Raw genomic sequence first — 111574 nt, forward strand, 5'->3', positions numbered from 1 at the left:
ACGAAGTCACCTCACCCGGCCGTATCGCCACCATTATCAATCGCAGAATCGGTTTGTTCAATATACGAGGTCTGACAATTGGACACGAGCTCAGCCTTTTCCCGGTTGGGTCACACCTTCGGGGTCAGGTCTGACAATTGGACACGAGCTCAGCCTTTTCCCGGTTGAGTCCGTGTCCGAATGTCAGACCTGACCCCGATCTTGCATACACGGTTGAGTCCGTGTCCGAATGTCAGACCTGACCCCGATCTTGCATACAAAAACGGGTTCCGGCCTGCACCGGACGGTTACGACGGTTGTTCAACTAACATAGTGGCCAGACAAGGCCGATCAACTCTCCGGATCGGCATGCAGGACGCTGGAGCCGCTTGCGTAGGCGGGCGGATGCAGTTCGGGACAGACGCCGAGCAAGGTACCGCGCCGCAGTCGCAGGCGCGTATAGCGGCTGCGAATGCCGGCCGACATGCCCCAGGCCGCGGCCCAGCGCAGTGCCCGGTCGGTATCCGGGCCGAAGGGCCGCGCCGCCGCAGCCCGGTTCAGGGCTGCAGACATGCGCTCCATCGCGTACAGCTTTCTCATGGAAACAATCTTCGCCATGAGTCCACGATAGACGGTCTGCTGCGCTGCGACAGTGCCTTACTTAACCCAAAATGACATTGCCTCTCAGGAAACGCGGTCGGCGAAGATCGGCGTCAAACCCGCATCCACCGCCTGCAAAGCCTGCCTTGCCATGGCATAGGCACCGTCAAATGATTTCGCTGCAGCAATGAAGCGGCCGTTATGGCAGAACTTCGCGTCCGGCACGCCGGTTACCGCGGCCAGTTCCTCGTCGCGCAGGCCGGCCCAGGGTTCCGGCAGGTCGGCCCGGGCGTCGAAGGAATCGGTGGTCGCCGGCACCGTGTGCAGCATGTAGCGGTCTTCCGACAGGCTGTGGCTGATTACGAACAGCACCTTGGGCATTTCCTTGCGCACCACGGACGTCCACGGCAGTGCGGCGTTCTTCAGGAACAGCAGGCGCCCCTCTTCCATCGGCTCGGCCTGGCGCACCTGGGCCAGCGCCAGCGTGGCGCCGACCCGGTATTTCACGGCATTGGCCATCACGTCGGTGAGGAAGGCCATGGCCTTGCGGAACTGCTCCAGGCGATAGGCCTCGGCCTGGGCACCATAGCCGAGGCGCTGCTCGTCCATCCAGTTCGGGTTGTAGCCCGAGACCACGGCCGACATGCCGTAGCCGCCCGGCGCGTTCTTGGCCGCGCCCACGTCCGACAGATCCAGGTACTGGACGATGTCGCTGTCGATGGCATAGGCCAGCTGCTGCGCGGTGTCGGCATCCAGTTGGTGCCCGGTGTGCAGCGCGGCCAGCGCGGCCACGCAGCGCCCGCCGAATTCGCGCCAGACCAGGCCCGCGCTGGCATAGGGCACGCCGCTGGCGCGCGCGCCCTCGAAGCCTTTCTGGTGATGGTCGAAGCGGCCGGTGGCCGGATCCCAGACGCCGCCGACGTCGACGACGAAATCGGCCGCCTCGATGACGGCGCTGTCGCGGGTGCGCACGATCTCCGCGTCGGGGAACAGGATGTGCAGGGCCGCGACTGCCCATGCGTCGTCGGCATGGAACTTGCCGTTGTGGGTCACGATGACCATTGATTACTCCAGATGCTTTTATGCGAAGGACAGGATCATACCGGCATCTGGGCAAGCCGTTGCGGATGTGTGTAGAGAACGTGGCGCCCTCCGCGCACGAAACCGGCCAGCGTGAGGCCGGCCTGCTCCGCCAGCTTCACCGCCAGCGCGGTCGGCGCCGAAATCGCGGCCAGCAGCGGAAAGCCCGCGCGCGCCGCCTTCTGCACCATCTCGAAGCTGGCGCGGCTCGTGACCACCGCGAAGCCGCCGGCCATGTCGCACCTGGCCGTCACCAGTGCGCCGACCAGCTTGTCGAGCGCATTGTGGCGGCCCACGTCTTCGCGCACGCACAGCAAGGCGCCGTCGCGGTCGGCCCAGCCGGCGGCGTGCACCGCGCCGGTCGCGAGGTGCAGCTGCTGGCGCGCCGACATGGCGGCCATCGCGTGGTGCAGCGCGGCGTGTTCGAAGACGGTGGCCGCAGCGCCGGCCTGCGGCGGATCCATGGCGTCGTCCTCGAACCAGGCCAGGCTCTCGACCCCGCACAGGCCGCAGCCGGTCTTGCCCGTGCGTGCGCGGCGCGATTCCTTCAGGCGCATCAGGGCGCCGGAGGCGATGCGCATCTCGATGACGATGCCATTGCAGGTTTCTTCGACCTCGATGTCGTGGATGTCGCGCGCATGGCGCACGATGCGCTCGCCGAGCGAAAAGCCGACCGCGAAATCCTCCAGGTCCTGGGGCGAGGCCAGCATCACGGCGTGGCTGATGCCGTTGTAGCTCAGCGCCACCGGCACTTCGTCGGCCACGACCTCGTGGCCCGCTTCCAAGCGTCCATCGGCCCAGCAGGCGGCCGGCAGCCTGGACGCGCCTTCCGGCGCGAAGAAGGCGTCGCCGGCGTTCACGTCACCCTCCCATCGCGTTCGAGGATGACGTCGATCGCCTTGGCCGCCGGCACCTTGCTTTCCTTGGCGTGGTGCCACAGCGGGATGAGCGGATTGAGCTCGGGGAAGTAGCCGGCGATGCAGCCCGCGGGCACGTCGTAGGGCACGACGGCCAGGCCGCCGATGCGCCGCTCGACGCCATCGTCCGTCGCAGTGCGCAGCGCCACCAGGTCGCCCTGGGCCAGCGCATGCTTGGCCATGTCGGCGCGTGCCATGAAGATCACCATGCGGCTGCCGTAGACGCCGCGGAAACGGTCGTCATGGCTGTAGATCGTCGTGTTGAACTGGCCGTCGCTGCGCACCGTGAACAGGCGCAGCGTCGCATTGCCGCCGGCCAGGTCGGGATTGCCTTTCAAGTCCTCGGGCACCGTGAACGTCGCCTTGCCGCTCTCGGTCTTCCAGACCCGGTCGGCCGCGGCGATGGGCTTGCGAAAACCTCCCGGCGTCCACATGCGCTCATTGAAATCGTGGAAGATCTCGGGATAGGTCTCGGCGATCGCCTCGCGCACGCTGCCGTAGTCGGCCACCCAGCGGTCCCAGTCCACGCGCGGATTGGGCGCGAGCGTGGCCTTGGCGATGCCGGCCACGATGGCCGGTTCCGACAGCAGCGTAGGGGCCACCGGCTCTGCCATGCCGCGCGAGCCGTGCATGCAGGCGGTGCTGTCCTCGATGCTCACGGCCTGCGGCCCGCCGGCCTGGCGGTCGATCTCGATCCGGCCCAGGCAAGGCAGGATGTAGGACGCCTTGCCGTGAATGACGTGGTTGCGATTGAGCTTGGTGGCGATCTGCACGGTCAACGGCAGCTCGCGCCAGGCCGCTTCCATCAGGCCGCGCTCCGGCACCGCGCGCACGAAGTTGCCGCCCAGGCCAATGAAGGCCTGCAGATCCTTCGCGAGGATGGCTTCGCAGGCTTCCACCGTGTTCATGCCGGTATCGCGCGGCGGCTCGAAACCATATTGTTCCTTGAGCTTGTCGAGCGGCGCGAGCTCGGGCTTTTCGGTGATGCCGACCGTGCGCTGGCCCTGCACGTTCGAGTGGCCGCGCACCGGGCACACGCCGGCGCCGGGCTTGCCGATATTGCCGCGCAGGAGCAGCAGGTTGACCATCATGGTCACGTTTTGCACGCCGTTGCGGTGCTGGGTCAGGCCCATGCCGTAGACCGCCATCACGGCGCTGGACCTGCAGTACACGGCGGCCGCGGCTTCCAGGTCGATGCGCCACAGGCCCGATTCGCGCTCGATGTCCGCCCAGTCGCAGGCCCGCACCGCCGCCTCGAATTCCTCGAAACCCTTGGTGTGCTCCAGCAGGAAGGCGGTGTCGAGCACGCGCCGCGCGCCGCCGTTGCGCGCCGCATCGTCCAGTGCCAGGATCGCCTTGCACAGGCCCATGACGGCGGCCGTGTCGCCGCCCGGCTTGACCTGGAGGTACTGGGTGCTGATGGCCGTTTCCTGCCCGGTCAGCATCTCGAGCGGCGACTGCGGGTTGGTGAAGCTCACCAGCCCGCGCTCGCGCAGCGGATTGAAGGTGATGATCGGCACCCCGCGCTTGCGCGCGGCCTGCAGCTGGTGCAGCATGCGCGGGCTGTTCACGCCCACGTTCTGGCCGAAGAAGAAGATGCAGTCGGTCTGCTCGAAGTCGTCCAGCACCACGGTGCCGACCGGCACGCCGATGGTCTTCTGCAGGCCGACCGAGGTGCTTTCGTGGCACATGTTCGAGCTGTCCGGCAGGTTGTTGTTGCCGTACATGCGCGCCAGCAGGCCGTACATGTAGGAGGTCTCGAGCGAAGCCCGTCCCGAGCTGTAGAACACGACTTTCTCCGGATCATAGCCGCGCAGGGACGCGCCGATCTCGGCGAAGGCCTGTTCCCAGCCGATCTCGCGGTACTTGTCGGTGTGCGCGTCGTAGCGCAGCGGCACGGTCAGGCGCCCCTGGTCTTCCAGCCGGTGGTCGTCCCAGTCTTCCAGCCCGGTGACGGTGTGCTGCTCGAAAAAGTCGGCCCGAATCGTCTTGCTGGTGGTTTCCCAGGCCGTGGCCTTGGCGCCGCTTTCGCAGAACTCGAAGGGGTGCGGGTTGGCCGGCTTGGCCCAGGCGCAGCTCACGCAGGCATAGCCGTCCGGCTTGTTCTGCTTGAGCAGCAGCCGGCTATCCTTGAGCGGCACCCGCTGGTCGAACAGGATGGTGGTGACTTCGCTGAGGGAACCCCAGCCTCCGGCCGGCATCGTCGGGTCTTCGATGCGTACATCTGAACGCTTGCTCATGACTGCTCCTCGCTGATGGAAGGGCCACCCTAGCGGGGTTCATGCCCGGTCTCGGTGCGAATGCGTACAGTCGCAACATATTTCCGAGTCAAATCCCGGACAACATTTCTCCAGCTGCCAGCAAAAATTCTTGCAGGAATATCAATCTTTCGGCGCCTCGATTTTGCGCAAGGAAGGCGCCTGCCGCCGCCTTGTTCCGTGCTGCCGAGCTCGTTAGATTGATGAGACAAGCTCATGCCTAACGCATGGCTGTCATTTCAAGGAGCAACCGCATGAAACGCTTCCTGCCTTATCTGGCCGACGTCGTCCAGCGCTTCAAGGATGGCCTGGCTTCGTCTACCCACGGACCCGCTCCACCGCGACGGCGCCTGCTGCTGGGCAGCGCCATGCTGGCCGCCGCCATCGCCCTGCCCCATCCCGCCGGCGCCCAGGACTGGCTCGGCCAGCGCTGGAACACCACCTGGGGTACGGCGCCGGCCGGCCCGCCGCCCGAGGCCAGCCTGCAGACCTTTACCGACCAGACCGTGCGCCTGGTAGTCCATACCAGCATCGGCGGCAACCGCGTGCGCATCCGGCTGTCGAACGAAATGGGCAGCGTGCCGCTCACCGTGGGCGCCGCGCGCATCGGGCTGCGCGCCGGCGGGTCCGACGTCGCGGCCGGCACCGACCGCGCGCTCACCTTCGGGGGGCGCAGTGCGGTGACGATCCCACCCGGCGCGCCGGTGCTGTCCGATCCGGTGGAGCTGAACGTTCCGCCCTTGTCCGACCTGGCGGTCAGCCTCTACCTGCCGGGCACCGTGCAGGCCACCACCCTGCACGCGCTGGCGCTGCAGACCGGCTACGTCTCGCTGCCCGGCAACTTCACGGCCGCCGCGACCCTGCCGGTGCAGCGCACGATCGCCATCTGGCCCTTCCTGACGGCGGTCGAAGTCGACACCGCGGGCCTGTCGATCGTGGCCCTGGGCGACTCGATCACCGACGGCACCCGCAGCACGCCGGATACCAACAACCGCTGGCCGGACTGGCTGGCGCGGCGCCTGCAGACCGAGCGCGATGCGATCCTCGGCATCCACCAGCGCCTGGGCGTGGTCAACCGCGGCATCAGCGGCAACCGGCTGCTGGGCAACTCGCCCAATCCCCTGGCCGGGCGCAGCGCGCTGGAACGCTTCGACCGCGACGTGCTCTCCACCGCCGGGGTGCGCATCCTGGTGGTCCTCATCGGCATCAACGACATCGGCAACAGCTCGCCCGCCAACCCGGTGACGGCGGAAGACCTGATCGCCGGCTACCGCCAGCTGATCGCCCGCGCCCACGCCAAGGGCATCGCCATCGTCGGCGCCACCCTCACGCCCTTCGAGGGCGCCGGCTACTACTCGCCCGAGAAGGAAGTGGTGCGGCAGGCGGTCAACAACTGGATCCGCAACCACGACGAGTTCGACGCGGTGATCGATTTCGACCGCGCCACGCGCGACCCGGCGCACCCGGCGCGGCTGCTGCCGGCCTACGACAGCGGCGACCACTTGCATCCGAACGACCTGGGCTACCAGGCGATGGGCAATGCGGTGCCCTTGACCTTGCTGCGGCGGATGAACAAGCCGGCAGCGGTCGCGACGCCGTGAATCCACAAACAAGAACCGCCGGCATCGCCGGCGGTTTTTTTACGAATTGCTTCCCGTGCGCGAGGCCGTCGGCAGCGGCCTGCCCGGCTTCCAGGTGCGCGACAGCGCCTGCGCTTCCTCGATCTGCTCCTGCGTCATCTGGCGCGAGATCGCGGCGCGCTGTTCGACCGCGTTGTGGTTGCCGCTGGCCGCCGCCAGGTTCCACAGCATGTAGGCCAGCACCATGTCCTGGGGCATGCCGGCCTGGTGGTAGCGGTACATCAGTCCCAGCGCGTGCTGGGCTTCGCCATGGCCCTGCTCGGCCGCCTTGCGGAACCACGACACCGCGTGGCGCTGGTCCTGCGGCACGGCGTTGCCGGTGTAGTACATGGCGCCGACGACGTATTGCGCGTCCGCCTTGCCCTGCTGGGCCGCCTTGTGGTGCCACGAGTAGGCCTGCTTGTAGTCGCGCGCGACGCCCCGGCCCATGTAATACATCAGGCCCAGCAAATGCTGGGCGTCCGCGTGGCCGGAGCGGGCAAGCGGCACGATCTCTTTCAGTGCTGTCGCGTAGTTGCGCGCGTTGTAGGCGCTCGCCCCTTCCGCGAAGCCCGCCTGCGCGCTGGCCTGCAGGCCGAGCGCGAAGGCGATCGCTACGAATAGTTTTTTCATGTCTCGTACATCGGATCAGGATCTCTGCGTACCCTTGGTGTCCGTGAGGACTCCCATTGTTCTTGTCGGCTGGCGCTCGTTTTGCTCGTGCTGCGCTGGTTCTCGTTCTTCCCTGCCCGGCTGCCTTACTTCCAGTTGACCTTGCCCAGTCCGTCGACGCTGACCTTGCGGTTGGCCGGCTTGCCGTGCACCGTCACCGAGCCCATGCCCGACAGGGTCAGGTTGGCGCTGTCGCGGGCGGTTACGGTGGCGTTGCCCAGGCCCGACAGCTCCAGCGTGACCTTCTCGGCCGAGAAGGACTGGGCATCGAGCCCGCCCAGCCCGCCCAGTTCCGCCTTGAGCTGCTTGCTGCGGCCCGACAGCGTCACATAGCCGGCGCCGCTCAGGTTCAGCTCGACGTTGTCGCTGTCGATGCCATGCAATTTCATGCTGCCGACGCCGCCCAGGTTGGCGCTGAGGACCCTGTAATTACATGATACATTCATTGAGCCGGCCCCATCGAGGTTGAGCTCGAGCTCATCGCCCGAAAAACCGCTGACCGTGGTGCCGCCGACGCTCTCCGAGCTCACTTCGCGCAGGTTCGGCAGGGTCAGTTCGGCATGCAGGCCCATGCTGCGGCCCAGGTTGATGCTCACGCCGCGGGTCTCGGTGCCGATGTTGAGGGTGTCGCCGCTTTGCAGCGTGGTGGTCTTGCCCAGCAGGCGCGGGTCGCCGCTCAGTACCAGCATCGGCGTGGCGCCCTGGCGGATCTTCAGGTCCACCACCCCATCGAGCTTGACGCGCACCACGCGCGCGTCGACCGGCCGGCTCTCCGTGACCCTTTCGGTTGCGGCAAGGGCGGCGCCCATGAAGGTGAACAGCGCAGCGCACAGTGCGGCGAAAACAGCGCCGAGCTTGACAAGGTGTTTCATTACATTCTCCACATACATATAGATAGTTCCGGCGGTCGGACGCTGCCGGCCGGATAGGCCAGCTCGTCCGCACCATGTCCGGCAACCCGGGCTGCCCGGGTCGCGGTCTTAGCATGTTGCAACTATATCGGTTCCGGCCGCCGCCCCCTACCGCCCTGCGATGAACTGCATAAAACGCGGCCCAGGGCGGCATATGGCGGGATGGAGCTCCCTTATCATCCTGAAACATTCCTTGGACTTAACGCAAACTTTTCATCAAAAAAAGATTAATTATTGGCATGTCTTTGCGCTAATATGCAGCGCATGATGGCCACGGCCGTCAGTGGAATCACCCTTACCGCTCACCTTCCCGAGTACATTTTCGAGGTCACCAATGCGCATGCGCCAATTACCTGTTTTGCTGGCCGGGCTCACCTTCTCGCTGTCGGCCTTCGCCGCCACCGCGGACCAGTGGACCCTGCCCGTCAACGTCAAGAAGCTGGATAACGGCCTGACGGTCATCGTCACCGAAGACCACAGTTCGCCGACCGTCGGCGTCTCGGTCGTCTACCACGTGGGCATGCGCCTGGAACCCCGCAACCGTACCGGCTTCGCCCACCTGTTCGAGCACCTGATGTTCCAGGGCACGCCGAACGCCAAGAAGGGCGTGTTCGACACCACCATCACCGGCGGCGGCGGACGCAACAACGGCTCGACCCGTCCCGACTACACCAACTACATCGAGACCGCGCCGGTATCGGCGCTGGAGCCGATCCTGTGGCTGGAAGCGGACCGCATGAAGACCCTCGACTTCAATGCCGCGACCCTGAAGAACCAGCAGGACGTGGTCAAGGAAGAGATCCGCGTGAACGTGAAGAACCAGCCGTACGGCGGCTTCATGTGGATCGACATCAGCCAGCAGGCCTTCCAGAAGTGGGAGAACAACCACGACGGCTACGGCAGCTTCGAGGACCTCGAGAACGCCAGCCTGGACGACGTGCGCGCCTTCCACCGCGACTACTACGGCCCGAACAATGCGGTGATCGCGATTGCCGGCGACATCACGCCTAGCCAGGGCTTCGCGCTGGCCGAGAAATACTTCGGCAAGATCCCTGCCCGTCCAACCCCGAAAGCCACCGATTTTTCCGAAGGCCTGAACACGGTCGAGAAGCGCATCGTGCAAAGCGACGCCCTGGCCCAGGTGCCGGCCGTGGCCGCAGCGTGGAAGATCCCGCCGCGCGGCCACAAGGACCAGGCCGCCGTGGCCGTGCTGGCCGAGGTGCTGGCCGGCGGCGACGCCTCGCTGTTCTACCAGGGCCTGGTCAAGGGCCGCGAGATCGCGCTCAACGTCGACACCCTGTTCGGCCTGACCGGCCCGTTCGAATACGACGGCCCGACCCTGCTCACCGTGTTCGCGCTGTACAAGCCCAACAGCAGCGCCGACGCGCTGCTCAAGGCGATGGACGAGGAGATCGGCAAGGTCGCGCAGAACGGCGTCGATGCCGCCACCCTCAAGCGCGTCAAGACCCGCATGCTGGCCGACTGGAACAACCAGCTGGAAAGCTTCATCAACCGCGCCGACATGATGGCCAAGATGCAGGTGCTGTGGGGCGACGCCAACGTGGTCAACAAGATCCCGGGCTGGATCGAAGGCGTGACCTCGAGCGACATCCAGCGCGCGGTGCGCACCTACCTGGTGCCGACCAACCGTACCGTCATCGACCGCAAGCCGGCCGCCATGCTGGCGGCCCCCGCCGCCGCCACCCCTGCCGCCGCACCTGCCGGCGCCAACAAATAAGGAGCGCATCATGAACAAACTGATGCCTGTACTGGCAACCTCGCTGGCTGTCTCCCTGGCGTTCGCGCCGGCAGCCTGGGCCGCGCCTGCCGCGGAAAAAGAACTGACCATGCCTGCCTATGGCAAGGACAAGCCGATCCCCGTGCCGAAGATCGCCAAGAAGACGCTGGCCAACGGCCTGAACGTCTGGGTGGTGCCGCGCAAGGGCCTGCCGCGCGTGGACTTCGTGCTGGCCGTGCGTAACGCCGGCTTTGCCGCGGATGCGCCCGCGACGCCGGCCTTCGCCACCATGATGGCCGGCCTGCTCAGCGAAGGCACGGCCAAGCGCGACTCGCGCGCCATCGCCGAAGCCGCGCAAGGCATGGGCGGCGAGATCGGCGCCAGCGCCAACGCCGACGGCATCGTCGTCTCGGGCAATGCGCTGTCGTCGCAGGCCGCACAGATGGCCCAGCTGCTGGCCGAAGTCGCCCGCACCCCGGCCTTCCCGGAAAACGAGGTGCAGCTGGCCAAGACCAATGCGCTGCAGGCGCTGCGCGTGTCCGAGACCCAGCCGACCTTCCGCGCCGAGCGCGCAATCAGCAAGGCCATCTATGGCGAGCACCCGTACAGCCGCACCACCCCGACCGCGGAGGCGATCAATGCCGTGACCCAGGACATGCTGCGCACCGAGCACGCGCGCCGCGTGCGCCCGGACCGCGCCCTGCTCGTGATCACCGGCCGCATCACCGAAGCCGAGGGACTCAAGCTGGCGCAGCAGGCATTCGGCGATTGGAAGGCCAGCGGCCCGGCAGCGCCGGACACCGCCGCGGCGCCCGCGGCGGCCAAGCCGGCGCGCATCCTGCTGCAGCGTAACGGCAGCGTGCAGTCGACCCTGCGCCTGGGCAGCCCCGGCATCGCCGCCAGCGCCGAGGAACAGGTCCCGCTGCGCCTGGCCAGCACCATCCTGGGCGGCGGCTTCTCGAGCCGCGTCAACATCAAGCTGCGCGAGGAAAAGGGCTATACCTACGGCGCCTCGGCCGGCGCCCGCATGAACCGTGCAGGCGGCGCCATCGTCGGCGGCGCCGACGTGCGCAACGAAGTGACCGGTGCGGCGCTGAACGAGTACTTCAGCGAGTACAAGCGCATCGGTGCGGACCTGGTGCAGCCGAAGGAAATGGAGATGAACAAGCGCTACGTGGCCGGCGGCTACATGATCAGCAACCAGCTGCAGCGCTCGGTGGCCGGCACCCTGGCGCAGAACTGGTTGGTCGGCCTGCCGCCCGAGTTCCTGGGCCAGTACGTGCCGCGCATCCAGAAGGTCACGCCGGAGCAGGTACGCGACGTAGCGAAGAAGTACTTCTCGCCTGAGAGCCAGTCGATCGTGGTCGTGGGCGACCAGGCTGCGGTGGGCGAGCAGCTCAAGGCCTTTGGGGAGTTTACGGTGCAGGAGAAGTAATTCGCTTCGTGCTGAAGTAGAAAAGCCCCGCGCTTACGGGGCTTTTTTTATGTTCGCGGTGTGCGGGCAATCACCAGCACATCAATCAGCCGCCAGCTTCATCAGGACCAACCCGCACACGATCAACACCGCGGCAATCGCACGCATCGGATTGAACTGCTCGCCCAGCAGCGTAACGCCCACCACGAACGCCCCCACCGCACCGATCCCGGTCCAGATGGTGTACGCGGTCCCCAGTGGAATCGTCCGCATCGCCGCGGCGAGCAGGAAAAAGCTGATGGCCATCGCGGCCAAGGTGACGACGGTGGGCCACAAGCGGGTGAACCCGCTCGACTGTTTCATCGCATACGCCCACACGACTTCGAAGATTCCCGCTACCAGCAACATGATCCAGGCCATATCCCGGCTCTCCTTTCGAAAAGCCGGGCCGTCCCGGTCATTCAGTCCCGCTATGGGGGAGGCCGTTCCTCCAGCAAGTAGTCTAGCCTAGCCTTTGAGCGCCTGCTCGAGGTCGTCCAGTTCGGCCGGCTTGACCAGGTGGGCATCGAAGCCGGCTTCCAGGGCGCGCTTGCGGTCTTCGGGCGAGCCGTAGCCGGTGTGGGCGACTAGGCGAATGCCGGCCAGCGCCGGGTTCTTCTTGATGCGGCGCGCGACTTCGTAGCCGTCGATGCCCGGCAGGCCGATGTCGAGCACGATCACCTGCGGCCGGTGATGCAGCGCCAGGCCCTCGATCTGCGCGGCGTCCGAGGTCGTGCAGGTCTCGTAGCCCATCTCGGACAGCAGGAAGCCCATCATCTCCATGGCGTCGACATTGTCGTCCACCAGCAGCACCCGCAGGCCGCTGCCGCCGGCGTCAAGGGCGGGAATGCATTCCAGGCTGGGCGAGGCCGGGGCCACGTGCAGCAGGGGCAGCTCCACCGTGAAGGTGCTGCCCATGCCGATGCCCGGGCTCTCGGCCATCAGGCGCCCGCCGTGCAGCTCGAGCAGGTGCGACACCAGCGACAGGCCAATTCCGAGGCCTTCCGGCGCGCGGTCGGGCGGCACGTCGACCTGGGCGAACATGCCGAAGATGCGCGGCAGGTTGTCCTCGGCAATGCCGATGCCGGTGTCGTGCACCGAGATGCGCACGCGGTGCTCGCCGCGCAGGCTGGCGGAGATGGTGATCGTGCCGCCCTGCGGCGTGAACTTGGCGGCGTTGTGCAGCAGGTTGCCGATCGACTGGGCCAGGCGCACCGGGTCGCCCGACACCCAGACCTCCTGCTCCGGCAGCTTCACTTCCAGGCGGTGGCGCCGCGCCGTGATGAGCGGGCCCGCGGTCTCGATGGCCTGGTGCACCACGGTGCCGAGATTGACGTCTTCGCGCCGCAGCACGATCTTGCCTTCCGAGATGCGCGCCACGTCCAGCAGGTCGTCCACCAGGTGGGCCAGGTGGTCGACCTGGCGCGTGATGACTTCGCGCGCGCGCGCCTGGCGCTCGCCGCTGCTGTCGCCGGCGGTGCCCAGCAGGGCCGCGGCATTGCGAATCGGGCTGAGCGGATTGCGCAGTTCGTGCGCCAGCGTGGCCAGGAACTGGTTCTTGTTGCGGTCGGCGGCGCGCAGCAGCGCTTCCATTTCCTTGCGGGCGGTGATGTCGCTGGTCACGCGCGCCACGCGGTAGACGTCGCCGCGCTGGCCGCGCACCGGGAACAGGCGGTCGCGCACCCAGCGCGTCTTGCCGTCCTGCCCGGTCAGGCGGAATTCCTCGTCGTAGTGCGGCATCAGGGCCAGCTGCTCCCAGCGCTGCGCCATGCGCGCGCGGTCGTCCGGATGCACGGCGTCGAGCCATGAAGCCGGTTGCCCGCGCAAGGCGTCGCTGCTGCGTCCCCACAGCACCGGGTAGGCCGGGCTGACGTACACCAGCTCCGCATCCGGCACGGAAAACATCCAGAACACGTCGTCGATGTTGTCGGTGATCTGGCGGAAGCGCTCCTCGCTGTCGCGCAGGTCGACCTGGGTCTGGCGCATGCGCACCAGGGCGTTGACGTTCGCAATGAGCTCATCGGCCTCGATCGGGGCGGCCAGGTAGTTGTCGGCGCCGCCTTCCAGGCCGCGGATCTTGTCGGCGCGTCCGGTCAATGCGGCCGACGTCTGCAGCACCAGCACCATGCTGCTGTCCGGGTTGGCCTTGATGCGGCGGCACACTTCGATGCCGTTAATGTCGGGCAGCTTCACGTCGAGCAGCACCAGGGTCGGGTGCTGCTCGCGCACGATCTCGAGCGCGTCGGTGCCGTTGGCCGCCTCGATGACCTCGAAGCCGGCGCTTTGCAGGATGCGGGTCTTGGCATAGCGCGCGCCGTCGTTGTCGTCGACGTTCAGGATCGTGGGAGTCTTGGTCGGATGGGAATTCATTCGTTCGTTCCATGGTTGCCATCCCTGGATGGATGGCGGCGCGGCAGTTCCAGTGAAAAGGTCGATCCGGCACCCACCGCGCTGGTGACCAGGACCCGCCCGCCGAGCAGATCGGCCAGTTTGCGGCAAAGCGGCAGCCCCAGCCCCGTACCCTTGCTGCGCCGCTGCAGCGGGTGTTCGATCTGGCTGAACTCTTCGAAGATCAGTTGCAGGTTCTCCTGGCTGATGCCGATGCCGGTATCGGTCACGTCGAAGCGGATCGTGTCCGCGTCCTTGTCCAGCGTGGCCGAGACCCGCACCGAACCGCTCTCGGTGAACTTCAGGGCATTCGAGATGAAGTTGCGCAGGATCTGGGAAATCATCCCTTCGTCGGACTCGAAGGCCTCCGGAATATCGTCCGGCTCGAACACCAGTTCCACCCGCGCTTCGTCCACCAGGGGTCGCAGCATGCCCTTGAGAGCCCGGAACAGGTTGTCGACCACGACCGGATCGAAATGGACCTCGACCTTGCCGGCCTCGATCTTGGCCAGGTCGAGCAGGTCGTTGACCAGCTCGGACAAATCGTTGGCGGCGCTGGCGATGAACTGCACCTGGCGCTCTTGCTCGACGGTCAGGTCGCCGTCCATGCGGTTGAGCAGCAGCTGGGCCAGCGCCCGGATCGAGGACAACGGCGTGCGCAGCTCGTGGCTGGTATTGGACAGGAAACGCGACTTCATCTCGTCCGCCTTGCGCAGGCGCTCGGCCTTGTCTTCGATCTCGGCGTACAGTGCGACGATGCCGCGGTTGGTGTCTTCCAGCTCGCGCGTGAGCGAGATCAGGTCTTCCTGGCGCTCGCGCAGCTCGGACAGCGTGGCCACCAGCTCCTGGTTCTGCAGCTGCAGTTCGTGCAGCGGGTTGGCCACCGGCGTCTCGGCCAGGCGCGCGCTGATCTCCAGCAGCCTGGCGCGGGTCATCGCCGCATCGCGCGGCAGGATCTTGCGCAGCGTGACCTTGCCGATGCCGCCATCGGCGCCGACCGGTTCGGATTCGCACTCGTCCATCAGGCGGTGCGCGGTGACCAGGGCCAGTTCGGGCACCGACAGCGAGTCGGCGTCCGGTGGCAGCATCTGGCGCACCGCTTCGCGCGGACCGGTGCCGGCGACGATCGTCACCTCCAGCTGCTGGTGGCGGCCCTCGTCGTCGAAACTGAAGCTGGCGCGCCCGCCGGAGCCCTGGTGGCAGGCGCTGCGCGCCACTTCCGAGACAGCCGTGCCGATGCGCACCTGGTCCTGCTGCGAAAAGCCCAGCAGCGCCGACAGCTGGCGCGCACGCTGGCGCACCTGCACCACGTCCTCGTCGTTGTCGAGGGCGACATTGAGGATGCGCTGCCCGCTCACGCGGCCGCTCCAGGGGACACTGCGGCCCTGCGCACCACCACCACCATCGCATCGTCGCGGCGACGGATAAAGTCGCGCATCAGCACTGCCGCGATCAGCGCCGTACTGCGGCCCTGCAAGCCGGGATACTTGTCCAGGTCCCACTGGGTCTGGATGCCGTCCGAATGCAGGATGCAGACAGCGCCTGGCGGAAAGGGCACGGAAAATTCCTGCACCTTGCGCATGTTATGGCCGACGATGCCATTGTGCGACACCAGCGCGCGGCGGGTCTCGTCATAGACATAGCCGGCGATGTTGCCGATGCCGGCAAATCGCAGCTCCGAGGTCTGGTAATCGATGCGCGCCACGGCCAGCGCAGCGCCGCGCGTGCCGCGCAGCGCCTCGTGCGCCGACTGGATCAGGCCGGACGCAGTATCCACGGCATGCGCGCTCTTGCTCAAGGCGCCGATCGCCGCGGCCGACGCGCGCGCGGCGTTCGGTCCGTGCCCGAGCCCGTCGGACGCCATCAGCGTGGCCGCGCCAGGCTCGCAACGGACAGCCCAGCCATCCCCGCATTCGTCTTCGCCAGCCAGCGGGGTCAGCATCGCGCCGACCTCGACCCCGCACGGGTCGGGCGGAGGTTCGTCGCGCCACAGCCGCATGAAGAAGACCGAGCCCTTGCCCGGCTCCGAATACACGTCGAATTCATCGGCCTGGCGGCGCATGGAGCCCAGGCCCGTGCCCGATGTGCCGGCCGTGGACATGCCGTCGACCAGGCTGGCCGACAGGTCCAGAATGCCGGGGCCTTCGTCCAGCGCCAGCACGTCGACGCCGACGCCGGCGCTCGACTGGGCCGGCCCGATGTGGATCACGCCGCGGTCCGCGTGCTTGAGGATATTGGTGGCTGCCTCGGTCACGATCAGGGCCAGCTTGCCGGCCCGGGTTTCACTGAAACCCAGGCTGTCCGCCAGCTTCTGCCCTTCCCTGCGCGCCGCCGCGACATCGCTGGCGTGTTCGATCGAACACACCAGCTGCGGCGTCAACGAACTGATCATCGTTTCCATTTCACTATCAGCACTGCTGTCCCTTCGCCGGGACGGCTATCGACCTCGAACTCGTCGACCAGGCGCTTGGAACCGCCGAAACCGAGGCCGAGGCCCCCGCCGGTGGTGAAGCCGTCGCGCAATGCGCTGTCGATGTCCGCGATGCCGGGACCGGCATCGACGAAGATCAGGCCCACGCCCTTGCGCATGCCGTCGTCGAGCGCATCGAGATGCACTTCGCCGCCGCCGCCGTACTTGATGGTATTGCGCGCCAGTTCGCTGGCGGCCGTCACCAGCTTGGTCTGGTCGACCAGCGACAACGCGATGGCCACCGCGCGTTCGCGCACCTGTTTGCGCAGTCCCACGACATCCTCGTCCGACCGCAGGCGCAGGGTAACCCGCGCGGTGCGCTGCTGGCGGTGCAGTTCCAGCAACTCGGTCTCGAACGGGACTGCATTGGTTTGCGCGTCGCCCATTAGCTGAAGCTCTTTCCTAACAGCGCCATGCCTTTTTCGACGTTCAGCGCCGTCTTCACGCCGTGCAGCGTCAGGCCGAGCTCGACGAGGGTAATGGCCACCGCCGGCTGCATGCCGACGACCACGGTCTGGGCATCGAGCACGCGCGCCATGGCGGCGGTATTGCTGATCATGCGGCCGATGAAGGAGTCGACCAGGTCCAGCGCCGAGATATCGATCAGCACGCCCTTGGCGCCGTCGCTGACGATGCGCTGGGTCAGGTCGTCCTGCAGCGTCATGGCCAGGCGGTCATGCATGTCGACCTGGATCGTCACCAGGAGCAGGTCGCCCATGCGCAGGATTGGGATCCGTTCCATGGCGCGCTTATGCCTTGTTCAGGGTGATCGTGGTGCCGGTGCGTTCCAGCGCCACCAGGAAGGCGTCGGCCAGCGTGGCCTTGGTGATCACGTCTTCCAGGTTCACGCCGAGATGCACGATGGTTTGTGCGATCTGCGGGCGGATGCCGCTGATGATGCAGTCCGCGCCCATCAGGCGGGCGGCCGCGATGGTCTTCATCAGGTGCTGCGCCACCAGGGTGTCGACGGTCGGCACGCCGGTGATGTCGATGATGGCGATGATGGCGCCGGTGTCGACGATCTTCTGCAGGATGTTTTCCATCACCACCTGGGTGCGCGCCGAATCGAGGGTGCCGATCAGCGGCAGCGCCAGGATGCCGTTCCACAGCTTGACGACCGGGGTCGACAGCTCCAGCAGTTCCTGCTGCTGGCGCACGATGATCTGGTCCTTGGTCTTCTGGAACACTTCGATGGTGTACAGGCCCAGCTGGTCCAGCAGGGTGCTCACCAGCCACGAGGCTCTGGCCAGGCCCTGCTGGTCGGCGGCGAGGCCGTCGCGCAGGCGGGCGAACACCGGCTGCTTGAACGAGAACACGAAGGTTGCCGTATCGCTCGGGGTCGAGCCGGCCTTGGCGCGCGAGGACGAGATGTCCGCGAGCAGGTCGCGTACTTCGTCCCACGAGCGGTGCTCGATGTTTTCCAGCTCGCCGCTACGGGTTGCCGCGATGAATGCCGCCAGGAACTGCTGCGTATGCGTGCGCAGCTGCTCGCGCGATGCGGTCGTGCCGCGGACCATCAGCGATTCGAGTTGTGCAAGCCATTCGGCGCCGATGGCGCCCTGCTCCTGCTGGAGCAATTGGCTGATCTGGCCCGCGAGATCCGTCGTCGTCATCTTTATTTCCCTTTTTCGAAATTTGGATTTGATGACGCCTGGGCTCGATATCGCCAAGCGTCATTGAATTCTGTAAAACGGCCAACTATACCATTCGAAGTGTTGTATAGATGGCTCTATTGAATTGTTCACAGGACAATTTTGCTTCCCAGTGAAAAGTTAGCCGCTTTTTGCGTATTGCGCACCAATCTGGTGCATCTACTGGTTGAACCCCGGCGGCGTGGACGAAAAAAACCGCCAGGCTCACGCACTGACGGTTCTCTTTGATCGAAGCGGCGAACCGCTCACGCTAAACGCAAATTACTGCGCCGCGCCTTCGACCGGATCGGCAGCCTTCATCGACAGCTTCAGGCGGCCGCGCTCGTCGGTCTCGAGGACCTTCACGCGCACTTGCTGGCCTTCCTTCAAGTAGTCGGCAACGGCGTTCACACGCTCGTTGGCGATCTGCGAGATGTGCAGCAGGCCGTCCTTGCCCGGCATGACCTGGACGATGGCGCCGAAGTCCAGCAGCTTGAGCACGGTGCCGTCGTAGGTCTTGCCCACTTCGACCGATGCGGTCAGCTCTTCGATGCGGCGCTTGGCTTCCTGGCCGGCGGCGGCGTCGACCGAGGCGATGGTCACGATGCCTTCGTCGGTGATGTCGATCTGGGTGCCGGTTTCCTCGGTCAGCGCGCGGATTACGGCGCCGCCCTTGCCGATCACGTCACGGATCTTTTCCGGGTTGATGCGGATGGTGATCAGGCGCGGTGCGAAGTCCGACAGCTCGGTCTTCACGGTCGGCATGGCCTTCTGCATTTCACCCAGGATGTGGTGGCGCGCTTCCTTGGCTTGCGCCAGTGCCACCTGCATGATTTCCTTGGTGATGCCCTGGATCTTGATGTCCATCTGCAGCGCGGTGATGCCGGCCGGGGTACCTGCCACCTTGAAGTCCATGTCGCCGAGGTGGTCTTCGTCACCCAGGATGTCGGTCAGGACGGCGAACTTGCCGCCTTCCTTGATCAGGCCCATCGCGATACCGGCGACGTGCGCCTTCATCGGGACGCCCGCATCCATCAGCGCCAGGCAGCCGCCGCAGACCGACGCCATCGACGAGGAGCCGTTGGACTCGGTGATCTCCGAGACCAGGCGTACCGAGTAGCTGAAATCTTCAGGGTTGGGCAGGGCTGCAACGAGTGCGCGCTTGGCCAGGCGGCCGTGGCCGATTTCGCGGCGCTTCGGGGTGCCTACACGGCCGGTTTCGCCGGTGGCGAACGGAGGCATGTTGTAGTGCATCATGAAGTCGTCGGTGTACTCGCCCATCAGCGCGTCGATCTTCTGGCTGTCGCGGGCGGTGCCGAGGGTCGCGATGACCAGGGCCTGGGTTTCGCCGCGCGTGAACAGGGCCGAACCGTGGGTACGCGGCAGCACGCTGCTACGGATCTCGATCGGACGCACGGTGCGGGTGTCGCGGCCGTCGATGCGCGGCTCGCCGTCCAGGATCTGCGAACGCACGACCTTGGCTTCCATGTCGAACAGGATGTTGCCGACTTCGCCGGCGTCGGCGCTGACGCCTTGCGTCGCCAGGCCAGCCATGACTTCCGACGACAGCGACTTCAGCTTCTGCTGGCGCGCCGACTTTTCGCGGGTCTGGTAGGCGTCGCGGACCTTGGCCGCTGCCAGGTCGGTCACGCGGGCGATCAGTTCTTCGTTCTTCGGCGCCGGGCTCCACTCGACTTCCGGCTTGCCGCCTTCGGCCACCAGGTCGTGGATCGCGTCGATGACGACACGCATCTGGTCGTGGCCGAAGACGACCGCGCCGAGCATGACTTCTTCCGACAGTTGCTGGGCTTCCGATTCCACCATCAGCACGGCGGTTTCGGTGCCTGCCACGACCAGGTCCATCTGCGAGGTCTTCAGCTCGGTGGTGGTCGGGTTCAGGATGTACTGGCCGTTCGCGTAGCCGACGCGCGCTGCGCCGATCGGGCCGCTGAACGGGATGCCGGCGATGCACAGCGCAGCCGAGGCGCCGATCATGGCAGGGATGTCCGGATCGATTTCAGGATTGACCGACAGGACGTGGATGATGACCTGGACTTCGTTCAGGTAGCCTTCCGGGAACAGCGGGCGGATCGGACGGTCGATCAGGCGCGAGGTCAGCGTTTCCTTCTCCGAAGGACGGCCTTCACGCTTGAAGAAGCCGCCCGGGATCTTGCCGGCAGCATAGGTCTTCTCGATGTAGTCGACGGTCAGCGGGAAGAAATCCTGGCCCGGCTTGGCGTCCTTGCGTGCAACCACGGTTGCCAGTACGACGGTATCTTCGACCGACACGACGACGGCGCCGCTTGCCTGGCGCGCGATTTCACCCGTCTCCAGGGTGACCGTGTGTTGACCGTACTGGAAGGTTTTCGTAACTTTGTTAAACATGGGGTAACCCTTTCATTTTGCCGACAGATTTTCAGGAGCTGTCGTTCACCTCACCACGAGGCGGAGCGCTTGGCGCCGCCATTTACTACCAACAACAAACTGCACACTTCTAAAACAAAAAATGCCCGCGACAGCTAGCTGGCGCAGGCATTTCCTGACTAAATCGTCAGACCCAAGCGATTACTTACGCAGGCCGAGTTTGGCGATCAGGTCGCGGTAACGGGTCGCGTCCTTGCTTTTCAGGTAGGACAGCAGGCTCTTGCGGCGGTTGACCATCATGATCAGGCCACGACGCGAGTGGTGATCCTTCTGGTGTGCCTTGAAGTGGCCGTTCAGTTCGTTGATGCGTGCGGTCAGCAGTGCGACCTGGACTTCCGGCGAGCCGGTATCGTTCTGGCCACGTGCGTTGTCCGCGATGATCGCGGCTTTGTTGATGTGTTCTACGGACATGATGTTACCTTTCACATGCGGTGCATGAGTCGAAACCCAGCGCACCGTGATTATCAAAAATCCTGCCCAAAACGGGCAGACCCGCAAGTATAGGGGAAAACCGGGCCTGCGGCCACTATTTGCGTCGGCCGGATGGGGCATCATGGCGTGAATGGGCCATTTGATGGAGGATTCGATGAAATCGCTAGTCAGGATGACAACACTTGCCGCCCTCCTCCTGCTCGGCGGCTGCGCCGGCATGATCCGGCAGGCGCCCAGCCCGGGCGATCCGGTGGCCGTCGTGCAGCAGAAGATGGGCGCGCCCACTGCCGTCTACCGCGATGGAATGGAGCAGGTCTTCGAGTACGCCACCGGTCCGATGGGCCAGCAGACCTTCATGGCGCGCATTGGCGCCGACGGCAGGTTGGCCTCGTACGAGCAGGTGCTCACCAGCGAGAAGTTCGCCACCGTCAGGATCGATGCGGCCACCAAGGACGACATGCTGCGCAGCTTCGGCCGCCCGGCCGAAGTCTCGCGCGTGGCGATGCGCGACTACGAAGTCTGGTCCTACCGCTACAAGGAAGCAGGCGTCTGGAACTCGCTGATGCACGTGCACTTCGACCGCCAGGGCATCGTGCGGCAGATGATGAATGGGCCCGATCCGCTGTACGACCCGCGCGACCGGCAAGGGCCCTGAATCACTGGCTCGCGGCGGAGGTCTTCCCGGGCTGGCGTCCGCCGTCGCTGCGCACGAAGGCTTCCACCGCATCGAGCGTCGGCGCCAGCCGGCGCAGCGTCCCCGACAGGGACGCGACCAGGGTGACGTGGTTGACGCCGTCGTAGTACACCTCCTGCACCGGCACTTCGGCAGTGCGCAGGCGCGCGGCCAGCGCGCCCGTGTTGCGCGCCGGGTTGACCAGCTTGTCCGAATTGGCGGCGACCAGCAGCGCCGGCGGCGCCTTGGCCGACACGTGGCTTGCCGGCTGCGAATCGGCCGGCGTGTCCGGGTAGAGGAAGACCGGGCGCGTGGTGGGGTTGGTCACCGGCAGGAAGTCGTAGGGGCCGGCCAGGCCGATCCAGCCGCGCAGCACGTCGGGCGTGCTCCCCTGCTTGCCCAGCCAGCGCGCATCCAGCGCCAGCATCGCCGCGTTATACGCGCCGGCGCTGTGCCCCATCAGGAAGATCTTGTCCGGGTCGCCCCCATGCGCGGCGATCTCGCGCCGGGTCCAGGACACCGCCTGTGCCGCGTCGTCGAGGAAGTCCGGGTAGCGCACTTCCGGGTACAGCCGGTAATCGGGAATCACCACCACGAAGCCGCGTGCGGCCAGGGCGCGGCCGACGAACGCGTAGTCCTTGCGCGCGCCGCTGACCCAGTTGCCGCCGTAGAAGAAGACGATCACGGGCGCGTTCGCATTGCCTTCGGCCGGCCGGTAGATGTCCGCCAGGCCGCGCTTGCCGGGCGCGTAGCGCAAGCCGGTCGTGGCGCGTGCTTCGCCCTTGGGCGAGACCGCGTTGAGGACCGACAGTGGAGAGCAGGCGGAGAGCGAGCCGACGAGGAACAGGGCTGCGGCGAAGGCCGCGATGGCAGGTTTGGTCATGCAGGCAGGCCGTTGATGGGAACGGCCCGAGTATAGGGGTTAGCCAGGGGAAAGGCGCGCACCCGAGCCCTTTCCCTACCCTTTAACGGCGCACGCTGTCGTCGGTCTCGTCGTCGTGCGGGATGATGCTCACGGGTTTACCCTTGGCGAAGCGCCAGATGAAGACCGCATAGCCCGACAGGCCGTAGATCACGAAGATCGGCCACAGCACCTTCGGCGGGTCGATCGCCAGCAGCGCAAGGGCCAGGGCGATCAGGAAGACCACGATGAAGGGCACCGACTTGCGGAAGTTGACGTCCTTGAAGCTGTAGAAGGGCACGTTCGACACCATGGTCAGGCCGGCGAACACCGCGATCGCCCAGCTCACCCAGTCCACCTGGCGCGAGCTGACGTTGATGTCCGGGTCGGTCATCATCATGATGAAGCCCACCACCAGCGCCGCTGCCGCCGGGCTGGGCAAGCCCTGGAAGAAGCGCTTGTCGACCACCTCGATATTGGTGTTGAAGCGGGCCAGGCGCAGCGCGGCGCCCGCGCAATAGATGAAGGCCGCGATCCAGCCGAGTTTACCCAGGCCGCGCAGCGACCACTCGTAGATCACCAGCGCCGGTGCCGCACCAAACGACACCATGTCCGACAAGGAGTCGTACTGCGCGCCGAATTCCGACTGGGTGTTGGTCAGGCGCGCGATGCGTCCATCCAGGCCATCGAGGATCATCGCGATGAAGACGGCCCAGCATGCATGCTCGAAGCGCTGGTTCATTGCCATGACGATCGCGTAGAAGCCGCAGAACAGCGCGCCCGTGGTGAAGGCGTTGGGCAGCAGGTAGATGCCGCGTCCGCGCTCGCCCTGGATGCGGTCTTTCCGGCGCCCAAAGTTCTTCAGACGGGAAAATCGTGGCGGTTTCGGCGCGGAGCCAGGTGGCCTACGGCGTGGAAAATTTGGCATAAGGGTCCGTATTCAAGTAATGCTGTTTCCGCATTATAGAGGCGGAAACAGCATGTTAGCGAATCGCCAAGCTCTACTTGAATCGTACCTTGCCTACCAGACGCATCTGGAGAGTCGTTTCTCCTGGTTCAAAACTCGGTTCCGGCACCTGGTCGGCCATTTCGCGCTTGGCGCTCATCTGCATCATGCGCGGGGCTCCAGCTGCCTGGGCGTCGCCCGCATAGTTGCCGGAGCCCTCGAAATCGACCGTATCGAGCACGGCGTCGGCCGGGTTGCGGCCCATGGCGCCGGCGATCGAGGCGATGCGCGCGTTCAGGTTGCGGTAGGTGGCGGCGATGCGCTGGTCGTCGAGCTTCTTCTCGGTGTCCGGGCTCAGGCCGAAGTTCACGCCATTGATTTGCAGAACTTTTTGCGCGGCGGCGGCGGTTTTCGGCAGGTCGGCCAGGTTTTTCGTCGTCACTTCCAGGTATTGCCCGACGCGCCAGGCGATCGGCACCGGTTTGGCCGGGGCCCGGGTCAGCGGTTGCGGCATGGGCGGCACTTCGGGGTAGACCGGATAGGTGTAGTAGCCCATGGTCTTGAGCTCGGCGCGCGGATCGGCGCGCCGCACGATGTCGGTGCCTTCCTTCATCTTGCGGTTCACCCGCGCGGCGGCGGCGTTCTTGTCCTTGTCGTGCTCTTCGACGGCGAAGGACAGCACGGCCTGGTCATTGGCGGCCTTGACCTCGCCGAAAGCCGGCACCACGACCAGCGTGCCCGAAGTGGATGGCGCGGCCAGGGTTTGCGCCTGGGCCTGGAAGGCCAGCAGCAATGCCGCGGCGACGAGGGTTTTGGATAAGTTCATTGTTGTTCTCCAGTGTTTGCGGTTGTACGCGTCACTTATACGATACCGTCTTCGCAACTTCCATCGTGTTTTTGTAATGGAAAGTTGCAACTAAGTCTCGGGAGAAACACCTGTCTCGATTTGTACTGGAAGTGGTCGAATTGTCGCTAACCGTAGGGTGGGCAGGTTCCTGCCTACGCGGAGATAGTTAGGGCAAGAAAACCGCGGCACGGCCGTGCTACCGCTAGTTGAACGCATGGGCAGAATCTGCCCACCCTACGGTGATACGTATGACCCGCAGTTTCGGCTCCAGTGATATATCAAACGAATCACCGGGCCAACATGCTCAATTCTTCGACTGATCCACCAGCTTGTTCTTCGCAATCCACGGCATCATCGCGCGCAGCTTGGCGCCGACTTCCTCGATCGGATGCTCGGCAGTTAGGCGGCGGCGCGAAATCAGGGTCGGCGCACCGGCCTTGTTCTCGAGGATGAAGCTCTTCGCATACTCGCCGGTCTGGATGTCCTTCAGACACTGGCGCATCGCCTCCTTGGTGCTTGATGTCACGACCTTCGGGCCGGTGACGTACTCGCCGTATTCCGCGTTGTTCGAGATCGAGTAGTTCATGTTGGCGATGCCGCCTTCGTAGATCAGGTCAACGATCAGCTTGAGCTCGTGCAGGCACTCGAAATAGGCCATCTCCGGCGCGTAGCCCGCTTCGGTCAGGGTCTCGAAGCCGGCCTTGATCAGTTCCACGGCGCCGCCGCACAGCACGGCCTGTTCGCCGAACAAATCGGTCTCGGTCTCTTCGCGGAAGTTGGTCTCGATGATGCCGGCACGGCCACCGCCGTTGGCCATCGCATACGACAGCGCGATGTCGCGCGCCGAACCGGATGTATCCTGGTAGACCGCGATCAGGTGCGGCACGCCGCCGCCCTGCTTGTAGGTGTTGCGCACGGTGTGGCCCGGCGCTTTCGGGGCGATCATGATCACATCCAGATCGGCGCGCGGCACCACCTGGCCGTAGTGGACGTTGAAGCCGTGGGCGAAGGCCAGCACGGCGCCCTGCTTGGCGTTGGGCTCGACGTTCTGCTTGTAGACCTCGGCGATGTTCTCGTCCGGCAGCAGGATCATGATGATGTCCGCGTTTTTCACCGCTTCGTCCACCTCAAGCACCTTCAGGCCGGCCTGCTCGACCTTGTTCCACGAAGCGCCGCCGCGGCGCAGGCCGACGGTGACGTTCACGCCCGATTCGCTCAGGTTCTGTGCGTGAGCGTGGCCCTGCGAGCCGTAGCCGATAATGGCGACGTTCTTGCCCTTGACGAGGGAGAGGTCGCAGTCTTTGTCGTAGAAAACGTTCATGGTCATTCCTTAATTTTTTTGATGTGAATTATCAGACTTTGAGGATGCGCTCGCCGCGGCCGATGCCCGAGCCGCCGGTACGGACGGTCTCCAGGATCGACGCGCGGTCGAGGGCGCCGATGAAGGCATCGAGCTTGCTCTTGGCGCCGGTCAGTTCGATCGTGTAGGTCTTCTCGGTCACGTCGATGATCCGGCCGCGGAAGATGTCGGCGGTGCGCTTGACTTCCTCGCGCTCCTTGCCGACCGCCCGCACCTTGATGAGCATGAGCTCGCGCTCGATGTGCTCGCCCTCGGTCAGGTCGACCACTTTTACCACTTCGATCAGGCGGTTCAGGTGCTTGGTGATCTGCTCGATGATGTCGTCCGAGCCGCTGGTGACGATGGTCATGCGCGACAGGGTCGCGTCTTCGGTCGGCGCCACCGTCAGGGTTTCGATGTTGTAGCCGCGTGCGGAGAACAGCCCGACCACGCGCGACAGCGCACCGGCTTCGTTCTCGAGGAGGACGGAGATAATGTGTCGCATTACAGGTCCTCCGATCCGAGCAGCATTTCACTCAAGCCGGCGCCGGCCTTGACCATCGGCCAGACGTTCTCGCTCTGGTCGGTGAGGAAGTTCATGAACACCAGACGGTCCTTCATCGCGAAGGCCTCAACCAGCGAGCCTTCCACGTCGCCCGGCTTCTCGATGCGCATGCCGACGTGGCCATAGGCCTCGGCCAGCTTTTCGAAGTCGGGCAAGGAGTCCATATAGGACTCGGAATAGCGCGAGCCGTAGTCGATCTGCTGCCACTGGCGGACCATGCCCAGGAAGCGGTTGTTCAGCAAAATGATTTTCGGGGTCAGGTGGTACTGCTTGCAGGTCGCGAGCTCCTGGATGCACATCTGGATCGAGCCTTCGCCGGTGACGCAGGCGACCGTCGAACCCGGGTTCGCCATCTGCACGCCCATCGCATACGGCAGGCCGACGCCCATCGTGCCCAGGCCGCCGGAATTGATCCAGCGGCGCGGCTTGTCGAAGCCGTAGTACTGCGCGGCCCACATCTGGTGCTGGCCCACGTCCGAGGTAATGAAGGCGTCGCCGCCGGTCACGCGGTGCAGCTGCTCGATCACCGATTGCGGCTTGATCAGCTCATCCGACGGCGCATAGGCCAGGCAATCCTTGCCGCGCCACTGCGCGATCTGCTTCCACCAGTCCTGCAGCGCGTTAGCGTTCGGGGGCGCGGCGGCCTCCAGCTGGTTGAGCAGTTCGACCAGCACGTCCTTGACGTTGCCGACGATCGGGATGTCCACCTTCACGCGCTTGGAGATCGACGAGGGGTCGATGTCGATGTGGATGATCTTGCGCGGGTGCGAGGCGAAGTGCTTCGGGTTGCCGATCACGCGGTCGTCGAAGCGCGCGCCGATCGCGATCAGGACGTCGCAGTTCTGCATCGCCATGTTCGCTTCGTAGGTGCCGTGCATCCCCGGCATGCCCACGAAATGCGGGCTGCTCGAGCGCGAGGCGCCCAGGCCCATCAGCGTATTGGTCACCGGGAAGCCGAGCTTGTCGACCATGCGGTTCAGTTCCTGCGAGGCGTTCGCCAGGATCACGCCGCCGCCCGCATAGATCATCGGGCGCTCGGCCTGCAGCAGCAGCTGGACGGCCTTGCGGATCTGGCCCGCATGGCCCTTGTCGACCGGCTTGTACGAACGCATCTCGATCTCGCGAGGATAGTCGTACACGCACTTGTGCATGCTGATGTCCTTCGGGATATCGACCAGCACGGGACCGGGACGGCCGGTGCGGGCAATGAAGAAGGCTTTCTTGATGGTGACGGCCAGGTCCTTGACGTCCTTGACCAGGAAGTTGTGCTTGACCACCGGACGCGTGATGCCGACGGTATCGCATTCCTGGAAGGCGTCCTGGCCGATCGCATGGCTCGGCACCTGGCCGGTGATGACCACCATCGGGATCGAATCCATGTAGGCGGTCGAGAGGCCCGTGACGGCATTGGTCACGCCGGGCCCCGAGGTGACCAGGGCGACGCCCACGGTGTTCGAGCTGCGCGAATAGGCGTCGGCGGCATGCACCGCGGCCTGTTCGTGTCGCACGAGCACGTGCTGGAATTTGTCCTGCTTGAAGATGGCGTCGTAGATATAGAGGACGGCCCCGCCCGGATAACCGAAGACGTGCTTGACGCCCTCTTCCGCGAGACAACGCACCACAATCTCAGCGCCCGTGATGGGGACTGATGCTTCGTTATTCATGTCATTCCTTTCAAGACCCAAAGGGTGGTTTGATCGGATGCCCGTTCCTAACGAAACGCGTCAACGCGCGACAGCTCTCATGCGTCCCTTCTCTCTGCGGTCACGTCGGTGGTTCAGGACGCCGTAGGGTCCTTACGCACGGGCGCTGGGCGCAACTCGTTCGGCTTGAGTGTCTGTGGCGGTCAATCGCATCTCTCGCGCTTTTGGCGCGGGTCGGAGCAAACTGCCTACAAATGAAAGCGCGTCAAACCGGACCAGGCCTTATGTGCCTGTCCGGATGACCGGAGAGCTTCGGGGGTGCAAAGCGTTCAATCACATTACTGCGTTGCACCATTTTGGTCAAGACTTCAAGAAAAAAATTTATCCCGGTCCAAAATGGTGCGCATTTTCATGCGCGCCTGACGAAATCACCAGGGCAAGGCGCATCGTCGAAGACAGTACAATTGTCTGGCGCGCTCAACGCTGCATGCCCCAGCGCCTGATGGTGACGCGCTCCAGGGTCTGGAACACGAGGTGTTCGACTGCAAGGCCAATGAGGATGACGGCGGCCAGCCCCGCAAACACCTTGTCGGTGAACAGTTCGTTGCGGCTCTGGAAGATGTACCAGCCAAGCCCGCCCTGCCCCGAAGTGCTGCCGAACACCAGCTCGGCCGCGATCAGGGTGCGCCAGGCGAAGGCCCAGCCGATCTTTAGGCCCGACAGGATGGCCGGCAGCGCGGCCGGAATCAGGATCTGCAGCACCATGCGCAGCCCGCCCAGGCCGTAATTGCGGCCGGCCATGCGCAGGGTCTCGGGCACCGAGCGGAAACCGGCGGTGGCGTTCAGGGTCAGCGGCCACAGCACCGAATGCACCAGTACCATCAGCAGGCTGCCCTTGCCCAGCCCGAACCACAGCAGCGCCAGCGGCAGCAGCGCGATCGCCGGCAGCGGGTTGAACATCGAAGCCAGCGTATCGATCAGCTCGCGGCCCACCTTGTGCGAGACGGCCAGCCAGGTCAGCAGGAAGGCGCCGAGCACACCCAGCGAAAAGCCCTGCACCAGCACCTGCAGCGAGACGCTGATATAGCCCCACAGTTCGCCGGAAGCGACACCCGCGCCGAAGGCCTTGGCGGTCTGGATGGCGCCGGGCAGCAGCAGGTCGTTGTCGAACCAGCGCGCCACCAGCTCCCAGATGCCCGAAATCGCCAGCAGCATGCCCAGTTTGCGCAGCCAGCCGAGGTCGGGGAATGTAAAACTACGGGTGTGGACCGCGATTGCCGTCGGACCAGGGCCGGCCACGGCGGCGTCAAGGATGAACTCCGGACGGACAGGAGGATGGTTCATCATGCGATTCCCGTAGGGTGGGCAAGTTTCTTGCCCACGCGGTCCGGCTCATGCGAACCACGCTCGTCACCAAAGAGCAAATGATGAATCCTCTGCGTCGCCCCCTGGAACTCGGTGCTGCCCGCGCTGGCCAAACTGAACTGATGGCTATTGAGCTCCGCCCTCACCCTGCCCGGATGCGGCGACAACAACAGAATCCGGTTCCCCACCACCAGCGCTTCTTCGATCGAATGCGTCACGAACAGCATGGTGAAGCCGATCTCTTCCCACAGCGCGTGCAGCTCTTCCTGCATGCTGCGCCGCGTCAGCGCATCGAGCGCCGCGAACGGCTCATCCATGAGCAAGACCGCCGGCTGCATCGCCAGCGCCCGCGCAATCGCCACCCGCGCCTTCATCCCGCCCGAGAGGGTATGCGGATACGCATCGGCAAAGCGCGCCAGCCCCACCTTGCCCAGCCAGTGGCGCGCGCGCAGGTCGGCTTCCTTGCGCTTGATGCCGCCGGCCAGCATCGGGAACATGACATTCTCGCGCACGGTTTTCCACGGCGGCAGCTGGTCGAACTCCTGGAACACGACGATCCGGTCCGGCCCCGGCCGGGTGATCGCCTTCCCATCCAGCCGCAAACTACCGGCCTGCGGCGCGATGAAACCGCCTACGGCTTTGAGCAAGGTCGACTTGCCGCAGCCCGAAGGCCCCAGCAGCACGAAGCGGTCGCCCTGGTAGACGTCGAAGCTGACGTCTTCGGTCGCGCGCACGGTGCCGTGCTCGCCCTTGTATTCGATGGTGACGTGTTCGGCGCGCAGCAGGGGTTCGGGCACGGGCGGCGGCACCAGGTTCAGCGGACTCATGCTCAGCTCCCCTTGTCCAGCGCCGGGTGCACGAAGAAATAGTCGCGCCAGCTGGCCGGCTTGTTGCGGATCGCCCCAACCTCGTGCAGGAACTGGGCCAGGCCGAGCGTGTTCTGCGGCGACACCTTGAACTGCACCTGCGGGTTCCTGATCACCTTCAAGAGTAGAGCCCGGTCGATATTGCCCTTGTTGACGCGCAGGTAGGCGTCGGCCGCCAGCTCGGGATTGGTCGAGGCCAGCTGCGCCGCCTCGACCAGCGCGTCGATGAAGGCGCGGTAAGTCTTCGGATTCTCCTTGACGTATTTTTCGGTTGCGTACAGCACGGTGGCCGAACTCGGCCCGCCCAGCACGTCATAGGAATTGAGCACGACGCGCGCCTGCGGGTTGCCGGCCAGCTCCTGGTCCTGGAAAGGCGGGTTGCCGAAGTGGGCATTGAGCTCGGTCTTGCCGGCAATGACGGCCGCCGCCGCGTCCGGATGCGGCACCGTCTGCGTGAGCGGGTCGAGCTTCTTGAATTCCGCCTTGCCCCATTGCCTGGCGGCGGCCATCTGCAGGATGCGTGCCTGCACCGACACCGTGACTGCAGGCAGGGCGATGCGGTCTTTCTGGCTGAAGTCGGCAATGGTCTTCACCGCCGGATTGGTGCTGACCAGGTAATACGGGAAATTGCCGAGCGAAGCGACGGCGCGCACGTTCTGCCGCCCGCTGGTGCGGTCCCAGATCGTCAACAGCGGCCCCAGGCCGGCGCCGGCGATGTCGATCGAATTCGACAGCAGCGCGTCGTTCACGGCCGAGCCGCCCGAGAGCTTGACCCAGTCGACATCGATGTCGACGCCCTGCTTCTTGCCGTGCTTTTCGATCAGCTTCTGGTCTTGCGCCACATTGAGCAGCATGTAGACGACCCCGAACTGCTCGGCAATACGGATCTTGCCTTCGGCCTGCGCCGTGGAAGATGCGCCGAGCGCCAGCGCCACGAGCGCCGCGGTAATGTTCTTTTTCATGGTTTCTCCGGTTCAGAACGGGACATCGCCCTCGATGGTGGTGCGGTACATCTTGCGGCGCTGCTCCTGCGGGAAAGGCGTGGCCAGGTGCATCAGCGAACGGTTGTCCCAGAACACCAGGTCGTTCGGCTGCCAGCGGTGGCGGTAGACGAACTCGGGACGGGTGCTGTGCTCGAACAGCAGGTCGAGCAGCTCGCGGCTGCGCTCGGGCGGCAGGCCCAGCAGGCGGGTGGTGAAATGCTCGCTGACGAACAGCGCGCGGCGCGCCGTCTCCGGGTGGGTGCGCACCACCGGATGCACGGCGGGGACCACTTCATCGATCTGTTCCTGGGTGAGCTTCGGGCGCCACGGGTTACGGGCGCGCAGCTCTTCGTAGCGCGCCAGGTAGCTGTGCTCGGCGCGCAGGCCGGCGATCTCGCGCTTGAGTGTCGAGGGCAGCGCCTCGTAGGCGGCGTGCTGGTTGGCGAACAGGGTGTCGCCGCCTTCGCCCGGCAGCTCCTGCGCGTGCAGCATCGAGCCCAGGCTCGGCACCGCCTTGTAGGACAGGTCGGAATGCCAGAAGTGGCCGGCGTCGCCCAGGCCGATCGGCTCGCCGTTCTCGCGGATGTTGGAGATGATCATGACTTCCGGGTGCCCGGGCAGCTGGAACTGGCGCAGCACGTGGATCTGCAGCTGGCCGAAGCGGCGGCTGAAATCGATCTGCTGCTGCGCCGTGAAGGTCTGGTCGCGGAAGACCAGCACGTGGTGTTCGAGGTGGGCGCGGTGCAGGCGGTCGAAGTCGTCGATGGCGAGCGGCTGGCTCAGGTCGAGGCCGAGCACTTCGGCGCCGAGCGGCTGGTTGAGAAACGGGCGGATGTCGAAATCCTGGCGGGTCGAGTCGAGCGGCATGATGAGCGAAGGGAAGTAATCGTGATTCCAGAATAGCCACGCGCCGCTAGCCCAACAACGAATCATTTCGACTAACTTCATGCAGTTTTTGCCAGCCAAACGCCTCCCGCGGCGCTCCACTGTGCGAATTCGGTGCACCCGACTTGGTTTTTTGCTAGGATTCGTGAGTTTTCCTCACGGCATTCGCTTGACCGCCCCTTTCACGACGCATGGCCACAGATAAAGAACTCAACGACTTCCTCGAGAATGTCGAACGGCGCGCGTTCAAGCAGGCGGTCTATGCGGTCCGCAAGGACGAGTCGGCGCTCGACATCGTGCAGGACGCGATGATCAAGCTGGCCGAGAAATACGGCGACAAGCCGGCGGCCGAGCTGCCGATGCTGTTCCAGCGTATTCTGCAAACCACCATCCTCGACTACTTCCGCCGCGAAAAGGTGCGCAATACCTGGGTAAGTTTGTTCTCGGGCTTTAGCCGGCCGGAAGGTGAAGATGAGGAGTTTGATATACTTTCCTCCTATGAAGCCGAGGCGGGAACGGCCGCTGCCGAGTCGAGCGCGGACCAGTTTGAGCGCGCACAAACCTTGCGCATCATCGAACAAGAAGTAGAAAAGCTCCCGACGCGTCAACGGGAAGCCTTCCTCATGCGTTACTGGCAGGATATGGACGTGGCGGAGACGGCCGAGGCGATGGGTTGTTCCGAGGGGAGCGTCAAGACGCACTGCTCCCGCGCTACTCACGCTCTCGCCGCGGCGCTCAAGGCCAAGGGAATCAAGCTATGAACACGGACGACATCAATCTGGCGTACAAGATACGCCATGCCCTGAACGAGAACCTCGACACGCTGCCGGCGGCGACCGGCGAGCGCCTTGCTGCCGCGCGGGCGCGCGCCCTGTCGCGCAAGAAGGCCGACGCGCCTCATGCAGCTTCGCGCCCGGCCGGCCGCCGCTGGCTCGACATCCAGGCCCTGTTCACCGGTCCGGCGCTGGCGCGCCTGGCAGTGGCCGCGCCGATGCTGGCGCTGGTCTTCGGCATGGGCGGCGTCTATCAATACGAGCAGCAGCAGCGCGTGGCCGCCATGGCCGAGATCGACGCGGCCGTGCTGGCCGACGAGCTGCCCCTCACGGCCTACCTCGACCAGGGCTTCAACGCCTACATGGAGTCGCAACAGCGCCAGCAATGACGAAGTCCGCTCGACAGCCTCGCATCGCCGTTGTTGCAACTGCGGCAGCGGTCTTGATTGCCGGGGCCGCGACCTGGGCGGTATACAACCGGTCCGAATCGACGGCGCCCGCCGCGCGCGGCGCCGGCAGTCCCGCCACCACCTCCGCCGGCGCCAAGCCGGCCGCCAAGACCCTCGACAAGCCGCTGTGGCGCGAACTCTCGCGCAGCCAGCAGGCCGCGCTCAAGCCGCTGCAGGCCGAATGGGACGGCATGGACGGCATGCGCAAGCGCCGCTGGCTCGAATTGTCGCACCGCTTCGCCTCGATGAACGCGGCCGAGCAAGGCCGCGTGCACGAGCGCATGCGCCAGTGGATGCGCCTGACCCCGGCCCAGCGCAACCTCGCGCGCGAGAACTACAGCAAGACCCGCAAGCTGGCTCCCGGCGAAAAGGCCGCCAACTGGGAGAGCTACAAGCAGCTCTCGCCGGAAGAGCGGCGCAAACTCGCACGCTCCGGTACGTCCCGTCCGCAGGGCGCGCCGGCCGTGCCGCAGGCGCCGATCATCGAGATGCCGACGCCCTGCCCGCCGGGCGCCATGCGCCGCGGCACCGCCTGCATCCTGCCGGCCGCCCCCGCGCCATCGGCGGCCCCGGCGCCGGCCACCGTGCCGACGGTGATTACCTCGTCGCCCCCGGCCGCGCAGCCCCCCGCACCCGCACCTGCCGCTCCTTCTTCCGCCGCCCCGTCCTCGCCGAATGCAAGCCACTGATCCTGTCGTTGTCGCCACGCCGACCATCCGTCGCCGCGTGTTCGCCATGCTCTACGAATTCTTCCTGCTGCTGTCGGTCCAGATCCTGGCCGTGGCGCTCTACCTCCTGGTGACCCTGAACAGCCAGCATCCGGTGGCCGAGCACGGGCGCAACCTGTTCGTGCTGCTGGTGACGGCCGTGTACTTCATCTACTGCTGGACCGAGAGCGGGCATACCCTGGCCATGAAAACCTGGCGCATCAAGGTGGTGAAGCTGGGCTACGCCAAGGTGCCGCTCAAGACCGCGGCGCTGCGTTTCCTGTTTGCCTGGGGGTGGTTCCTGCCGGCGCTGCTGGTGTGCTGGGCGTTTGGATTGAAGGGCAAGCAGATGGCGTTTGCCCTGATGGCGGGCATGGCGGCGTGGGCGCTGACGGCCTTCCTGGACAAGGACAGGCAGTTCCTGCACGACCGGCTGGCGGGGACGAGGTTGATCGCGTTGCCGAAAGTGGTGCGCAAGTAAGTTCGCTCCTGACGCAAAGGAACAAAGGGGACGGCGCCATTGGCATCGTCCCCCTTTTTTTACACGGATCGAGGGCCTCGTCAGAACCGCTCGTAATCCAGCAAATACCTCCAATGCCCCACCACCAGCCCTGCCAGCGGCACGCGCCCGATGCGGATGCGGCGCATGTCGACGATCTCCAGCCCCACCTCGCCGCACATGTGGTCGATCAAGCCCGGCTTGACGTCCTTGAGCGCAAAGCGCAGGCGGTGCTCGTTCTGCCAGCTCACCTTCATCGGCGCGATCGGCTTGCCGCTGAACTTCAGGCCGTGGTTGAGCAGCGCCAGGCCGCCTTCCTTGATCGTGCCGGCCACTTCCACGATGTATTCCTGCTCCACCTTGGCCGCGTCGTCCACGAGCTTGCGCACCACGCGGAAGTCCTGCGAATAAATCACCAGGCCGCTGGCATCGGTTTCCAGCGGGGTGGTCAAGGTGAGCCTGTTCAGGTGGCGCTTGAGGAAGCGCTGCTGGCCGTGGCCCTGCGCGGCATGGGCCTCGGGCGTGATGCAGCCAAGCGCCGGTTCGCCGCGCGCGCCTACGCCCGAATTCAACCCCGCCGGCTTGTACAGCAGGATGGTGACGGGCGGCGCTTGCTCGGCGGAGGCCCCTGGTTTCACGCGCACTTCCTGGCTCGGCAGCACGCGGCTGGCCGGGTCTTCGTTGATCTCGCCGTCGACGCTCACGCCGCCGCCGGCGATATAGCGCTCGGCTTCGGCGCGCGAGCAGCCCAGCTGGGCGGCGACGCGCTTGGCCAGGCGGATGCCGTCGTCGGCAGGTTTGATCTGTTCGCTCATGCCTGCCCTCCGGCGAAGAAGTCCTTGAAGGCGGCGACCGTGCGCGCGACATCGGCATTGGAGACGTCCAGGTGGGTTACCAGGCGCATGCGCGGGCCGACCGTGGCGCGGATGCCTGCACGCGTCAAGTGCTCACGTAGCGGCGCGCAGGCGCTTGCAGGCACATCCATCCAGAAGATGTTGGTCTGCGGCGTGCCTACCTTCAGCGCCTCGATCTCCGACAGGCCGCGCGCCAGGGCTGCGGCATTGTCGTGGTCTTCGGCCAGGCGCTGCACGTTGTACTCGAGCGCGTACTGTCCGGCCGCGGCGATCACGCCGGCCTGGCGCATGCCGCCGCCGAGCATCTTGCGCCAGCGCTTGCCCTGCTCGATGAAGGACTTCGGGCCCAGCAGCACGGAACCGACCGGCGCGCCCAGGCCTTTCGACAGGCAGACCGAGACGGTGTCGAACCCGGCGACGACAGCGCGCAGGCTGATGGCTTGCGAGACGGCCGCATTGCAGATGCGTGCGCCATCCAGGTGGGTGGCCAGGCCCTTGTCGTGGGCCAGCCTGGTGGCAGCCGCGACGTAGTCGCGCGGCAGCACGCGCCCGCCGATGGTGTTTTCCAGTGCCAGCAAACGGGTGCGCGCGAAGTGGATGTCGTCGGGCTTGATATAGGCCTCGATATCCGTCAACGCGATGCTGCCGTCCGGCTGGTTGGCGATCGGCTGCGGCTGGATACTGCCCAGCACCGCGGCGCCGCCGCCTTCGTACTTGTAGGTGTGGGCTTCCTGGCCGACCAGGTATTCGTCGCCGCGGCCGCAGTGGGTCATCAGGGCGATCAGGTTGGTCTGCGTGCCCGAGGGCGCGAACATGCCGGCCTCGAAACCGAACAGGTCGGCCGCGTATTCCTGCAGGCGGTTGACCGCCGGGTCGTCGCCGTAGACGTCGTCGCCGACCTCGGCGCGCCCCATTGCCGCCAGCATCGCTTCGGATGGCTGGGTGACGGTGTCGCTGCGCAGGTCGATCCAGTTGTTCTTGTCGCTCATCTCGTTCTCAATCCGTAGTCAGTCGGTGCTCAAGGCGTCAGCTTGCGGGGTGTAGAAGCGCGTCTTCATTTCATCCAGTCCCAGCTCGGCCAGCACCTCGTGCAGGCGTTCGGTCGGGCGGCGGCGCGGCAAATTCTTGTAGGTGGCGACGATCAGCTCGTTCTTCATCGAATGCTCCCAGCCCACCAGTTCCGTCACGGTCACCTGGTAGCCGTGGCTTTCCAGCTGCAGGCAGCGCAGCACATTGGTCAGCTGGCTGCCGAATTCCCGGGTGTGGATCGGGTGGCGCCAGATCTCGGTCAGCGCGCTGCGGCCCAGGTCCTTGCCCTTGTTCTTGCGCAGGACGGTCGCGATCTCGGCCTGGCAGCACGGCACCAGCACCATGTGTTTCGCTTTTTTCTTGAGCGCGAAATCGATGGCGTCGTCGGTGGCCGTGTTACAGGCGTGCAGCGCGGTGACGATGTCGATGGTCGCGGGCAGCCTGCTTGACGTGGTCGACTCGGCGACCGACAGCGGCAGGAAGGACATGCCGGTAAAGCCCAGGCGCGCCGCGAGCTCGGTGGATTTGCTCACCAGCTCTTCGCGCGTCTCGATGCCGTAGATGTGCGAGCCGTCTTCGAGGCCCTTGAAGAACAGGTCGTAGAGGATGAAGCCGAGATAGGACTTGCCGGCACCGTGGTCGACCAGCGAGACGCCCTGCTTGTCGCCCTGCACATCGCGCAGCAGCGGCTCGATGAAGTTGTACAGGTGGTAGACCTGCTTGAGCTTGCGGCGGCTGTCCTGGTTCAACTTGCCGTCGCGCGTGAGGATGTGCAGTTCCTTGAGCAGTTCGACCGACTGGCCGGGGCGCACTTCCGGCGGCAGTTCCGCGACGGCCGGGGCTTTGGTGGGGGTGTGTTTAGCGTGCTTCATCGATCCATGCTGCCTGTATGGCTTCCAGTACGCGTTCGCCGCCGCGCGTGCGGTCGTCGTCGAAGCCGTCGAGGCCGACGACCCAGTTATGGAGGTCGACGAAGCGCACGGTGGCGGGGTCGACCTCGGGATACTTTTCAAGCAGGGATTCGGCAATGGCGCTGACGTCGGTCCACTTCATGTTCGGCTCCCGCCCTGAGACGCTCAGTGATTTTTTTCGGCTGCGTGATTGATCGTGTACTTCGGGATTTCCACGACCAGGTCTTCGTCGGCGACGATGGCCTGGCAGGACAGGCGCGAATTGGGCTCCAGGCCCCAGGCCTTGTCGAGCATGTCTTCTTCTTTTTCTTCCTGCTCGTTCAGCGAGGCGAAGCCTTCGCGCACGATGATGTGGCAGGTGGTGCAGGCGCAGACGCGATCGCAGGCGTGCTCGATCTCGATGTCGTTCTCGAGCAGCACGTCGCAGACCGATTTGCCGGCCGGGGATTCCAGCACGGCGCCTTCCGGGCACAGGACTGGATGAGGGAGGATGACGATTTGTGGCACTTGGGTTACCTCGTTATATTTGTTTGATTCCGTCCGACCCGCGCCGTTGACGCCGTCGTTCCGGCACAGGACGAACGATACCTGATCGTTACACTTCGTCCAGCGACTTGCCCGCCAGCGCGCGCCTCACGCTCTTGTCCATGCGGCGGGCGGCGAATTCGTCGGTGCCCTTGGCCAGCGCCTGCACGGCTGCATGCAAGGCGTCCTGGCGCACGCCCGGCTCGATCGCCGCATCGTTCGAGCGCGCGATCGCATCGCGCACGCCCTGCACCAGCGTCGCCAGTTCGTTTTGCTCGGCCTCGGCCAGCAGGTCGCCGTCGGACGCCAGCGCCGACTGCGTCGCGAGCAAAATGCGCTCGGCCTCGACCTGCTCTTCGCGCAGCGCGCGCATCTGCATGTCGCCCTGGGCCGACGAGTAGGAATCTTGCAGCATGCGCGCCACCTCGTCGTCGCCCAGGCCATAGGACGGCTTGACGGTGATCGAGGCTTCCACGCCGGAGCGCGTCTCGCGCGCCGACACCGACAGCAGGCCGTCGGCGTCGACCTGGTAGGTCACGCGGATGCGCGCGGCGCCGGCGGCCATCGGCGGGATGCCGCGCAGTTCGAAGCGCGCCAGCGAGCGGCAATCCGACACCAGCTCGCGCTCGCCCTGTACCACGTGCACCGCCAGCGCGGTCTGGCCATCTTTGAACGTGGTGAACTCTTGCGCGCGGGCGCAGGGAATCGTCGAATTGCGCGGGATGATCTTTTCCACCAGGCCGCCCATGGTCTCGATGCCCAGCGACAGCGGGGTCACGTCCAGCAGCAGCCAGTCGTCGCCCTCGGCGCGGTTACCGGCCAGCAGGTTGGCCTGGATGGCCGCGCCCAGCGCCACCACCTTGTCCGGGTCGATGTTCGCGTGCGGGATCGTGTGGAAAAACTCGGACACGGCGCGCCGCACGTGCGGCATGCGCGTGGCGCCGCCGACCATCACGACGCCGTCGACATCCTCCACGCTCACGTCGGCGTCGCGCATCGCCTTGCGGATCGCGTTCATGGTCTTGCCGACCAGATGTTTGGTGATCTCGGCGAAGGTATGTGCGGTGATGGTCAGCTGTACCAGCTCGCCCGATTTCAGGATCGCCTCGATGGTTGTCTCGTCGTTGGTCGAGAGCTGTTCCTTGGCCTGGCGCGCCTTGACCATCAGGGTAGCCGTGTCCTGGTCCGATAATGGCGCCAGCTTGGCCTGCTCCATGATCCAGCAGAACAGGCGGTGGTCGAAATCGTCGCCGCCCAGGGCCGAGTCGCCGCCGGTGGACAGCACTTCGAACACGCCCTTGGAGAGCTTCAGGATCGAGATGTCGAAGGTGCCGCCGCCCAGGTCGTACACGGCGTAGACGCCTTCCTTGGCGTGGTCCAGGCCATAGGCGATGGCGGCGGCGGTCGGCTCGGACAGCAGGCGCAGCACGTTCAGGCCGGCCAACTGGGCCGCATCCTTGGTGGCCTGGCGCTGGGCGTCGTCGAAATAGGCCGGCACGGTAATGACCGCGCCCACCAGTTCGTCGCCGAGCGCGTCTTCCGCGCGCTGGCGCAGCGTGGCCAGGATCTGGGCCGAGGTCTCGACCGGGCTCTTGACGCCGGCGACCGTGTTGATCTGCACCATGCCGGGGCCGTCGACAAAGTCGTAGGGCAGGTTCTCGGCGTGGGCGATGTCCTTCAAGCCGCGGCCCATGAAGCGCTTGACCGACACCACCGTGTTCTTCGGGTCCGTGGTCTGGTGCGCCTGCGCCTTGTGGCCGATGTTGGCATTGCCGTTGGCCAGGTAACGCACCACCGAAGGCAGCAGCTGGCGGCCGTCCTCGTCGCTCAGCACTTCCGGGATGCCGCTGCGGACGGTGGCGACCAGCGAGTTGGTGGTGCCCAGGTCGATGCCGACCGCCAGGCGGTGCTGGTGCGGGGCGGTGGACATGCCGGGTTCGGCGATTTGGAGTAGTGCCATTGTCGTGTTACCTGTGTTGTTCTTGTTTGTTGCGGCGGGCCTGGATTACGCTGGCCGATGCGGATCGTGTCCCGTAGGGTGGGCAGGGTCATTTCGGGCAATGCCCGGAATGACGCCCACGCGTTCAGCCAGTGTTGGCGCAGTAGCAGATCATGCTGGAGTTGAACGCGTGGGCAGAATCTGCCCACCCTACGGGTTGCGGCTAGGCGTCCAGCGCCTCGAACGCATACTGCACTTCATCCCCGAACTTATCGAGGAACATCATGGCGCGCACGCCCTGCGCGGCCGCGTGATAGTCACCGGCGTCGAGCTGCCTGCCCACCTGCTCCAGCATCGCCTTGCGTTCGCGCCGCACCTGCGCGTCGAGCGCGTCCAGGGCGCCCGCATCCTTCGACGAGCGCGCATCGTCGAGCTCCTCGCGCCATTCCATCTGCTGCATCAGGAAGGCAGCCGGCATCGACGTGTTCGACTCGGTCTGCAGGTCGACGCCATTGAGTTCGCACAGGTACTGCGCGCGCTTTTGCGGGCTACGCAGGGTCTGGTAGGCCTCGTTGGCGCGCGTCGCCCACTGCATGGCGACGCGCTTTTCGGCGTCGGTGGCGTTCACGAAACGGTCCGGGTGCACGCGCCCCTGCACTTCGCGGTAAGCCGCGTCCAGCGCGTCGGCGTCGACCGTGAAGCGTGCCGGCAGCTGGAACAGCTCGAAATGGTTCTGCATCATGGATTAGATGCGGAAGCTTTCGCCGCAGCCGCAGTTGTCCTTGACGTTCGGGTTGTTGAAGCGGAAGCCCTCGTTCAGGCCTTCGCGCGCGAAGTCCAGTTCGGTGCCGTCGATATAGGCCAGGCTCTTCGGGTCGACGAAGACCTTCACGCCGTGCGACTCGAAGACCTGGTCTTCCGGCGTCATTTCATCGACGTATTCGAGCTTGTAGGCCAGGCCGGAGCAGCCGGTCGTGCGCACACCGAAACGCAAGCCGATGCCCTTGCCCCGGCGTTCGAGGTAACGGTTGACGTGCTTCGCGGCTTTTTCGGTCAGGGTGATGGCCATGGGGCGTACTCCAATATCTAACGTGTTACGCCTTCACGGCGTGCTTGGCTTTGTAGTCGGCGACGGCGGCCTTGATCGCGTCTTCCGCCAGGATCGAGCAGTGGATCTTCACCGGCGGCAGTGCCAGTTCTTCGGCGATCTGGGTGTTCTTGATCGACAGCGCCTCGTCCAGCGACTTGCCCTTGACCCATTCGGTCACGAGCGAGCTCGATGCAATGGCCGAACCGCAGCCATAGGTCTTGAACTTCGCGTCTTCGATCATGCCCTGGTCGTTGACCTTGATCTGCAGCTTCATCACGTCGCCGCAGGCCGGCGCGCCGACCATGCCGGTGCCGATCGCATCGTCGCCCTTGTCGAAGGCGCCGACGTTGCGCGGGTTCTCGTAGTGGTCCAGTACTTTGTCCGAATATGCCATGGTAGTGCTCCTAGAATTCTGGTGTGATTAGTGGGCTGCCCATTGGATCGAGTTCAGATCGATTCCTTCCTTGAACATGTCCCACAGCGGCGACAGTTCGCGCAGTTTGCCGACCTTCGACTTCAGCAGGTTGATGGTGAAGTCGATGTCTTCCTCGGTCGTGAAACGGCCGATGGTAAAGCGGATCGAGCTGTGCGCCAGCTCGTCGCTGCGGCCCAGGGCGCGCAGCACGTACGACGGCTCCAGGCTGGCCGAGGTGCAGGCCGAACCGGACGACACGGCGATGTCCTTGATCGCCATGATCAGGGACTCGCCCTCGACGTAGTTGAACGAGACGTTCAGGTTGTGCGGCACGCGGTGCGCCATGTCGCCGTTGATGTAGGCCTCTTCGATCTCCATAAGGCCCTTGGCCAGGCGGTCGCGCAGTGCGGTGATGCGCACGATCTCCGTGTCCATCTCTTCCTTGGCGATGCGGAAGGCCTCGCCCATGCCGGCGATCTGGTGGGTCGGCAGCGTGCCCGAACGCAGGCCGCGCTCGTGGCCGCCGCCGTGCATCTGCGCTTCCAGGCGCACGCGAGGCTTGCGGCGCACGTACAGGGCGCCGATACCCTTCGGACCATAGGTCTTGTGCGCGGTGAAGGTCATCAGGTCGCACTTGGTCTTTTCCAGGTCGATATGGACCTTGCCCGTCGCTTGCGCGGCGTCGCAGTGGAAGATGATGCCCTTGCTGCGGCACAGCTCGCCGATCTCGTCGATCGGCTGGATCACGCCGATCTCGTTATTGACCAGCATGACCGAGACCAGGATGGTGTCCGGGCGGATCGCCGCGGCGAGCTGCTCGACGGTGATCAGGCCGTTGTCCTGCGGCTCGAGGTAGGTCGCATCGAAGCCGACGCGTTCGAGTTCGCGCACGGTGTCCAGCACGGCCTTGTGCTCGGTCTTGACCGTGATGATGTGCTTGCCCTTGCTCTTGTAGAACTGGGCCGCGCCCTTGAGCGCCAGGTTGTTCGACTCGGTCGCGCCGGAGGTCCAGATGATCTCGCGCGGATCGGCGCCGACCAGGGCGGCCACGTGGGCGCGCGCTTCCTCGACGGCCGCTTCGGCGGTCCAGCCGTACATGTGGCTGCGCGAGGCGGGATTACCGAACTGCTCGCGCAGGAAGGGAATCATCTTGTCGGCTACGCGCGGATCGATCGGCGTGGTGGCCGAGTAGTCCATGTAGATCGGGAAATGCGGCGCAGTCGCAAAGCTCTGCTGGGTGGTTTTGTCCAAAGGCGCGTTCATCAGTTCACTCCGGTTTCAATTTTCTGTACGGCGGCGGCGGGTCGGTGCAGCACCACGACGTTTTGTTCTTTCTGCTTCTGCTGGTCGACCAGGTCTTGCAGCGAGACCGAATCGAGGTAGTCGACCATCTTGGCGTTGAGCGTGGTCCACAGTTCGTGGGTCATGCAACGGGTGCCGGAAGCAGCATCGGCGCCATGGCAATTCTCTTTGCCGCCGCACTGGGTGGCGTCGAGCGGCTCGTCGACCGCGATGATGATGTCGGCCACCGTCACCTTGGCGGCAGCGCGCGCCAGGCTGTAGCCGCCGCCCGGGCCACGGATCGACTCGACGATGGCGTGGCGGCGCAGCTTGCCGAACAGCTGCTCCAGGTAGGACAGCGAGATTGCCTGGCGCTGGCTGATGCCCGACAGCGTGACCGGACCATTGCCCTGGCGCAGGGCGAGATCGATCATCGCGGTAACAGCAAAACGGCCTTTGGTGGTCAGACGCATCACAACCCCGGTTAATGTTAAAATATTGCCTCTTTCCAACTCATCGACGCACTGCAACAATCAAACTCCTGATGCTGCCTGCCGAATAACCCGATTAGTTGAACGATTTAGTCAAGTATAGCAAATCCTGACCCTGTTGTCTTGGAGGCCCCCAAAACCGCAGGGTGGGCAACCGTCTCCCCCACGCGTCCGGCTCCCTTATCGCAAGCGCAACAATTCCATCGGCCCGAACAGGTCCTGCATTTCCCGGTGGCGGATGAAGGACAGGTTGTACGGATGCTCCGAAACAATCTGCGGCAGGGCCGCCGTCTCCGGCAATTTCCTCAACTGCTCCGCGATCTTTCCCCATAACACCAGAGTCGGCGGCGGCACGCGGCTGGCCAGCGCCGCCAGCACGGTTTGCAGGAAGGGCTGCCAGGCGCGTGCATCGACGACGGGCGCCACGTGCTTGCGAAATACCAGCGCGGCATTGAGCAGCAGGAAGCCTTCGCGCGTCAGGTTGTCCTGCAGTTGCGGCAGGGTCTGGATCGAGCCGTTGCTGCGCGCCGCCAGCGCCACCGGCGCCATCGCGCTGCCGCCGGTATCGTCCGCCCCCAGTTGCCCGCTCGCCACCAGCAGCATCTTCATGAAATTCCTCAGCGAGGTGGCGCGGTTGACCGGCTTGGACAGGCCGGAGTCGCTCCACAATGCGTCGACGGCGCCATCCATGAAGCACACACCGGTCGCGCTTTCGGCGCGCGGGTAGGGTCCCTCCCCCACCAGCACGTGCCGCACCTTGTCCAGGGGCTGGGCAAAGGCGGCGAAGATGCGGCCGCCGGTGGGCAGGTAGTCGTCGGCGGCCAGCGCCGGCAGGTAGGCGGGATCGGCCGCGGCAACGGCCTGCAGGCCCTGCTCCAGGATGGGCCGCCAGGAGGCGTCGGCACGGTCGAGGGCGTCGAGGATGGGCTGGGGAATCGGGTGGGCTGGCATGGCACAGTTTCAAGGTCGCGGGAGCGGCGGATTGTAGCGCAGCCAGATGCGTGAGTTAGGTGGTCAATCTAACATCGTGTTTCAGCGTTTCAGGGCATGATCTTCCTGCTGCCCGCTTCAGGGCATTCGACCAACCGACCAGGAGACACCATGCAAACCATTCGTGAAGTCATGACCGCCGACGTGCAAACCATCTCGCCGCAGGACAGCATCCAGCGTGCAGCCCAGATGATGGACGAACTCAATGTCGGCGCCATTCCCGTGTGCGACGGCAAGAAGCTGGTGGGGATGATCACCGACCGCGACATCACCGTGCGCTCGACTGCCGTCGGCCAGGCGCCGGGCGAGGCCAAGGTGGAAGACGCCATGAGCACGGACGTGCGCACCTGCTTCAGCAACCAGACCGTGGACGACGTGCTGGCCACGATGGGCGACGTCCAGATCCGCCGCGTGCCGGTGATCGACCAGGAGTCGAAGCAGCTGGTGGGCATCGTGTCGCTGGGCGATATCGCGACCAAGTCGCGCGGGGACACGGATGGGGCGCTGGACGAGATTTCGTCGCCGTCGGAGCCGGACCGTTCGTAGAAGCCGCAGTTAGCGCTGTCACTGCCGTGGGAACTTGCGTCCCGGCCTGCGCCGGGACGATGGTCTTGCCGGAAGCGACGCTTACTCGGCGTCCGCCTGGCGCGATGGATGCGCCGCCTTGAAGGCCGGCAGCTCCACGCACAGGTTGTTGATGCGCGCGATCGTCGGGTAGGCCGCCAGGTCGACGTTGAAGCGCTGCGCATTGAATACCTGCGGCACCAGGTAGCAGTCGGCCATCGTCGGGCTGTCGCCGTAGCAGAAGCTGCCGGTACAGCTATTGCGCGCCAAATGGGCTTCGAGCGAGCGGAAGCCCTCGATGATCCAGTGGCGGTACCAGTCGTTGCGCACCTCCTCGGGCTGGCCGAGGTGGTGCTTCAGGTAGTTCAGCACGCGCAAGTTATTCAGCGGGTGGATGTCGCAGGCGACGATCTGCGCCAGCTCGCGCACGCGCGCCCGGCCAACCGCGTCTTTCGGCAACAGCGGGACCAGCGGATAGGCGTCCTCAAGATATTCCAGGATCGCCATCGACTGCGTGAGCGTGATGGCGTGGTCCTGGAAAGCCGGCACCAGCGCGCTCGGGTTGACGGCGCGGTAGTCGTCCATCAAGTGCTCGCCGCCGCCGCGCACCAGGTGCACCGGCACGGCATCGAAGTCCAGGCCCTTCAGGCCCAGCGCGATGCGCACCCGGTAGGCGGCCGAGCTGCGAAAGTAAGTGTAGAGTTTCATGCCCCCTCCTGTCATTTCCGGTGATAGCGCGTCACTTCCTGGTCGATGGCGCCGAAGATGCTGGCCCCCTGCGCATCCACCATCTCGATGCGCACCGTGTCGCCAAAGCCTAAGTAAGGCGTCTGCGGCTTGCCGTCCTCGATGGTCTCGTACATGCGCACTTCGGCCAGGCAGCAGTAGCCGACGCCGCCGTTGCCGATGCTGGAACCATGCAGGCCGCCCTGCTTGTTCGACACCGTGCCCGAGCCGATGATGCTGCCCGCGCCCAGTTCGCGCGTCATGGCCGCATGGGCGACCAGGCGCGCGAAGCTGAAGGTCATGTCTTCGCCCGCGTTCGGACGGCCGAAGGGCTGGTCGTTGAGCGTGACCAGGATCGGCAGGTGCAGCTTGGAATCCACCCAGGCCTCGCCCAGCTCGTCCGGGGTCACGGCCACCGGCGAGAAGGCGCTGGCCGGCTTGGACTGGTAGAAGCCGAAGCCCTTGGCCAGCTCGTTCGGGATCAGGTTGCGCAGCGAGACGTCGTTGACCAGCATGACCAGGCGGATCGCGGCGGCCGCTTCTTCCACGCTGGCGCCCATCGGCACGTCGCCGGTGACCACGGCCACCTCGGCCTCGAGGTCGACGCCCCACTCCTCGGACAGCACCGCGATCGGGTCGCATGGACCGACGAACGAATCCGAGCCGCCCTGGTACATCAGCGGGTCGCTGTAGAACGAGGCCGGCACCTCGGCATTGCGCGCCTTGCGCACCAGCTCGACGTGGTTGATGTAGGCCGACCCGTCGCACCACTGGTAGGCACGCGGCAGCGGCGAATGGCATGCCTCCTCGAGGAAGGACTCGGCCTGGTCGGCGCTGCCCGCGTTCAGGCGCTCGTAGACTTTCTTCAGCTGCGGCGCGGCGTTTTCCCAGTCGTCCAGGGCGGCCTGCAGCGTGCGGGCGATCTTGGGGACGGCCTGGCAGGTGACGAGGTCGCGGCTGACGACGACCAGCGTGCCGTCGCGGCCGCCCGTCTTGAGTGTGGCGAGTTTCATTGCGCTTCCTTCAGGGTTGATTGCATTTCGCCATTACAATTCAAAACGAACTATCATTCAATCAGTATTTTTGACTTGATTTATCAGACTATCTTATGAATCCGACCCTGCGCCAGATGCGCGCCTTCGTATCCCTGGCCAAGACGGGTAACTTTACGCTCGCCGCCCAAAGCATGCACGTCACGCAGTCCGCGCTCTCGGGGTTGATCAAGGAGCTCGAGCAGACGCTGGAAGCCAAGGTGGTCGACCGCAGCACGCGGCGCATCGTGCTGACCGACATCGGCCGCGAGCTGTATCCGCTGTTCAGCCAGATGATCGACGACCTCGACGGCGCACTGGCCAACGTGGCCGACCACACCCGCCTTAAAAAAGGCATCGTGCGGATTGCCGCGCCGCAGCTGCTGTCCTGCACCCTGCTGCCCGAGGTGATCGCCGCCTACCGCAAGGCCAACCCGGACATCGAAGTGCGGCTCGGCGACACCGGGGTAGAAAGCGTGATCGCACGGGTGCTGTCGGGCGAGGCCGACTTCGGCATCGGCCCCGAGCGCGAACCCGCGCCTCCGCTCGATGCGCACGCGCTGTTCGAGATGCCCTTCGCGCTGGTGTTCCCGAAGGGGCACGAACTCGAGCAACAGGAGCGCGTGACCTGGAAGGACGTGACGCGCTACCCGTTCATCTCTCTGCAGGGCCAGTTCACCGAGCGCCTGCTCGACGACGTCCACGCATCCTTGCGCGAAGTGCCGGTCAAGCCTGCCAACGAAGTGACCTTCATGACCACGGCCCTGGCGATGGCCAGCGCCGGTCTTGGCGTGACGGTCTGCCTGCCGTATGCGCAGCCGCTCGCGACCCTGTACGGGCTGGTGATGCGCCCGCTGGAAGCGCCGGTGTTGAGCCGCCGTTTCTTCGTCTACACCCGCCCGGGGCGCTCGCTGTCGCCCGCCGCCGAAAGCTTCATCGCCTTCCTCCACGGGTTTGTCCGGCAAACGCAGGACCGAGCCACGCGCTACAATGAACGGCTCCGCTTTTCCGCATACGCCAACGATGTCCCTCAACACGATCGAGATCAACCGCCAAATGGACCGCTTCGACAGCCATGACAGCGTCTGGCTGTTCGGCTACGGTTCGCTGATCTTCAAGGCGGACTTTCCCTTCATCGAACGCCGACCCGCCAGCATCGCGGGCTGGAGCCGCCGCTTCTGGCAAGGCTCGCACGACCACCGCGGCACCGAGACCGCGCCGGGCAGGGTGGCGACGCTGGTGCCGGAGGAAGGCGCGACCTGCCACGGCATGGCCTATCTCGTCACACCCGAGGAATTCGCCCATCTCGACCACCGCGAAAAGAACGGCTACCTGCGCCTGGCCACACGGATCGCGTTCGAGGATGGCGGCGCGGCGGAAGGCATCGTCTACATCGCCACGCATGAGAATGCGGCCTTCCTCGGCCCGGCCAGCGAGCGCGAGATCGCGCGCCAGATCGCGGCGGCGCACGGCCCGAGCGGGCCCAACGTCGATTACCTACTCGAACTGGCGAGCGCCCTGCGCGCACTGGGCAAGCACGACGCGCACGTGTACGACATCGAGCGCCACCTCAACGAGTTCGGGCAGCGCTGATCCTTACGCGCTCTTCGCGAGCGCCAGGCACAGGGACGTGGCCGGGCGCAGCGAGATATTCAGCACCGGCCGCGGCGGCGCCTGCCCCGCGGGGACCGTCAGCACGAAGCGCTGCAGCAGCATGGCGGCGATCACCGTCATTTCCATCAGCGCCAGGTGCTGGCCCAGGCAGACGCGCGGGCCGGTCCCGAAGGGCATATAGGCGCCGCGCGCCATGGGTGGGGCATCGGCGCCAAAGCGCTCGGGGCGGAAAGCCTGCGGCTCCGGGAACCAGCGCGGGTCCTGGTGCATCAGGAAGACCGGGATCATGAACATCGTGCGCTGCGGGACGGTCCAGCCGCCCAGCACGATCTCGCGCGTCGAACGGCGGCTCATCAGGACGGGCGCGGCCGGATACAGGCGCATGGTCTCGTTCAGGGTCTGCGCCAGGTAGGTCAGCGCCGGCAAGTCCTCGCCACCGGGCGGGCGTCCCTGCAGCACAGCCTGCACTTCGCGCCGCGCCGCTTCCTGCGCCGCCGGGTTCGAGGCCATGCACCAGGCCCACCAGGTGAGGGTCGCCGCCGTGGTCTCGTGGCCGGCCAGGAACGCCGTCATGCATTCGTCGCGCACCGCATCCAGCGGCCAGGCTGCGCCATCGGCACGGTGCAATTCCAGCAGGCGGCTGAGCAGGTCCGCCGGCCAGGCATCGAGCGGCATGGCCAGGCGCGCCTGCACGTGGCGCTCGATCAGCCCCGTGAGCTGCGCGCGCACGGCGCGCTTGCGGCGCTTCCAGGGCATCCAGTCGGGCCAGCTGGCCGGCCAGAACATCTCGGCATTGCCGGTCACCAGGGCCGCATGCACGGCCGCCTCCATGCTGCGTGCCTCATCCCCGATCTCGCTCGAGAACATCATGCGCATGATGACGTCCATCGTCAGCCCGGTGAGCCGGCTTTCGATGGGCGCCGAGCTGCCTGGCTGCCAGCCATCCATCGCCTTGCCTGTCGCGGCCGCGATGGTCGGCACGAAAGCCTTGACCGCTTTCGGCGCAAAGGCCGGCTGCAGGGCGTGGCGCTTGGCCGCCCACTGCGGCCCTTCCGCGATCAGGACGCTGTTGCCCTGCAGGTAGGCGAAGATGCCGATGCCGCGTTCCCAGCGGATCAGGGCGTCGTGGTGACTCACCAGGAGCTCGCGCACCAGCTGCGGATCGCTCACCACGAGCTGGTGCTCCGGCCACATGCGCAGGTGCACCAGGTCGCCATATTCCTGGCGCCAGCCGGCGAGGGCCGCCGGCAAATCGCGCGCCATGCGCGCCAGCAGGCCCCAGCCGCTCAGGCCGGACGGCGGGCCGGGCGGCCAGGCGCCCGCAGGGTGGGCAACGGGCGCCGGCGGCTGGCCGCCGGCATGGAAGGGACACTGGGCAGGAGGGGGCGTGTTCATGGCATCCATTTTTCACGGCTTCGACCGGCGCGTCTTGAACGCAAACGACATCGACAGATTCACCTGGCCTGCCTATACTCCCACGCCATGGTGCCCGACCGCGACCCTGGACTCTTCCCCTGCCCCGACCGGCTGGCGCGCGCGCCGCGCTTATGCGAGGAGGGTCGCCTTCCACTCGACCGGCTTTACCTCGCACCGCCTGCATTGCAGGGCGCAATGCTGGCGCTCATCAGCCGCGACACCGCGCAGCTCGTGTCGACCGATCCCCAGCGGCTGTCGCATTTTCCCGCTTCGCCCCTGGTCACGCTGTCGTGGTACCAGGGGCTCGACGCCGGCCTGGTCGACCCGCAGCGCGGCTGGCAAGCATTCGGCGCACGCGTCGTGGTCTCGGGTAGCCAATCGCGTCCGCTGACCACCTGGGCGCCCACCGGCGGCCGCGGCTACATGGCCTGCTTCCTGCCCGACGTCGCCCAGGGCCTGTTCGGGATCGACCTCGCCAGCGTGCAGGACCGCTTCGTGCCGGCAATCGACGTCGTGGGCGCGCACTGGCAGCCCCTGTTCGACGCCCTGCTCGCCGCTGCGGACGACGGCGCGGCCATGCGCCTGCTCGAACAGCACCTCGGCCCGCGCTGGCGCAGCGTGCAGGGACGCAGCTCCAGCCGGCCGACGCTGCGCCAGGTCGGCCGGCACTGGGTCGAGCGCCTGGCCTGGCAAGCCCACGAATGGCGCAACACCTGCAGCACGCGCCAGGTCGAGCGGCGCATCAAGTCCTTCAGCGGGCGCTCGCTGCGCCAATGGCAGGCGCTCACCCGCACCGAAGGCGCCTTCTTCGCCGCGCGCGAGCGCTACGAGAACGGCCAGCCCTTCGAATGGGCGACGCTGGCGCTGGACCAGGGCTTTTCCGACCAGGCCCATTTCAGCCGCGTGACCCGCGAAATCTGCGGCTTCTCGCCCACCGAGTTCGCCGAGCGCTTCATCGAGGACGAGTCGTTCTGGATCTACCGGCTATGGGTGTGAGGACGGGCGCTTCGGCAATTGCGGTGCGGCCCGATATTCGACCGGCCGGCGCTGCGAAGTCCGCTAGAATCGTGAACGCGACAGCTTGCGACGCGCGGCCTGTTCCAACAAGACGCGTGTGCAGGCCACGCGCCAATAACAGGAGAACGGAAAATGTCGAAAAAGATGCTGCTGCTGTGTGGATGGATGCTCGCTGCGATGCAGCCGGTTGCGGCGCAGACCAGGACCGCCGAGCCGGCGGCGCACTACGACGCCGAACTGGCCAGGTCGCTAGGCGGCGACGACCAGGGCATGCGCAGCTATGTGCTGGTGATCCTGAAGACCGGCCCGAACAAGGTCACGGACAAGGCCGAGCGCGCAAAAATGTTCGAGGGCCACTTTGCGAACATCAACAAGTTGGCGGCCGAGAAGAAGCTGGCCGTCGCCGGCCCGCTGGACGGCAAGGAAGGCCGCCGCGGCATCTTCATCCTGGCGACGTCAAGCATGGAACAGGCCAAGAGCTATGTGGACGCCGACCCCGTCATTGTCAGCGGCGAGATGGTGGCGGAATACCACCAGTTCTACAGCTCGGCCGGCCTGATGGCCGTGAACGACGTGCACAACAAGATTCAGAAGAAAAAGTAAGCGCCAGGGGTGCGGCCGGCCAGGCGTCGCACCGCCGCGCCGCGCCCCTTGTGCATACTCGTGCCGGGCAAGCTCGACTAAAACAAATCCAGCTGCCCCGCCCCACTTCCACCCTGCTTGCCCGGCCGTGCCGGCACCACCAGCGGCTTGCGGAACTGCGAGCCGTCGAGCCTGCCGAAGCGCCCACGCAACTCCCCCATTCCCAGACGCTCTACCGACTTGGTGAAACGCTGGCGTATCAGGTCGGCCCAGACGCCTTCGCCCTGCATGCGCTTGCCGAAATCGCTGTCGTAGTCCTTGCCGCCGCGCATATCGCGTATGCGGTTCATCACGCGCTGCGCCCGGTCGGGAAAATGGGCTTGCAGCCATTCCTGGAACAAAGGGTTGACCTCGTTCGGCAGGCGCAGCACCGTGTAGTGCGCGCCCACTGCACCTGCATCGCGCGCCGCTTCGAGGATTTTTTCGATTTCCGGCTCGGTCACGAAAGGAATGATCGGCGCCACGCTTACGCTTACCGGGATGCCGGCATCGGTCAGCGTGCGGATGGCGCGCAGGCGCCGCGCCGGGGCGGCCGCGCGTGGTTCGAGCGTGCGGGAGATCTGCGGGTCGAGCGTGGTCAGCGTGATGGCGGCGCAGGCCTGGCCCTTCGCGGCCATCGGGGCAAGCAAGTCGATATCGCGCTCGATCAGCGCGGACTTGGTAATGAGCCCGACCGGATGCTGGCATTCGCTGAGCACCTCGAGCACCTGGCGCGTGAGGCGCAATTCGCGCTCGCAGGGCTGGTAGGCGTCGGTGTTCACGCCCAGGGCGATATGCTCGGGCACATAGCCCGGCTTGGCCAGCTCGCGCCGCAGCAGTTCGGCGGCATTGACCTTGGCGAACAGGCGGGTTTCGAAATCGAGGCCGGGCGACAGGCCGAGATAACTGTGCGTCGGACGCGCGAAGCAATAAATGCAGCCGTGCTCGCAGCCCCGGTAGGGATTGAGCGAGACATTGAAGGGGATGTCGGGCGAGGCATTGCGCGACAGGATGGTCTTGGCGTGTTCGTCGGTGACGACCGTGCGGAACACGGTGGGACCGTCCTCGTCGCGCTCCCAGCCGTCATCGAATTCTTCACGGCCATTGACCTCGTACCGGCCCTGCATGTTCGACACGGCGCCCCGCCCCTTGCGCGCCACGAGCGGACGCGGGCCGAGCATCGGCTGCTCGTCCATGGGCTGGCGGTCTCGTCCTTGGTCGCGCTCTGGCACGCTGGCTCCATACTGTGTATTTATACAGTATTTTACGCCCGCGCCGGGCAGAACTCAAGCAGGGCCTGCGTTGTGGCGCGGGTGCACCACATACGCCGCCTGCTGCTGTACGAAGCCCTCGAAAGCATCCAGCAGCGGCTGGAAGGCAGTTTCCGTTCCTTCTAGCTGGCCCAGCGCCAGGGCGGCCGCTTCCAGCGACGACAACTGGTGCGGCGCATGCGCCTTGCGGATCCGGTAGTTCGAGGGCGCCACGTCCACCAGCGCCAGCCGCGGCAAGCGCTGCAGGGCCGGGTTCAGGTAGAGCATCTTGCGGCTCTTGCGCCAGGTCGCGTCCAGCAGCACCAGCCGCACCCGCTCCGCGTCGAACGGTTCGCAGGGCGGCGGCGCCGGCAGCGTGGCGTCGCCAGGGGTCTGCGGATACAGCAGCACCGGGGTGCGCCCGCCGCCATGCAGCAGTGCGTCGAGCTGCGCCGGGTCGAAGACCTCGCCCACCGCCAGCACGCTGCCCGCCACGCTCAGGTGCAGCAGGCGCGCGCTGTTCTTGGCGTTGCCCACTTCCAGCGGGTGCTGCAGCACCAATAACGCGGCCCGCGCCTGAACCGGCGTGATCCAGCGGCAGATGCAGGCCGATTGCGCGCGCAGGCAGGTGGCGCAGTGCACGCGCCGGGTGGCGGACTCGGGTGGAGCGTCCTTGCTCATCCGATGATATTCCTTCCGATTTTTGACAGTTTCGCATCATAACCGCTGCGAAAAAGACACGTCTGCCGCCTGCCGGCGTGGTCATCTTTGCACGACGCAAAAATTTAGCTCAAGAGTTGGCTAAACAGATATTGCTCTGGCCTTTACGCGTACCTAGAATCAACTTATGCCTAGCGGAAAGTATTCCGCACCGCATGTTCATTCGTACGCAGTCGAGACAGAGTCACCATGCACCCACGCCTCACGCTTCGCAACGCCACCGCCGCCGTGCTCCTCGCCGTAGGCCTGCTTCCCGGTATCGCCGTGCAGCAGGAGTTGCAACTTGACCACAGGATGAACGAACACATCGTGCAGGTGCCGGCTGGTGCGCAACAGCGCGCCATGCTCGAGACCACGGTGTTCCAGCCCAATGGCCCGGGTCCCTTCCCGCTGATCATCATCAACCACGGCAAGGATCCCGGCCGCCCGAGCATGCAGCCGCGCGACCGCTTCTATCACATGGCCACGGCCTTCGTGAAACGCGGCTATGCCGTGATGGTGCCGATGCGCCAGGGTTTCGCCAATTCCACCGGCCGCTACCGCGACCACGGCTGCGACATGACGGCCAACGGCTATGCCCAGGCCGACGACATCGCCGCCACCCTCGCCTATGCGCGCCAGCAGCCGTGGGTCGATACCGGCCGCATCGTGGTCGCCGGCCAGTCCTACGGGGGCCTGGCCACCATTGCCCTCGGCACCCGCGAACTGCAGGGCGTGCGCGGCCTGATCAACTTCGCCGGCGGCCTGCGCGACGACAGCGACCGCTGCGCCTGGCGCTCGGCACTGGTCTCGGCCTTCGCCGACTACGGCGCCAAGGCCACCGTGCCGACCCTGTGGATGTATGGCCATAACGATTCGTTGTTCGGCCCGGAACTGGCGCAGCGCATGCACGCGGCCTTCGAGCAGGCCGGCGGGCGTGGCCGCCTGGTCGAGTTCCCGTCCTTCAAGCGCGACTCGCACGGCATGCTGGCCAGCCGCGACGGCGAAAAGATCTGGCTGGCGGACACCATGAAGTTCCTGCAGCAGGTCGGCATGCCGACCAAGGTGCTGCACGAGGTGCCGCCGCCTCCGAGCCCGGCCCGCACCGACTTTGCCAGGGTCGACGACGTCGAGGCCGTGCCCTTCCTGTCCGAGAACGGCCGCCGCGCCTACCAGGAATACCTGGGCAAGATGACGCCGCGCGCCTTTGCCGTCTCGCCGAGCGGCGCCTGGACCTGGGCCGAGGAAGGCGAAGACCCGGACGGCCGCGCGCTGGCCACCTGCACCGCCAAGAGCACCGAGCCGTGCCGCCTGTATTCGGTCGACGATTACGTGGTGTGGACTGGCGAGCGGATCGACCAGGCCGAAGAGGCAGCGGTGACGGCATCGGTGGCGCCGGCGCAGAAGCTGGATGCGGCGGCGTCGGCGCCGAGTACCTCGATCGGTAGCAACAAGGCGACGAATTAAGGTCGGCGCATAACGCGCATCAGTCTTCCAGGCTGAGGTTCGCCGGCTTTCCGCAGCGGCTGTCAAGCCTTCGGCGCACTGTTTCGGTGCGTCAAGCCTGGCAGCCCCTGCGCTTTCCGACCTGGCGCAAATCGCCACCCTCTCCTAGACCGGACAATGGCCATTCAGCCCATTCCGGAGAATCCCATGGTCCGCCCCCTTCACGCCTGCTTCGCCGCGCTCTGTGCGCTGGGCGCGTCGGTGGCGTGCGCGCCGGCTGCCGCGGCCAACAACTATCCTGTGATCCTGGTCCATGGCTTCCTCGGCTTCGGCCCCGACACGTTCGAGCATAGCGGCTTCAATTACTGGGGCGGCTATGGCGACATCGCTTCGCACATGCAGGTCTACCGCGGCCCGCGCACGGTGTTCGCGGCGGTGGTTGGCCCGGTCAGCTCGAACTGGGACCGGGCCGCCGACCTGTATGCGCAGATCAAGGGCGGCTGCGTCGACTATGGCGCGGCCCACGTGCGCCGCCATGGCACGCCGGGCCGGCAGCAGAGGCCCGCCGGCAAATGCTGGGCCGCCGACCCGAAGAACAACCCGCAGGGCTATCCCCTCGCGCTCTACCCGGCCTGGGACGCCGCACACCCGATCCACCTGATCGGCCACAGCCAGGGCGGCACCACGATCCGCGCGCTGGTCGAATTGCTGGAACACGGCTCGCCGGAAGACGAAGGCGGCCATCCGCTGTACGCGGGCGGCAAGACCGGCTGGGTGCGCAGCGTGACGACGATTTCGGCGCCGCACAACGGCACCACTTACGCCGACGCGGTACTGAACGCCAATCCGGCATTGACCACGCCCCTGCTGGCGCTGCTGCGGCACCGCTGGGCACAGTGGGAGCTCTCGCCCGACGGCGCGCGCGGCTTCAACCGGTGGGCGCGCACCTCGCCCCATATCTATTACTACTCGGTGGGCACGGTGGCGACCGAGGCGGGCAGCTGGTGCTGCAACGGCACCGACCGCACGGTCGCCCCGGTGCAATCGGTCTCGCACCAGTATCCGCGCCAGGACATGATCCCCGCCTTCAAGGCCACGGCCGGCGAATGGATCGTGCCCTCGAGCTTCCAGCATGGCCTGGGCGGCTACACCCAGGATGCGCCGGGCCGGGCGCCGGTCGGCAGCGAGTGGTTCCCGAACGATGGGGTGGTCAATACGGTGAGCATGCGCGCGCCTTTCGGGCATCCGGTCCGCGACTACGATGGGCGCTCGGTGAAGGGGACCTGGAATTTCCTGGGGAATTACAAGGGATACGACCACTTCGATATCCTCAACTGGCCGAATCGCGGGCCGTCGGCGAACCCCTTGTACGAGCAGGTGAGCGATATCATCTTCGGCCTGTGATGCGGCCGAGCCGGCGTCCGGCCGCGTCACCGTGCTGCCAGCAGGGTGTCAATGCACGCTGCGCAGGCTCCGCGCCAGGTCGGACAGGCGATACGGCTTGCTCACGAAGGTAAAATCCCCCAGCTTGTGCTGGTCCAGCTTGAGCGCCGGCTGCGGGTAGCCGGAGGCCAGCATCACCTTCACGCCCGGGTAGTTCTCGCGCGTGTACTCGGCCAGCTCGATGCCGTTCGGGCCGCCCGGCATGACGATGTCGGTGAACAGGATGTCGACCTCGCCGCTGGCCAGCAGGTTCATCGCATCCTGGCCGTTGGCCGCGGTCATGACCTCGTAGCCCATGCTCATGAACAGGGCGGACGCCGTGTCCAGCAAATCGGCTTCGTCCTCGACGATCAGGACGGTTTCGGTGCCGCCGTGCGCGGCCGGTTCGCGGTCGAGCGCGGTTACGGCCGGCAGGTAGATCGTGATCGCGGTGCCGCGGCCTTCCGTGCTCTGGATGACCACCTCGCCGCCAGATTGCTTGATGAAGCCGTACACCTGCGACAACCCCAGGCCCGTACCCTTGCCCATTTCCTTGGTGGTGTAGAAGGGCTCGAAGGCGCGCTGCACGGTTTCGGGCGACATGCCGGTGCCGGTGTCGGTCACCGAGATGCAGACATACGGTCCCGGCGCCAGGCCCGGAACCTCGGCCTCGCGCAGGGTGACGGGCGCGGTGTCCAGGGTCAGCTGGCCGCCGTCTGGCATGGCGTCGCGCGCGTTGACCACCAGGTTGAGCAGGGCCGACTCGAAGCGGGCGGCGTCGACCACGGCGCTGCCGGCCTGCGGGTCGAGGTTCAGTTCGAACGCCATGTTCGAATGCGCGGCGCGGCGCAGCACCGATTCGAAGCCGGAGATGAGGCGGTTGATGCTGCGCGTCTCCGGCTGCAGCGGCTGCTGGCGCGCGAAGGCCAGCAGCTGCTGGGTGAGGGTGGCGCCGCGGTCGATCGCGCGGCGCATGCTGTCCAGGGTCCTGGCGTCGGCGCCGCTCTGGCGGCTCATGCCCAGCACTTCGAGGCCGCTGGAGAGCACCGACAGCAGGTTGTTGAAATCGTGCGCGATGCCGCCGGTGAGCTGGCCGATCGATTCCATCTTCTGCGACTGGAACAGCGCGAGCTGCGCCTGTTCCAGCGCTTCGGCGGCGAGCTTCTTTTCGGTGAGGTCGCGCGTGATCTTGGCGAAGCCCACCAGGGCGCCGTCGTCGCCATGGATGGCGTCGATGATGACATGGGCCCAGAAGCGGCTGCCGTCCTTGCGCACGCGCCAGCCTTCGGACTCGTAGCGCCCGTCCCGGCCGGCCGTGGCCAGCGCGCGCTGCGGCATGCGGCCCACGCGGTCTTCCTCGGTATAGAAACGCGAGAAATGGCTGCCCACTGCTTCGTCGTAGCTGTAGCCCTTGATGCGCTCGGCCCCGACGTTCCAGTTCGAGACCACGCCCTGAGGCGAGAGCATGTAGATCGCATAGTCGGTCACGCCCTGCACCAGCAGCCGGAAGCGCTGCTCGCTTTCGCGCAGCGCATCCTCGGCCAGCTTGCGCTGGGTGACGTCGCGCGTGATCTTGGCGTAGCCCAGCAGGTTCTGGTGCTCGTCGTAGATCGGGTCGATCACCACGTGGGCCCAGAAGCGGGTACCGTCCTTGCGCACGCGCCAGCCCTCGGCTTCGTACTTGCCCTGCTGAAGGGCCTGCGCCAGCGCCCGGGCCGGCAGGCCGCCGGCGCGGTCTTCGGGCGTGTAGAAGCGCGAGAAGTGCTCGTTGAGGATTTCGTGCGTCTTGTAACCCTTGAAGCGTTGCGCGCCCGCATTCCAGCTGTTGACGTGCCCGGCCGGATCGAGCATGTAGATCGCGTAGTCGCTGATGCCGGCGATCAGGTACTGGAAACGTTGTTCGTCGGTCAGGGTCGTTGTGGCGGGATGGTGCGTGTTCATGTGCCGGGCGCTTCCGTATATGTTGCTACAAATGTCTTATCATATCTCTCTTGGGCAATATCTCCCGCGCGCACTGCACGACTATGCAAGAAAATATCGGACAATCGGCCATGTTGGCGGTTGATTTGCCGGAATTGACGCTACAATGCCGAATTGTAACGCCCACGCACTTTTCGTTTGCATATGACCCAGGCCTCTCCCGACATCATCGACCTCAGCTCCTGCGCTAACGAACCGATCCGTACGCCAGGAAGCATCCAGCCGCACGGCTTCATGCTGACGCTTTCGCCCGGCCCTGCCCTGCTGGTGCTGCAGGCCAGCGCCAACCTCGGACACTGGACCGGCGTGGCGGCCGGCGACGCCGCAGGCAGGCCGCTCGCGCAGGTAGTGGGCGAGGCCACCGCGGCGCGCCTTGCGCCCGAACTGGACGCATCCAGGCTGGCCTCGCGCCCGACCTATATCGGCACGGTCGATACCAAGGACGCCCACTTCGACGTGCTCGCGCATGCCTGGGACGGCCTGGTGATCGTCGAATTCGAAAACGTGGAGCGCGTCGGCGCCGCCGATTTCCGCCACCTCTACCCCCTGATCGGCGACTTCCTGCTGAAGGTGAACCAGTCGGCCTCGATCCCGTCGCTGTCGGAACTGGCCGCGCGCCACGTGCGCGCCGTGACCGGCTACGGCCGCGTGATGGTCTACCAGTTCGATCCGGACGGCCATGGCCACGTGGTGGCCGAGTCGCTGGCAGACGGCTACGACTCCTACCTGGGCCAGCACTTTCCGGCCAGCGACATCCCGGCCCAGGCGCGCGCGCTGTACATCCTCTCGCCGATCCGCGTGATCCAGGACGCCAACTACGTCGCCGCGCCCCTGGTGCCCGAACTGAACCCGGCCACCGGCATGCGCAACGACCTGTCGTTCGCGGCGCTGCGCAGCGTCTCGCCGGTGCACCTGCAGTACATGCGCAACATGGGCACGCTGGCCTCGATGTCGGTCTCGCTGATCGTCAAGGGCAAGCTGTGGGGCCTGATCTCCTGCCACAACGCCACGCCCTGCCCGGTGCCGGTCGAAGAGCGCACCGCCTGCGAGCAGCTGGGGCAGATCCTGGCGCTGTGCATCGAGTCGCGCGAAGACGCGGGCGAGCTGCAGTTCCGCCTGGAGGTGCGCCGCATCATGGTCGAGATGCTCGGCCGCCTGACCAAGGGCGCGGACTTCCTGGAAAACATGAGCGCCGTGTTCCCCGAGCTGCTGCGCTTCGGGCGCGCCGGCGGGGTGGCCATCGTGGTCGACGACCGCGTGCTGACCTATGGCGACACGCCGGACGAGCCGGCGGTGCGCGCGCTGGCCAGGTGGCTGGCCACGCAGGGACAGACCGAGGTGTTCCACACCGATCACCTGATGGAAGTGTATCCGCCGGCCGTGACCATGGTGCGCAACGCCAGCGGCCTGCTGGCGCTGCCGATCTCGCGCATCCACCAGCATTACCTGCTGTGGTTCCGTCCCGAGGTGGTGCAGACCATCGACTGGGCCGGCAACCCCTACGACAAGGAAGCCCAGCTCGTGGCCGCGGCCGGCACGCCGGTCCAGCTCACGCCGCGCCTGAGCTTCCAGTCCTGGCGCGAGACCATCCACGGCCGCAGCCAGCCCTGGCACGTGGCCGAGGTCGAGCTGACCGTCGAATTCCGCAGCGCCCTGCTGGGCATCGCGCTCGAGCGCGCCGAGCAGATGGCCGAGCTGGCCGAGGAACTCGGCCGCGCCAACAAGGAACTCGAGGCCTTCTCGTACTCGGTCTCGCACGATTTGCGCGCGCCGCTGCGCCACATCGTGGGCTTCTCCGACCTCCTGATCGAATCGAGCGGCGCGGAAGACCCGGAGCGCCGCCAGCGCTTCCTGAAGAACATCAAGGAATCGGCGCGCCTGGCCGGCAAGCTGGTGGACGATTTGCTGTCGTTCTCGCAGATGGGCCGCGCCGCGCTGCGCCCGACCAGTGTCGACATGAACGACCTGGTGGCTGGCTGCATCGACAAGCTCGGCATCGAGATGACCGGCCGGAACGTCGACTGGCACATCGAGCCGCTGCCGACGGTGTGCGCCGATCCGACCTTCCTGCACCTGGCCATGTTCAACCTGCTGTCGAACGCAGTGAAGTTCACCGGCGCGCGCGACCCGGCGGTCATCACCATCACCTCGGAAGACCTGGAGACCGACACCGTGTTCCACGTCGCCGACAACGGCGCCGGCTTCAACATGGACTACGTGCACAAGCTGTTCGGCGTATTCCAGCGCCTGCACCGGATGGAAGACTTCCAGGGCACCGGCATCGGCCTGGCCAACGTGCGCCGCATCGTCGAGCGCCACAACGGCCGCGTCTGGGCCAATTCCGTGCAGGGAGAAGGCGCGACCTTCTCGTTCAGTATCCCGAAACATCCTATTCAAGAAGGCGCATGATGCTCAAGCCCATTCTCCTCGTCGAAGACAATCCGCACGATCTCGAACTGACCTTGATCGCGCTGTCGAAAAGCCAGCTGGCCAACGAAGTCGTGGTCATGCGCGACGGCGCCGATGCGCTCGATTACCTGTTCCGCCGCGGCGAGTTCGCCGAGCGCCCGGTCGGCAACCCGGCCGTCATCCTGCTCGACCTGAAACTCCCAAAAGTGGACGGGCTCGAAGTGCTGAAGGTGATCCGCGATACCGATGCGTTCAAGAGCGTCCCGGTGGTGATGCTGACCTCATCGAAGGAAGAGCAGGACGTGGTGCGCAGCTATGCGCTGGGCGTGAACGCCTATGTGGTCAAGCCGGTGGATTTCACGGAATTCCTGCGCGCGATCGCCGACCTGGGCATCTTCTGGGCGGTCCTGAACGAACCGCCCCCCGGCTCGCGCCGTTACATCAAGCCCAAGTGAGCCTGGCCGCCTGAACTGGCGGCGGTCTCGGCCCGTGCATGGCGCGGGCTGCGCAGCAGGTGGCGGATGCGGGCACTGAGCGCGTCCGGATGGTAGGGCTTCTGCAGCAGGTGCACGGCGGCGTCCACCTTGCCTTCGTGCGACAGCAGGCCCTCGGCATAGCCCGAGGTATACAGCAGCTTGGCGGCCGGCAGGCGCTTGCGCACCACCTCGCCCAGCTGCAGGCTGGTCACGGGTCCTGGCATGATCACGTCGGAGAACACCAGGTCGACATGGCGGCCGCTCTCGATGATGTCCACCGCCACCGCCGCATCCGGCGCTTCCAGTACTTCATAACCCAGCGCCGACAGGATGGCCGAGGTGGAATCGCGCACGGCGTCCTCGTCCTCGACCACCAGGATGGTTTCCAGGCCGCCGGCCAGCGGCTGGCTGGCAACCTGTTCGATATCGACCGGCGCGGCATCGCTGCGCGGCAGGTAGATGCGCACGCTGGTGCCTTCGCCGATCTCGCTTCGCAGCACGATCTCGCCGCCCGACTGCTTCACGAAGCCATAGGCCATCGACAGGCCCAGTCCCGTGCCCTGCCCGGTCGGCTTGGTGGTGAAGAAGGGCTCGAAGGCGCGCAGCAGCACTTCGCGCGGCATGCCCTTGCCGGTGTCGGCCACCTCGATCATGACGTAGTCGCCCGGCGGCACTTCCGGCGGCAGCCCGGCGCTGCCTTGCATATTGGCGGCGCGGATGGTCAGGATGCCGCTGCCGGCCATGGCGTCGCGCGCATTGATGGCCAGGTTCAGCAGGACGTTGTTGAGCTGGTCCGGATCGACCGTGGTGCTGCCCAGGCCCGGCTCGATCTCGGTGACCACGCAGGCGCTCGGCCCCAGCACGCGGCGCATCATGTCGTCCATCTGGCGCAGCAGGTGAGCCGGATCCACCACCACCGACTGCAGCGGCTGGCGCCGCGCAAAGGCCAGCAGGTGGGCGGCCAGCTTGGCGCCGCGCTCGACGCCGGACAGCGCCATGTCCACGCGCGTGCGCGCGCTCTCGTTCAGGTTCCCCATCAGCTTGAGCAGCTGCAGGTTGCCGCCGATGATCTGCAGGACGTTGTTGAAATCGTGGGCGACGCCGCCGGTGAGCTGGCCGATCGCTTCCATCTTCTGGGCCTGGTGCAGCGCCGACTGGCTCGCCGCGAGCTGCTCCTGGCTCACGCGCAGCGAGGCAAAGGCGGCGTCGCGCTGGCGCCGGGCGATGCAGGCGTCGCTGTGGTAGCGCACCCGCGCCACCAGCTCGCGCGGATCGGGCCACTTGACCAGGTAGTCGTTGGCGCCCACGGCAAACGCGCGCGCCTTGATATCGGCGTCGTCTTCGGAAGACAGCACGATGATGGCGACGTCGGCGGTAGCAGGATTGGCGCGCAGCAGCGCGGTGACTTCGAAGCCGTCCAGGTCGGGCATGCGCAGGTCGACCAGCACGACGGTGGCGCCGATCCTGCTCGCCACTTCGACGGCGCGCGCAGCATTCGATTCATAGCAGAGCGTATGCCTGACGCAGCCGGTCAGGCCATGGGCGATGATGTCTTGCGAGAAGGGCTCATCGTCGATGAGAAGGACGGAGCAGTCAGGACGATCGTCAATCATTGCGTCATAGTCGAAGATGCAGCACGATCTTGCAAAAGGGTAAGCATTAATTCTACAACATCTCCGATAATTTCCGACACAATTGCCAGTTTTCAATCGTGCACCCGTATTGACACACGGGCCTTGTAAGTTGCCGCTTTGGGCGCCATCTATCCGGCATGCGCAAGCGCCACGCCGATCCTCCAGAGTCGCCTCCACTTGCCGACGCATCCTGCCCGCTCTGCGGCCGCCTGCTGGGCAGCGTCAACATCGACCGCCATCACCTTGTGCCCCGGACCTTCAAGGGCAAGGAACAGTTTCCGATCCATAAGATCTGCCACCGCAAGATCCACTCGGCCTTCACCGAGCGCGAGCTGCTGCAGGCTTATCACACCTGGGAAGCGCTGCGCGGCCACGACGAGATCCGCACCTTCATCGACTGGGTGGCGAACAAGCCGCCCGGCTTCTACACGCGGACGTATACCTCGAACAAGAAGAAGTTTCGCTAGGCGCTGTACCCGTTACGTGTGGAAGATGCCCAGCGCCGCTCGCAGCAGCCGTTCCGGTGAAGTGATGCGTTCGCCGTCGAGCGCCCAGCGCCAGCCCAGGTAGTTGGGCAGATAGCGCGAAGCAACGCCATAGAAGCGGGCCAGCCATTGGCGGAAGCGCTGGTGGTAGCCATTGACGTTTTGCACGTGCACAATGCCGCGAACCCGTTCGCCAAGACGCAGGTTGACGAACGCGTGTGCGATGCCCGCTTCGCGCGCAAAGGCCCGGTAAGCAGGATGCCCGTCGGTCACGAGCAGCACATCCTTGTCGAGCCTGGGTCCGAGGTGCCGGTGCAGCTGCTGTTTGGTGACTGCCGCGCGGCCCGTCACGAAATCGAGGGTTTGGCCGGTACGGTCGCGCGCCACCAGGATGCAGACGTGTTCGTGCGTGATGCCGCGGCTGGCAGCAACGCCACCGCGCCGCCGCGCGGGCCGGTCGAGCGTGCGCGAACCCTTTTGCGACTCCAGTAAAAACATCTCGTCGGCTTCGGCAATGCCGGCCAGGCGCTCGGTACGGTCGTGCTTGGTGAGCGAAAGAAAACGATGGCGCCAGCGAAAACTCGTATTGCGGTGTACGCCCACCGCCTTGGCTGCTGCGCGCACGCTTTTGGTCTCGAGCATGCGTTCGAGGTAGTCGAGCCACTTGGCGCGATGACGCAGGCGAGCCAAGGGCGTACTGCTCAATGCGCTGAAGGTTTTTCTGCACGCGCGGCAGCGGTAGCGCTGCATGCCCCGGTCCAGCCCGTGCCGGTAAGGGCGCTCGGCCTGGCACGAGGGGCAACAAGGGCTGGGTTTGGCCTGCGCAATTGCCGCGCAGACGCGTTCGAATCCGATTGCAGGACGCAAGGCGTCCAGCAGCTGCCCTCGCTGGCGCCGCGTCAACGAGGGTAATTTCTTGAGCCACCTGCTGAAACCTGCTCCGTTCATGCCGCCCTCGACAACCGATCAGATCATCGTTGGACTGCGCTGGAGCTCGACAGTTCAATTTCTACAGCTTACGGTGACAGCGCCAAACAAAAAGGGCCGCATTTGCATGCGGCCCTTCGAATTCTGGCTCCCCGACCTGGACTCGAACCAGGGACCTGCGGATTAACAGTCCGTCGCTCTACCGACTGAGCTATCAGGGAAAAGAGGCCGCATTATAACGGTCGAAATACATTTTGACCAGTGCCACGCATAAACGGCTGCCTGCCGGCGCAGCGGCGGCCCCTTTGCTATAGTCGCCACTCCCCATTTCCACTTTCACGGCAGCCCGCACCCATGACCACTCTTCGCACGCTCGGCACCCCGCTCTCCCCTTCGGCCACCAAGGTCATGCTGCTCGGTTCGGGCGAACTGGGCAAGGAAGTGATCATCGCACTGCAGCGCCTGGGCGTGGAAGTCATCGCCGTCGACCGCTACCCGAACGCGCCCGGCCACCAGGTGGCGCACCGCGCCCATGTGATCGACATGACGGACGGCGAGGCCCTGGCGGCCCTGATCGCGCTGGAAAAGCCCGACCTGGTGGTGCCGGAGATCGAAGCTATCGCCACCGAGACCCTGGTCGCGCTGGAAGACGCGGGCCGCATCACCTGCATCCCGACCGCGCGCGCGGCGCTGCTGACCATGAACCGCGAAGGCATCCGCCGCCTGGCAGCCGAGGAACTCGGCCTGCCGACCTCGCCCTACCGTTTCGCCAGCAGCCTGGAAGAACTCGAACAGGCTTGCGCGGCGGTGGGCTTTCCCTGCGTGGTCAAGCCGGTGATGTCCTCGTCCGGCAAGGGGCAATCGAAACTCGACGGCGCGTTCGACGTCGCCGGCGCGTGGGAGCATGCCGCCAGCGGCAGCCGGGTCGACGCTGGCCGCGTGATTGCCGAAGGCTTCATCGACTTCGACTACGAGATCACCCTGCTCACCGTGCGCTCGATGGGCGGCAGCGGTGCGGTGGAAACGAGTTTTTGCGAGCCGATCGGCCACAAGCAGGTACAGGGCGACTATGTCGAATCGTGGCAGCCGCACCCGATGAGCCAGGTCGCCCTGGCGCGCTCGCAGGAGATTGCGGCCAAGGTAACGGAGAACCTGGGCGGCTGCGGCGTGTTTGGCGTGGAACTGTTCGTCAAGGGCGACACCGTGTGGTTCTCGGAAGTGAGCCCGCGCCCGCACGATACCGGCATGGTGACGATGATTACCCAGGTCCAGAGCGAATTCGAGCTGCACGCCAAGGCGGTGCTTGGCTTGCCCGTGGACGTGACGCTGCGCGCGCCGGGCGCATCAAGCGTCATCTACGGCCAGGTGGAAGGCGCCGGCATCGCCTTCGAGGGCGTGGCCGACGCCCTGCGCGTGCCTGGCACCGACCTGCGCCTGTTCGGCAAGCCGGAATCGTTTGCACGCCGCCGCATGGGCGTGGCGCTGGCCACCGCGGGCGATATCGGCACCGCGCGCCAGCGGGCGCTGGAGGCGGCGTCGCGGGTCAAGCCGGTGGCCGGCTGACGAGGGCAGCGCCGGAACCGGCGCAAACAAAAAGGGCCGCATGTGCATGCGGCCCTTCGTATTCTGGCTCCCCGACCTGGACTCGAACCAGGGACCTGCGGATTAACAGTCCGTCGCTCTACCAACTGAGCTATCAGGGATTAGAGGCCGCATTATAGCAGTGCTTTTGGATTTCGCGAACCCCTGTGCTTTCGAAAGGCAAGTTTCTTGCGCAAGCTAGCGCACGATGGGGGCCACGCGCGTGCGCTCCACCAGCTTTTTCAGTGCGTCCAGCACCAGCTGGGGCTCGGACATCTGCGGAAAATGCGCGCTGGCCTGCGCGATCACACGCTCGCCCAGGGGCGACAGGCGCGCCAGCGCTTCCTGGTTGCGCTCGCGTTCGCGCTGGGCGCCGAGCGAAGCCATCCAGCGCGGCAGGCGCTTGCCGCCCGAGATCACGGTGACGGGAATCGGCGGGAAAGGCGGAGCTTCGGCGATTTCGGCCACGGTCTCGAGCTCGTTGCTGATCTCGTCGTTCGGGTCCGGCGGCGACAGGCGGTCGAGCAGGCCGGCCACCGTGCGCTGCAGGCTGGAGAGGTAGTGCTTCATGTTGAGCACGTCGTCCGGCGCCGTCGCCTCCAGGAACAGCACGCCGCAGGTTTCTTCGGGATAGACGCGGGCAAACAGGTTGGCGTGCAGGGCGCCGAAGGAATGGCCCACCAGCAGGAAGGGCGGCCGTGCGCCGATCTCGCGCAGCAGGGCGCGCAACTGGAGGACCACGGTGGTGCCCAGCTGCGGTTCGCGGGCCCGGGCGCTGGCGCCCACGCCGGGGCGGTCGTAGGTGACGACCGTGCCCAGTCTGGGCAGGTCGGGAAAGAGCCGGAACCATCCTTCCAGCGGGCTGCCCGCGCCGCTGAGCATGACGATGGTCGGACTCCCCTCCCCCGACAGGGAAAAGCGCAGCACCTGCCCTCCGACCGCGATACTTTTACTCGTTGGTAAATGCTTCACTATGCAGTTCCAAAAAGAAGGTATTTACAGCCTACTCTCTATGCATAAAAATGCAACTACCGATGAGCAACATCTTTGAAAAACAAAAAGGCCACATCCTGAGATGTGGCCTTTCGAAATTCTGGCTCCCCGACCTGGACTCGAACCAGGGACCTGCGGATTAACAGTCCGTCGCTCTACCGACTGAGCTATCAGGGAATTGATCACAGCATTATAGGTTTGCAAGGACACGCTGTCAAATTCACGGCGTGCAACACAACCATTCTGCTACCCTTCGAAATCGAACCGAATCAACTCCGAAGAGCCAAGATTTTAAAGAACTTTCGCGACGGCGTCAACGACGCGGTCGAGGTTGGTCGAGTTCAGCGCGGCGACGCAGATGCGGCCGGTGTCCACGGCGTAGATCGACTGCTCGCGCAGCTTGCCGACCTGCTCTTTCGTCAGGCCGGAATACGAGAACATGCCAACCTGCCGGCGCACGAATTCGAAGTCGTGGCCAGGTGCTTTTTCCTTGAGCTTCTCGACGAAGGCGCCACGCATCTCGCGGATACGCACACGCATGCCGGCCAGCTCTTCTTCCCACAGCTGGCGCAGCTCGGGGGTCGACAGCACCATGGCCACCGCCTTGGCGGCATGGGTTGGCGGGTTCGAGTAATTGGTGCGGATGACGCGCTTGAGCTGGGAGAGCACGCGCGCGGTTTCCTCGGCGCTGGTGGCGACGATCGACAGCGCACCGACGCGCTCGCCATACAGCGAGAACGACTTCGAGAACGAGTTCGAGACCAGGAAAGGCATGCCGGTGTCGGCAAAGCGGCGCACCACGGCGCCGTCTTCCGCGATGCCGGCGCCAAAGCCCTGGTAGGCCATGTCGAGGAAAGGCACTAGGCCCTTGTCGAGCACGACCTGGATGACCTGACCCCACTGCTCCTGGGTCAGGTCGGCGCCGGTCGGGTTGTGGCAGCAGGCGTGCAGCACCACGATCGAGGCGCGCGGCATGGCGTCCAGGGAGGCCAGCATGCCCTCGAAATTCACGCCGTGGGTAGCCGGATCGTAATAGGTGTAGTTGTTGACGACGAAGCCGGCGCCTTCGAACAAGGCGCGGTGGTTTTCCCAGCTCGGGTCGCTGATATAGACTTCGGACGCCGGCGAGAAACGCTTGAGGAAATCCGCGCCAAGCTTCAGTGCGCCGGTGCCGCCGATGGCCTGCACGGTGATCGCGCGCTTGTCTTGAATTACGGCGCTATCGGCCCCAAATACGAGCTCTTGCACGGCCTTGTCGTACGCCGCCAGCCCTTCGATCGGCAGGTAGGTACGCGGGGTCTGCTGCTCCATCAGCTTCGCTTCCGCCTTTTGCACGCACTGCAACAAAGGAACCTTGCCTTTGTCGTCGTAGTAGACGCCCACCCCCAGGTTGATCTTGGCCGGATTGGTATCGGCGTTGAATGCTTCGGTGATGCCCAGGATCGGGTCGCGGGGGGCCATTTCAATGGCGCCGAAGAGGCTGGCGGAGGCTGTGGAAGTCATCGTGATAAACTGAGTTTGTCGGTGGGTTCGCAGCAAATGTATAGACAGCGACGCTGCTGCAGCTACTCTGCTGCAGTGCCGCAAGCGGAACCCCATTCTAGCAAAGGTCTGAAAGTATGGCTGATTTATCCATTGCAACTGCCCCGGAACCGACCGTCATCACCTACCCCGGCTCGCCCTTCAAGCTGCACCAGCCTTTCCCGCCGGCCGGCGACCAGCCGACCGCGATCGAAGGCCTGATCGAAGGCATCAACGACGGCCTGATGTACCAGACGCTGCTGGGCGTGACGGGCTCCGGCAAAACCTACACGATGGCTAATGTGATCGCCCAGGCGGGCCGTCCGGCGATCGTGTTCGCCCCCAACAAGACCCTGGCTGCCCAGCTGTATTCGGAGTTCCGCGAATTCTTTCCGCAAAACGCGGTGGAATACTTCGTGTCCTACTACGATTACTACCAGCCGGAAGCCTATGTGCCGCAGCGCGACCTGTTCATCGAAAAGGACTCGTCGATCAACGAGCACATCGAGCAGATGCGCCTGTCCTGCACCAAGTCGCTGATGGAACGGCGCGACGTGGTCATCGTGGCAACCGTCTCGGCCATCTACGGTATTGGTAACCCGAACGAATACCACAAGATGATCCTGACGCTGCGCCACAAGGACAAGGTGGCCCAGCGCGACATCATCGCGCGCCTGATCCAGATGCAGTACACCCGCAACGAGATGGATTTCTCGCGCGGCTCCTTCCGCGTGCGCGGCGACACCATCGACATCTTCCCGGCCGAGCACGCCGAACTCGCGATCCGCGTCGAGATGTTCGACGACGAGATCGAGTCGCTGCAGCTGTTCGACCCGCTGACGGGCCGCGTGCGCCAGAAGATCCCGCGCTTCACCGTCTACCCGGGTTCGCACTACGTGACGGCGCGCGGCACGGTGCTCAAGGCCGTGGAATCGATCAAGGCCGAGCTGCGCGACCGTCTCGAAGAATTCCGCCAGCAGAACAAGCTGATCGAGGAGCAGCGCCTTGAGCAGCGCACCCGCTTCGACCTCGAGATGCTGGCCGAAATCGGCTTCACCAAGGGCATCGAGAACTACTCGCGCCACCTGTCCGGCTCGATGCCGGGCGAGCCGCCGCCGACCCTGATCGACTACCTGCCGAAAGACGCCCTGATGTTCATGGACGAGTCGCACGTGATGATCGGCCAGCTCAACGCCATGTACAACGGCGACCGTTCGCGCAAGGTCAACCTGGTCGATTTCGGCTTCCGCCTGCCCTCCGCGCTGGACAACCGGCCCTTGAAATTCGAGGAATTCGAAAAGAAGATGCGCCAGACCGTGTTCGTGTCCGCCACGCCGGCGGACTACGAAAAGGGCAAGGCCGACAACGTGGTCGAGCAGGTGGTGCGCCCGACCGGCCTGGTCGACCCGCAGATCATCGTGCGCCCTGCCAGGAGCCAGGTGGACGACCTGATGGGCGAGATCAACGACCGCATCGCCAAGGACGAGCGCGTGCTGGTGACCACGCTGACCAAGCGCATGGCCGAGCAGCTCACCGAATACCTGGGCGACCATGGCATCAAGGTGCGCTACCTGCACAGCGATATCGAGACCGTCGAGCGCGTGGAAATCCTGCGCGACCTGCGCCTGGGCACCTTCGACGTGCTGGTCGGCATCAACCTGCTCCGCGAGGGCCTCGACTTGCCCGAGGTGTCCCTGGTAGCGGTGCTGGACGCCGACAAGGAAGGCTTCCTGCGCTCCGAGCGCAGCTTGATCCAGACCATTGGCCGCGCCGCGCGTAACCTCAATGGCGTGGCAATCCTGTACGGCGACCAGGTCACCGACTCGATGCGCCGCGCGATCGACGAAACCGAGCGCCGCCGCGCCAAGCAGATCGCCTTCAACACGGCCAACGGCATCACGCCGGTGGGGGTGAAGAAGAAGATCAAGGAGATGATCGACGGCGTCTACAGCAATGCGGCCCAGCGCAGCATGGCCGAGGGCGCGCAGGATGCGGCGGAAACGGCGAAGGTCGAGTCCATGAGCGAGAAGCAGATCAGCAAGGAGATCAAGCGCCTCGAAAAACTCATGGTGGACCACGCCAAGAACCTCGAGTTCGAAAAAGCGGCCCAGGTACGCGACCAGCTGCATGTGCTCAAGCAGCAGGCCTTCGGGGCGCCGGGGGCGGACAACGTGGTGTCGATGCTGGGGAAATAAGCTCCCTGGCTTGGCTCGCGCGGCGTGCCTCGGCACGCCGCGTGCGTTTCAAGGCGACGTCAACTCACCCGCACCGCGCCGGCCGGTCGAACATGCGTGGATCGAAGCTGAACGTCCGCGCAATCGACAGCGTCACTTCGTCATACGCCGGATGCTCGGGGTTGATCACGAGGTTCACGCCCTCCCCCACGATCACCGACGGCACCCGCATGTAGAGGTGCTCGCGCTTCTTCAGGAAGGCCGTGCCGAAAGCGGTCCCGCTGCCGCCATCTTCCAGGTCGTCCCAGCCTTCGGGCAGGTCTTCGCGGGCGATGTCCAGTCCAAGGGATGGATCGTCCGGCAGGTCCACCGCCACCAGCACCAGGTCGGGATTGTCGCCCTCGGTGTGCACGAAGGTTTCGAGAACCGCCAGTTCCACCGTCATGGCCGCATACAGCGCGCGGCAGCCCTCGCGATGCCAGTGCCCGCCGCTCTTGCGCGCGCCTTCGCAGCTGCGGTCGAGCGCCACGTCTCGTTGTGCAATTCTCCAGGTTCTCATGTGAATGACCCCTTGCAGTCCGATGGGTCCAGTTTACCCACGCCCGGCCAAGACCCGCGCACGCCAGCGTGCAATGTCAGGCCGGGGGTACGCGCACTTGCGCCAGGATCCGCAGCAGCTCCGACAGGTCGGCCGGTTTGACCAGGTGGCGGTCGAAGCCGGCCTCGCGGGCGCGCTCGCGGTCTTCGTGCTGGCCATAGCCGGTCAGGGCGACCAGCACGGCACCGGCCGTGTCGCTGGACGCGCGCAGGCGCCGCGCCAGCTCGTGGCCGTCCATGTCGGGCAGGCCGATATCGAGCAGCATGACCTCGGGACGCTCGCGCTGTGCGCGCGCGAAGCCGCCGGCGCCGTCGTATTCGACGCTGACCGCGTGGCCGTGGGCTTCGAGCAGGGTCGCGAGCATCTGCGCCGCATCGGCGTTGTCGTCCACCACCAGCACGCGCACCGGGCCGGCCGCGTCCTGGACCGGCGCCTCCGGCGCCGGCGCGGCGGCGGCAGGCGCGGCTAGCTGCGGCAGGCGTATCACGAATTCGCTGCCCTGCCCCAGCCCTTCGCTATGGGCCGAGACGCGCCCGCCATGCAGCGCGACCAGGCTCTTGACCAGGGCCAGGCCGATCCCGAGCCCGCCCTGCGAGCGGTCCGGCGTCCGCTCGGCCTGGGTGAACAGGTCGAAGATATACGGCAGCATCTGCGGATCGATGCCCTGGCCGGTATCGCGCACCGCGATGACGGCATCAACGCCCTCGGCCGTCACGCGCAGGGTCAGCTTGCCCCCCTGCGGGGTGTACTTGGCGGCGTTGTTCAGGATATTCGACACCACCTGCACCAGGCGCGTGCGGTCGCCCGCCACATGCAGAGGTTGCTCCCACAGCTCGACCTGCAATTCCTGGCGCCTGGCGTCCATCAGCGGGCGCACCTGCTCGATCGCGCCGTGCACGACCCCGGTCACGTCCAGCTCTTCCTTCTCGATCGTCACCAGCCCGCGCGTGACGCGCGAGACGTCCAGCAAATCGTTCACCAGGTCGGTCATGTGCTCGGCCTGGCGCGCGATGATGGCGCTGGCCTGGCGCGCGCGGTCCGGGTCGAGCTGGCCCCGCTGCAGCAGTTGGGCCGCGGTGGTAATCGGCGCCAGCGGGTTACGCAGCTCGTGCGCCAGCATCGCCAGGAACTGGTCCTTCTGGCGGTTGGCTGCGCGCAGCTCGTCTTCCACGTGCTTGCGCGCTGTGACGTCGCTACCCTCGACGAAGATGCCGGTGACCTCGCCTTTGGCATCGCGGATCGGCTGGTAGACGAAGTCGATGAAACGCTCTTCCATCGGGCCGCTGGCGTCGCGCTGGACGCGTAGCGGCACCGCATGGCCGACGAAGGTTTCGCCGGTGGCGTAGACCTGGTCGAGCAGTTCGAAGAAGCCCTGGCCATCGACCTCGGGCAGCGCGTCGCGCACCGGCTTGCCGACCAGCTCGCGGCGTCCGATCAGCTGGGTATAGGATTCGTTGGCGATCTCGAACACGTGGTCAGGACTGCGCAGCACCGCGATGATCCCCGGCGCCTGTTCGAACAGGGTCATGAGGCGCTGGTTTTCTTCCTCGCGGTAGCGCTCGGCCAGTACCTCGGCCGTCGTCTCCACGCAGGCGCAGAACATGCCCGCCACGCTGCCGTCCTCGTCGCGCACCGGCGAATACGAGAAGCGGAACCAGGTATCCTCGTCGTAGCCATGGCGGTTCATGCGCAGCGGGAGCCGGTCGAGATAGGTCGCTTCGCCCTTGAGCGCACGCACGATCAGCGGGTGGATATCGTCCCAGATTTCGTGCCACACCCCATGCATGGCCGCGCCCAACGCCGCCGGGTGCTTATCGCCCAGGATAGCGACATACGAATCGTTGTACAGGAAACCCAGCTCCGGCCCCCAGGCGGCGAACATCGGGAACTTCGAATTGAGCATCAGCCCGACGGTCGTGCGCAGCGCCTGCGGCCAGTCGCGCGGATGACCGAGGGGCGAGGTCGACCAGTCATGGGCGCGCATCATGGCCCCCATCTGGCCGCCCCCGCTCAGGAAGGGCAGCCATTCGGAAGGTGTCGCGTGTTCCTGTTTCATGCGATGTGTGGTCTTGGTAAGTGCTGCAATTTGACTGGCAGAAGTTTGCCAGAGTTAGCTTGTTTTACACCACACCGCAGAGCCTCACAGCGTCTTGACGAACTCGCGTATACCGCCGAGCAGCATCTCGACCGACATGGCTGTCAGGATCAGGCCCATCAGCCGCTCGAAGGCCGTCATGACCTGCGGCCCAAGCTTTTGCTGCAGGCGCTCGGCGCTGAGAAACACCGCCAGCCACACCACCGCCACCGCGGCCAGCGCCGCAACATGCACCATCGTTTCGGACAGGGAACCGGAGCTGAACAGCAGCACGGTCGCCAGTGCCGACGGGCCAGCCAGTGCCGGAATGGCGAGCGGCACGATGAAAGGCTCGCCACCATGCTCGCTGCGGCCCAGCACGCCATCCGGGTGCGGGAAGATCATGCGGATCGCAATGATCAGGAGGATCACCGCGCCGCCGATGCGCAGGGCGACAGGGCTCAGGTGCAGCGCGGCCAGGAAATGCTGGCCGAAGAACATGAACACCAGCAGCAGCAGGAAGGCGATCGCGCATTCGCGCACGACGATGCGGGGGCGGCGCTGGACGGGCGTGTCCTTCAGGGCTGCGGCAAACAGGGGCACGTTGCCGAACGGGTCGGTCACGAGGATCAGCAGGATGAAGGTCTGGAAGAAACTCTGGGTCATAGAACTGTTATTGTTGGATACCCTAAAAAGGACGAGACGATCTTAGCAGAGATACATCACCTGCGTCGTATCCGTGTGGAAATTTTCTATGTGAAAGAAACAAAAAAGCGGGGAAGGCTTGCGCGCTTCCCCGCTCCGTGCAGCGCCTGCAGGCGCTACGGATCACTTCTCGAACTTCTTCATCCACGCCGACAGCTGGTGCGGACGCAGGCCGTCGTAGTCTTCGAACGGCTGGTGGATCCACGGGTTGTGCGGCAGGTCTTCCAGGTGGTAGTCCGGCTTGAAGCTGGACGTGCCCTTCACCCACAGCACCGCCGAGCGCACTTCGGAGACGTCCGGGTAGTTCGACTGCAGGTGCTCGCGCACTTTCTGCAGCGTCACGCCGGAGTCGGCCAGGTCGTCGACCAGCAGGATGCGGCCGGCCAGCGGGCCCTTGGTCATCGTCATGTACTTGGCGATGTCCAGGTTGCCCTGCTTGGTGCCCGACTCTTCGCGGTAGGAACTGGTCGACAGGATCGCCAGCGGCACGTCGAAGATGCGCGAGATGACGTCGCCGGGACGCACGCCGCCGCGCGCCAGGCACAGCACCATGTCGAACTTCCAGTTCGATTCATAGACTTGCAGGGCAAGGCGCTCGACCATGCGGTTGTATTCGTCCCACGAAACCCAGAGGTCCTTGTCGGTCGATGCAGGGGTATTCATTTCAGGCGTTTCCTAAGTTCTTATGGTTGTATCAGGCTGCGAACGGATGGCGCAGCACGATGGTCTCTTCGCGGTCCGGACCGGTCGACACCATGTCGATCGGCACGCCCACCAGCTCTTCGATGCGCTTGATGTAGGCTCTAGCGTTGGCCGGCAGCGCTTCCATCGACTTGGCGCCGACGGTCGATTCCGTCCAGCCCGGCATCTCTTCGTAGACCGGCACGCACAGGGCGGCCTCTTCGGCGCCGACCGGGAAGATGTCGACGTCGCGGCCATCGATCTTGTAGCCGGTGCACAGCTTGAGCGATTCGATACCGTCGAGCACGTCGAGCTTGGTCAGGCACATGCCCGACACGCCGTTGATCTGGACCGAGCGGCGCAGCAGCGCGGCGTCGAACCAGCCGCAGCGGCGGGCGCGGCCGGTCACGGTGCCGAATTCATGGCCCACGCGCGACAGGTGCTCGCCGACGCCTGCATCGGTCGGCAGTTCGGCCGGAAACGGGCCCGAACCGACGCGGGTGGTGTAGGCCTTGGTGATACCCATGATGTAGTGCAGCATGCCCGGGCCGACGCCGGCGCCGGCGGCGGCATTGCCCGCCACGCAGTTCGACGAGGTGACGAAGGGATAGGTGCCGTGGTCGACGTCGAGCAGGGAACCCTGCGCGCCTTCGAACAGCAGGTTGCCGCCCGCCTTGTGCGCCGCGTACAGTGCGGACGAGACGTCGCCGACCATCGGGCGCAGGCGCGGCACCAGGGCCATCGCGTCGTCGAAGGTCTGCTGGAAGTCCACTGCTTCGGCGCCCAGGTAGTTGGTCAGCACGAAGTTGTGGTAATCGAGGTTTTCGCGCAGCTTCTCGGCGAAACGCTCTTCGTTGAGCATGTCGGCGATGCGAATCGCCCGGCGTGCGACCTTGTCTTCGTAGGCCGGGCCGATGCCCTTGCCGGTGGTGCCGATCTTGTTCTCGCCGCGCTTGGCTTCGCGCGCCTTGTCGATGGCGACGTGGTAAGGCAGGATGACCGGGCAGGCTTCCGAGATCTTCAGGCGCGACACCACTTCGACGCCGGCCGCGGCCAGCTTGTCGATTTCGCGCAGCACGTCCGGCACCGACACCACCACGCCGTTGCCGATGTAGCAGGCCACGCCTTCGCGCATGATGCCCGACGGGATCAGCTGCAGCGCGGTCTTCTGGCCCTTGATCACGAGCGTGTGGCCCGCGTTATGGCCGCCCTGGAAGCGGACGACGCCGGCCGCATGGTCGGTCAGCCAATCGACGATCTTACCCTTGCCCTCATCGCCCCACTGGGTGCCGATGACAACGACGTTCTTTGCCACGTTAGTATTTGACATCACTTAACCTAAGTTTTTGAGAATCCAATTTCCGTTTTCGAGGACGAGCACGCGGTCGCACTCGAACTCGTCCTGAACATTGTCGTGGCCCGGCATGGACTGGATCACGACTTCGCCTGCCTTGCGCAGGTCAGCGATTTTTTCGCGCAGCTCCGGGGCATTGCCCCAGGGCGCGCGGATCGAATGCTTGCGCTCGGCCGTCGGCAGCAGCCGCGCCAGTTCGCGCAGGTCGAGCGAGAAGCCGGTGGCGGGACGCGCCCGCCCGAAGGCTTCGCCGACATGGTCGTAACGCCCGCCGCGCGCCACCGCGTTGGGCAGGCCCGGCACGAACAGCGCGAACATGGCGCCGCTTTCGTACTGGTAGCCGCGCAGGTCGGCCAGGTCGATCGCCACTTCCGCGCGGCCGATGGCGCTGGCGGCCAGCGCCGCCAGTTCGGCCAGCGCGCGGGTGATGCCCGGCAGCGGCGGCAGTGCTTCCTTGGCGCGCGCCAGCACGTCGACGTCGCCGTACAGGTGCGGCAGCGCCAGCAGCGCCTGGCGGGTGCCCGGCAGGTAGTGTTGGGTCAGTTCATCCAGGCCTGGCGCATCCTTGGCGCGCAGCAGGCAGGTGAGCTGGGCTTCGTCGCGGCGCGCCTGCGGATCGTCGGCAAGCAGGGCGCGCAGGATGCCCACGTGGCACAGGTCCAGGCGCACGTTGTCGAAACCGGCCAGCGCCAGCGAACCGAGCGCCAGCTCCTGGATCTCGGCGTCGGCTTCCAGGCCGGCATGGCCGTAGATCTCGCAACCGATCTGGATCGGCTCGCGCGTTGAGTGCAGGCTGGAAGGACGGGTGTGCAGCACGCTGCCGGCATAGCACAGGCGGGTGACGGATTCGCGGTTGAGCAGGTGGGCGTCGATGCGGGCGACCTGCGTGGTCATGTCGGCGCGCAGGCCGAGCAGGCGGCCGGAGATCTGGTCGACCACCTTGAAGGTGCGCAGTTCGGTGTCCTGCCCTGCCCCGGCCAGCAGCGACTCGACATATTCGAGCAGCGGCGGCATTACCAGCTCGTAACCGTACAGGCGGAAGGTGTCGAGCATCTTGCGGCGCAGATCCTCGATCTTGCGCGCTTCGGACGGCAAGACATCAGCGATATTCTCGGGCAAAAGCCAGTTCGGCATGGGCGACAGCTAACGGGTTGTGTTTTAAGAGCAAGGACTAGCACGCAGGCGTGCTGACGCCCGGTGCGAGCGCCGAATCGGCAATTTTACCCGAAAATGGGCTGGTGTAGGCGGGGGATGTTGGTTTGACAGGTATGCGTGTTGGCTGAATGCCAATCAGCAACGGTCGTCTATACAGATGAGCCAGGGGCTGCCAGCCATCATCTCAAAGGGTATGAGCTGCAAAACGGTAGGGTGGGCAAGTGCCTTGCCCACGCGTTCAATGAACCGTATCGCGCCACGCAGCAGGCGGGAATACGCGGTTCCAACGCGTGGGCAGCGAAGCTGCCCACCCTGCGAGCCGACGGCTCATTCGCCGTTCAGCCAGGAGACGCCGTTTACTTGCTACCCGGCTGCTTGAAGTACTTGAAGAACTCCGAATTCGGATCCACCACCATCACGTCGCTGCGGCTCTTGAACGTGGCGCGGTAGGCTTCGAGCGAGCGATAGAACTTCGCGAACTCCGGGTTCTTGCCGAACGACTCGGCATAGATCACCGAGGCCTTGGCGTCGCCCTCGCCCTTGATCTTCTCGGCCTCGCGGAAGGCTTCGGCAATGATCACGGTGCGCTGGCGGTCGGCGTCGGCGCGGATCTGCTCGGATTCGGCGGCGCCGGTCGAACGCAGTTCGTTGGCCACGCGGGTGCGCTCGGCCTTCATGCGCTCGTAGACCGAGTTGTTGATCTGCTCGATGTAGTCGACGCGCTTGAGGCGCACGTCCACCACGCCGACGCCGATCTCCTTCGCTTCGGCCACGACCTTCTCTTTCACCGCTTCCATCACGCGGCCACGCTCGCCGGAAATCACTTCGCGCACGGTGCGCTTGGTGATCTCGTCGTTCAGGGCCGCCTTGATGATCTGCGACAGGCGGTCGCGGGCACGGCTTTCGTCGCCGCCGAAGCTGACGAAATACAGGCGCGGATCGGTGATGCGCCACTTCATGAAGGCGTCCACCAGGATGTTCTTCTTCTCGGCCGTGATGAAGCGGTCGGCGTCGGGCGTGTCGAGCGTGAGGATGCGCTTGTCCAGGTAGATCACGTTCTGGAACGGCGGCGGCAGCTTGAAGTGCAGGCCCGGTTCGGTGATCACGCTGCGCACCTGGCCCAGGGCGAAGACGATGGCAAAGCGGCGCTGGTCGACCACGAAGATGGTCGAGGATAGCAGCATCAGGGCAATGAAGCCCGCCACAAATAGCGTTACGAGGCGGTTCATTAACGGCTCTCCCGGTCACGTGAGGAATCGCGGGCGCGGTCGTCGCGGGAACGTACCGAGTCCAGGGCTTGCATGACGTCCGTCGGCGGCGCCGACTGCGGCAACTGCACCGGTCCGGACTTGCTGCCCACGCCTTCACTGCCGGCGTTTTGCGAAATGAGTTTATCCAGCGGCAGGTAGATCATCGGGTTGCCCGCGCGCGAATCGACCATCACCTTGCTGGTGTTGGAGAAGATCTGCTGCATGGTGTCGATGTACATGCGGTCGCGGGTCACGGCCGGGGCCTTGCCGTAGGCCGCCACCACCTGGTCGAAGCGCGAAGCGTTACCGGTCGCGTTTTCCACCACCATCGAGCGGTAGGCTTCCGCGTCCTGCATCAGGCGGAAGGCCTGGCCGCGCGCCTGCGGGATGACCTGGTTGGCATAGGCTTCGCCTTCGTTCTTGGCGCGGGCGCGGTCCTGGCCGGCCTTGACGGCGTCGTCGAAGGAGCTCTGCACCTGCTCGGGCGGCTGCACCGCCTGCATGGTCACGTTGGTGATCAATGCTCCCAGCTTGTAGCGGTCGACGATGGTCTGCATCATCTGGTGCACGTCGACCGCGACCTTCTCGCGGCCTTCGTACAGGACGAAGTCCATCTTGTTCTTGCCGACCACTTCGCGGATCGCGGTCTCGGCGACCTGGCGCACGGTCTCGTCGTTCTCGCGGTTGTTGTACAGCCACTGGACCGGGTCCTTCAGCGTGTACTGGACGGCGAACTGGATGTCGATGATGTTCTCGTCGTCGGTCAGCATCAACGCCTCTTGCGGCTGCTTGTTGCGGACGTTCGCGCGATAGCCGATCTCGGCGGTACGGATCTGCGAGACGTTCACGGTCTCGTGGGCCTGGATCGGGTAAGGCCAGCGCCAGTTGAAGCCGGCGCCGGTGGTATGGCTGAGCTTGCCGAAAGTGGTGACCACGCCGGTCTGGCCCTCCTGCACGATGAAGGCGCCGCTGGCCAGCCAGATCAGGCCGACGATGACCGCCACCACGCCGGCGGTGACGCTGGCGCCGCGCATGTCGCCGCGGCCGGCCGGACCGCCGCCGCCATCGCCGCTGCCGTTGCCATTGCCGCGCGAACCGAACAGGCGGTTCAGGCGCGCATTGAAGTCGCGCCACAGTTGATCGAGGTCCGGCGGGCCTTCACCCGGCCGGCGGCCCTCCTGGGCCTTGTGGTCACCGTCGGGCTTGCGGCCCCAACGTGGATCGTTCAGCGACAATTTGATGCCGCAACGCTTGAGTAAAGAAACGAGCATAGGCTAGTGTGGCCCGACATGGTTGGTGGTTGTCATATTATCGGCAGAACCCTCGAGAGAACCATCCACCGAAGGTTCCTCGTCGTCGAAGCCGTCCTGCGCTTCGTCGTCGGGGTCGAACTGCGCTTCTTGTGCATGCTTGCCGCCGGGCGCCGCCTTGGCCGACTCGACGATCGCGTCGCGCAGCAGGTCCAGGCCGGCGCCGCTGTGGGCGCTGATGAAAACGCGGCTGATCTTATCATACTCATCACGCTCGACCCCAGGCTCGAGCCCGGCCGCATCGATCTTGTTCCAGACCAGGATTTGCGGGATGTGGTCGGCGCCGATCTCGCGCAAGACCTCGTTGACCTGCTCGATCTGTTCCATGCGCACCGGCGAATTGCCGTCGACCACATGCAGCAGCAGGTCGGCGTGGATGGTTTCCTCGAGCGTGGCGCGGAAGGCCGCGACCAGCTGGTGCGGCAGCTCGCGCACGAAACCGACGGTATCGGAAATGACGACACTGCCGGCTTCCTCGCCCAGGTACAGGCGGCGGCTGGTGGTGTCCAGGGTGGCGAACAGCTGGTTCGCAACATACACGCCGGCCTTGGTCAGCGTATTGAACAGGGTCGACTTGCCGGCGTTGGTATAGCCGACCAGCGACACCGAGAAGGTCTGGTTGCGTCCGCGCGCGCGGCGCTGGGTCTCGTGCTGCTTGCGCAGCTTCGTCAAACGGGTACGCAGCTGCTTGACGCGTTCGCCGATCAGGCGGCGGTCGGTCTCGAGCTGGGTTTCACCCGGACCACGCAGGCCGATACCGCCCTTTTGCCGTTCCAGGTGGGTCCAGCCGCGGATCAGGCGCGTGGCCAGATGCTGCAACTGGGCCAGTTCGACCTGGAGTTTACCTTCGTGGCTCTTGGCGCGCTGGGCGAAGATGTCGAGGATCAGGCTGGTGCGGTCGACCACGCCGACTTCCAGCCGGCGCTCGAGGTTGCGCTGCTGGGCAGGCGACAATGCGTGGTTGAAAATGACCAGCTCGATGCCGTCGACCTTGCAGGCCATCTTGATTTCGTCGGCCTTGCCGCTGCCGACGAAGTGGGCGGCATCGGGAGCGCTGCGCTTGGCCGTGATCGTGGTGATCGGGTCGGCGCCAGCCGAACGCGCGAGGAGCGACAGTTCTTCGAGGCTGGCGTTGAAGTCGCCAGCGCCGAAGTCGACGCCGACCAGCGCTGCGCGCATGCTGGGAATGCCGGGGGCTTCAGCCATCGGCCTTACTCGGCTTCTGGGTCGAGGTTGAGGTTGACGGCGCGGGCCGGGACGACGGTGGAAATGGCGTGCTTGTAGACCATCTGGGTCACGGTGTTACGAAGCAGGACGACGTACTGGTCGAAAGACTCGATATGGCCCTGGAGCTTGATGCCGTTGACGAGGTAGATGGAGACGGGGACATGCTCCTTGCGCAATGCGTTCAGGAATGGGTCTTGTAACAGTTGCCCTTTGTTGCTCATAACAGCTCCGTAATGTTGTTGTAGTTAAAAGTTTGAGGCGATTTGCCGGTTTTCAAGTGCCTGGGCCCGATTCTGCTCTCGCGAATGGTGGCCCTAAGCTTACTGTAACCTGTTTTGCCACTTTTTGTCGTACTGCTACGGCTATTTCTGTTCCCGGGCGAATGGGTTCTTGCCGGTCTTGAGCTCGATGCGCACCGGGGTGCCGACCAGGTTGAATGTGTCGCGGAAATGGCGTTCCAGGTAGCGCTTGTAGGGCTCGCTGACGGCCTCGAGCGCGTTGCCGTGGATGACGATGATCGGCGGGTTCTGGCCGCCCTGGTGGGCGTAGCGCATCTTCGGACGGGTGGAACCCTTGCGCTTGGGCTCCTGCTTTTCGATGGCTTCCTGCAGCGCGCGCGTGAGGCGCGGGGTCGACAGGTTGGCGGTCGCGGCGGCGTAGGCGGAATCCACCGACTTCATCAGCTGCGAAATGCCCGTGCCCTTCAATGCCGAAATAAAGTGGGTCTTGGCAAACGAGAGGAAGTCGAGCTTGCGGTCGAGGTCGATCTTGACTTCGTCGCGGTTGTCCGACTGCAGGCCGTCCCACTTGTTGACGGCCACCACCAGCGCCCTGCCCGACTCCAGGATGAAGCCGGCAATGTGCGCGTCTTGCTCCGAGATATCTTGCTGGGCGTCGAGCAGCAGCACGACCACGTTGGCGTCCGAGATCGACTGCATGGTCTTGACCACCGAGAATTTCTCGATGGCTTCGAACACCTTGCCGCGGCGGCGGATGCCGGCGGTGTCGATCAGGGTGTATTGCTTGCCTTCGCGCTCGAACGGCACTTCGATCGAGTCGCGGGTGGTGCCCGGCATGTCGAAGGCGATCACGCGCTGCTCGCCGACCAGGGTGTTGATCAGGGTGGACTTGCCGACGTTCGGGCGGCCGACGATGGCGATCTTGACGCCATGGTCGACGTGCTCGCCCTGCTGCTCGGCATCCGGGCGGCTGGCGAAGGCGAAGTCGAGCGCCTCGTTGACGAGGTCGGTCACGCCGTCGCCGTGAGCGGCGGAAATGACATACGGGTCGCCCATGCCGAGCTCGTAGAAGTCGGCGGTGACGGAGGTGTACTTCATGCCCTCGGATTTATTCACCACAAGCATGACCTTGCGGCCCGTCTTGCGCAGGTAATCCGTGATGGTCTTGTCGTGCGGGGTCATGCCCTGGCGGCCGTCGACGATGAAGACGACGACGTCGGCTTCGGCCACGGCCTGGCGCGTCTGCAGCGCCATTTCGAACATGATGCCTTCTTTTGCGACCGGCTCGAAGCCGCCCGTGTCGATGACCAGGAAGGGACGTTCACCGATCCGGCCTTCGCCATAGTGGCGGTCGCGGGTCAGGCCGGGGAGATCGGCCACCAGCGCGTCCCGCGAACGCGTCAGGCGGTTGAACAGGGTCGACTTCCCGACATTCGGGCGACCTACGAGTGCGATTACCGGCTTCATGTAGTTATTCTATTCGACCGCGATAGCGGTCACAGTTCCATTTTGTGTTTGAAAAATCAGGTGCGATCCGGCCACCACGGGGGTGCCCACCATCGGGCTGCCGTCGGTTGCGGCGCGCGCCAGGAACGAGCCATCCTCGCGCGACAGGAAGTGCACGATGCCCTGGTAGTCGCCGACCGCGACCGCGCGGCCGTAGGAGAGCGGCGTGGACAGGCGGCGGAAGGCCAGCTTGTCGTTCTTCCAGCTTGATGCCCCGGCATCCCGGCTGAAGGCGTGCAATGCGCCCTTGTCGTCGGCGGCGAAGACGAAGCGCTGGTCCACCGCCACGCCGGCTTCCGACGACAGGTCGCGGGTCCAGCGCGCCGAACCGGTGGTCAGGTCGAAGCAGCCGACCCGGCCCTGGTAGGACACGGCGCAGACGTCGTTCTCGAACAGCACCGGGGCGCCGCCGATATCGGTCACGCGCTCGAGTTCGGTGGTGCCGCGCGCCACGCCCACTTCGACGTCCCAGCGCGGTGCGCCGGTCGCCAGGATGAACGAGGACAATTTACCGCCCGGCTGGGCGATGATGACGTCGTTGCCTGCCACCACCATGCCCGGCGCGTTGCGCAGGGTCAGCGGCGGCGACACGCGCTGCACGGTCCATTTCTTTTCGCCGGTCCTGGCGTCGAAGCCGACGATCCGGTTGTCCAGGCTGCGTGCGACGACCACGCCCTGCCCCACCACCGGCGCCGACAGCAGCTCGCTCGACAGCTGCGACTTCCACAGCGGCTTGCCATCCATGTCGAAGGCCAGCAGCACGCCCTTGGTGCCGCCGACCACGATCAGGTTGCCGTCGGTGCCCACGCCGGCCGAGAGCTCGGTGCCGGCCTTGGTGCGCCAGATCTGGCGGCCGCTGGCCGCTTCCACGCGCGCGATGTCGCCATTGCCGCCGGCCACGACCACGGTATTGCCGGCCAGTGCAGGCGAGAACTGGTAGCTGCCGGCCTTGCCGATGTCGAGCTTCCATGCGGTGCGCACGGCCATCGTGCCCTTGAGCTCGACGAGCGCCGCCGGCTGGTCGGCCTTGCTTTTCGATGCGAACGGATTGAGTGCGCTGAGTTTATTGATCGCGCTGCTAGGGCTCATGCTCGAGCAGCCGGCCATCAGGGCCAGTACGCCAACACCGACAAGTTTGCTGCTAATACGCATATTCTTTTACCTTGTTTTCGGACTGTAGAGGACGCAAAGCCCGCGCTGTCCTGGAGGCTAGCGCGGGCCTGTGAATCTGGGGCGAATTACGCGGCAGCTGCGGCTGCGTTCGCGTCTTTCGTGTCTTTCGCGTCGGCCGGCGCCGTGCCGCCGATCGCTTCGAGCTTGACCGTCACCAGCTGGCGGCCCGGGTTTTCCTTCGGCATCGCGGCCAGCGCGGCGATATAGGCCTGGCGCGCTTCAGCCAGCTTGTTCTGCGCCACCAGCACGTCGCCCTTGCGGTCGGCGATAGCGGCCGTGAATTGCGGCGGGAACGATTCGTTCAGCAGTTTCAAGGCAGCATCGTAGGACTTCTCGTCCAGCAGTACGCCGGCCAGGCGCAGCTTGGCGATCGACTTGTACTCGTCGTTGCCGTGCTCGGCCACCCATTGCAGCTGGGTGCGCGCGGCCTTCAGGTCGTTCGCCTCGAAAGCGGTCTTGGCCGCGCCCAGCGCAGCCATCTGCGCATAGGCCGTGCCTTCGTATTTCTTCTGCATGTCGGCGGCGATGCGCTGGGCCTTGGCATTGTCGCTTGCGGTGACCGCGGTCTGCAGCTCGTCGTACAGGGCCGAGGCTTCGACGGCCTGGGTGCGCTTGTGCGAATTCCAGAAGTTAAACGCGGCGAAGGAACCGAGTGCGGCAATCAGCACCCAGGTGATGATATTGCCGAAACGCGACCAGAAGGCCTTGAAAGTCGCTATCTGTTCCTGTTCTTCGAGATCGTATGCCATTGTCTGCTCTAGCTCTTAATTGTTACTCGGTTGTGATGGAAGGTATTCTCGGTCGGCGCCTTGCCGGCGCCTGGGTTCACGGCCGGTGGTGATGCCCGTGCTCGTTGCAGTTCTCGTCGACGCAGTCGTGTTCGCCACCGCCGCCGACGATCTGGTCGACCACGTAGTCGACCACTTCCAGGAAGGCCACGCTCGCTTGCTGCTGCTCGCCACTGTCGTTGCCAAACCCGCCGCGCAGCGCCTTGACGGCCGCTTTTTCGCTCGCCATCTCGTCGTCGCCGATGATCACGGCAAAGGCCGCGCCGCTGCCGTCGGCCTTCTTCATCTGGCTCTTGAAGCTGCCCGCGCCCGCCGGTGTCGCGCAATGTAACACAACATCCAGGCCGGCATCGCGGAGGCGCTCGGCCAGGATGAAGGCCTGCTCCTGCGCCGGCTCGCCCTGGTGGACCATGTAGACGTCGCACTGGCTCGGCGCTTGCGTCTCGCCCAGGCCCTTCATCAGCTCGATGATGCGCTCGATGCCCATCGCAAAGCCCACCGCCGGGGTGGTCTTGCCGCCGAACTGCTCGATCAGCGGGTCGTAGCGGCCACCGGCGCAGATCGTGCCCTGCGCGCCCAGCTCGTCGGTGACCCATTCGAACACGGTGCGGTTGTAGTAGTCCAGGCCGCGCACCAGGCGCGGGTTGATGGTGTACTGCACCGCGTTGCGGTCGAGGATCTTCTTCAGGCCGTTGAGGTGGGCCAGCGACTCCTGGCCCAGGTAGTCCAGCAGCTTGGGCGCGCCGTTGACCATCTCCTGCATGGCCGGGTTCTTCGTGTCCAGGATGCGCAGCGGGTTGCTGTGCAGGCGGCGCTTGGCTTCGGCGTCCAGGATCGTTTCGTTCTGCTCGAAGTACGCGATCAGGTCGGCGCGGTGGCGCTGGCGCTCGTCGGCATTGCCGATCGAGTTCAGTTCCAGGCGCACGTTCTGCAGGCCCAGGTCGTCCCACAGGCGGCGGCACAGCATGATCAGTTCCGCGTCGATGTCCGGGCCCGAGAAACCGACGGCCTCGGCGCCGAACTGGAAGAACTGGCGGTAGCGGCCGCGCTGCGGACGCTCGTGACGGAACATCGGGCCCTTGTACCACAGGCGCTTGGGGCCGTCGTAGACCAGGTTATGTTCGAGCACCGCGCGCACGACGCTGGCCGTGCCCTCCGGGCGCAGGGTCAACTGGTCGCCGTTCATCGAATCGGTAAAGGAATACATCTCCTTCTCGACGATGTCGGTGACGGCGCCGATGGCGCGCGCAAACAGCGAGGTGTCCTCGACGATCGGGGTGACGATCTTCTGGTAGCCGTAGCTCTTCAGGATCGTCTCGGCGGTGTTCTCGAACAGCTCCCACATCGGGGCATCCTGCGGAAGGATGTCGTTCATGCCTTTGACGGCAAGGATTTTTTCTGGTTTGGACATGGTCTGCTTTTATTCTGTGATGGCCTGGCGGCTGTAGTGCTTGTCGACGTAGTTCGTCACGATGGTCTTGAACTCGTCCACGATGCGCTCGCCGCGCAGGGTGGCGAATTTCTGGCCATCGACGAAGACCGGCGCGGCCGGCGATTCGCCGGTACCCGGCAGGCTGATGCCGATGTTGGCGTGCTTCGATTCGCCCGGGCCGTTGACGATGCAGCCCATCACGGCCACGTTCATCGCTTCCACGCCTGGATGGGTCTTCTTCCATTCCGGCATCGAGTCGCGCAGGAAGGTCTGGATGTTGTCGGCCAGTTCCTGGAACACGGTCGAGGTGGTGCGCCCGCAGCCCGGGCAGGCGATCACCATCGGGGTGAACTTGCGCAGGCCCATGGTCTGCAGGATTTCCTGGCCGACCACGACTTCCTTCGTGCGGTCGCCGCCCGGCTCGGGCGTGAGCGAAATGCGGATGGTGTCGCCGATGCCCTCTTGCAGCAGCACCGACAGGGCCGCGGTCGAGGCGACGATGCCCTTGCTGCCCATGCCGGCCTCGGTCAGGCCCAGGTGCAGCGGGTAGTCGCAGCGGCGCGCCAGTTCGCGGTAGACCGCAATCAGGTCCTGCACGCCCGAGACCTTGCACGACAGGATGATCTTGTCGCGCGCCAGGCCCACTTCTTCGGCGCGCATGGCGTTTTCGATGGCGGACGTGATCAAGGCTTCGTACATCACGGCCTGCGCGGTCCATGGCGTGGCGCGCGCGGCGTTTTCGTCCATGATGCGCGCCAGCAGGGACTGGTCCAGGCTGCCCCAGTTCACGCCGATGCGCACCGGCTTGTTGTAGCGGGCGGCGATCTCGATCATCTGGGCGAACTGGGTGTCGCGCTTGGCGCCCTGCCCCACGTTGCCCGGGTTGATGCGGTATTTCGACAGCGCCTGCGCGCATTCGGGATAGTCGCGCAGCAGCAGGTGGCCGTTGTAGTGGAAGTCGCCCACCAGCGGCGTGTCGATTTCCATGCGGTCGAGCTGCTCGCGGATGGCCGGCACGGCGGCGGCGGCCGCCGGCGTGTCCACCGTGATGCGCACGATTTCGGAACCGGCGCGCGCCAGCTCCTTCACCTGGATCGCGGTGCCGATCGCATCGGCGGTATCGGTATTGGTCATCGACTGCACCACCACCGGCGCGTCGCCGCCGACCCAGACGGTGCGCTGGCCGTGCGAGACGGCGACCTTGCGGCGCACCAGGCGCGCTTGCGGGCCCGAAGGAATCGGCTCGCCCAGGCAGGGTGCATTCAACATCATGTTCTGTTCCATGCTCGGGCTTTAGTTCAGGGCGACGCGGGAGACGGTCTTGCCCGGCACCTGGGGCAGCGCGACGGCCGCGCCGCGCCAGGTGGCCGACACAGCCGACGGATTACCGACCACCAGCTTGACCGGCTCGGCCACGTCGATGGTTTCGGTCGAGCCGGCCTTGACCAGGCGCGAGATCAGCGGCTTGCCGCCCTTGGCCGGACGCACCTCGATCCAGGCGTCTTCGCGCACGTTGAAGACCAGCGCGTTGGCGCCGGCCGCTGCGGCCGGCGTTGCGGCGACCGGGGTCGCAGGCGCAGCGCCAGGCGGCGTGACGGCCGGGGCAGGACCAGGGGCGGTGGCCGGCGTCGCCTCCGGCGTGGCCGCCGGTGCTGCAGGCGTGGTCGCGGGTGCGGTACCCGGCGCGGTAGCCGGAGCGGTGTTTTCCAAACCCGGCGCCGGCACCGAGATGAGCGGCACCGACGGGTTCAAGAGCGGATCCGGGCCGCTTGGCGCTGCCGCGCCCGGGGCCGCGACGACCGGGGTCTCGAGCACGGCGCCGGTGTCGGCTTCCTGGCGGCTGCCCGGGATCAGGCCGAAATGCCAGAGCGCGGCGCCGGCGGCGAGCACGGCGATGGCGCCGGCGATCAGGCCGACCGGCGCGCGCGAGCGCTTGCCGCCGATCGGGAAGCGGCTTTGCGAGAACGCGGCCGGACGCTGCTCGCGGCGCGGGATCGAGGCGCTGGCGCCGGCTTGCGCTTCCGGCGGCATGTTCATTTCGATCCTGGCCACCAGCGGGGCGGCGTCGATCTTCAGCAGCTTGGCATAGGCGCGCACGAAGCCGCGCGTCACGGCCGGGCTCGGCAGCGATGCGTAATCGCCCGCTTCCAGCGCCATGACCTGGCGCGGCGCCAGCTTCAGCTGGTCGGCCACCTGCTCGATGCTCCAGCCCATCGCTTCGCGCTGGGACTGCAGTGTCTTGCCAGGGAGTCCGGCGTCGTTGCCCGGGGTCGCGGGCTGGTCTGCATGCTCGTTCATTGTCCTCGTCTCACTCTGCTAGTGTCACTCATCAAACGCGCCGCGCTCGAAGGCCAGGTACTCGGGCGAACCCGGGAAGCGCCGCCGCAACTGCGCGGCCAGGCTGGCCTCGCGGCTGCGGTCGCCCAGCTTGCGCTGTACGCGCATCGCAAGCCAGAGCGCATCGGCCGACAGCGTGTCGAGCTTGGACGTCTCGACCAGGCGGTTAATGAAAAAACCGGCGCGGGTGTAATCGCGCCGCTCGTAATAAATCCGCGCCAGGCCCGCATTCGTGGCCTGCAGGTCGGGGTTGTAGCGCAGGGCCTCGAGCAGGTAGCGCTCGGCGGCTTCGCCGTTCTTGTTGCGGATGCTGCACATGCCGGCATTGACCAGCGCGCTCACCGGCGTCTGGTAGGCGCGGTTGCGCAGCGCGGCATCGAAATACGGCATGGCCTGGGCCGGCTTGCCGAGCGAATTGCACAGGAAGGAGCCGTAGTTGTTGGACAGCTCCGGGTTGCCCGGCTCGAGGCGCAGCGCCTGCTGGTAATTCTCGTCGGCCAGCGGCAGCTGGCCCATGGCGGTGTAGATCAGGGCGCGCAGGCCGTAGGCTTGGGCATTGCCCGGCTCGGCGGCGATCGCCTGCTTGACTTCGTCGAGCGCGATTTCGTACTTGCCGTCCTGGTAGTAGCCGACGGCCAGCTGCACGCGGATCGAGGCGCGCTTTTCCGCCGCGGTCTGGTCGGACGCGGTTTTCAGCTCCCCGCTGCCCGTGCTGGCGCACGCGGCCAGCAGGCAGGAGACGAGGAGGATGGCAACGCGGCCGAGGCGCAGCATCAGGAAGGGATCTCCACGATGCGCCCGAAGTCGGCGCCGAACTTCTTCTGGTACTCGGCCATCTTTTCCATGCGCTCGGCCACGCGGGTGCGGTCCTGCACTTCGCCGGCCAGCTGGCCGCAGGCGGCGTCGATGTCGTCGCCGCGCGTCTTGCGCACCGTGGTGACGATGCCGGCATCCATCAGGATCTGGGCAAACGCCTTGATGCGCGGGTTCTTCGAGCGGAACAGGCCGGACTCCGGGAAGGGGTTGAACGGTATCAGGTTGAACTTGCAGTTCAGGCCCACCACCGGATCGGTGACCAGGGCGATCAGCTCGCGCGCATGCTCGTCGCTATCGTTGTAGTTGTCGAGCATGCAGTATTCGAAGGTGATGAAATCGCGCGGAGCAAATTCCAAGTAGCGCTTGCACGCGGCCATCAGCTCGCGCAGCGGGTATTTCTTGTTCAGCGGCACCAACACGTCGCGCAGGGCGTCGTTGGACGCGTGCAGCGACACGGCCAGCGCCACCGGCACGTCTTGCGCCAGCTTGTCGATGTTCGGCACCACGCCCGACGTCGACAGGGTCACGCGGCGGCGCGACAGGCCGTAGGCGTTATCGTCCAGCATCATCTTGAGCGCGGTGGCGGTCGGCTCATAGTTCAGCAGCGGCTCGCCCATGCCCATCATCACCACGTTGGTAATCTGGCGCTCGCCCTTCGGGCCGGGCTCGATGCCCTTGGTCTTGCGCAGCTCGAACTCGGCCATCCACAGCTGCCCGATGATCTCGGCCACCGTCAGGTTGCGGTTGAAGCCCTGCTTGCCCGTCGAGCAGAAGCGGCAGTTGACGGCGCAGCCGGCCTGCGTCGAGATGCACAGCGTGCCGCGGTTTTCTTCCGGGATGAACACGGTTTCCACGGCATTGCCATTGCCCACGTCGATCACCCACTTGCGGGTACCGTCGGTGGACGTGTGGTCGCTGATGGCCTTCGGCGCCGCGACGGTGGCGCGGGTCTTGAGTTTTTCGCGCAGCGACTTGGCCAGGTCGGTCATGTCGTCGAAGTTGGCGGCGCCGAACTGGTGGATCCAGCGCTGCAGCTGCTTGGCGCGGAACGGCTTCTCACCCAGCTCGCCGCAATAAGCGACGAGTTGCGCGGGATCGAAGTCCAGCAGGTTGGTGAGAGTCGTCATGATTGTCCTGTATTACTAAAAAGTGTTGCGGTAGTGCTAAAACAGCACCGCTCGCCAGGCCCTTGGCATCGGGCGAGCGGTCCTTGAAACCGTGAAGCGATTACTTCAGTTCTGGGAAGAAGTAAGCGATTTCAACTTGTGCGGCTTCGACAGCGTCCGAACCGTGCACGGCGTTGGCATCGATCGAATCGGCGAAATCGGCGCGGATGGTGCCTTTTTCTGCTTTCTTCGGATCGGTCGCGCCCATCAGGTCGCGGTGCTTCAGGACGGCGTTCTCGCCTTCCAGGGCCTGGACCATGACTGGACCCGAGACCATGAAGTCGACCAGGTCCTTGAAGAAGCCGCGCTCCTTGTGGGCAGCGTAGAAGCCTTCAGCCTGCTCGCGCGACAGCTGGGTCATGCGGGCAGCAACAATCTTCAGGCCAGCCTGTTCGAAGCGGGTGTAGATTTGGCCGATGACGTTTTTTGCAACTGCATCAGGTTTGATGATCGACAGGGTGCGTTCGATTGCCATGTAAAACTCCAGTAAAAAGAAAGGTTAAAATTGAGAAATTCTTGAGAACGCCGCGAACAAAACTGGGGCTCAATCAACCTTCAATTTTACCATACATCCCTCGACTAGCCGATATTGCGCCATTGGCAAGCAAAGTGGTAGAGTCATGGGGTAAAACCGTCCTGTTTTCATGTCCGCTTAAGTTTCACCTTGTATGTTGGCAGTGACGCTCATCCACTCACCGGAGGCACCATGTTCCCTAACTCACAACCACGTAGCACGATCGACCTGACCAAGGCTGGGCGCGGAGTCACCCGCAACAATGTCCTGCGCAACACCTACTGGCTGCTGGCCCTGTCGATGATCCCGACCGTCCTCGGCGCCTTCATCGGCGTGTCGATGGAACTGCCGATGCTCAGCGGCGGTTTCGGCCTGATCCTGTTCCTGGCCATCGCGTTCGGCTTCATGTTCGCGATCGAAAAGACCAAGCATTCGGCGCTGGGCGTGGCCTTCCTGCTCGGCTTCACCTTCTTCATGGGCCTGATGCTCACGCCGCTGCTGCGCCACACGCTGGGCTATTCCAATGGCGGCACCCTGATCATGACCGCATTCGGCGGCACCGCCTGCGTGTTCGCGGTGATGGCCAGCATCGCCACCACCACCAAGCGCGATTTCTCGGGCATGGGCAGCTGGCTGATGGCCGGCGTGATCGTGCTGTTCCTGGCCGTCATCGCCAACGTCTTCCTGCAGATGTCGATCCTGTCGATCGTGATCTCGGTGCTGGCCATCGGCATCTTCTCGGCCTTCATCCTGTTCGACGTGCAGCGCATCATCAACGGCGGCGAGACCAACTACATCTCGGCCACGCTGGCGATCTACCTGGACGTGTACAACATCTTCACCAGCCTGCTTCACCTGCTGGGCATTGCCGGCGGCGACCGCGACTAAGCGGTTTCAGCTGCAATGAAAAAGCCGACCAAAGGGTCGGCTTTTTTTTCGGCTTACGGGAGCAACTAGCTTCGCAACTTCGGGGTCAGGTCTGACATTCGGACACGAGCCCAGCAGCACGTCAGTTGAGCCCGTGTCTGAATGTCAGACCTGACCCCGGGTTTGCAGTCCGGCGGGCGCCAATGCCATCTATCAAATCGACACGCCCGCATCCGCCGGCACCACCGGCGCAACCGGCTTTGCTCCCAGCTCGAACACCGCGATCGATTCCACGTGCGAGGTATGCGGGAACATATTGCACACCCCTGCCTTCTTGAGCACATACCCTGCCCCGTGCACCAGGATGCCGGCGTCGCGCGCCAGGGTCGAGGGGCTGCAGGAGACGTAGACGATGCGTTGCGGCATCAGGTCCTCGTGGGTGGTGCGCAGCGCGGCCAGGGCTTCGGCCAGGGCCATGGCGCCGTCGCGCGGCGGGTCGACCAGCATGCGGTCGAAACGGCCGAGCGCGACCAGGTCGTCCTTGGTCACCTCGAACAGGTTGCGGGTCGAGAACGAGGTCTTGTGCGCCATGCCGTTGGCCTGCGCATTGTCCAGCGCGCGCGTGGTGAGCGCCGTGCTGCCCTCGATGCCCACGACTTCGCGCGCCCGGGTCGCCAGCGGCAGGGTGAAGTTGCCCAGGCCGCAGAACAGGTCGGCCACGCGGTCGGTCGGCTGCACGTCCAGCAGGCGCAGCGCTTTCGACACCAGCACGCGGTTGATCTGGTGGTTCACCTGGGTGAAATCGGTCGGCTTGAAGGGCATGCGGATGCCGAATTCGGGCAGCGTGTAGTACAGCTCCTTGGCTGCCGGGTAGAACGGGTAGGCGGTGTCCGGGCCCTTGGGCTGCAGCCACCACTCGATTTCCCACTTGTCGGCAAAGGCTTTCACCAGCACTTCGTCGGCGGCGGTAAGCGGCGCCATGATGCGCATGACCAGCACCGTGCTCTCCTCGCCGATGGCCACTTCGATCTGCGGCACGTCGCGGAACAGCGACATGCTGCCCACCAGCTCGCGCAGCGGCACCAGTAGGCGTGCGACGTGGTCCGGCAGGATCTCGCAGGTGACGATGTCGGCCACCAGGGCCGAATTGCGCTCGTGGAAGCCGACCAGCACGCCGCCCTTCTTCGGCACGTGGCGCAGCGACAGACGCGCGCGGTAGCGGTAGTCCCAGGTCGGGCCGTACATCGGGCGCATGATCATCTCGGACTTTACTTTGCCGATATGCCAGAGGTTGTCCTCCAGCACGCGCTGCTTCATCGCGACCTGGGCCGACGGCTCCAGGTGCTGCATCGAGCAGCCGCCGCAGACGCCAAAGTGGATGCACTTGGGCTCGACCCGCATCGACGAGGCGCGCTGCAGCGTGAGCATGCGGCCCGCTTCCCAGTTCTTCTTCTTTTTCAGCGTCTCATAGCTGACGCGCTCGCCCGGCAGCGCGCCTTCGACAAACACCACCTTGCCCGGCGAGCCGTCTTCGTTCTCGAGGTGGCCGACGCCGCGCGCGTCCGCATCCAGGGATTTGATGTCGATAAAAATTTCTTGCATGGCGAGAGAAAAAGAATGGGCGGCAGGACGGCCAGCGGGCAGGTGCCTGCGTGGGGGACGTTAGAAACAAAAAATGGGCTGAAGCGGCCCGGCGGGCATGATAGCAAGGAAACGGGGTGGGCGCTACAGCCCGGGGCGATCTGCGGCGGTTGCGGTCGTGGTGCGATGCGTGAACTTGGGTCCCGGCCTGCGCCGGGACGACCTTGTTTTGGATTGCCGGCTGCGCAGCTACGTAAGTTTATTCACCGCTACCGTGAAGACCGTCGCACCGGCGCAGGCGCTACAGCAGCGAATCGCGCACCACCCCACGCGCCGCCATCGCCCGCTTGAGCTTGACCAGCGCCTCCTGCTGGATCTGGCGCACCCGCTCGCGCGTTACGCCCATTTCCTCGGCCAGCGTTTCCAACGTGGCAGGGTCGTCGTTGTCCAGCCCGAAACGGCGGGTGACGACCTGGCGCTGCTTGTCCGGCAGGCGCGCCAGCCAGTCGCGCACCAGCACGGTCATTTCGTGGTGTTCGGCCAGTACGTCGGGCATGGCTTCGCCCTCGTCGGGAAGCATGTCCATCAGGCTGGACTGGGGATCGTTGTCTAGCGGGGCGTCGAGCGAGGCGGCGTGTTCGGACAGGGCCAGGATGTCCTGCACCTCTTCCACCGGCCGGCCGACCAGGCTGGCGATGTCTTCGACGGCAGCGTCCTTGCCGTCGTGCTTTTGTGCTTCGAGATGGTATTTGGCGCGCAGGACCCCGTTGAGCTCGCGCACCATGTGTACCGGGAGGCGCACGGTGCGGGCCTGGTTCATGATGGCGCGCTCGATGCTCTGGCGGATCCACCAGGTGGCGTAGGTCGAAAAACGGAAACCGCGCTCGGGCTCGAACTTGTCGATCGCACGCATCAGGCCGATGTTGCCTTCTTCGATCAGGTCGAGCAGCACGACGCCGCGGTTGATGTAGTGCTTGGCGATCGAGACGACCAGGCGCAGGTTATGCTCGATCATCTTCTGGCGCGCCGCGAAGTCGCCGGCCTTGGCCAGGGTGGCCACGCGCGACTCCTCGCAGGCCGACAGCAGCGGGCGGGTGCCGATCTGGTTCAGGTAGTGCTGGGTGGTGTCGGTGGCCAGTTCGGCCTGCAGGACCTTGCGCAGCTCGTCGACGGTGTCGGCTTCGCCCGCGGGCGGGATGCCCGGACCCTCCGCCTCGTCGCCGTCCGCGCCATCGGCCGCAAGCGCCCCCTCGCCGTCCGGCGAGTCCGGAAACTCGTCCGTATCCTGCGGGTCCAGCGAGTGCGGCGGCTGCGTCATACCATCCTATCGGCCGGGCAGGAACCTCGACGGGTCGACCGGCTTGCCCTGTTGGCGGATCTCGAAATGCAACTTGACCGAGTCGGCGTCCGAATCGCCCATTTCCGCGATCAACTGGCCCTTGGCCACGTTGTCGCCTTCCTTGACGACGATCTTGCGGTTGTGTGCGTATGCCGACAGCAGGCTGTTGCTGTGCTTGACGATAACGAGATTACCATATCCGCGGATACCACTACCAGCGTACATCACCTTCCCGGCGCCGGCGGCGACCACTTGCTGGCCGGCCTTGCCTGCGATGTCGATGCCCTTGTTGCGGCCCTCGTCGAAGGTGGCGACGATGCGGCCGTCCGACGGCCACATCCAGCTCAGCTTCTCGTCGTCGTTGGCGGTGACGGTGCTGCCGGCGGCGATCGCCGGGGCTGCCGGCGCAGGCGGGGTCACGGCGGGAGCCGGGGCCGGCTCGGCGCGGGTGCCCGGTTCCTTCTGGGCGCTGGCGACATTGGCGTCGTTGTAGGGCTGCTTGTCGGCGCGCGGCGTGGTCTTGCGCGGCGGGGTGGCGGCCGGAGGGGTCGGTACCGGCTGGGTCTGGATGTTGGCGGTGCGTTCGCCGCGCTCGGGCGGGGCCACGCGCAGCACCTGGCCGACCTTGATGTCGTCCGGGTCGCGCAGGTTGTTCCAGGCGACCAGGTCGCGGTAGTTCTGGCCATTGTCCAGCGCGATGCGCAGCAGCGTGTCGCCGCGGCGCACGGTATGCATGCCTTTTTCGTCTTTCGGTTCTTCGGCACGCACGGGAGCCGGGCGCGACTGGGCCGGCGGCGTGGTGCGCTCGACCACCGGGGCCTGGCGGGTCATGGAAGTACAGCCGGCCAGCAGGCCGAAGGTCAGGGTGAGCAGGGCTAAGCGGGTTGCCTGGGTCTTTCGAGGTGCTTGGTTCATTGTCTTTCTGGCTTTTCGTTTTATGTTCTGTGGCGCCGCTTCAGGCGAACGGGCCGTATTCGCGGACCCGGCCGTGCATGGGCTGCGCCAGGCCAGCCGGCGCTGCGGTGGGCAGCGCCGGCCGGCCTGGCGGCGGCGTCAAACCGGACCGTACTAGACGGTACCCGGGCGCAGCGGCACGAAATGGCACGATTCCAGCGTTTCGCTGGCCCATTCGCTTTTGCCGATGCGGGTAATGCGTTGCAGGTGCTGGACCTGGGCGCCGACCGGCGCGACAAGGTGCGCGCCAATGGCCAGCTGTTCGAGCAGGGCTTGCGGTACTTCGAGGCCCGCAGCTGCGAGGATGATGCCGTCGAACGGCGCAACCTGCGGCAAGCCTAGCATACCATCGCCGTATTGCAAACGAAGGTTCGAAATCCGCAGGGGCCGCAGGTTGGTTTTGGCGAGCTCGTGCAGGGGCTTGATGCGCTCGATCGAATACACCTCGCGCGCGACAAACGACAGCACCGCAGCCTGGTAGCCGCAGCCGGTGCCGATCTCGAGCACCTTGCCCAACTGGCCACCCGCACGCATCACTTCGATCATGCGCGCCACGATATAGGGCTGCGAAATCGTCTGCTGGTGCCCGATCGGCAGCGAAGCGTCGACATAGGCCTGGGCCGACATGGCCGGCTCGATGAACAGGTGGCGCGGCACCGCTTCCATGGCGGCCAGCACGTGGCCATCCTTGACGCCCTGGCGCGCGACGCGCCCGACCATGGCGCGGCGCACCGCTTCCGAGGCCATCAGGTCGGAGCGCTGCACGCTCGGCGCGCTCGGCGTGTGCGAGGCGGCGTAACCGGGGGGACGCGGCGAAGGACTCGGCGCCTGCGGCTGCAGCGCGGCGCCGCCGGTGAAGGCGGTGCGGGCCGCATTGCGGGTCGCGGTCTGGGGCGTGGCGACCGGCGCCGGGGCGCGCGGCGTTCCGGGATTGCGGCGGTCGCCCCCGGTGACCGAGGACAAGGGCAGCGGGAAGGTGCTGCGCCGCTCTTTCGTGCGGTCTTCGCTCATACGATCCCCCGCAGCAGTTCGAGCTGGGTCTTGTGGGTCAGGTCCACCTGCAGCGGCGTGATCGAGACGCAGCCTTGCGCGGTGGCGTGGAAATCGGTGCCCTCGCCCGCATCGCGGCAGGCGCCCGGCGCGCCGATCCAGAAGATCTCGCGCCCGCGCGGGTCCTGCGAGCGGATCACCGGCTCGGCCTGGTGGCGGCGCCCGAGGCGCGCGGGCGTGAGCGGCCCGATCTGCTCGTATGGCAGGTTCGGGATGTTCACGTTGAACAGGAAGGGCAAGTCCAGCTTGTCGAAGCGGCGCTCGACGACCTCGCGCGCTACCCGCGCCGCCGCATCGATGTGGGCCCAGCCTGGATTCACCTGCGAAAAAGCGATCGCCGGAATGCCGTACAGATAGGCCTCGGTGGCGGCGGCGACGGTGCCGGAATACAGGGTGTCGTCGCCCATGTTCTGGCCATTATTGATACCGGAGACCACCAGGTCGGGCGGCGCTTCCATCATCGTCAGCGCGATGTGGACGCAGTCGGTGGGCGTGCCGTTGACGAAATGAAAACCATTGGCAGCGCGCTGGACCGACAGCGGACGGTCGAGCGACAACGAATTGGACGCGCCCGAGCGGTTGCTGTCGGGCGCGAACACGACGATTTCCGCAATGGCGGACAAAGCGTCGGCCAGCGCGCTGAGGCCGGGCGCCAGGTAGCCGTCATCGTTACTGATAAGGATTCGCATGCGGGGATTTTACCTGAAGCAACGGCCTTGTCGTTCGTCTCCAGGGCTATTTTTGTTGCCCAGCGGCGATTTTTAGCGCCGCGCCGGAGCCGCTCCCGGGCATCGTCTCGCAGCATGGGTGAACAGGCAAGACCCGCCGTCGTAGATGTGCCACACCCGGCGACGGCGCACGGCAAGGGTGGCCGCCAGCCCCGTGCGCATCGCCGCGGCCGCTCAGCGCCGGCCGAAGCCGCCCGCCCCGCCCGCTTCTTCCAGGCGCTGGCGCAGCTCGGCTACCCGGCCGCGCAGCCGGCTCGCCGCTTCTTCTTCTCCCTGCTGGCCCAGGGTGGAGGCCAGGCGCAGCTGGATGCTGAGGGTGTCGGGATGGCTGGCGCCGAGGTGGCGCTCGCGCGTCCAGGCCAAGGACTCCTGGATCCGGCGCACCGCCGCCAAATCGCCCTGGGCGGCAAGGATCTCGGCCAGCGCCTCGCGCGCCTGCAGCGTCGGCGTGGCGTCGGCGCCGTCATGGCGCTCGCGCGCGCGCAGCACGGCCTCCAGCAGCCGGCGCGCATTGCCGAGGTCGCCCATCTCGCCGAGCAGCTGGGCCAGGTGCTGGCTGCAGCGCAGGGTGTCGTCGTGCTCGCTGCCCTGCAGGCGGCGGCGGCCGTCCAGCACCCGTTCGCACAGGATGCGCGCGCGGTCGAACTCGTGCTGGCCGGTGAGGGTCGTGGCCAGGTCTTCCAGGCTGTCGAGGGTGGCGACATGCAGGTCGCCCCACAGGCGCTCGCAGGTGGCCACCACCTGCTCGTGCAGGGCCAGGGCGCGCTCGCCCTCCCCCAGTTCGCCCAGCACGCTAGCCAGGCGCGAACGCGCGCCCAGGGTATCGGGATGCTCGGCGCCGGCGCTGCGCGCGCAGCCCTGGGCCAGCAATTCGTAGTCGCGGCGTGCCTCGGCCAGGCGCCCGGCCGCGTGGTGCAGCCCCGCCAGCGCGCGCAGGCCCGCGCGCGACTGCGGGTGATCCTCGCCCAGCGCGGCGCGGCGCAGCGCCAGGCTTTCGGCAAGCAGCTCGCCGGCTTCGCTGCTGCGCCCTTCGTCGCGGCACAGCGCGCCCAGGCGCGCCAGCTGGTCGGCCAGCGGCACCGCCAGCGAAACGCCTGCCGCATCGAGACGGCTGCGCGCGACCGCCATGCGCAGCCGCACTTCGGCCAGCGACTGCCAGGGAAAGTGCCCCTGCGCGAACCAGGCCAGCAGGCAGGCGGCCGGGCGCGCCAGCGCGCGGTGCTCGGCGCCCATCGGGGCGATGGCCACCGCGTCGCTCAGGGGCAGCTGCACTTCATCGAACCAGCTGTCCAGGCGCAGGCGCGTCATGCCGTAGGCGCCGCGCAGGAGCGACTCGAGGCGCGGCTGGTAGCCGGCCAGGCCGGCGCCCGGGTCGCCGCGCCGCCAGCGCTGGCCGGGATCGCTGCGCGCGCCGTCGGCGCTGCAGGCCACCGGATAGACCAGCAGGGGACGCTGTTCGTCTTCGTGGGTGCAGCGGTAGTCGATGGCGCGCTTGACCACGCCCTCGAGGCCGTCGAGGCTGCCGGGTGCGGGCGTGAACAGGCCGACGATGCGGTCGGGCAGCAAGGTGGTGCAGACGCTGACGCAGGACGAGCGCCCGGCGCGGCTGGCAATGAGCACGTGGCCGAAATGGCGCCGCATGCGCGCGGCGAATCGGCGAAACAGCGCCGGACAGGCATCGAACAAGCCATCCCAGTCGAGGCGCCCGGCGCGGTCGGCGTAGCCCTCGTCGAAGCGCCCGGCGCGCATCAGGTAGAGCGGGCGGCGGCCGTCGGCGCGCTCGAGGTAGGCGCGCCAGTCCACCGCATCGAGCACCGCCTCGGCCAGCGCTTCGCCGCAATCGCCAATGGCCAGGCGCTGGCGCCGCAGCCCGTCGCGCAGGGCGCCGAAATAATCGACCAGGCCGGGCGCGGGTTGCGCGCCCTCCTCGATGCAGGCGCCGTCGCCGTCGTGTGCCAGCCAGGCGTGCAGCGAAGGCGCATCGAGGTCCCAGTCGATCACCAGCACCGGCGCATGGGCCGGGTCGCCCGCCAGCTGCAGCGCCGCGGCGGCCAACAGCGCATTGCGGGCCGGACCGCCTTCGTAGGCATAGAAGGTGGTGACCGCGCCGGGACGATCCAGCGCGGGAAGCGGTGTCCTGTTCTCGTTCTTGTCCATGCGGCTCCTCATTTTTTCGGGAAGGTCAGGTCGGGCAGCGCGCGCCACTCCGGTGGGACATCGGGAAGGACGAATTGGTTGCAGTCATGGTTGGGTGGCATATGCTTTTTTTGACATTGGTAATGCGTCGCGATGCGCTTGACCATCTTGTCAATGTCCGGCAAGAAGTCCGGGTTGGATTTGATGTCGGCCGTCGCCATCGTGAAGTGAGAAAAGTCCACGTAGAAGCTGCTCTCGGTAATCTGCGGTGGCAAGGACTCCGGATGGCGCGTCATGATCACGGGGATGATCAGGTGGCTGGGCAAGGTGTACCAGTTCGCGCGCTCGGCCTCGAGCTGGCGCATGGCGGCGTATTCGCGCCGCGTATAGGCATGGGCCTCGTACTTGGGCGTGTAGATCAGGATCATGCAGACGCTCTCGCACATTGCGCGCGCGATCTTGCGGTCGAGGTCATCGCCGCCCCCGAGCTGCTCGGTGTCGATAAACAGTTCGTCTTCGTTGTCGAAGTAAGGTTCGAGATAGCAGCGCAGCGCGTCGGCCAGGGCGGTCTTGAACCGTTTCATCAGCTCATGCCTGCCGTGTGCGTAGCTGAAGAAACACCCGTAACGGATAGCCATTTCCTGCTCCCCATTCCAATTTGCCAGAGGCGTACCGCTCGACTCTAGCGCTGCCGACCCCGGCTGCTTTGCGTGCGCACAAGCGTGCCGGCGGCCTCGGCGGTATTGAGGGCAGCAGGTCTTCAGGCATAATTCCGCCGATTAATGGATACCGATTTAAGGGAGAAGCAATGAAAGCCGTGCGATGCAAGGATTGGGGCCCGATCGACAGCCTGGTGGTCGAGGACCTGCCGGACCTCGTGCCCGGCGCGGGCGAGGTCGTGGTCGACGTGAAGGCGGCCGGCGTGAACTTCCCGGACGTGCTGACCGTGCAGGGCAAGTACCAGGTGCGCCCGGCGCTGCCCTTCACGCCGGGCAATGAATTCGCCGGCAACGTGCGCGCCGTCGGCCCGGGCGTGACCGCCTTTGCGCCCGGCCAGCCGGTGATCGGCTTTACCCGCACCGGGGCGTTTGCCGAGCAGGCCATCGCGCCGGTGGAAGCGCTCATGCCGATGCCCCCGGGGATGGACTTCGACACCGCGGCTGCCATTACGCTGACCTACGGCACCTCGCACCATGCGGTAGTGGACCGTGGCGCCCTGCAGGCCGGCGAAACCATGCTGGTGCTGGGCGCGGCCGGCGGCGTCGGGCTGGCGGCGATCGAGATCGGCAAGGCGCTGGGCGCGCGCGTGATCGCGGCGGCGTCCAGCGACGAGAAACTGGCGATCTGCCGCGCGCATGGGGCGGACGTCGTGATCAACTACGAGCAGGAAGACCTGCGCGAGGCGCTCAAGGCGGCGACCGGCGGGCGCGGGCCGGATGTGATCTACGATCCGGTCGGTGGACCCTACAGCGAGCCGGCGCTGCGCTCGATTGCCTGGCGCGGGCGGCACCTGGTGGTGGGCTTTGCGGCGGGCGACATCCCGAAGCTGCCGTGGAACCTGATGCTGCTCAAGGGCGCGTCGGTGGTGGGCGTGTTCTGGGGGGATTTCGTGCGGCGCGAGCCGCAGGCGAACCTGGCGGCGATGCGCCAGATGCTGGGGTGGATGGCAGAGGGGAAGTTGAAGCCGCTGGTATCGGGCAAGTACGCGTTGGCCGATACGGCGCAGGCCTTGAACGATATGGCGGCGCGCAAAGTCGTGGGGAAGATCGTCATTACCCCCTGAAGGCAGCACAGCCGCGCTCCGTGGGGTGGGCAGATTCTGCCCACGCGTTCACATCACGTATGCGTGGGTCGCCCCGTGACTTTGATGGGTACGTTGAACGCGTGGGCAAGGAACTTGCCCACGCTACGGGTCAGGTGTCCGCGCGCTGTTCGACTGGCTTGAAGAACTCGATCACTTCCGACTGCACCCGCGTACGCTTGAACGGCGGCAAACTCTGCCAGATCCGCCGCCCATACGGCTTGGTGATCAGGCGCGGGTCGCAGATCATCAGGACCCCGCGGTCGTCCACGTCGCGGATCAGGCGCCCCGCTCCCTGCTTGAGCGTGATGATCGCCTCCGGCAGCTGGTGGTGCATGAAGCCGTTCATCCCCTGCTTTTCCATCACCTCGATGCGCGCGGCCAGCACCGGGTCGTCCGGCGGGGCGAAGGGCAGCTTGTCGATGATCACCAGGGAAAGGGCTTCGCCGCGCACGTCCACGCCTTCCCAGAAGCTCTGGCTGCCCACCAGCACGGCGTTGCCGGCGGTGCGGAAGGAATCGAGCAGTTCGGTGCGGCCACGCTCGCCCTGCACGAACAGCGGGAAGTCCAGCCCGCGCTCGGCAAATTCCGTGCGCAGGCGCTCGGCCACCTTGTTCACCGCGCGAATGGTCGTGCACAGGAAGAAAGTGCGCCCGCCGGCGGCCTCGATGACCGGCAGCGCGATATCGACCACGGCGTCGGTGTAGTGCATCGAGTTCGGCTCCGGCAGCCCGGTCGGCACGTACAGGATGCCCTGCTCGCCGTAGTTGAAGGGGCTCGGCCAGGTCATGGCCGGCTCGCCCGTCAGGCCCATCTGCTCGGAGAAGTGCTTGAAGTCGTTCTTCACCGCCAGCGTGGCCGAGGTAAAGATCCAGCTGCGCGGCGTGCCTTCGCGCTGGCTCGAGAAGATCGGCGCGATCGACAGCGGCGTCTTGTGCAGCTGCAGCGAGGACGAGAAGGCCTCGACCCACAGCACCGCCTCGTCGCCTTCGACGACCTTGCCCTTCTTGGGGTCGGCTTTCCAGGCTTCGTAGGACGCGGCCAGTTCCAGCGCGCGCACGCGGCAGGCTTCGATGGTCTCGGCGCGCGCGGCGTGTTCTTCCAGCACGGTGATCATGCCGGACAGTTCTTCCTTCAGTTTCGCCAGCGCCGGGAAAAAAGCGGACGACGGCAGGACCTGCGGCAGCGACAGGCGCGTCGAGCCTTCCGGGAAGGTCAGGCGCAAGTCGCGCGCGGCCTTTTCGACGACCGTGACGACCTTGCCCCAGTCCGGCCCGCGCGCATGCGCCAGGCCTTCGGCCAGCACGTCGCGGCACAGTTCCAGCACTTGCGAGGTCGAGACCGAGGTGCCGAAGAACAGCGTGGCGGTGTCGGGCAGCTGGTGCGCCTCGTCGAAGATGATGGTGTTGGCAGACGGCAGCAGCTCGGCCACGCCGGTGTCCTTCAGGGCCACGTCGGCAAAGAACAGGTGGTGGTTGACCACCACCACGTCGGCCTGCTGGGCTTCGCGGCGCGCCTTCATCACGAAGCAGTCCTGGTAGTACTGGCACTCGGCGCCCATGCAGGTGTCGCGGGTCGACGTCACCAGGTTCCAGACGGTCGCGGTTTCCGGCACCTTGGCCAGTTCGGCCTTGTCGCCCGAATTGGTCATCTTGATGAAGCGCGAGATCTCGCGCAGGTGGCCGACGTCGTCGCGCGAGGTCAGGCGGCCGTTGGAAAGCGTGCGTTCCAGGTGGAAGTGGCAGACATAGTTCGAACGGCCCTTGAGCAGGGCCACCGAGACCGGGGCACGCAAGGCGGCGCGGATGGTCGGGATGTCGCGCAAAAACAACTGGTCCTGCAGGTTCTTGGTACCGGTCGAGATGATGGTCTTGCCGCCCCACAGCAGCGCGGGGACCAGGTAGGCGAAGGTTTTGCCGGTGCCAGTGCCGGCCTCGGCCATCAGGACTTTCTGGTCGGCCATGGCCTGCGCGACGGCCTTGGCCATTTCGGTCTGGGCCTGGCGCGGCTTGAAGGTGCCGACGGCGGGCGCGAGCGGGCCGCCCGCGCCGAATAAACGGTCGAGCTCGTCGTCGTACTTGCCGGGCGGACGGGCGCTGGCGGGGAGGACGTCGCCGCCTGGGGACGGGGTCGCCGTGCCTGCCGGCCCGGTGGCCGGAACAGATGCGGGAAGGTGATCGGTCAAAATGCGTGTTTCTCGGTGGCCGTTGTTATGGCGATTGGGTTCAGGCAGGAATGTCGGGAACCAGCTGCATCTTCAGCAGCGTAATATGATCCTTGAGCTGCAGCTTACGCTTTTTCAAACGGCGCAGCTGGAGCTGGTCGCCATGGCCGTCCGCGGTCAGCATCGAGATGACGGCATCGAGGTCGCGGTGTTCCACGTCGAGTTCGATGATGCGGCGCTGGAGGTCCTGGACGTCAGTCATGATTGCTGTTCCAAACAGTTCTGTTCAAAAGCGTTTGCGGGAAAAAGGACGGTGCGCCTGGGCGCGTAGCCGGGCACGGGAGCAGGCCGGTGTGTGTTCGGCTTGCAACACCACGGCTTCTCGGTGCATAGTTTAATCTACGCTGAGGTTGCCGCCAACAAAGATCGGCGCAGGCGCTACGGAATCAACACGTTTATGACACCATACAAGATCGAAGCGGGAACCGGGCAACACATCGGCAACCGTCCGCAGCAGAACGACCGCATCGCCCTGCTCACCGGCGCCCGTGCGCCCGGCTACATGCTGGCGGTGCTGTCGGACGGCGTCGCCAGCGCCGCGGCCTCGGAGCAGGTGCTGCACACGGCGCGCCAGGTCTTCGACGAATTCAAGCCCGGCGACCACGCTTCCATCGAACGCATCGGCCAGCTGCTGCGCGACATCGTCAGCGAAACCCACCTCGTCATCAAGATGAACGCCCTGACCTCCCAGGTCGAGGCGCACGCCAGCTTCGTCGGCCTCGTCCTGACGCCGCACGGCGAGGCGGTGTGGGGGCATGTGGGCGACTCGCGCCTGTACCACTTCCGGGACGGCAAACCGGTATCGCGCACCAGCGATGCGGACTACGTCCAGCATTTGATGGCCAGCGACCGCCTGCCGGAAGACGCGGCGAAGAACCACCGCAAGTCCAAGCTCCTGCTCAACATGCTCGGCAACAGCCGCAAGGAGCCGTACGTGGCCATCGGCAGCCAGGCCGGGCTGGCCCCGGGCGACAGCTTCCTGCTGTGCTCCGACGGCCTGTGGCATTTCTTTACCGATGCGGAACTGGCGGCCGCCATCGGCCGCGCCTCGCCCCGCCAGGCGGCGGAAATGTTGATCGACAAGGCAGCGGAACGCTCCCAGGGCAAGGGCGGGAACTGCACGATGGGGATCGTCAAGCTGGCCAAGGCGGCGCAGGACGGGACGGCCGCACGCATCGAGCGGCTCGTGTAAGCGCAGCCGGCCCGGGTTGCCGCGCGCCGGCCGGCAGGCTGGTGAAGCTTACTTCCCGGCTGGCGCGGCGGGCGCCGCCTCGTTGGCCCGCTTGGCCGCAGCCTTGGCCTCGCGCTCGGCCTTGCGCGCCGCGACATCGCGCTGGCGCTGTTCGGATTTGCGCTTGCGCTCTTCAAAAGCCGCGGCATTGGCCGCCGCTTTCGCCGCCTCTTCCGGCGCTCGCGCCGCGGCTTCCTGGGCCTTGGCATTGCGGCGCGCAATGCGCGAGGCGGCCGGCGACGGCTTCGGCGGCGGCAATGCCGTGGTATCGCGCGGCGGCGTCGGCGGCTGCGCGGCCAGCGCGGCCTCTTCGGCCTTGAACTCGGCGTCGGCGGCGGCGATCTCGCGGTCGCGCTCTTCCACTTTCAGGCGGCGCTTGAAGCGCTCGGCCTCGATCTCGATATTGCGCTGGGCAACCAGGGCCACGCGGCGGCGCTCCTTGGCTTCGTCGAGACAGTTATTCACGAAGAATTTGTCGTAGCAGACCGCTTCGCGCTCGGCAAAGCGCGCTTCGATCGAGGCGCGTTCGCGCGCGACTGCGGCAAGGCGCGCATCGGCCTGGGCGATCGACGTGCTTGGCTCGACCGCGGCCACCGAGGGGCCCGGCTCGGTCGTCGCACAGCCGGCCAGCGCGGCTGCCGCGAGCAGGGCGAGGGCTGCGTGCATGAGGGGATGACTCGTCATGGATATCCTTTTCATTCGATCAGGCGATGGCGTCCGCCGCGCCGCGCCGCTCGGCGAGCATGTAGTCGCGCGACTGCATTTCAACGATACGCGAGACGGTGCGGTGGAATTCGTTCGCCAGCATACCCTGGGTATAGAGTTCCTCCGGCGCGACCGCGGCCGACATGATCAGCTTGACCTTGTGGTCGTAGAACACGTCGATCAGCCAGGTGAAGCGGCGCGCTTCCGAGGACTGCCCGGCCGACATCGACGGGATGCTCGACAAGACCACCGTGTGGAAGCGCGTCGCCAGCTCGAGGTAGTCGTTCTGCGAGCGCGGGCCGCCGCACAGGGTCGCGAAATCGAACCAGATCACGCCGCCGGCGCGGCGCAGCGCGCGGATCTCGCGGTTCTCGATGTGCACGATCGGGCTCTCGTCGGCGGTGTCGGCCACCTTGGCGTAGGCCTCGCGCAGCGCGTGATCGGACGCGGCGTTGAGCGGCGTGTAGTAGGCCTGGACCTGCTCGAGCGCGCGCTTGCGGTAGTCGTTGCCGGCATCGACGTTCAGCACGTCGAGCTTGTCCTCGATCAGGGCGATGGTCGGCAGCATGCGGTCGCGGTGCAGGCCGTCCGGGTAGAGCGTGGACGGCTCGTAGTTAGAGGTCATCACGAAGCTCACGCCGTTGGCGAACAGGGCGGACAGCAGGTTGTACAGGATCATCGCGTCGGCGATGTCGGAGACGTGGAATTCGTCGAAGCAGATCAGGCGGTATTTCCTGGCGATGCGCTTGGCGACTTCGTCGAGCGGATCGGCCACTCCCTTGAGCTCATCGAGCTGGCCGTGCACGGCGCGCATGAATTCGTGGAAGTGCAGGCGCGTCTTGCGCACCACCGGCACCACCGAATAAAAAGAGTCCATCAGGAAGGACTTGCCGCGCCCTACCCCGCCCCACATGTAGACGCCCTTCGGCACGTCCGGGCGGTTGATGAGGCGTTTGAAAGCGGACGACCGCTGGGCCTTGTAGTCGACCCAGTCGTCGTACGCCTGCTGCAGGCGGTCCACCGCGGCCTGCTGGGCCGGGTCGGACGTGAAGCCGCGCTCGGTCAGCGCGTGCTGGTAATACTCTTGGACGTTCATCGGGTGCAATCGTTGAAACGCAGGGTGGGCAGCTCTGCCCACGCGTCCAGCGCACGCATGCAAGCCATGGAGCGGGCCGGATACGTGATGTGAACGCGTGGGCAAGGAACTTGCCCACCCTACGTGACATGCCATCGCGAACGGTGGCAAATGTCGGTATTACTTAGAAGTTCAGCGAACGCTTGTCCACCGCCAGCGCCGCTTCCTTCACGGCTTCCGACAGCGACGGGTGCGCGTGGCAGATGCGGGCGATGTCTTCCGACGAGGCCTTGAACTCCATCGCGACCACGGCTTCCGAGATCAGCTCGGAGGCGACCGGGCCGACGATGTGCACGCCCAGGATTTCGTCGGTCGTGGCATCGGCCAGGAATTTCACCATGCCCGAGGTGTCGCCCAGCGCGCGCGCACGGCCGTTGGCCATGAACGGGAAGGTGCCGGCCTTGTAGGCCACGCCTTCGGCCTTGAGCTGCTGCTCGGTCTTGCCGACCCACGCGATTTCCGGCGAGGTGTAGATCACCCATGGAATCGTGTTGAAGTTGACGTGGCCGTGCTGGCCGGCGATGCGCTCGGCAACCGCAACGCCTTCTTCCTCGGCCTTGTGCGCCAGCATCGGGCCGCGCACGACGTCGCCCACCGCCCACACGCCCGGCAGGCTGGTGCGGCATTCGTCGTCGACCACCACGAAACCACGATCGTCCAGCTGCAGGCCGACCGCTTCGCCGTTCAGGCCGATGGTGTTCGGCACGCGGCCGATCGAGATGATCAGGCGATCGAAAGTAGCCTTCTGCGCCGCGCCGGTGCTGTCCGCGTATTCGACGGTGACGTCGTTGGCGCCCTTGGTGATGGCGCCGATCTTGCAGCCCAGGTTGATCTTCAGGCCCTGCTTGAGGAACAGCTTGTGCGCTTCCTTGGCGATCTGCTCGTCGACCGCGCCCAGGAAGGTCGGCAGGCCTTCCAGCACCGTGACGTCGGCGCCGACGCGGCGCCACACCGAACCCATTTCCAGGCCGATGACGCCGGCGCCGATCACGCCCAGCTTCGACGGCACCGCTTCGATGGCGAGCGCACCGGCGTTCGACAGGATCAGCTTCTCGTCGAACTCGGCGCCCGGCAGCTGGCGTGCGTTCGAACCGGTCGCGATGACCACGTTCTTGGCCGTCAAGGTATCGGTCGTCGGGCCGGTCACGTTGATGGTGTAGCCGCCGTCCGCCTTGCCCGCGAACGCGCCGCGGCCATGGAAGAAGCTGACCTTGTTCTTCTTGAACAGGAACAGGATGCCGTCGTTGTTCTGCTTGACGATGGTGTCCTTGCGCTTGAGCATGGTGCCCAGGTCGAGCTCCAGGCCCGACACCTTGATGCCATGGTCGGCAAAGGCGTGGCCGGCGTGCTCGAAGTGCTCCGACGACTGCAGCAGCGCTTTCGACGGGATGCAGCCGACGTTGGTGCAGGTGCCGCCAGGCGCCGGCTTGCCGGCCGCGTTGCTCCACTCGTCGACGCAGGCGACCTTGAAGCCCAGCTGCGCTGCACGGATGGCGGCGATATAGCCGCCAGGACCGCCGCCGATCACGACGACGTCAAATTGTTTGTCACTCATGTTGTTAATTCCTTGGTTGGTCGCGCCGCGGCATGGCCGGGGCAGCGCACCGTTTTATTCTTCGGGAACGAAAATCCACAACAGCAGGTAAATCGCGAGCCCGAACCCGAAGGTGAGGGTGAACAGCGCAAATACCAGGCGCCAGACCCAGGAATCGACTCCCGAGACCTGCCCCAGCCCGCCGCACACGCCCCCGAGCCAGCGGTCGCTGCGCGAACGGCGCAGGGTGCCCAGCTCCCCGGTGAGGGTGCCGTCGCCCTTGTTCAGGTTCACGCCCGAGCCTGCCGAGGCGGATGCCGACAGCACCCGCGCCTTGGCCTGTTCGAATTCGGCGTCGCTCAGCGCGCCGGCCTGGTGCAGCTCGTGCAGCCGCTTGATTTCGTCCGACAGGTTCATGCCTTACTCCTTCCAAACGTGCTGCACGGCGCCAGCCTGCGCGCCCCGCGGATTGTGGATTACAGGTCGAGCAGCAGGCGGGCCGGATCTTCCAGCGCGTCCTTCATGGCGACCAGGCCCAGCACGGCTTCGCGGCCGTCGATGATGCGGTGGTCGTACGACATCGCCAGGTAGTTCATCGGGCGGATGACGATCTGGCCGTTCTCGACCACTGCGCGGTCCTTGGTCGCGTGCACGCCCAGGATGGCCGACTGCGGCGGGTTGATGATCGGGGTCGACAGCATCGAACCGAAGGTGCCGCCGTTCGAGATCGAGAAGGTACCGCCGGTCAGGTCTTCCAGGGTCAGCTTGCCTTCCTTGGCTTTCTGGCCGAATTCGCCGATCTTCTTTTCGATCTCGGCGATCGACATCTGGTCGGCGTTGCGCAGGATCGGCACCACCAGGCCGCGCGGCGAACCGACAGCGATACCGATGTCGAAATAGCCGTGGTAGACGATGTCGTTACCGTCGACCGACGCGTTGATGATCGGGTACTTCTTCAGTGCGGCGACGGCGGCCTTGACGAAGAAGGACATGAAGCCCAGCTTGACGCCGTGTTCTTTCTCGAACTTGTCCTTGTACTTGGCGCGCAGGTCCATCACTGGCGCCATGTTCACTTCGTTGAAGGTGGTCAGGATGGCGTTGGTCGACTGCGACTGCAGCAGGCGCTCGGCGATACGGGCGCGCAGGCGGCTCATCGGCACGCGCTCTTCCGGACGGTCGCCCAGGTTGGCGCTTGGCGCGGCGACCTGCTGCAGCGCCGGTTTCGCGGCCGCTGGTGCAGGTGCGGCGGCGGCGGCTGGCTTGCCCGCGACTGCGGCCAGGGCGTCGCCCTTGGTCACGCGGCCGTCGCGGCCCGAGCCGTCCATGCCGGCGGCAGTCATGTTGTTGTCGGCCAGGATCTTGGCGGCGGCAGGCATCGCCACGCCGGACATCGAGCCGCCGGTGGCGGCAGGCGCGGCTGGAGCAGCTTCGATCGGTGCGTTCGGCGCAGCCGACGGGATGGCCTTCACTTCCAGCGGGCTGGTCTGGGCCGACGCTTCGGTGTCGATGATGGCGATGACTTCGCCGGCGACGACGGTGGCGCCGTCGGCCTTGAGCAGTTGCACGATCACGCCCGCGCCTGGCGCCGGCAGTTCAAGGACCACCTTGTCGGTTTCGATGTCGATCATGTTTTCGTCGCGCGCGACCGGCTCGCCGACTTTCTTGTGCCAAGACAGCAGGGTTGCTTCTGCAACCGATTCCGACAGGACGGGGACCTTGACTTCGATTTGTGCCATTTGTATTACTCCGTTTAATTATTCTGTACAAAAGCCCCGCGGGTGAGCGGGGCCGTGGTGTGTTCTTACTTGGTCAGGATGAAACCTTTGAGCTTCGAGAACGCGGTTTCCAGCAATTCCTTCTGCTGCGCCACGTGCTTGTCGGCATAGCCGACCGCCGGAGACGCCGATGCCGGGCGGCCGGCATACGCCAGGCGCTGGCCATCTTCCAGGCTTTCGAAGATGTTGTGCTGGATCTGGAACCACGGACCCTGGTTCTGCGGCTCGTCCTGCACCCACACCACTTCGGTCGCATTGCTGAATTTCTTCAGCTCGGCGGCGAACGACTTGTGCGGGAACGGATACATCTGCTCCATGCGCACGATGGCGGTATCGAGCGTGCCGCGGGTCTTGCGGGTGTTGACCAGGTCGTAGTAGACCTTGCCCGAGCAGACCAGCACGCGCTTGACCTTGCTCGCGTCGATCTTCTCGTCCACTTCGCCGATCACGGTCTGGAAACCGCCCTTGGCCAGGTCGGTCAGCGGCGAGCCGGCGTCCTTGTTACGCAGCAGCGACTTCGGCGTGAAGATGACCAAAGGCTTGCGGAACTGGCGCACCATCTGGCGGCGCAGCAGGTGGAAGATCTGGGCGGCGGTGGTCGGCTGCACCACTTGCATGTTGTTGTCGGCGCACAGCTGCAGGAAGCGCTCGATACGGGCCGACGAGTGCTCCGGACCCTGGCCTTCGTAGCCGTGCGGGAGCATCATGACCAGGCCCGAGGCGCGGCCCCACTTCACTTCGCCCGAGGCGATGAACTGGTCGATCACGACCTGGGCGCCGTTGACGAAGTCGCCGAACTGGGCTTCCCAGATGGTGAGCGTATTCGGCTCGGCGGTCGAGAAGCCGTATTCGAAGGCCAGCACTGCTTCTTCCGACAGCACCGAGTCGATCACGGTGAAGTTGGCCTGGTTGTCCGAGACGTTGGCCAGCGGCAGGTAGATGCCCTGATCCCAGCGCTCGCGGTTCTGGTCGTGCAGCACGGCGTGGCGGTGCACGAACGTACCGCGGCCGGCGTCCTGGCCCGACAGGCGGATCGCATAGCCCGAGGACAGGAGCGATGCGAACGCCAGGTGCTCGCCCATGCCCCAGTCGAGGTTCATCTCGCCCTTGCCCATGTTGGCGCGGTCGTTCAGCACCTTGTCGACCAGCGAGTGCGGCTTGAAGTCTTCCGGCACCTTGGTGATGCGCTCGGCCAGGCGCTTGAGTTCCGTCATCGGCACGGCGGTGTCGGCCGCGTCGGTCCACTTCTTGTTCAGGAACGGCGCCCAGTCGACGGCGTACTTGTTCTTGAAGTTGGTCAGCACCGGATCGACCGTGTGCTTGCCCGCGTCCATCGCGTTGCGGTAGGCCGCGACCAGCTGGTCGCCACCGTCGGCGGCAATGGTGCCTTGCGCCGACAGCTTCTCCGCGTACAGCTTGCGGGTGCCCGGGTGCTTGGCGATCTTCTTGTACATCAGCGGCTGGGTCAGCGCCGGCGTGTCCTGCTCGTTGTGGCCCAGCTTGCGGTAGCAGACGATGTCGACCACGACGTCCTTGCCGAATTCGGTGCGGTAGTCCATCGCGATCTGCGAGGCCATCACGACCGCTTCCGGGTCGTCGGCGTTCACGTGCAGCACCGGCGCTTCGATCATCTTGACGACGTCCGAGCAGTAGAGCGTGGAGCGCGCGTCGCGCGGGTCCGAGGTGGTGAAGCCGATCTGGTTGTTGATGACGATGTGAACGGTGCCGCCGGTGCCGTAGCCGCGGGTCTGGGCCAGGTTCAGGGTTTCCATGACCACGCCCTGGCCGGCGAAGGCCGCGTCGCCGTGCACCAGGATCGGCAGCACTTCCTTGCCCTTGCGGTCGCCGCGGCGTTCCATGCGCGCCTTGACCGAACCCTCGACCACCGGGTTGACGATTTCCAGGTGCGACGGGTTGAAGGCCAGCGACAGGTGGACCGGGCCGCCCGGGGTCGAGATATCGCTCGAGAAGCCCTGGTGGTACTTGACGTCGCCCGACGGCAGGTCGTCGGCGTGCTTGCCTTCGAATTCCTCGAACAGGTCGGCCGGGGACTTGCCCAGGGTGTTGACCAGCACGTTCAGGCGGCCGCGGTGGGCCATGCCGATGACGATCTCCTGCACGCCCTTTTCACCGGCGCGCTGGATCACTTCGTCGATCGAGGCGATGAAGGATTCGCCGCCCTCCAGCGAGAAGCGCTTGGCGCCCACGTACTTGGTGTGGAGGTAGCGTTCCAGGCCTTCGGCCGCGGTCAGGCGCTCGAGGATGTGCTTCTTTTTCTCGGCGTTGAAGCTCGGGGTCGAGCGGCTCGACTCCAGGCGTTCCTGCAGCCAGCGCTTCTCGGTCGGGTCGCTGATGTACATGAACTCGGCGCCGATCGAACGGGTGTACGTGTCGCGCAGCCAGTTCAGGATGTCGCGCAGGGGCGCGGTTTCCTTGCCGAAGTAGGTATTGCTGATGTTGAAGACGGTGTCGAGGTCCGCTTCGGTGAAGCCGTAGAAGGCGGGATCGAGCTCCGGCAGGGGCGGACGTTCCTGGCGCTGCAGCGGGTCCAGGTTGGCCCAGCGCGAGCCGAGGTAGCGGTAGGCGGCGATCAGCTGGGTGACGGCGACGCGCTTGCGGCCGAGTTCAGCGTCGGTCGAGGCGACCACGGTGCGGATCGGGCCCT

At 65.7% G+C, this 111574-nt stretch carries 104 protein-coding genes and 3 tRNA genes (1 of these 107 cut by a window edge); 23 read left to right on the forward strand and 84 right to left on the reverse strand.

What is annotated here, in order from left to right; all coding sequences use genetic code 11:
• Positions 1-330: 330 nt before the first annotated feature.
• From AC3XQU_RS05840 to AC3XQU_RS05855, 4 genes are all read right to left on the reverse strand, one after another.
• On the reverse strand, positions 331-579 hold the full coding sequence (locus tag AC3XQU_RS05840) for a hypothetical protein (RefSeq protein ID WP_489873210.1): 249 nt from the start codon (positions 577-579) through the stop codon (positions 331-333).
• 84 nt (positions 580-663) lie between these two features.
• Complete coding sequence (locus AC3XQU_RS05845) at positions 664-1641, reverse strand: MYG1 family protein (protein WP_489873211.1); 978 nt, start codon at positions 1639-1641, stop codon at positions 664-666.
• A gap of 35 nt (positions 1642-1676) precedes the next feature.
• Entirely contained in the window at positions 1677-2519 is an 843-nt protein-coding gene (gene fdhD, locus AC3XQU_RS05850) for a formate dehydrogenase accessory sulfurtransferase FdhD (protein ID WP_489873212.1), read from the reverse strand.
• Positions 2516-4816: an FdhF/YdeP family oxidoreductase gene (locus AC3XQU_RS05855; protein ID WP_489873213.1), complete on the reverse strand. Its 2301-nt coding sequence runs from the start codon at positions 4814-4816 to the stop codon at positions 2516-2518. The genes fdhD and AC3XQU_RS05855 overlap by 4 nt, the downstream gene beginning before the upstream one ends.
• Positions 4817-5088: 272 nt before the next feature.
• Here AC3XQU_RS05855 and AC3XQU_RS05860 point away from each other — a divergent pair, with 272 nt between their 5' ends.
• A complete protein-coding gene (locus AC3XQU_RS05860) occupies positions 5089-6435 on the forward strand; it encodes an SGNH/GDSL hydrolase family protein (RefSeq protein WP_489873214.1) in 1347 nt (448 codons plus the stop codon).
• 39 nt (positions 6436-6474) lie between these two features.
• Here AC3XQU_RS05860 and AC3XQU_RS05865 read toward each other — a convergent pair whose 3' ends face one another.
• Positions 6475-7086 carry a tetratricopeptide repeat protein gene (locus AC3XQU_RS05865; RefSeq protein WP_489873215.1) on the reverse strand — a complete coding sequence of 204 codons (612 nt, stop codon included), beginning with the start codon at positions 7084-7086 and terminating at the stop codon, positions 6475-6477.
• Positions 7087-7211: 125 nt separating this feature from the next.
• The gene (locus AC3XQU_RS05870; RefSeq protein ID WP_489873216.1) at positions 7212-7997 is read right to left on the reverse strand and encodes a GIN domain-containing protein; all 786 of its coding nucleotides are present in this window, start codon (positions 7995-7997) and stop codon (positions 7212-7214) included.
• Between the two features lie 379 nt (positions 7998-8376).
• On the opposite strand from AC3XQU_RS05870, the gene AC3XQU_RS05875 reads away from it, so the two are divergent.
• Entirely contained in the window at positions 8377-9774 is a 1398-nt protein-coding gene (locus tag AC3XQU_RS05875) for a M16 family metallopeptidase (RefSeq protein WP_489873217.1), read from the forward strand.
• Positions 9775-9784: 10 nt separating this feature from the next.
• A complete protein-coding gene (locus AC3XQU_RS05880; RefSeq protein ID WP_489873218.1) occupies positions 9785-11209 on the forward strand; it encodes a M16 family metallopeptidase in 1425 nt (474 codons plus the stop codon).
• An 81-nt stretch (positions 11210-11290) separates the two neighbouring features.
• Here the strand turns inward: AC3XQU_RS05880 and AC3XQU_RS05885 are convergent, their stop codons facing one another.
• The 9 genes from AC3XQU_RS05885 to rpsO all read right to left on the reverse strand — a co-directional run bounded on the left by AC3XQU_RS05885 (position 11291) and on the right by rpsO (position 20551).
• Entirely contained in the window at positions 11291-11608 is a 318-nt protein-coding gene (locus AC3XQU_RS05885) for a DMT family transporter (protein WP_489873219.1), read from the reverse strand.
• An 87-nt stretch (positions 11609-11695) separates the two neighbouring features.
• Positions 11696-13597 (reverse strand): hybrid sensor histidine kinase/response regulator, encoded by a 1902-nt coding sequence (locus AC3XQU_RS05890; RefSeq protein WP_489873220.1) that lies wholly within the window; start codon positions 13595-13597, stop codon positions 11696-11698.
• Positions 13594-14973, reverse strand: a complete 1380-nt coding sequence (locus AC3XQU_RS05895; RefSeq protein WP_489873221.1) for a sensor histidine kinase — start codon at positions 14971-14973, stop codon at positions 13594-13596. The genes AC3XQU_RS05890 and AC3XQU_RS05895 overlap by 4 nt, the downstream gene beginning before the upstream one ends.
• Entirely contained in the window at positions 14970-16007 is a 1038-nt protein-coding gene (locus tag AC3XQU_RS05900; RefSeq protein ID WP_489873222.1) for an ATP-binding SpoIIE family protein phosphatase, read from the reverse strand. The genes AC3XQU_RS05895 and AC3XQU_RS05900 overlap by 4 nt, the downstream gene beginning before the upstream one ends.
• A complete protein-coding gene (locus AC3XQU_RS05905) occupies positions 16004-16471 on the reverse strand; it encodes an ATP-binding protein (protein WP_489873223.1) in 468 nt (155 codons plus the stop codon). The genes AC3XQU_RS05900 and AC3XQU_RS05905 overlap by 4 nt, the downstream gene beginning before the upstream one ends.
• Positions 16471-16827, reverse strand: a complete 357-nt coding sequence (locus AC3XQU_RS05910; protein ID WP_489873224.1) for an STAS domain-containing protein — start codon at positions 16825-16827, stop codon at positions 16471-16473. The genes AC3XQU_RS05905 and AC3XQU_RS05910 overlap by 1 nt, the downstream gene beginning before the upstream one ends.
• A gap of 7 nt (positions 16828-16834) precedes the next feature.
• Positions 16835-17698 (reverse strand): STAS domain-containing protein, encoded by an 864-nt coding sequence (locus AC3XQU_RS05915; protein ID WP_489873225.1) that lies wholly within the window; start codon positions 17696-17698, stop codon positions 16835-16837.
• Positions 17699-17998: 300 nt separating this feature from the next.
• Positions 17999-20101 carry a polyribonucleotide nucleotidyltransferase gene (pnp, locus tag AC3XQU_RS05920; protein WP_489873226.1) on the reverse strand — a complete coding sequence of 701 codons (2103 nt, stop codon included), beginning with the start codon at positions 20099-20101 and terminating at the stop codon, positions 17999-18001.
• A 180-nt stretch (positions 20102-20281) separates the two neighbouring features.
• Positions 20282-20551: a 30S ribosomal protein S15 gene (gene rpsO, locus AC3XQU_RS05925; protein ID WP_171081371.1), complete on the reverse strand. Its 270-nt coding sequence runs from the start codon at positions 20549-20551 to the stop codon at positions 20282-20284.
• 175 nt (positions 20552-20726) lie between these two features.
• Between rpsO and AC3XQU_RS05930 the strand changes: the two genes are divergently transcribed.
• Positions 20727-21227, forward strand: a complete 501-nt coding sequence (locus AC3XQU_RS05930) for a hypothetical protein (RefSeq protein ID WP_489873227.1) — start codon at positions 20727-20729, stop codon at positions 21225-21227.
• Position 21228: 1 nt separating this feature from the next.
• Here the strand turns inward: AC3XQU_RS05930 and AC3XQU_RS05935 are convergent, their stop codons facing one another.
• The 10 genes from AC3XQU_RS05935 to AC3XQU_RS05980 all read right to left on the reverse strand — a co-directional run bounded on the left by AC3XQU_RS05935 (position 21229) and on the right by AC3XQU_RS05980 (position 31567).
• A complete protein-coding gene (locus AC3XQU_RS05935) occupies positions 21229-22128 on the reverse strand; it encodes an alpha/beta hydrolase (RefSeq protein WP_489873228.1) in 900 nt (299 codons plus the stop codon).
• Positions 22129-22210: 82 nt separating this feature from the next.
• Positions 22211-23074 (reverse strand): CDP-diacylglycerol--serine O-phosphatidyltransferase, encoded by an 864-nt coding sequence (pssA, locus tag AC3XQU_RS05940; protein WP_489873229.1) that lies wholly within the window; start codon positions 23072-23074, stop codon positions 22211-22213.
• A 73-nt stretch (positions 23075-23147) separates the two neighbouring features.
• Positions 23148-23918, reverse strand: coding sequence for an SIMPL domain-containing protein (locus AC3XQU_RS05945; protein ID WP_489873230.1), 771 nt, complete (start codon positions 23916-23918; stop codon positions 23148-23150).
• Positions 23919-24243: 325 nt separating this feature from the next.
• Positions 24244-25260 carry a ketol-acid reductoisomerase gene (gene ilvC, locus AC3XQU_RS05950; RefSeq protein ID WP_489873231.1) on the reverse strand — a complete coding sequence of 339 codons (1017 nt, stop codon included), beginning with the start codon at positions 25258-25260 and terminating at the stop codon, positions 24244-24246.
• Positions 25261-25291: 31 nt separating this feature from the next.
• Entirely contained in the window at positions 25292-25783 is a 492-nt protein-coding gene (gene ilvN, locus AC3XQU_RS05955; protein WP_171081384.1) for an acetolactate synthase small subunit, read from the reverse strand.
• Complete coding sequence (locus tag AC3XQU_RS05960; protein ID WP_489873232.1) at positions 25783-27507, reverse strand: acetolactate synthase 3 catalytic subunit; 1725 nt, start codon at positions 27505-27507, stop codon at positions 25783-25785. The genes ilvN and AC3XQU_RS05960 overlap by 1 nt, the downstream gene beginning before the upstream one ends.
• A gap of 456 nt (positions 27508-27963) precedes the next feature.
• On the reverse strand, positions 27964-28833 hold the full coding sequence (locus AC3XQU_RS05965; RefSeq protein WP_489873233.1) for an ABC transporter permease: 870 nt from the start codon (positions 28831-28833) through the stop codon (positions 27964-27966).
• Positions 28830-29678: an ABC transporter ATP-binding protein gene (locus tag AC3XQU_RS05970; RefSeq protein ID WP_489873234.1), complete on the reverse strand. Its 849-nt coding sequence runs from the start codon at positions 29676-29678 to the stop codon at positions 28830-28832. The genes AC3XQU_RS05965 and AC3XQU_RS05970 overlap by 4 nt, the downstream gene beginning before the upstream one ends.
• A gap of 2 nt (positions 29679-29680) precedes the next feature.
• Positions 29681-30679, reverse strand: coding sequence for an ABC transporter substrate-binding protein (locus AC3XQU_RS05975; protein ID WP_489873235.1), 999 nt, complete (start codon positions 30677-30679; stop codon positions 29681-29683).
• A gap of 12 nt (positions 30680-30691) precedes the next feature.
• A complete protein-coding gene (locus tag AC3XQU_RS05980) occupies positions 30692-31567 on the reverse strand; it encodes a TauD/TfdA dioxygenase family protein (RefSeq protein WP_489873586.1) in 876 nt (291 codons plus the stop codon).
• 209 nt (positions 31568-31776) lie between these two features.
• Between AC3XQU_RS05980 and AC3XQU_RS05985 the strand changes: the two genes are divergently transcribed.
• From AC3XQU_RS05985 to AC3XQU_RS06000, 4 genes are read left to right on the forward strand one after another with little or no spacing between them, the layout of a single operon-like run.
• Positions 31777-32346: an RNA polymerase sigma factor gene (locus tag AC3XQU_RS05985; RefSeq protein ID WP_489873236.1), complete on the forward strand. Its 570-nt coding sequence runs from the start codon at positions 31777-31779 to the stop codon at positions 32344-32346.
• The gene (locus tag AC3XQU_RS05990; protein ID WP_489873237.1) at positions 32343-32747 is read left to right on the forward strand and encodes a DUF3619 family protein; all 405 of its coding nucleotides are present in this window, start codon (positions 32343-32345) and stop codon (positions 32745-32747) included. Before AC3XQU_RS05985 ends, AC3XQU_RS05990 begins: the two co-directional genes overlap by 4 nt.
• A gap of 53 nt (positions 32748-32800) precedes the next feature.
• The gene (locus AC3XQU_RS05995; RefSeq protein ID WP_489873238.1) at positions 32801-33496 is read left to right on the forward strand and encodes a DUF3106 domain-containing protein; all 696 of its coding nucleotides are present in this window, start codon (positions 32801-32803) and stop codon (positions 33494-33496) included.
• Complete coding sequence (locus AC3XQU_RS06000; RefSeq protein WP_489873239.1) at positions 33483-33995, forward strand: RDD family protein; 513 nt, start codon at positions 33483-33485, stop codon at positions 33993-33995. Before AC3XQU_RS05995 ends, AC3XQU_RS06000 begins: the two co-directional genes overlap by 14 nt.
• Before the next feature lie 80 nt (positions 33996-34075).
• Here the strand turns inward: AC3XQU_RS06000 and AC3XQU_RS06005 are convergent, their stop codons facing one another.
• From AC3XQU_RS06005 to AC3XQU_RS06060, 12 genes are all read right to left on the reverse strand, one after another.
• Positions 34076-34828, reverse strand: coding sequence for an rRNA pseudouridine synthase (locus AC3XQU_RS06005; protein ID WP_489873240.1), 753 nt, complete (start codon positions 34826-34828; stop codon positions 34076-34078).
• Positions 34825-35856: a low-specificity L-threonine aldolase gene (gene ltaE, locus AC3XQU_RS06010; protein ID WP_489873241.1), complete on the reverse strand. Its 1032-nt coding sequence runs from the start codon at positions 35854-35856 to the stop codon at positions 34825-34827. Before ltaE ends, AC3XQU_RS06005 begins: the two co-directional genes overlap by 4 nt.
• Positions 35857-35874: 18 nt before the next feature.
• A complete protein-coding gene (locus AC3XQU_RS06015) occupies positions 35875-36768 on the reverse strand; it encodes a class I SAM-dependent methyltransferase (protein ID WP_489873242.1) in 894 nt (297 codons plus the stop codon).
• Positions 36755-36949: a Fe-S cluster assembly protein IscX gene (gene iscX, locus AC3XQU_RS06020; protein ID WP_489873243.1), complete on the reverse strand. Its 195-nt coding sequence runs from the start codon at positions 36947-36949 to the stop codon at positions 36755-36757. Before iscX ends, AC3XQU_RS06015 begins: the two co-directional genes overlap by 14 nt.
• 23 nt (positions 36950-36972) lie before the next feature.
• On the reverse strand, positions 36973-37314 hold the full coding sequence (gene fdx, locus AC3XQU_RS06025) for an ISC system 2Fe-2S type ferredoxin (RefSeq protein ID WP_489873244.1): 342 nt from the start codon (positions 37312-37314) through the stop codon (positions 36973-36975).
• A gap of 88 nt (positions 37315-37402) precedes the next feature.
• Entirely contained in the window at positions 37403-39292 is a 1890-nt protein-coding gene (hscA, locus tag AC3XQU_RS06030; RefSeq protein WP_489873245.1) for a Fe-S protein assembly chaperone HscA, read from the reverse strand.
• A gap of 202 nt (positions 39293-39494) precedes the next feature.
• Complete coding sequence (hscB, locus tag AC3XQU_RS06035; protein WP_489873587.1) at positions 39495-40010, reverse strand: Fe-S protein assembly co-chaperone HscB; 516 nt, start codon at positions 40008-40010, stop codon at positions 39495-39497.
• Positions 40011-40016: 6 nt separating this feature from the next.
• Positions 40017-40340, reverse strand: a complete 324-nt coding sequence (gene iscA / locus AC3XQU_RS06040) for an iron-sulfur cluster assembly protein IscA (RefSeq protein WP_489873246.1) — start codon at positions 40338-40340, stop codon at positions 40017-40019.
• Positions 40341-40365: 25 nt separating this feature from the next.
• Positions 40366-40755, reverse strand: coding sequence for a Fe-S cluster assembly scaffold IscU (iscU, locus tag AC3XQU_RS06045; protein WP_489873247.1), 390 nt, complete (start codon positions 40753-40755; stop codon positions 40366-40368).
• Between the two features lie 27 nt (positions 40756-40782).
• On the reverse strand, positions 40783-42039 hold the full coding sequence (locus tag AC3XQU_RS06050; RefSeq protein ID WP_489873248.1) for an IscS subfamily cysteine desulfurase: 1257 nt from the start codon (positions 42037-42039) through the stop codon (positions 40783-40785).
• Positions 42039-42530: a Fe-S cluster assembly transcriptional regulator IscR gene (iscR, locus tag AC3XQU_RS06055; protein ID WP_489873249.1), complete on the reverse strand. Its 492-nt coding sequence runs from the start codon at positions 42528-42530 to the stop codon at positions 42039-42041. Before iscR ends, AC3XQU_RS06050 begins: the two co-directional genes overlap by 1 nt.
• Positions 42531-42728: 198 nt before the next feature.
• Positions 42729-43499, reverse strand: coding sequence for a uracil-DNA glycosylase family protein (locus AC3XQU_RS06060; RefSeq protein WP_489873250.1), 771 nt, complete (start codon positions 43497-43499; stop codon positions 42729-42731).
• A 150-nt stretch (positions 43500-43649) separates the two neighbouring features.
• Between AC3XQU_RS06060 and AC3XQU_RS06065 the strand changes: the two genes are divergently transcribed.
• On the forward strand, positions 43650-44084 hold the full coding sequence (locus tag AC3XQU_RS06065; RefSeq protein WP_489873251.1) for a CBS domain-containing protein: 435 nt from the start codon (positions 43650-43652) through the stop codon (positions 44082-44084).
• 81 nt (positions 44085-44165) lie between these two features.
• On the opposite strand, the gene maiA is transcribed toward AC3XQU_RS06065, so the two are convergent.
• Together maiA and AC3XQU_RS06075 are read right to left on the reverse strand one after the other, a co-directional pair.
• Positions 44166-44810, reverse strand: a complete 645-nt coding sequence (maiA, locus tag AC3XQU_RS06070) for a maleylacetoacetate isomerase (RefSeq protein WP_489873252.1) — start codon at positions 44808-44810, stop codon at positions 44166-44168.
• 11 nt (positions 44811-44821) lie between these two features.
• A complete protein-coding gene (locus AC3XQU_RS06075) occupies positions 44822-45841 on the reverse strand; it encodes a fumarylacetoacetate hydrolase family protein (RefSeq protein ID WP_489873253.1) in 1020 nt (339 codons plus the stop codon).
• A 95-nt stretch (positions 45842-45936) separates the two neighbouring features.
• On the opposite strand from AC3XQU_RS06075, the gene AC3XQU_RS06080 reads away from it, so the two are divergent.
• Both AC3XQU_RS06080 and AC3XQU_RS06085 read left to right on the forward strand, forming a co-directional pair.
• Positions 45937-46938 carry a LysR family transcriptional regulator gene (locus AC3XQU_RS06080; protein WP_489873254.1) on the forward strand — a complete coding sequence of 334 codons (1002 nt, stop codon included), beginning with the start codon at positions 45937-45939 and terminating at the stop codon, positions 46936-46938.
• Positions 46883-47452, forward strand: coding sequence for a gamma-glutamylcyclotransferase (locus tag AC3XQU_RS06085; RefSeq protein WP_489873255.1), 570 nt, complete (start codon positions 46883-46885; stop codon positions 47450-47452). Before AC3XQU_RS06080 ends, AC3XQU_RS06085 begins: the two co-directional genes overlap by 56 nt.
• 3 nt (positions 47453-47455) lie before the next feature.
• Here AC3XQU_RS06085 and AC3XQU_RS06090 read toward each other — a convergent pair whose 3' ends face one another.
• Complete coding sequence (locus AC3XQU_RS06090; RefSeq protein ID WP_489873256.1) at positions 47456-48868, reverse strand: cytochrome P450; 1413 nt, start codon at positions 48866-48868, stop codon at positions 47456-47458.
• 216 nt (positions 48869-49084) lie between these two features.
• Between AC3XQU_RS06090 and AC3XQU_RS06095 the strand changes: the two genes are divergently transcribed.
• Together AC3XQU_RS06095 and AC3XQU_RS06100 are read left to right on the forward strand one after the other, a co-directional pair.
• Entirely contained in the window at positions 49085-49885 is an 801-nt protein-coding gene (locus AC3XQU_RS06095; RefSeq protein WP_489873257.1) for a helix-turn-helix transcriptional regulator, read from the forward strand.
• 153 nt (positions 49886-50038) lie between these two features.
• Positions 50039-50509, forward strand: coding sequence for a YciI family protein (locus tag AC3XQU_RS06100; protein WP_489873258.1), 471 nt, complete (start codon positions 50039-50041; stop codon positions 50507-50509).
• Between the two features lie 77 nt (positions 50510-50586).
• Here AC3XQU_RS06100 and AC3XQU_RS06105 read toward each other — a convergent pair whose 3' ends face one another.
• Positions 50587-51708, reverse strand: a complete 1122-nt coding sequence (locus tag AC3XQU_RS06105) for a PA0069 family radical SAM protein (protein WP_489873588.1) — start codon at positions 51706-51708, stop codon at positions 50587-50589.
• 105 nt (positions 51709-51813) lie between these two features.
• Entirely contained in the window at positions 51814-52458 is a 645-nt protein-coding gene (locus AC3XQU_RS06110) for a tRNA-uridine aminocarboxypropyltransferase (RefSeq protein ID WP_489873259.1), read from the reverse strand.
• 228 nt (positions 52459-52686) lie between these two features.
• On the opposite strand from AC3XQU_RS06110, the gene AC3XQU_RS06115 reads away from it, so the two are divergent.
• On the forward strand, positions 52687-53943 hold the full coding sequence (locus AC3XQU_RS06115) for a dienelactone hydrolase family protein (protein ID WP_489873260.1): 1257 nt from the start codon (positions 52687-52689) through the stop codon (positions 53941-53943).
• 186 nt (positions 53944-54129) lie between these two features.
• Positions 54130-55326 (forward strand): esterase/lipase family protein, encoded by a 1197-nt coding sequence (locus tag AC3XQU_RS06120; RefSeq protein ID WP_489873261.1) that lies wholly within the window; start codon positions 54130-54132, stop codon positions 55324-55326.
• 48 nt (positions 55327-55374) lie between these two features.
• Here AC3XQU_RS06120 and AC3XQU_RS06125 read toward each other — a convergent pair whose 3' ends face one another.
• Positions 55375-57285: a hybrid sensor histidine kinase/response regulator gene (locus tag AC3XQU_RS06125; protein ID WP_489873262.1), complete on the reverse strand. Its 1911-nt coding sequence runs from the start codon at positions 57283-57285 to the stop codon at positions 55375-55377.
• 183 nt (positions 57286-57468) lie between these two features.
• Here AC3XQU_RS06125 and AC3XQU_RS06130 point away from each other — a divergent pair, with 183 nt between their 5' ends.
• Both AC3XQU_RS06130 and AC3XQU_RS06135 read left to right on the forward strand, forming a co-directional pair.
• Positions 57469-59733 (forward strand): ATP-binding protein, encoded by a 2265-nt coding sequence (locus AC3XQU_RS06130; protein WP_489873263.1) that lies wholly within the window; start codon positions 57469-57471, stop codon positions 59731-59733.
• The gene (locus tag AC3XQU_RS06135) at positions 59733-60188 is read left to right on the forward strand and encodes a response regulator (RefSeq protein WP_489873589.1); all 456 of its coding nucleotides are present in this window, start codon (positions 59733-59735) and stop codon (positions 60186-60188) included. The genes AC3XQU_RS06130 and AC3XQU_RS06135 overlap by 1 nt, the downstream gene beginning before the upstream one ends.
• Here AC3XQU_RS06135 and AC3XQU_RS06140 read toward each other — a convergent pair.
• Entirely contained in the window at positions 60170-61822 is a 1653-nt protein-coding gene (locus AC3XQU_RS06140) for a response regulator (RefSeq protein ID WP_489873264.1), read from the reverse strand. The genes AC3XQU_RS06135 and AC3XQU_RS06140 overlap by 19 nt on opposite strands.
• Positions 61823-61980: 158 nt before the next feature.
• Here AC3XQU_RS06140 and AC3XQU_RS06145 point away from each other — a divergent pair, with 158 nt between their 5' ends.
• Entirely contained in the window at positions 61981-62310 is a 330-nt protein-coding gene (locus AC3XQU_RS06145; RefSeq protein ID WP_489873265.1) for a hypothetical protein, read from the forward strand.
• A 12-nt stretch (positions 62311-62322) separates the two neighbouring features.
• On the opposite strand, the gene AC3XQU_RS06150 is transcribed toward AC3XQU_RS06145, so the two are convergent.
• On the reverse strand, positions 62323-63276 hold the full coding sequence (locus AC3XQU_RS06150) for an IS1595 family transposase (protein WP_489873266.1): 954 nt from the start codon (positions 63274-63276) through the stop codon (positions 62323-62325).
• A gap of 124 nt (positions 63277-63400) precedes the next feature.
• A tRNA-Asn gene (locus tag AC3XQU_RS06155) sits at positions 63401-63476 on the reverse strand.
• A gap of 133 nt (positions 63477-63609) precedes the next feature.
• Here AC3XQU_RS06155 and purT point away from each other — a divergent pair.
• Positions 63610-64818: a formate-dependent phosphoribosylglycinamide formyltransferase gene (gene purT / locus AC3XQU_RS06160; protein ID WP_489873267.1), complete on the forward strand. Its 1209-nt coding sequence runs from the start codon at positions 63610-63612 to the stop codon at positions 64816-64818.
• Positions 64819-64882: 64 nt separating this feature from the next.
• On the opposite strand, the gene AC3XQU_RS06165 is transcribed toward purT, so the two are convergent.
• The 4 genes from AC3XQU_RS06165 to AC3XQU_RS06180 form a co-directional block, all read right to left on the reverse strand.
• Positions 64883-64958: transfer RNA gene (locus AC3XQU_RS06165), tRNA-Asn, on the reverse strand.
• A 76-nt stretch (positions 64959-65034) separates the two neighbouring features.
• Positions 65035-65763: an alpha/beta fold hydrolase gene (locus AC3XQU_RS06170; RefSeq protein WP_489873268.1), complete on the reverse strand. Its 729-nt coding sequence runs from the start codon at positions 65761-65763 to the stop codon at positions 65035-65037.
• A 167-nt stretch (positions 65764-65930) separates the two neighbouring features.
• Positions 65931-66006, reverse strand: a tRNA-Asn gene (locus tag AC3XQU_RS06175).
• Between the two features lie 114 nt (positions 66007-66120).
• Complete coding sequence (locus AC3XQU_RS06180) at positions 66121-67332, reverse strand: amino acid aminotransferase (protein ID WP_489873269.1); 1212 nt, start codon at positions 67330-67332, stop codon at positions 66121-66123.
• A 116-nt stretch (positions 67333-67448) separates the two neighbouring features.
• Here AC3XQU_RS06180 and uvrB point away from each other — a divergent pair, with 116 nt between their 5' ends.
• The gene (gene uvrB / locus AC3XQU_RS06185) at positions 67449-69545 is read left to right on the forward strand and encodes an excinuclease ABC subunit UvrB (protein ID WP_489873270.1); all 2097 of its coding nucleotides are present in this window, start codon (positions 67449-67451) and stop codon (positions 69543-69545) included.
• A 64-nt stretch (positions 69546-69609) separates the two neighbouring features.
• Here uvrB and AC3XQU_RS06190 read toward each other — a convergent pair whose 3' ends face one another.
• The 19 genes from AC3XQU_RS06190 to ndk form a co-directional block, all read right to left on the reverse strand.
• Positions 69610-70083, reverse strand: coding sequence for an RES family NAD+ phosphorylase (locus AC3XQU_RS06190; protein WP_489873271.1), 474 nt, complete (start codon positions 70081-70083; stop codon positions 69610-69612).
• A gap of 76 nt (positions 70084-70159) precedes the next feature.
• The gene (locus tag AC3XQU_RS06195) at positions 70160-72178 is read right to left on the reverse strand and encodes an ATP-binding response regulator (RefSeq protein ID WP_489873272.1); all 2019 of its coding nucleotides are present in this window, start codon (positions 72176-72178) and stop codon (positions 70160-70162) included.
• 84 nt (positions 72179-72262) lie between these two features.
• Positions 72263-72862, reverse strand: a complete 600-nt coding sequence (locus AC3XQU_RS06200) for a MarC family protein (protein ID WP_171081459.1) — start codon at positions 72860-72862, stop codon at positions 72263-72265.
• A 162-nt stretch (positions 72863-73024) separates the two neighbouring features.
• A complete protein-coding gene (locus AC3XQU_RS06205) occupies positions 73025-73564 on the reverse strand; it encodes a phosphoribosyltransferase (RefSeq protein ID WP_171081460.1) in 540 nt (179 codons plus the stop codon).
• A 31-nt stretch (positions 73565-73595) separates the two neighbouring features.
• Positions 73596-74912, reverse strand: a complete 1317-nt coding sequence (locus AC3XQU_RS06210) for an adenylosuccinate synthase (RefSeq protein WP_489873273.1) — start codon at positions 74910-74912, stop codon at positions 73596-73598.
• A 3-nt stretch (positions 74913-74915) separates the two neighbouring features.
• Entirely contained in the window at positions 74916-76070 is a 1155-nt protein-coding gene (locus AC3XQU_RS06215; RefSeq protein WP_489873274.1) for an ATP phosphoribosyltransferase regulatory subunit, read from the reverse strand.
• 377 nt (positions 76071-76447) lie between these two features.
• A complete protein-coding gene (gene hflC, locus AC3XQU_RS06220; protein WP_489873275.1) occupies positions 76448-77320 on the reverse strand; it encodes a protease modulator HflC in 873 nt (290 codons plus the stop codon).
• Positions 77320-78612 (reverse strand): FtsH protease activity modulator HflK, encoded by a 1293-nt coding sequence (gene hflK / locus AC3XQU_RS06225; protein WP_489873276.1) that lies wholly within the window; start codon positions 78610-78612, stop codon positions 77320-77322. The genes hflC and hflK overlap by 1 nt, the downstream gene beginning before the upstream one ends.
• Before the next feature lie 3 nt (positions 78613-78615).
• A complete protein-coding gene (hflX, locus tag AC3XQU_RS06230) occupies positions 78616-79830 on the reverse strand; it encodes a GTPase HflX (protein ID WP_489873590.1) in 1215 nt (404 codons plus the stop codon).
• A gap of 32 nt (positions 79831-79862) precedes the next feature.
• Positions 79863-80099, reverse strand: coding sequence for an RNA chaperone Hfq (hfq, locus tag AC3XQU_RS06235; protein ID WP_106756584.1), 237 nt, complete (start codon positions 80097-80099; stop codon positions 79863-79865).
• Positions 80100-80240: 141 nt separating this feature from the next.
• Complete coding sequence (der, locus tag AC3XQU_RS06240; RefSeq protein ID WP_489873277.1) at positions 80241-81584, reverse strand: ribosome biogenesis GTPase Der; 1344 nt, start codon at positions 81582-81584, stop codon at positions 80241-80243.
• A 9-nt stretch (positions 81585-81593) separates the two neighbouring features.
• Positions 81594-82775 carry an outer membrane protein assembly factor BamB gene (gene bamB, locus AC3XQU_RS06245; RefSeq protein ID WP_489873278.1) on the reverse strand — a complete coding sequence of 394 codons (1182 nt, stop codon included), beginning with the start codon at positions 82773-82775 and terminating at the stop codon, positions 81594-81596.
• Positions 82776-82861: 86 nt separating this feature from the next.
• Positions 82862-83545 (reverse strand): YfgM family protein, encoded by a 684-nt coding sequence (locus tag AC3XQU_RS06250; protein WP_489873279.1) that lies wholly within the window; start codon positions 83543-83545, stop codon positions 82862-82864.
• Positions 83546-83621: 76 nt separating this feature from the next.
• Positions 83622-84995, reverse strand: coding sequence for a histidine--tRNA ligase (gene hisS, locus AC3XQU_RS06255; RefSeq protein ID WP_489873280.1), 1374 nt, complete (start codon positions 84993-84995; stop codon positions 83622-83624).
• A 9-nt stretch (positions 84996-85004) separates the two neighbouring features.
• Positions 85005-86288: a flavodoxin-dependent (E)-4-hydroxy-3-methylbut-2-enyl-diphosphate synthase gene (ispG, locus tag AC3XQU_RS06260; protein WP_489873281.1), complete on the reverse strand. Its 1284-nt coding sequence runs from the start codon at positions 86286-86288 to the stop codon at positions 85005-85007.
• Between the two features lie 21 nt (positions 86289-86309).
• The gene (locus AC3XQU_RS06265) at positions 86310-87314 is read right to left on the reverse strand and encodes a helix-turn-helix domain-containing protein (protein ID WP_489873282.1); all 1005 of its coding nucleotides are present in this window, start codon (positions 87312-87314) and stop codon (positions 86310-86312) included.
• A 24-nt stretch (positions 87315-87338) separates the two neighbouring features.
• Positions 87339-88127 (reverse strand): type IV pilus biogenesis/stability protein PilW, encoded by a 789-nt coding sequence (gene pilW, locus AC3XQU_RS06270; RefSeq protein WP_489873283.1) that lies wholly within the window; start codon positions 88125-88127, stop codon positions 87339-87341.
• Entirely contained in the window at positions 88127-89296 is a 1170-nt protein-coding gene (gene rlmN, locus AC3XQU_RS06275; protein ID WP_489873284.1) for a dual-specificity RNA methyltransferase RlmN, read from the reverse strand. The genes pilW and rlmN overlap by 1 nt, the downstream gene beginning before the upstream one ends.
• A 100-nt stretch (positions 89297-89396) precedes the next feature.
• The gene (ndk, locus tag AC3XQU_RS06280; RefSeq protein ID WP_489873285.1) at positions 89397-89810 is read right to left on the reverse strand and encodes a nucleoside-diphosphate kinase; all 414 of its coding nucleotides are present in this window, start codon (positions 89808-89810) and stop codon (positions 89397-89399) included.
• 231 nt (positions 89811-90041) lie between these two features.
• On the opposite strand from ndk, the gene AC3XQU_RS06285 reads away from it, so the two are divergent.
• On the forward strand, positions 90042-90737 hold the full coding sequence (locus tag AC3XQU_RS06285; RefSeq protein ID WP_489873286.1) for a Bax inhibitor-1/YccA family protein: 696 nt from the start codon (positions 90042-90044) through the stop codon (positions 90735-90737).
• A gap of 192 nt (positions 90738-90929) precedes the next feature.
• Here the strand turns inward: AC3XQU_RS06285 and rlmD are convergent, their stop codons facing one another.
• The 7 genes from rlmD to AC3XQU_RS06320 form a co-directional block, all read right to left on the reverse strand.
• On the reverse strand, positions 90930-92318 hold the full coding sequence (rlmD, locus tag AC3XQU_RS06290; protein ID WP_489873287.1) for a 23S rRNA (uracil(1939)-C(5))-methyltransferase RlmD: 1389 nt from the start codon (positions 92316-92318) through the stop codon (positions 90930-90932).
• Between the two features lie 280 nt (positions 92319-92598).
• Positions 92599-93615: an RNA polymerase sigma factor RpoS gene (rpoS, locus tag AC3XQU_RS06295; RefSeq protein ID WP_489873288.1), complete on the reverse strand. Its 1017-nt coding sequence runs from the start codon at positions 93613-93615 to the stop codon at positions 92599-92601.
• 6 nt (positions 93616-93621) lie between these two features.
• Entirely contained in the window at positions 93622-94551 is a 930-nt protein-coding gene (locus tag AC3XQU_RS06300) for a peptidoglycan DD-metalloendopeptidase family protein (protein ID WP_489873289.1), read from the reverse strand.
• 153 nt (positions 94552-94704) lie between these two features.
• The gene (locus tag AC3XQU_RS06305; protein ID WP_489873290.1) at positions 94705-95601 is read right to left on the reverse strand and encodes a protein-L-isoaspartate(D-aspartate) O-methyltransferase; all 897 of its coding nucleotides are present in this window, start codon (positions 95599-95601) and stop codon (positions 94705-94707) included.
• Positions 95598-96329 (reverse strand): 5'/3'-nucleotidase SurE, encoded by a 732-nt coding sequence (gene surE, locus AC3XQU_RS06310; protein WP_489873291.1) that lies wholly within the window; start codon positions 96327-96329, stop codon positions 95598-95600. Before surE ends, AC3XQU_RS06305 begins: the two co-directional genes overlap by 4 nt.
• A gap of 213 nt (positions 96330-96542) precedes the next feature.
• Entirely contained in the window at positions 96543-98525 is a 1983-nt protein-coding gene (locus tag AC3XQU_RS06315; protein WP_489873292.1) for a tetratricopeptide repeat protein, read from the reverse strand.
• Between the two features lie 8 nt (positions 98526-98533).
• Positions 98534-99142 (reverse strand): toll/interleukin-1 receptor domain-containing protein, encoded by a 609-nt coding sequence (locus AC3XQU_RS06320; RefSeq protein WP_489873293.1) that lies wholly within the window; start codon positions 99140-99142, stop codon positions 98534-98536.
• Between the two features lie 170 nt (positions 99143-99312).
• Between AC3XQU_RS06320 and AC3XQU_RS06325 the strand changes: the two genes are divergently transcribed.
• Entirely contained in the window at positions 99313-100287 is a 975-nt protein-coding gene (locus tag AC3XQU_RS06325) for an NADPH:quinone oxidoreductase family protein (RefSeq protein ID WP_489873294.1), read from the forward strand.
• Positions 100288-100417: 130 nt separating this feature from the next.
• On the opposite strand, the gene yoaA is transcribed toward AC3XQU_RS06325, so the two are convergent.
• Positions 100418-102490 carry a DNA repair helicase YoaA gene (yoaA, locus tag AC3XQU_RS06330; RefSeq protein WP_489873295.1) on the reverse strand — a complete coding sequence of 691 codons (2073 nt, stop codon included), beginning with the start codon at positions 102488-102490 and terminating at the stop codon, positions 100418-100420.
• 40 nt (positions 102491-102530) lie between these two features.
• Complete coding sequence (locus AC3XQU_RS06335; protein WP_171081506.1) at positions 102531-102731, reverse strand: YdcH family protein; 201 nt, start codon at positions 102729-102731, stop codon at positions 102531-102533.
• 195 nt (positions 102732-102926) lie between these two features.
• On the opposite strand from AC3XQU_RS06335, the gene AC3XQU_RS06340 reads away from it, so the two are divergent.
• Positions 102927-103721 carry a PP2C family protein-serine/threonine phosphatase gene (locus tag AC3XQU_RS06340; protein WP_489873296.1) on the forward strand — a complete coding sequence of 265 codons (795 nt, stop codon included), beginning with the start codon at positions 102927-102929 and terminating at the stop codon, positions 103719-103721.
• A gap of 48 nt (positions 103722-103769) precedes the next feature.
• Here the strand turns inward: AC3XQU_RS06340 and AC3XQU_RS06345 are convergent, their stop codons facing one another.
• From AC3XQU_RS06345 to AC3XQU_RS06370, 6 genes are all read right to left on the reverse strand, one after another.
• Positions 103770-104444, reverse strand: a complete 675-nt coding sequence (locus AC3XQU_RS06345; RefSeq protein WP_489873297.1) for a hypothetical protein — start codon at positions 104442-104444, stop codon at positions 103770-103772.
• Between the two features lie 19 nt (positions 104445-104463).
• On the reverse strand, positions 104464-105561 hold the full coding sequence (gene zapE / locus AC3XQU_RS06350) for a cell division protein ZapE (RefSeq protein WP_489873298.1): 1098 nt from the start codon (positions 105559-105561) through the stop codon (positions 104464-104466).
• Positions 105562-105724: 163 nt separating this feature from the next.
• Positions 105725-107155, reverse strand: coding sequence for a dihydrolipoyl dehydrogenase (gene lpdA, locus AC3XQU_RS06355; RefSeq protein ID WP_489873299.1), 1431 nt, complete (start codon positions 107153-107155; stop codon positions 105725-105727).
• A gap of 54 nt (positions 107156-107209) precedes the next feature.
• Entirely contained in the window at positions 107210-107551 is a 342-nt protein-coding gene (locus tag AC3XQU_RS06360) for a PspC domain-containing protein (RefSeq protein WP_489873300.1), read from the reverse strand.
• A 59-nt stretch (positions 107552-107610) separates the two neighbouring features.
• A complete protein-coding gene (gene odhB / locus AC3XQU_RS06365) occupies positions 107611-108870 on the reverse strand; it encodes a 2-oxoglutarate dehydrogenase complex dihydrolipoyllysine-residue succinyltransferase (RefSeq protein ID WP_489873301.1) in 1260 nt (419 codons plus the stop codon).
• A gap of 65 nt (positions 108871-108935) precedes the next feature.
• Positions 108936-111574, reverse strand: the 3' portion of a protein-coding gene (locus AC3XQU_RS06370) for a 2-oxoglutarate dehydrogenase E1 component (protein ID WP_489873302.1). Its footprint extends 217 nt past the window's final position; the window shows 2639 of its 2856 coding nt (coding positions 218-2856); the start codon falls outside the window, past its right edge; it ends in the stop codon at positions 108936-108938.

The organism is Telluria sp. AZSoR62 (assembly GCF_058111565.1).

Excerpts from the sequence above, each read along its gene's own strand:
- AC3XQU_RS06335 (WP_171081506.1), bottom strand. The coding sequence starts at position 102,731 with ATGACTGACGTCCAGGACCTCCAGCGCCGCATCATCGAACTCGACGTG.
- AC3XQU_RS06075 (WP_489873253.1), bottom strand. The coding sequence starts at position 45,841 with ATGAAACTCGCCACACTCAAGACGGGCGGCCGCGACGGCACGCTGGTC.
- AC3XQU_RS06120 (WP_489873261.1), top strand. The coding sequence starts at position 54,130 with ATGGTCCGCCCCCTTCACGCCTGCTTCGCCGCGCTCTGTGCGCTGGGC.
- purT (WP_489873267.1), top strand. The coding sequence starts at position 63,610 with ATGACCACTCTTCGCACGCTCGGCACCCCGCTCTCCCCTTCGGCCACC.
- iscR (WP_489873249.1), bottom strand. The coding sequence starts at position 42,530 with ATGCGTCTGACCACCAAAGGCCGTTTTGCTGTTACCGCGATGATCGAT.
- AC3XQU_RS05945 (WP_489873230.1), bottom strand. The coding sequence starts at position 23,918 with ATGAACTTATCCAAAACCCTCGTCGCCGCGGCATTGCTGCTGGCCTTC.
- ilvN (WP_171081384.1), bottom strand. The coding sequence starts at position 25,783 with ATGCGACACATTATCTCCGTCCTCCTCGAGAACGAAGCCGGTGCGCTG.
- AC3XQU_RS06305 (WP_489873290.1), bottom strand. The coding sequence starts at position 95,601 with ATGAGCGAAGACCGCACGAAAGAGCGGCGCAGCACCTTCCCGCTGCCC.
- AC3XQU_RS05990 (WP_489873237.1), top strand. The coding sequence starts at position 32,343 with ATGAACACGGACGACATCAATCTGGCGTACAAGATACGCCATGCCCTG.
- der (WP_489873277.1), bottom strand. The coding sequence starts at position 81,584 with ATGAAGCCGGTAATCGCACTCGTAGGTCGCCCGAATGTCGGGAAGTCG.
- AC3XQU_RS06135 (WP_489873589.1), top strand. The coding sequence starts at position 59,733 with ATGCTCAAGCCCATTCTCCTCGTCGAAGACAATCCGCACGATCTCGAA.
- AC3XQU_RS06320 (WP_489873293.1), bottom strand. The coding sequence starts at position 99,142 with ATGGCTATCCGTTACGGGTGTTTCTTCAGCTACGCACACGGCAGGCAT.
- AC3XQU_RS05845 (WP_489873211.1), bottom strand. The coding sequence starts at position 1,641 with ATGGTCATCGTGACCCACAACGGCAAGTTCCATGCCGACGACGCATGG.
- AC3XQU_RS05935 (WP_489873228.1), bottom strand. The coding sequence starts at position 22,128 with ATGACCAAACCTGCCATCGCGGCCTTCGCCGCAGCCCTGTTCCTCGTC.
- AC3XQU_RS06130 (WP_489873263.1), top strand. The coding sequence starts at position 57,469 with ATGACCCAGGCCTCTCCCGACATCATCGACCTCAGCTCCTGCGCTAAC.
- bamB (WP_489873278.1), bottom strand. The coding sequence starts at position 82,775 with ATGCGTATTAGCAGCAAACTTGTCGGTGTTGGCGTACTGGCCCTGATG.
- zapE (WP_489873298.1), bottom strand. The coding sequence starts at position 105,561 with ATGAACGTCCAAGAGTATTACCAGCACGCGCTGACCGAGCGCGGCTTC.
- AC3XQU_RS05965 (WP_489873233.1), bottom strand. The coding sequence starts at position 28,833 with ATGATGAACCATCCTCCTGTCCGTCCGGAGTTCATCCTTGACGCCGCC.
- AC3XQU_RS06265 (WP_489873282.1), bottom strand. The coding sequence starts at position 87,314 with ATGAACGAGCATGCAGACCAGCCCGCGACCCCGGGCAACGACGCCGGA.
- hscB (WP_489873587.1), bottom strand. The coding sequence starts at position 40,010 with ATGCAGAACCATTTCGAGCTGTTCCAGCTGCCGGCACGCTTCACGGTC.
- AC3XQU_RS06285 (WP_489873286.1), top strand. The coding sequence starts at position 90,042 with ATGTTCCCTAACTCACAACCACGTAGCACGATCGACCTGACCAAGGCT.
- hisS (WP_489873280.1), bottom strand. The coding sequence starts at position 84,995 with ATGTCCAAACCAGAAAAAATCCTTGCCGTCAAAGGCATGAACGACATC.
- AC3XQU_RS05875 (WP_489873217.1), top strand. The coding sequence starts at position 8,377 with ATGCGCCAATTACCTGTTTTGCTGGCCGGGCTCACCTTCTCGCTGTCG.
- AC3XQU_RS05980 (WP_489873586.1), bottom strand. The coding sequence starts at position 31,567 with ATGCCGCTCGACTCGACCCGCCAGGATTTCGACATCCGCCCGTTTCTC.
- AC3XQU_RS06325 (WP_489873294.1), top strand. The coding sequence starts at position 99,313 with ATGAAAGCCGTGCGATGCAAGGATTGGGGCCCGATCGACAGCCTGGTG.
- AC3XQU_RS05900 (WP_489873222.1), bottom strand. The coding sequence starts at position 16,007 with ATGATCAGTTCGTTGACGCCGCAGCTGGTGTGTTCGATCGAACACGCC.
- AC3XQU_RS05855 (WP_489873213.1), bottom strand. The coding sequence starts at position 4,816 with ATGAGCAAGCGTTCAGATGTACGCATCGAAGACCCGACGATGCCGGCC.
- AC3XQU_RS06300 (WP_489873289.1), bottom strand. The coding sequence starts at position 94,551 with ATGAACCAAGCACCTCGAAAGACCCAGGCAACCCGCTTAGCCCTGCTC.
- AC3XQU_RS06125 (WP_489873262.1), bottom strand. The coding sequence starts at position 57,285 with ATGAACACGCACCATCCCGCCACAACGACCCTGACCGACGAACAACGT.
- AC3XQU_RS05960 (WP_489873232.1), bottom strand. The coding sequence starts at position 27,507 with ATGAATAACGAAGCATCAGTCCCCATCACGGGCGCTGAGATTGTGGTG.
- AC3XQU_RS05975 (WP_489873235.1), bottom strand. The coding sequence starts at position 30,679 with ATGAAAAAGAACATTACCGCGGCGCTCGTGGCGCTGGCGCTCGGCGCA.
- AC3XQU_RS06060 (WP_489873250.1), bottom strand. The coding sequence starts at position 43,499 with ATGCCAGCCCACCCGATTCCCCAGCCCATCCTCGACGCCCTCGACCGT.
- surE (WP_489873291.1), bottom strand. The coding sequence starts at position 96,329 with ATGCGAATCCTTATCAGTAACGATGACGGCTACCTGGCGCCCGGCCTC.
- AC3XQU_RS06215 (WP_489873274.1), bottom strand. The coding sequence starts at position 76,070 with ATGCCGAACTGGCTTTTGCCCGAGAATATCGCTGATGTCTTGCCGTCC.
- rpoS (WP_489873288.1), bottom strand. The coding sequence starts at position 93,615 with ATGACGCAGCCGCCGCACTCGCTGGACCCGCAGGATACGGACGAGTTT.
- AC3XQU_RS06190 (WP_489873271.1), bottom strand. The coding sequence starts at position 70,083 with ATGAGAACCTGGAGAATTGCACAACGAGACGTGGCGCTCGACCGCAGC.
- AC3XQU_RS05860 (WP_489873214.1), top strand. The coding sequence starts at position 5,089 with ATGAAACGCTTCCTGCCTTATCTGGCCGACGTCGTCCAGCGCTTCAAG.
- AC3XQU_RS05910 (WP_489873224.1), bottom strand. The coding sequence starts at position 16,827 with ATGGAACGGATCCCAATCCTGCGCATGGGCGACCTGCTCCTGGTGACG.
- AC3XQU_RS05865 (WP_489873215.1), bottom strand. The coding sequence starts at position 7,086 with ATGAAAAAACTATTCGTAGCGATCGCCTTCGCGCTCGGCCTGCAGGCC.
- AC3XQU_RS05870 (WP_489873216.1), bottom strand. The coding sequence starts at position 7,997 with ATGAAACACCTTGTCAAGCTCGGCGCTGTTTTCGCCGCACTGTGCGCT.
- rlmN (WP_489873284.1), bottom strand. The coding sequence starts at position 89,296 with ATGACGACTCTCACCAACCTGCTGGACTTCGATCCCGCGCAACTCGTC.
- AC3XQU_RS05890 (WP_489873220.1), bottom strand. The coding sequence starts at position 13,597 with ATGAATTCCCATCCGACCAAGACTCCCACGATCCTGAACGTCGACGAC.
- AC3XQU_RS06150 (WP_489873266.1), bottom strand. The coding sequence starts at position 63,276 with ATGAACGGAGCAGGTTTCAGCAGGTGGCTCAAGAAATTACCCTCGTTG.
- AC3XQU_RS06180 (WP_489873269.1), bottom strand. The coding sequence starts at position 67,332 with ATGACTTCCACAGCCTCCGCCAGCCTCTTCGGCGCCATTGAAATGGCC.
- AC3XQU_RS06250 (WP_489873279.1), bottom strand. The coding sequence starts at position 83,545 with ATGGCATACGATCTCGAAGAACAGGAACAGATAGCGACTTTCAAGGCC.
- AC3XQU_RS05840 (WP_489873210.1), bottom strand. The coding sequence starts at position 579 with ATGAGAAAGCTGTACGCGATGGAGCGCATGTCTGCAGCCCTGAACCGG.
- hfq (WP_106756584.1), bottom strand. The coding sequence starts at position 80,099 with ATGAGCAACAAAGGGCAACTGTTACAAGACCCATTCCTGAACGCATTG.
- AC3XQU_RS06065 (WP_489873251.1), top strand. The coding sequence starts at position 43,650 with ATGCAAACCATTCGTGAAGTCATGACCGCCGACGTGCAAACCATCTCG.
- pnp (WP_489873226.1), bottom strand. The coding sequence starts at position 20,101 with ATGTTTAACAAAGTTACGAAAACCTTCCAGTACGGTCAACACACGGTC.
- AC3XQU_RS06115 (WP_489873260.1), top strand. The coding sequence starts at position 52,687 with ATGCACCCACGCCTCACGCTTCGCAACGCCACCGCCGCCGTGCTCCTC.
- AC3XQU_RS06345 (WP_489873297.1), bottom strand. The coding sequence starts at position 104,444 with ATGACGAGTCATCCCCTCATGCACGCAGCCCTCGCCCTGCTCGCGGCA.
- AC3XQU_RS06145 (WP_489873265.1), top strand. The coding sequence starts at position 61,981 with ATGCGCAAGCGCCACGCCGATCCTCCAGAGTCGCCTCCACTTGCCGAC.
- AC3XQU_RS06100 (WP_489873258.1), top strand. The coding sequence starts at position 50,039 with ATGTCGAAAAAGATGCTGCTGCTGTGTGGATGGATGCTCGCTGCGATG.
- AC3XQU_RS06015 (WP_489873242.1), bottom strand. The coding sequence starts at position 36,768 with ATGAAGCACGCTAAACACACCCCCACCAAAGCCCCGGCCGTCGCGGAA.
- AC3XQU_RS06085 (WP_489873255.1), top strand. The coding sequence starts at position 46,883 with ATGTCCCTCAACACGATCGAGATCAACCGCCAAATGGACCGCTTCGAC.
- odhB (WP_489873301.1), bottom strand. The coding sequence starts at position 108,870 with ATGGCACAAATCGAAGTCAAGGTCCCCGTCCTGTCGGAATCGGTTGCA.
- hscA (WP_489873245.1), bottom strand. The coding sequence starts at position 39,292 with ATGGCACTACTCCAAATCGCCGAACCCGGCATGTCCACCGCCCCGCAC.
- rpsO (WP_171081371.1), bottom strand. The coding sequence starts at position 20,551 with ATGTCCGTAGAACACATCAACAAAGCCGCGATCATCGCGGACAACGCA.
- AC3XQU_RS06315 (WP_489873292.1), bottom strand. The coding sequence starts at position 98,525 with ATGGACAAGAACGAGAACAGGACACCGCTTCCCGCGCTGGATCGTCCC.
- lpdA (WP_489873299.1), bottom strand. The coding sequence starts at position 107,155 with ATGAGTGACAAACAATTTGACGTCGTCGTGATCGGCGGCGGTCCTGGC.
- AC3XQU_RS06340 (WP_489873296.1), top strand. The coding sequence starts at position 102,927 with ATGACACCATACAAGATCGAAGCGGGAACCGGGCAACACATCGGCAAC.
- hflX (WP_489873590.1), bottom strand. The coding sequence starts at position 79,830 with ATGCGCGCAGCGCTGGTCGGCGTCGACTTCGGCGCTGGCGACTTCAAC.
- pilW (WP_489873283.1), bottom strand. The coding sequence starts at position 88,127 with ATGCTGCGCCTCGGCCGCGTTGCCATCCTCCTCGTCTCCTGCCTGCTG.
- AC3XQU_RS06105 (WP_489873588.1), bottom strand. The coding sequence starts at position 51,708 with ATGCTCGGCCCGCGTCCGCTCGTGGCGCGCAAGGGGCGGGGCGCCGTG.
- AC3XQU_RS06110 (WP_489873259.1), bottom strand. The coding sequence starts at position 52,458 with ATGAGCAAGGACGCTCCACCCGAGTCCGCCACCCGGCGCGTGCACTGC.
- AC3XQU_RS06205 (WP_171081460.1), bottom strand. The coding sequence starts at position 73,564 with ATGAATACCCCTGCATCGACCGACAAGGACCTCTGGGTTTCGTGGGAC.
- AC3XQU_RS05880 (WP_489873218.1), top strand. The coding sequence starts at position 9,785 with ATGAACAAACTGATGCCTGTACTGGCAACCTCGCTGGCTGTCTCCCTG.
- AC3XQU_RS05985 (WP_489873236.1), top strand. The coding sequence starts at position 31,777 with ATGGCCACAGATAAAGAACTCAACGACTTCCTCGAGAATGTCGAACGG.
- ilvC (WP_489873231.1), bottom strand. The coding sequence starts at position 25,260 with ATGAACGTTTTCTACGACAAAGACTGCGACCTCTCCCTCGTCAAGGGC.
- ltaE (WP_489873241.1), bottom strand. The coding sequence starts at position 35,856 with ATGAGCGACAAGAACAACTGGATCGACCTGCGCAGCGACACCGTCACC.
- AC3XQU_RS06140 (WP_489873264.1), bottom strand. The coding sequence starts at position 61,822 with ATGATTGACGATCGTCCTGACTGCTCCGTCCTTCTCATCGACGATGAG.
- AC3XQU_RS05905 (WP_489873223.1), bottom strand. The coding sequence starts at position 16,471 with ATGGGCGACGCGCAAACCAATGCAGTCCCGTTCGAGACCGAGTTGCTG.
- AC3XQU_RS06080 (WP_489873254.1), top strand. The coding sequence starts at position 45,937 with ATGAATCCGACCCTGCGCCAGATGCGCGCCTTCGTATCCCTGGCCAAG.
- AC3XQU_RS05885 (WP_489873219.1), bottom strand. The coding sequence starts at position 11,608 with ATGGCCTGGATCATGTTGCTGGTAGCGGGAATCTTCGAAGTCGTGTGG.
- AC3XQU_RS06005 (WP_489873240.1), bottom strand. The coding sequence starts at position 34,828 with ATGAGCGAACAGATCAAACCTGCCGACGACGGCATCCGCCTGGCCAAG.
- uvrB (WP_489873270.1), top strand. The coding sequence starts at position 67,449 with ATGGCTGATTTATCCATTGCAACTGCCCCGGAACCGACCGTCATCACC.
- iscX (WP_489873243.1), bottom strand. The coding sequence starts at position 36,949 with ATGAAGTGGACCGACGTCAGCGCCATTGCCGAATCCCTGCTTGAAAAG.
- ispG (WP_489873281.1), bottom strand. The coding sequence starts at position 86,288 with ATGATGTTGAATGCACCCTGCCTGGGCGAGCCGATTCCTTCGGGCCCG.
- AC3XQU_RS06095 (WP_489873257.1), top strand. The coding sequence starts at position 49,085 with ATGCTGGCGCTCATCAGCCGCGACACCGCGCAGCTCGTGTCGACCGAT.
- AC3XQU_RS06210 (WP_489873273.1), bottom strand. The coding sequence starts at position 74,912 with ATGTCAAATACTAACGTGGCAAAGAACGTCGTTGTCATCGGCACCCAG.
- maiA (WP_489873252.1), bottom strand. The coding sequence starts at position 44,810 with ATGAAACTCTACACTTACTTTCGCAGCTCGGCCGCCTACCGGGTGCGC.
- ndk (WP_489873285.1), bottom strand. The coding sequence starts at position 89,810 with ATGGCAATCGAACGCACCCTGTCGATCATCAAACCTGATGCAGTTGCA.
- iscU (WP_489873247.1), bottom strand. The coding sequence starts at position 40,755 with ATGGCATATTCGGACAAAGTACTGGACCACTACGAGAACCCGCGCAAC.
- AC3XQU_RS05970 (WP_489873234.1), bottom strand. The coding sequence starts at position 29,678 with ATGAGTCCGCTGAACCTGGTGCCGCCGCCCGTGCCCGAACCCCTGCTG.
- rlmD (WP_489873287.1), bottom strand. The coding sequence starts at position 92,318 with ATGCAAGAAATTTTTATCGACATCAAATCCCTGGATGCGGACGCGCGC.
- AC3XQU_RS06090 (WP_489873256.1), bottom strand. The coding sequence starts at position 48,868 with ATGAACACGCCCCCTCCTGCCCAGTGTCCCTTCCATGCCGGCGGCCAG.
- AC3XQU_RS05930 (WP_489873227.1), top strand. The coding sequence starts at position 20,727 with ATGAAATCGCTAGTCAGGATGACAACACTTGCCGCCCTCCTCCTGCTC.
- AC3XQU_RS06200 (WP_171081459.1), bottom strand. The coding sequence starts at position 72,862 with ATGACCCAGAGTTTCTTCCAGACCTTCATCCTGCTGATCCTCGTGACC.
- AC3XQU_RS06050 (WP_489873248.1), bottom strand. The coding sequence starts at position 42,039 with ATGAACGCGCCTTTGGACAAAACCACCCAGCAGAGCTTTGCGACTGCG.
- hflK (WP_489873276.1), bottom strand. The coding sequence starts at position 78,612 with ATGCTCGTTTCTTTACTCAAGCGTTGCGGCATCAAATTGTCGCTGAAC.
- AC3XQU_RS06360 (WP_489873300.1), bottom strand. The coding sequence starts at position 107,551 with ATGAACCTGTCGGACGAAATCAAGCGGCTGCACGAGCTGCACCAGGCC.
- hflC (WP_489873275.1), bottom strand. The coding sequence starts at position 77,320 with ATGAACCGCCTCGTAACGCTATTTGTGGCGGGCTTCATTGCCCTGATG.
- AC3XQU_RS06195 (WP_489873272.1), bottom strand. The coding sequence starts at position 72,178 with ATGAAACAGGAACACGCGACACCTTCCGAATGGCTGCCCTTCCTGAGC.
- AC3XQU_RS06000 (WP_489873239.1), top strand. The coding sequence starts at position 33,483 with ATGCAAGCCACTGATCCTGTCGTTGTCGCCACGCCGACCATCCGTCGC.
- pssA (WP_489873229.1), bottom strand. The coding sequence starts at position 23,074 with ATGCCAAATTTTCCACGCCGTAGGCCACCTGGCTCCGCGCCGAAACCG.
- iscA (WP_489873246.1), bottom strand. The coding sequence starts at position 40,340 with ATGGCCATCACCCTGACCGAAAAAGCCGCGAAGCACGTCAACCGTTAC.
- AC3XQU_RS05915 (WP_489873225.1), bottom strand. The coding sequence starts at position 17,698 with ATGACGACGACGGATCTCGCGGGCCAGATCAGCCAATTGCTCCAGCAG.